Origin of the sequence: Halomonas sp. DP1Y21-3 (assembly GCF_019801245.1) — a bacterium.
Classification (GTDB): Bacteria; Pseudomonadota; Gammaproteobacteria; order Pseudomonadales; family Halomonadaceae; genus Halomonas; species Halomonas litopenaei.
The window spans coordinates 744,113-858,723 of sequence record NZ_JAHVJM010000001.1; the positions used below are offsets into that span (position 1 = coordinate 744,113).

Annotated in this window: 100 protein-coding genes and 8 tRNA genes (2 of these 108 running past the window's edge); 58 read left to right on the plus strand and 50 right to left on the minus strand. The window is 64.7% G+C overall.

Annotated elements, in window-relative coordinates:
- On the minus strand, positions 1–214 hold the 5' portion of the coding sequence (locus KUV74_RS03160; protein WP_045991849.1) for a SurA N-terminal domain-containing protein. Its footprint begins 428 nt before the window's first position; only the first 214 of its 642 coding nucleotides appear in the window; its start codon is at positions 212–214; its stop codon lies off the left edge, out of view.
- A 77-nt stretch (positions 215–291) separates the two neighbouring features.
- Positions 292–2,754 carry an LPS-assembly protein LptD gene (locus KUV74_RS03165; RefSeq protein ID WP_045991848.1) on the minus strand — a complete coding sequence of 821 codons (2,463 nt, stop codon included), beginning with the start codon at positions 2,752–2,754 and terminating at the stop codon, positions 292–294.
- 188 nt (positions 2,755–2,942) lie between these two features.
- Here KUV74_RS03165 and KUV74_RS03170 point away from each other — a divergent pair, with 188 nt between their 5' ends.
- From KUV74_RS03170 to KUV74_RS03180, 3 genes are all read left to right on the plus strand, one after another.
- Complete coding sequence (locus KUV74_RS03170; RefSeq protein WP_222515615.1) at positions 2,943–3,983, plus strand: aminoglycoside phosphotransferase family protein; 1,041 nt, start codon at positions 2,943–2,945, stop codon at positions 3,981–3,983.
- Positions 3,980–4,657, plus strand: coding sequence for an N-acetylmuramate alpha-1-phosphate uridylyltransferase MurU (gene murU / locus KUV74_RS03175; protein ID WP_045991846.1), 678 nt, complete (start codon positions 3,980–3,982; stop codon positions 4,655–4,657). The genes KUV74_RS03170 and murU overlap by 4 nt, the downstream gene beginning before the upstream one ends.
- A gap of 88 nt (positions 4,658–4,745) precedes the next feature.
- Entirely contained in the window at positions 4,746–5,165 is a 420-nt protein-coding gene (locus tag KUV74_RS03180) for an OsmC family protein (protein WP_222515616.1), read from the plus strand.
- 137 nt (positions 5,166–5,302) lie between these two features.
- Here KUV74_RS03180 and coq7 read toward each other — a convergent pair whose 3' ends face one another.
- Both coq7 and KUV74_RS03190 read right to left on the minus strand, forming a co-directional pair.
- A complete protein-coding gene (coq7, locus tag KUV74_RS03185) occupies positions 5,303–5,947 on the minus strand; it encodes a 2-polyprenyl-3-methyl-6-methoxy-1,4-benzoquinone monooxygenase (protein ID WP_222515617.1) in 645 nt (214 codons plus the stop codon).
- Positions 5,948–6,196: 249 nt separating this feature from the next.
- Entirely contained in the window at positions 6,197–6,538 is a 342-nt protein-coding gene (locus tag KUV74_RS03190) for a histidine triad nucleotide-binding protein (protein WP_045992116.1), read from the minus strand.
- 222 nt (positions 6,539–6,760) lie between these two features.
- Between KUV74_RS03190 and KUV74_RS03195 the strand changes: the two genes are divergently transcribed.
- On the plus strand, positions 6,761–8,005 hold the full coding sequence (locus KUV74_RS03195) for a cation:proton antiporter (RefSeq protein ID WP_222515618.1): 1,245 nt from the start codon (positions 6,761–6,763) through the stop codon (positions 8,003–8,005).
- Positions 8,006–8,048: 43 nt separating this feature from the next.
- Here KUV74_RS03195 and KUV74_RS03200 read toward each other — a convergent pair whose 3' ends face one another.
- Positions 8,049–9,476: a PLP-dependent aminotransferase family protein gene (locus KUV74_RS03200; RefSeq protein WP_222515619.1), complete on the minus strand. Its 1,428-nt coding sequence runs from the start codon at positions 9,474–9,476 to the stop codon at positions 8,049–8,051.
- Positions 9,477–9,591: 115 nt separating this feature from the next.
- Here KUV74_RS03200 and KUV74_RS03205 point away from each other — a divergent pair, with 115 nt between their 5' ends.
- On the plus strand, positions 9,592–10,584 hold the full coding sequence (locus tag KUV74_RS03205) for a DMT family transporter (protein ID WP_108131332.1): 993 nt from the start codon (positions 9,592–9,594) through the stop codon (positions 10,582–10,584).
- Here KUV74_RS03205 and KUV74_RS03210 read toward each other — a convergent pair.
- The 4 genes from KUV74_RS03210 to phaR form a co-directional block, all read right to left on the minus strand.
- On the minus strand, positions 10,554–11,426 hold the full coding sequence (locus KUV74_RS03210) for a phosphoribulokinase (protein WP_045992119.1): 873 nt from the start codon (positions 11,424–11,426) through the stop codon (positions 10,554–10,556). The two genes, KUV74_RS03205 and KUV74_RS03210, sit on opposite strands and share 31 nt — an antisense overlap.
- Positions 11,426–11,860: an acyl-CoA thioesterase gene (locus KUV74_RS03215; RefSeq protein ID WP_045992120.1), complete on the minus strand. Its 435-nt coding sequence runs from the start codon at positions 11,858–11,860 to the stop codon at positions 11,426–11,428. The genes KUV74_RS03210 and KUV74_RS03215 overlap by 1 nt, the downstream gene beginning before the upstream one ends.
- 63 nt (positions 11,861–11,923) lie before the next feature.
- The gene (gene purD, locus KUV74_RS03220) at positions 11,924–13,207 is read right to left on the minus strand and encodes a phosphoribosylamine--glycine ligase (RefSeq protein ID WP_222515620.1); all 1,284 of its coding nucleotides are present in this window, start codon (positions 13,205–13,207) and stop codon (positions 11,924–11,926) included.
- 102 nt (positions 13,208–13,309) lie between these two features.
- Complete coding sequence (gene phaR / locus KUV74_RS03225; protein WP_045992122.1) at positions 13,310–13,783, minus strand: polyhydroxyalkanoate synthesis repressor PhaR; 474 nt, start codon at positions 13,781–13,783, stop codon at positions 13,310–13,312.
- Between the two features lie 119 nt (positions 13,784–13,902).
- Between phaR and KUV74_RS03230 the strand changes: the two genes are divergently transcribed.
- Entirely contained in the window at positions 13,903–14,616 is a 714-nt protein-coding gene (locus KUV74_RS03230; RefSeq protein ID WP_045992123.1) for a 16S rRNA (uracil(1498)-N(3))-methyltransferase, read from the plus strand.
- A gap of 39 nt (positions 14,617–14,655) precedes the next feature.
- Here KUV74_RS03230 and KUV74_RS03235 read toward each other — a convergent pair whose 3' ends face one another.
- The 3 genes from KUV74_RS03235 to KUV74_RS03245 all read right to left on the minus strand — a co-directional run bounded on the left by KUV74_RS03235 (position 14,656) and on the right by KUV74_RS03245 (position 18,177).
- The gene (locus KUV74_RS03235) at positions 14,656–15,234 is read right to left on the minus strand and encodes an ATP-dependent zinc protease (RefSeq protein WP_045992177.1); all 579 of its coding nucleotides are present in this window, start codon (positions 15,232–15,234) and stop codon (positions 14,656–14,658) included.
- 138 nt (positions 15,235–15,372) lie between these two features.
- On the minus strand, positions 15,373–16,671 hold the full coding sequence (locus KUV74_RS03240) for a lytic murein transglycosylase (RefSeq protein ID WP_124802764.1): 1,299 nt from the start codon (positions 16,669–16,671) through the stop codon (positions 15,373–15,375).
- Between the two features lie 204 nt (positions 16,672–16,875).
- Complete coding sequence (locus KUV74_RS03245; RefSeq protein WP_222515621.1) at positions 16,876–18,177, minus strand: DASH family cryptochrome; 1,302 nt, start codon at positions 18,175–18,177, stop codon at positions 16,876–16,878.
- 320 nt (positions 18,178–18,497) lie between these two features.
- On the opposite strand from KUV74_RS03245, the gene KUV74_RS03250 reads away from it, so the two are divergent.
- From KUV74_RS03250 to KUV74_RS03275, 6 genes are read left to right on the plus strand one after another with little or no spacing between them, the layout of a single operon-like run.
- Positions 18,498–21,350, plus strand: a complete 2,853-nt coding sequence (locus tag KUV74_RS03250) for a monovalent cation/H+ antiporter subunit A (protein ID WP_222515622.1) — start codon at positions 18,498–18,500, stop codon at positions 21,348–21,350.
- A gap of 1 nt (position 21,351) precedes the next feature.
- Positions 21,352–21,696: a Na+/H+ antiporter subunit C gene (locus KUV74_RS03255; RefSeq protein WP_045992127.1), complete on the plus strand. Its 345-nt coding sequence runs from the start codon at positions 21,352–21,354 to the stop codon at positions 21,694–21,696.
- On the plus strand, positions 21,693–23,201 hold the full coding sequence (locus KUV74_RS03260) for a monovalent cation/H+ antiporter subunit D (protein WP_108448056.1): 1,509 nt from the start codon (positions 21,693–21,695) through the stop codon (positions 23,199–23,201). The genes KUV74_RS03255 and KUV74_RS03260 overlap by 4 nt, the downstream gene beginning before the upstream one ends.
- Positions 23,198–23,698 carry a Na+/H+ antiporter subunit E gene (locus KUV74_RS03265; protein ID WP_045992129.1) on the plus strand — a complete coding sequence of 167 codons (501 nt, stop codon included), beginning with the start codon at positions 23,198–23,200 and terminating at the stop codon, positions 23,696–23,698. Before KUV74_RS03260 ends, KUV74_RS03265 begins: the two co-directional genes overlap by 4 nt.
- On the plus strand, positions 23,692–23,961 hold the full coding sequence (locus KUV74_RS03270; RefSeq protein WP_045992130.1) for a K+/H+ antiporter subunit F: 270 nt from the start codon (positions 23,692–23,694) through the stop codon (positions 23,959–23,961). The genes KUV74_RS03265 and KUV74_RS03270 overlap by 7 nt, the downstream gene beginning before the upstream one ends.
- A 15-nt stretch (positions 23,962–23,976) precedes the next feature.
- Positions 23,977–24,360, plus strand: coding sequence for a Na+/H+ antiporter subunit G (locus KUV74_RS03275; RefSeq protein WP_045992131.1), 384 nt, complete (start codon positions 23,977–23,979; stop codon positions 24,358–24,360).
- 227 nt (positions 24,361–24,587) lie between these two features.
- Here the strand turns inward: KUV74_RS03275 and hemH are convergent, their stop codons facing one another.
- A complete protein-coding gene (gene hemH / locus KUV74_RS03280; RefSeq protein ID WP_108448054.1) occupies positions 24,588–25,658 on the minus strand; it encodes a ferrochelatase in 1,071 nt (356 codons plus the stop codon).
- Positions 25,659–25,766: 108 nt separating this feature from the next.
- Here hemH and KUV74_RS03285 point away from each other — a divergent pair, with 108 nt between their 5' ends.
- Together KUV74_RS03285 and KUV74_RS03290 are read left to right on the plus strand one after the other, a co-directional pair.
- Positions 25,767–27,347 (plus strand): cryptochrome/photolyase family protein, encoded by a 1,581-nt coding sequence (locus tag KUV74_RS03285; RefSeq protein WP_222515623.1) that lies wholly within the window; start codon positions 25,767–25,769, stop codon positions 27,345–27,347.
- Positions 27,344–27,724, plus strand: a complete 381-nt coding sequence (locus KUV74_RS03290) for a thiol-disulfide oxidoreductase DCC family protein (RefSeq protein WP_222515624.1) — start codon at positions 27,344–27,346, stop codon at positions 27,722–27,724. The genes KUV74_RS03285 and KUV74_RS03290 overlap by 4 nt, the downstream gene beginning before the upstream one ends.
- 141 nt (positions 27,725–27,865) lie before the next feature.
- On the opposite strand, the gene KUV74_RS03295 is transcribed toward KUV74_RS03290, so the two are convergent.
- The 9 genes from KUV74_RS03295 to rnr all read right to left on the minus strand — a co-directional run bounded on the left by KUV74_RS03295 (position 27,866) and on the right by rnr (position 36,022).
- Positions 27,866–28,168, minus strand: a complete 303-nt coding sequence (locus KUV74_RS03295; RefSeq protein WP_045992135.1) for a DUF6482 family protein — start codon at positions 28,166–28,168, stop codon at positions 27,866–27,868.
- Between the two features lie 396 nt (positions 28,169–28,564).
- On the minus strand, positions 28,565–28,858 hold the full coding sequence (locus KUV74_RS03300) for a hypothetical protein (protein ID WP_045992136.1): 294 nt from the start codon (positions 28,856–28,858) through the stop codon (positions 28,565–28,567).
- Between the two features lie 78 nt (positions 28,859–28,936).
- Positions 28,937–30,325, minus strand: a complete 1,389-nt coding sequence (gene dnaB / locus KUV74_RS03305) for a replicative DNA helicase (RefSeq protein ID WP_045992137.1) — start codon at positions 30,323–30,325, stop codon at positions 28,937–28,939.
- Between the two features lie 209 nt (positions 30,326–30,534).
- Positions 30,535–30,981: a 50S ribosomal protein L9 gene (gene rplI / locus KUV74_RS03310; RefSeq protein ID WP_045992138.1), complete on the minus strand. Its 447-nt coding sequence runs from the start codon at positions 30,979–30,981 to the stop codon at positions 30,535–30,537.
- 16 nt (positions 30,982–30,997) lie between these two features.
- The gene (locus KUV74_RS03315) at positions 30,998–31,849 is read right to left on the minus strand and encodes a hypothetical protein (RefSeq protein WP_222515625.1); all 852 of its coding nucleotides are present in this window, start codon (positions 31,847–31,849) and stop codon (positions 30,998–31,000) included.
- Positions 31,850–31,859: 10 nt separating this feature from the next.
- The gene (gene rpsR, locus KUV74_RS03320) at positions 31,860–32,087 is read right to left on the minus strand and encodes a 30S ribosomal protein S18 (RefSeq protein ID WP_016853668.1); all 228 of its coding nucleotides are present in this window, start codon (positions 32,085–32,087) and stop codon (positions 31,860–31,862) included.
- A gap of 45 nt (positions 32,088–32,132) precedes the next feature.
- Positions 32,133–32,504: a 30S ribosomal protein S6 gene (gene rpsF, locus KUV74_RS03325; protein WP_045992140.1), complete on the minus strand. Its 372-nt coding sequence runs from the start codon at positions 32,502–32,504 to the stop codon at positions 32,133–32,135.
- A 164-nt stretch (positions 32,505–32,668) separates the two neighbouring features.
- Positions 32,669–33,409: a 23S rRNA (guanosine(2251)-2'-O)-methyltransferase RlmB gene (gene rlmB, locus KUV74_RS03330; RefSeq protein ID WP_222515811.1), complete on the minus strand. Its 741-nt coding sequence runs from the start codon at positions 33,407–33,409 to the stop codon at positions 32,669–32,671.
- A 165-nt stretch (positions 33,410–33,574) separates the two neighbouring features.
- Entirely contained in the window at positions 33,575–36,022 is a 2,448-nt protein-coding gene (rnr, locus tag KUV74_RS03335; RefSeq protein WP_222515626.1) for a ribonuclease R, read from the minus strand.
- Positions 36,023–36,285: 263 nt separating this feature from the next.
- On the opposite strand from rnr, the gene KUV74_RS03340 reads away from it, so the two are divergent.
- The 3 genes from KUV74_RS03340 to KUV74_RS03350 all read left to right on the plus strand — a co-directional run bounded on the left by KUV74_RS03340 (position 36,286) and on the right by KUV74_RS03350 (position 36,676).
- Positions 36,286–36,372, plus strand: a tRNA-Leu gene (locus tag KUV74_RS03340).
- A 65-nt stretch (positions 36,373–36,437) separates the two neighbouring features.
- Positions 36,438–36,524, plus strand: a tRNA-Leu gene (locus tag KUV74_RS03345).
- A gap of 65 nt (positions 36,525–36,589) precedes the next feature.
- Positions 36,590–36,676, plus strand: a tRNA-Leu gene (locus KUV74_RS03350).
- A 201-nt stretch (positions 36,677–36,877) separates the two neighbouring features.
- Here KUV74_RS03350 and KUV74_RS03355 read toward each other — a convergent pair.
- Positions 36,878–37,750, minus strand: a complete 873-nt coding sequence (locus tag KUV74_RS03355) for a DNA/RNA non-specific endonuclease (protein WP_231498451.1) — start codon at positions 37,748–37,750, stop codon at positions 36,878–36,880.
- 115 nt (positions 37,751–37,865) lie between these two features.
- Positions 37,866–38,141 (minus strand): Lrp/AsnC family transcriptional regulator, encoded by a 276-nt coding sequence (locus KUV74_RS03360; RefSeq protein ID WP_045992143.1) that lies wholly within the window; start codon positions 38,139–38,141, stop codon positions 37,866–37,868.
- A gap of 346 nt (positions 38,142–38,487) precedes the next feature.
- Here KUV74_RS03360 and KUV74_RS03365 point away from each other — a divergent pair, with 346 nt between their 5' ends.
- Complete coding sequence (locus KUV74_RS03365; protein ID WP_045992144.1) at positions 38,488–38,802, plus strand: high-potential iron-sulfur protein; 315 nt, start codon at positions 38,488–38,490, stop codon at positions 38,800–38,802.
- Positions 38,803–38,929: 127 nt separating this feature from the next.
- Here the strand turns inward: KUV74_RS03365 and KUV74_RS03370 are convergent, their stop codons facing one another.
- From KUV74_RS03370 to KUV74_RS03415, 10 genes are all read right to left on the minus strand, one after another.
- Entirely contained in the window at positions 38,930–40,495 is a 1,566-nt protein-coding gene (locus tag KUV74_RS03370) for a SpoVR family protein (RefSeq protein ID WP_222515627.1), read from the minus strand.
- Between the two features lie 100 nt (positions 40,496–40,595).
- Positions 40,596–41,882 (minus strand): YeaH/YhbH family protein, encoded by a 1,287-nt coding sequence (locus tag KUV74_RS03375; protein ID WP_045992146.1) that lies wholly within the window; start codon positions 41,880–41,882, stop codon positions 40,596–40,598.
- Positions 41,883–41,945: 63 nt separating this feature from the next.
- Positions 41,946–43,868, minus strand: coding sequence for a PrkA family serine protein kinase (locus KUV74_RS03380; protein WP_108131323.1), 1,923 nt, complete (start codon positions 43,866–43,868; stop codon positions 41,946–41,948).
- A gap of 337 nt (positions 43,869–44,205) precedes the next feature.
- Positions 44,206–46,218, minus strand: a complete 2,013-nt coding sequence (locus tag KUV74_RS03385; RefSeq protein ID WP_222515628.1) for an NADPH-dependent 2,4-dienoyl-CoA reductase — start codon at positions 46,216–46,218, stop codon at positions 44,206–44,208.
- A 418-nt stretch (positions 46,219–46,636) separates the two neighbouring features.
- Positions 46,637–46,713 (minus strand) — tRNA-Asp (locus tag KUV74_RS03390).
- A 3-nt stretch (positions 46,714–46,716) separates the two neighbouring features.
- A tRNA-Val gene (locus KUV74_RS03395) sits at positions 46,717–46,793 on the minus strand.
- A 63-nt stretch (positions 46,794–46,856) separates the two neighbouring features.
- A tRNA-Asp gene (locus KUV74_RS03400) sits at positions 46,857–46,933 on the minus strand.
- Between the two features lie 29 nt (positions 46,934–46,962).
- Positions 46,963–47,039, minus strand: a tRNA-Asp gene (locus tag KUV74_RS03405).
- Between the two features lie 40 nt (positions 47,040–47,079).
- Positions 47,080–47,155 (minus strand) — tRNA-Val (locus tag KUV74_RS03410).
- A 179-nt stretch (positions 47,156–47,334) separates the two neighbouring features.
- Positions 47,335–48,045 carry an alpha/beta family hydrolase gene (locus KUV74_RS03415; RefSeq protein WP_222515629.1) on the minus strand — a complete coding sequence of 237 codons (711 nt, stop codon included), beginning with the start codon at positions 48,043–48,045 and terminating at the stop codon, positions 47,335–47,337.
- Between the two features lie 165 nt (positions 48,046–48,210).
- Here KUV74_RS03415 and ccoN point away from each other — a divergent pair, with 165 nt between their 5' ends.
- The 10 genes from ccoN to fnr all read left to right on the plus strand — a co-directional run bounded on the left by ccoN (position 48,211) and on the right by fnr (position 57,764).
- Entirely contained in the window at positions 48,211–49,635 is a 1,425-nt protein-coding gene (gene ccoN / locus KUV74_RS03420; protein ID WP_045992149.1) for a cytochrome-c oxidase, cbb3-type subunit I, read from the plus strand.
- A gap of 23 nt (positions 49,636–49,658) precedes the next feature.
- Positions 49,659–50,276 (plus strand): cytochrome-c oxidase, cbb3-type subunit II, encoded by a 618-nt coding sequence (ccoO, locus tag KUV74_RS03425; RefSeq protein ID WP_108131320.1) that lies wholly within the window; start codon positions 49,659–49,661, stop codon positions 50,274–50,276.
- A gap of 2 nt (positions 50,277–50,278) precedes the next feature.
- The gene (locus KUV74_RS03430; RefSeq protein WP_045992151.1) at positions 50,279–50,491 is read left to right on the plus strand and encodes a CcoQ/FixQ family Cbb3-type cytochrome c oxidase assembly chaperone; all 213 of its coding nucleotides are present in this window, start codon (positions 50,279–50,281) and stop codon (positions 50,489–50,491) included.
- A complete protein-coding gene (gene ccoP / locus KUV74_RS03435) occupies positions 50,488–51,429 on the plus strand; it encodes a cytochrome-c oxidase, cbb3-type subunit III (protein WP_045992152.1) in 942 nt (313 codons plus the stop codon). The genes KUV74_RS03430 and ccoP overlap by 4 nt, the downstream gene beginning before the upstream one ends.
- Before the next feature lie 116 nt (positions 51,430–51,545).
- A complete protein-coding gene (gene ccoG, locus KUV74_RS03440) occupies positions 51,546–52,964 on the plus strand; it encodes a cytochrome c oxidase accessory protein CcoG (protein ID WP_261395047.1) in 1,419 nt (472 codons plus the stop codon).
- Entirely contained in the window at positions 52,964–53,485 is a 522-nt protein-coding gene (locus tag KUV74_RS03445; protein WP_045992153.1) for a FixH family protein, read from the plus strand. Before ccoG ends, KUV74_RS03445 begins: the two co-directional genes overlap by 1 nt.
- Positions 53,485–55,959 carry a heavy metal translocating P-type ATPase gene (locus KUV74_RS03450; protein WP_222515630.1) on the plus strand — a complete coding sequence of 825 codons (2,475 nt, stop codon included), beginning with the start codon at positions 53,485–53,487 and terminating at the stop codon, positions 55,957–55,959. The genes KUV74_RS03445 and KUV74_RS03450 overlap by 1 nt, the downstream gene beginning before the upstream one ends.
- Entirely contained in the window at positions 55,956–56,186 is a 231-nt protein-coding gene (ccoS, locus tag KUV74_RS20775) for a cbb3-type cytochrome oxidase assembly protein CcoS (protein ID WP_231498447.1), read from the plus strand. Before KUV74_RS03450 ends, ccoS begins: the two co-directional genes overlap by 4 nt.
- Positions 56,183–56,869, plus strand: coding sequence for a sulfite exporter TauE/SafE family protein (locus KUV74_RS03460; protein ID WP_108131317.1), 687 nt, complete (start codon positions 56,183–56,185; stop codon positions 56,867–56,869). The genes ccoS and KUV74_RS03460 overlap by 4 nt, the downstream gene beginning before the upstream one ends.
- A gap of 154 nt (positions 56,870–57,023) precedes the next feature.
- Positions 57,024–57,764: a fumarate/nitrate reduction transcriptional regulator Fnr gene (fnr, locus tag KUV74_RS03465; RefSeq protein WP_045992157.1), complete on the plus strand. Its 741-nt coding sequence runs from the start codon at positions 57,024–57,026 to the stop codon at positions 57,762–57,764.
- Between the two features lie 160 nt (positions 57,765–57,924).
- Here the strand turns inward: fnr and ttcA are convergent, their stop codons facing one another.
- The 6 genes from ttcA to KUV74_RS03495 form a co-directional block, all read right to left on the minus strand.
- Positions 57,925–58,884 (minus strand): tRNA 2-thiocytidine(32) synthetase TtcA, encoded by a 960-nt coding sequence (gene ttcA / locus KUV74_RS03470; RefSeq protein WP_222515631.1) that lies wholly within the window; start codon positions 58,882–58,884, stop codon positions 57,925–57,927.
- A 396-nt stretch (positions 58,885–59,280) separates the two neighbouring features.
- Positions 59,281–59,520, minus strand: coding sequence for a hypothetical protein (locus KUV74_RS03475; protein WP_239452527.1), 240 nt, complete (start codon positions 59,518–59,520; stop codon positions 59,281–59,283).
- A 118-nt stretch (positions 59,521–59,638) separates the two neighbouring features.
- Positions 59,639–60,331: a 3'-5' exonuclease gene (locus KUV74_RS03480; RefSeq protein ID WP_308812406.1), complete on the minus strand. Its 693-nt coding sequence runs from the start codon at positions 60,329–60,331 to the stop codon at positions 59,639–59,641.
- Positions 60,328–62,151 carry a DUF294 nucleotidyltransferase-like domain-containing protein gene (locus KUV74_RS03485; RefSeq protein WP_108131316.1) on the minus strand — a complete coding sequence of 608 codons (1,824 nt, stop codon included), beginning with the start codon at positions 62,149–62,151 and terminating at the stop codon, positions 60,328–60,330. Before KUV74_RS03485 ends, KUV74_RS03480 begins: the two co-directional genes overlap by 4 nt.
- 102 nt (positions 62,152–62,253) lie before the next feature.
- Complete coding sequence (locus KUV74_RS03490; RefSeq protein WP_108131315.1) at positions 62,254–64,047, minus strand: sodium:solute symporter family protein; 1,794 nt, start codon at positions 64,045–64,047, stop codon at positions 62,254–62,256.
- A gap of 38 nt (positions 64,048–64,085) precedes the next feature.
- Complete coding sequence (locus KUV74_RS03495; RefSeq protein ID WP_045992160.1) at positions 64,086–64,343, minus strand: DUF4212 domain-containing protein; 258 nt, start codon at positions 64,341–64,343, stop codon at positions 64,086–64,088.
- A gap of 391 nt (positions 64,344–64,734) precedes the next feature.
- On the opposite strand from KUV74_RS03495, the gene KUV74_RS03500 reads away from it, so the two are divergent.
- A complete protein-coding gene (locus KUV74_RS03500; RefSeq protein ID WP_222515632.1) occupies positions 64,735–68,679 on the plus strand; it encodes a NahK/ErcS family hybrid sensor histidine kinase/response regulator in 3,945 nt (1,314 codons plus the stop codon).
- A 90-nt stretch (positions 68,680–68,769) separates the two neighbouring features.
- Here KUV74_RS03500 and KUV74_RS03505 read toward each other — a convergent pair whose 3' ends face one another.
- Both KUV74_RS03505 and KUV74_RS03510 read right to left on the minus strand, forming a co-directional pair.
- The gene (locus tag KUV74_RS03505; RefSeq protein WP_222515633.1) at positions 68,770–70,293 is read right to left on the minus strand and encodes a protein adenylyltransferase SelO; all 1,524 of its coding nucleotides are present in this window, start codon (positions 70,291–70,293) and stop codon (positions 68,770–68,772) included.
- Between the two features lie 112 nt (positions 70,294–70,405).
- Complete coding sequence (locus KUV74_RS03510) at positions 70,406–71,104, minus strand: GntR family transcriptional regulator (protein WP_045992163.1); 699 nt, start codon at positions 71,102–71,104, stop codon at positions 70,406–70,408.
- Between the two features lie 291 nt (positions 71,105–71,395).
- On the opposite strand from KUV74_RS03510, the gene dctP reads away from it, so the two are divergent.
- The 10 genes from dctP (at position 71,396) to KUV74_RS03560 (ending at position 84,874) form a co-directional block, all read left to right on the plus strand.
- Entirely contained in the window at positions 71,396–72,391 is a 996-nt protein-coding gene (dctP, locus tag KUV74_RS03515) for a TRAP transporter substrate-binding protein DctP (RefSeq protein ID WP_222515634.1), read from the plus strand.
- A 67-nt stretch (positions 72,392–72,458) separates the two neighbouring features.
- Positions 72,459–73,016, plus strand: a complete 558-nt coding sequence (locus KUV74_RS03520; protein WP_222515635.1) for a TRAP transporter small permease subunit — start codon at positions 72,459–72,461, stop codon at positions 73,014–73,016.
- Complete coding sequence (locus tag KUV74_RS03525; protein WP_124802791.1) at positions 73,016–74,365, plus strand: TRAP transporter large permease; 1,350 nt, start codon at positions 73,016–73,018, stop codon at positions 74,363–74,365. The genes KUV74_RS03520 and KUV74_RS03525 overlap by 1 nt, the downstream gene beginning before the upstream one ends.
- Before the next feature lie 76 nt (positions 74,366–74,441).
- Positions 74,442–75,797 (plus strand): malonyl-CoA decarboxylase, encoded by a 1,356-nt coding sequence (locus tag KUV74_RS03530; protein WP_222515636.1) that lies wholly within the window; start codon positions 74,442–74,444, stop codon positions 75,795–75,797.
- Complete coding sequence (locus tag KUV74_RS03535) at positions 75,794–77,317, plus strand: malonate--CoA ligase (RefSeq protein WP_222515637.1); 1,524 nt, start codon at positions 75,794–75,796, stop codon at positions 77,315–77,317. Before KUV74_RS03530 ends, KUV74_RS03535 begins: the two co-directional genes overlap by 4 nt.
- A 189-nt stretch (positions 77,318–77,506) precedes the next feature.
- Positions 77,507–78,532, plus strand: a complete 1,026-nt coding sequence (locus KUV74_RS03540; protein WP_045992169.1) for an AraC family transcriptional regulator — start codon at positions 77,507–77,509, stop codon at positions 78,530–78,532.
- Positions 78,533–78,613: 81 nt separating this feature from the next.
- Positions 78,614–80,428 (plus strand): FAD-dependent oxidoreductase, encoded by a 1,815-nt coding sequence (locus KUV74_RS03545; RefSeq protein ID WP_261395050.1) that lies wholly within the window; start codon positions 78,614–78,616, stop codon positions 80,426–80,428.
- Positions 80,425–81,864: a coniferyl aldehyde dehydrogenase gene (locus tag KUV74_RS03550; protein ID WP_222515638.1), complete on the plus strand. Its 1,440-nt coding sequence runs from the start codon at positions 80,425–80,427 to the stop codon at positions 81,862–81,864. Before KUV74_RS03545 ends, KUV74_RS03550 begins: the two co-directional genes overlap by 4 nt.
- 74 nt (positions 81,865–81,938) lie before the next feature.
- Complete coding sequence (locus KUV74_RS03555; protein WP_222515639.1) at positions 81,939–83,903, plus strand: acyl-CoA synthetase; 1,965 nt, start codon at positions 81,939–81,941, stop codon at positions 83,901–83,903.
- A gap of 95 nt (positions 83,904–83,998) precedes the next feature.
- Positions 83,999–84,874, plus strand: a complete 876-nt coding sequence (locus KUV74_RS03560) for an SDR family NAD(P)-dependent oxidoreductase (RefSeq protein WP_222515640.1) — start codon at positions 83,999–84,001, stop codon at positions 84,872–84,874.
- Positions 84,875–84,887: 13 nt separating this feature from the next.
- Here KUV74_RS03560 and KUV74_RS03565 read toward each other — a convergent pair whose 3' ends face one another.
- Positions 84,888–86,198 carry a DUF2252 domain-containing protein gene (locus tag KUV74_RS03565; RefSeq protein WP_045992173.1) on the minus strand — a complete coding sequence of 437 codons (1,311 nt, stop codon included), beginning with the start codon at positions 86,196–86,198 and terminating at the stop codon, positions 84,888–84,890.
- A gap of 114 nt (positions 86,199–86,312) precedes the next feature.
- On the opposite strand from KUV74_RS03565, the gene KUV74_RS03570 reads away from it, so the two are divergent.
- Positions 86,313–87,860 (plus strand): DNA-3-methyladenine glycosylase 2 family protein, encoded by a 1,548-nt coding sequence (locus KUV74_RS03570; RefSeq protein WP_261395051.1) that lies wholly within the window; start codon positions 86,313–86,315, stop codon positions 87,858–87,860.
- Positions 87,844–88,377: a methylated-DNA--[protein]-cysteine S-methyltransferase gene (locus KUV74_RS03575; RefSeq protein ID WP_222515641.1), complete on the plus strand. Its 534-nt coding sequence runs from the start codon at positions 87,844–87,846 to the stop codon at positions 88,375–88,377. Before KUV74_RS03570 ends, KUV74_RS03575 begins: the two co-directional genes overlap by 17 nt.
- A gap of 211 nt (positions 88,378–88,588) precedes the next feature.
- Here the strand turns inward: KUV74_RS03575 and KUV74_RS03580 are convergent, their stop codons facing one another.
- Positions 88,589–88,945, minus strand: coding sequence for a DUF427 domain-containing protein (locus tag KUV74_RS03580; RefSeq protein ID WP_045992174.1), 357 nt, complete (start codon positions 88,943–88,945; stop codon positions 88,589–88,591).
- 409 nt (positions 88,946–89,354) lie between these two features.
- On the opposite strand from KUV74_RS03580, the gene KUV74_RS03585 reads away from it, so the two are divergent.
- Together KUV74_RS03585 and chrA are read left to right on the plus strand one after the other, a co-directional pair.
- Complete coding sequence (locus tag KUV74_RS03585) at positions 89,355–90,068, plus strand: hypothetical protein (RefSeq protein ID WP_222515642.1); 714 nt, start codon at positions 89,355–89,357, stop codon at positions 90,066–90,068.
- A 405-nt stretch (positions 90,069–90,473) separates the two neighbouring features.
- A complete protein-coding gene (gene chrA / locus KUV74_RS03590) occupies positions 90,474–91,694 on the plus strand; it encodes a chromate efflux transporter (RefSeq protein ID WP_124802805.1) in 1,221 nt (406 codons plus the stop codon).
- 97 nt (positions 91,695–91,791) lie between these two features.
- On the opposite strand, the gene KUV74_RS03595 is transcribed toward chrA, so the two are convergent.
- A complete protein-coding gene (locus tag KUV74_RS03595; protein ID WP_108448031.1) occupies positions 91,792–92,508 on the minus strand; it encodes a DUF3581 family protein in 717 nt (238 codons plus the stop codon).
- A gap of 258 nt (positions 92,509–92,766) precedes the next feature.
- Between KUV74_RS03595 and nhaD the strand changes: the two genes are divergently transcribed.
- The 5 genes from nhaD (at position 92,767) to KUV74_RS03620 (ending at position 99,982) form a co-directional block, all read left to right on the plus strand.
- Positions 92,767–94,245: a sodium:proton antiporter NhaD gene (gene nhaD / locus KUV74_RS03600; protein WP_045991758.1), complete on the plus strand. Its 1,479-nt coding sequence runs from the start codon at positions 92,767–92,769 to the stop codon at positions 94,243–94,245.
- Between the two features lie 319 nt (positions 94,246–94,564).
- The gene (locus KUV74_RS03605) at positions 94,565–95,017 is read left to right on the plus strand and encodes a substrate-binding domain-containing protein (RefSeq protein ID WP_204248922.1); all 453 of its coding nucleotides are present in this window, start codon (positions 94,565–94,567) and stop codon (positions 95,015–95,017) included.
- Positions 94,986–96,206 (plus strand): hypothetical protein, encoded by a 1,221-nt coding sequence (locus KUV74_RS03610; RefSeq protein WP_231498440.1) that lies wholly within the window; start codon positions 94,986–94,988, stop codon positions 96,204–96,206. Before KUV74_RS03605 ends, KUV74_RS03610 begins: the two co-directional genes overlap by 32 nt.
- Positions 96,206–99,067, plus strand: coding sequence for an EAL domain-containing protein (locus KUV74_RS03615; protein WP_222515643.1), 2,862 nt, complete (start codon positions 96,206–96,208; stop codon positions 99,065–99,067). The genes KUV74_RS03610 and KUV74_RS03615 overlap by 1 nt, the downstream gene beginning before the upstream one ends.
- Before the next feature lie 105 nt (positions 99,068–99,172).
- On the plus strand, positions 99,173–99,982 hold the full coding sequence (locus KUV74_RS03620) for a PEP-CTERM/exosortase system-associated acyltransferase (RefSeq protein ID WP_052704270.1): 810 nt from the start codon (positions 99,173–99,175) through the stop codon (positions 99,980–99,982).
- A 68-nt stretch (positions 99,983–100,050) separates the two neighbouring features.
- On the opposite strand, the gene KUV74_RS03625 is transcribed toward KUV74_RS03620, so the two are convergent.
- From KUV74_RS03625 to nanR, 5 genes are all read right to left on the minus strand, one after another.
- Positions 100,051–101,280, minus strand: coding sequence for a DUF3541 domain-containing protein (locus KUV74_RS03625; RefSeq protein ID WP_185696369.1), 1,230 nt, complete (start codon positions 101,278–101,280; stop codon positions 100,051–100,053).
- 55 nt (positions 101,281–101,335) lie between these two features.
- On the minus strand, positions 101,336–101,611 hold the full coding sequence (locus tag KUV74_RS03630) for a DUF2442 domain-containing protein (RefSeq protein WP_124802811.1): 276 nt from the start codon (positions 101,609–101,611) through the stop codon (positions 101,336–101,338).
- Entirely contained in the window at positions 101,592–101,834 is a 243-nt protein-coding gene (locus KUV74_RS03635) for a DUF4160 domain-containing protein (protein ID WP_124802813.1), read from the minus strand. Before KUV74_RS03635 ends, KUV74_RS03630 begins: the two co-directional genes overlap by 20 nt.
- Positions 101,835–101,965: 131 nt before the next feature.
- A complete protein-coding gene (locus KUV74_RS03640) occupies positions 101,966–102,778 on the minus strand; it encodes a trimeric intracellular cation channel family protein (protein ID WP_222515815.1) in 813 nt (270 codons plus the stop codon).
- 98 nt (positions 102,779–102,876) lie between these two features.
- Positions 102,877–103,584 carry a transcriptional regulator NanR gene (nanR, locus tag KUV74_RS03645; protein ID WP_045991761.1) on the minus strand — a complete coding sequence of 236 codons (708 nt, stop codon included), beginning with the start codon at positions 103,582–103,584 and terminating at the stop codon, positions 102,877–102,879.
- Between the two features lie 165 nt (positions 103,585–103,749).
- Between nanR and KUV74_RS03650 the strand changes: the two genes are divergently transcribed.
- From KUV74_RS03650 to KUV74_RS03695, 10 genes are all read left to right on the plus strand, one after another.
- Complete coding sequence (locus KUV74_RS03650; RefSeq protein WP_108131298.1) at positions 103,750–104,580, plus strand: phosphogluconate dehydrogenase C-terminal domain-containing protein; 831 nt, start codon at positions 103,750–103,752, stop codon at positions 104,578–104,580.
- A 60-nt stretch (positions 104,581–104,640) separates the two neighbouring features.
- Positions 104,641–105,906, plus strand: a complete 1,266-nt coding sequence (locus tag KUV74_RS03655; RefSeq protein ID WP_222515644.1) for a ribulose-bisphosphate carboxylase large subunit family protein — start codon at positions 104,641–104,643, stop codon at positions 105,904–105,906.
- Entirely contained in the window at positions 105,903–107,261 is a 1,359-nt protein-coding gene (locus KUV74_RS03660) for a four-carbon acid sugar kinase family protein (protein ID WP_261395054.1), read from the plus strand. Before KUV74_RS03655 ends, KUV74_RS03660 begins: the two co-directional genes overlap by 4 nt.
- A gap of 60 nt (positions 107,262–107,321) precedes the next feature.
- Positions 107,322–108,338 (plus strand): TRAP transporter substrate-binding protein, encoded by a 1,017-nt coding sequence (locus KUV74_RS03665; protein ID WP_222515645.1) that lies wholly within the window; start codon positions 107,322–107,324, stop codon positions 108,336–108,338.
- 118 nt (positions 108,339–108,456) lie between these two features.
- Positions 108,457–109,044 carry a TRAP transporter small permease gene (locus KUV74_RS03670; RefSeq protein WP_108131294.1) on the plus strand — a complete coding sequence of 196 codons (588 nt, stop codon included), beginning with the start codon at positions 108,457–108,459 and terminating at the stop codon, positions 109,042–109,044.
- Positions 109,041–110,315 (plus strand): TRAP transporter large permease, encoded by a 1,275-nt coding sequence (locus KUV74_RS03675; protein WP_045991767.1) that lies wholly within the window; start codon positions 109,041–109,043, stop codon positions 110,313–110,315. Before KUV74_RS03670 ends, KUV74_RS03675 begins: the two co-directional genes overlap by 4 nt.
- A 67-nt stretch (positions 110,316–110,382) precedes the next feature.
- A complete protein-coding gene (locus tag KUV74_RS03680) occupies positions 110,383–111,843 on the plus strand; it encodes an aldehyde dehydrogenase family protein (RefSeq protein WP_222515646.1) in 1,461 nt (486 codons plus the stop codon).
- Between the two features lie 107 nt (positions 111,844–111,950).
- Positions 111,951–112,847: an NAD(P)-dependent oxidoreductase gene (locus tag KUV74_RS03685; protein ID WP_222515647.1), complete on the plus strand. Its 897-nt coding sequence runs from the start codon at positions 111,951–111,953 to the stop codon at positions 112,845–112,847.
- A gap of 176 nt (positions 112,848–113,023) precedes the next feature.
- Positions 113,024–114,235: a mandelate racemase/muconate lactonizing enzyme family protein gene (locus KUV74_RS03690; RefSeq protein WP_222515648.1), complete on the plus strand. Its 1,212-nt coding sequence runs from the start codon at positions 113,024–113,026 to the stop codon at positions 114,233–114,235.
- A gap of 316 nt (positions 114,236–114,551) precedes the next feature.
- Positions 114,552–114,611 carry the beginning of a (2Fe-2S)-binding protein gene (locus tag KUV74_RS03695; RefSeq protein ID WP_045991771.1) on the plus strand. It continues 486 nt past the right edge of the window, so 60 of the gene's 546 nt are visible here — the first part of the coding sequence; its start codon is at positions 114,552–114,554; its stop codon lies off the right edge, out of view.

Consider the following 114,611-nt stretch of genomic DNA (forward strand, 5'->3'; position numbering starts at 1 on the left):
CCTGCTCCGGAGGAGTGTCCATGTCGCTGGCGCGCAGTCTGGCCATGGCCTGCTCGACACGGTCATCGAGCTGGGAGGCCATGATGGCGTCCTCGTTGACCACGGCGACGATCCGATCCAGCGGCTGGCGGTAACCGTCCTGGGCGTGGGCCGCCACGGTAGTCAGTGCCAGACAGGCGGCCATCGCCAGGGCGGCAAGGGGTCGGCTACGCATAGTCATGCTTCCTCGTTCACTCAGATTCGATGCGGCGAGCACGTCTCGTGCTCGCCGTTGGGGATACGCCAGGGTATTTAGTTCAGGCCGGGACGGTAACCGGGCACCGCAGACTGGAAGTAGGTGTCCGCGTCGCCACCGATGCCACCGAAGCCCTTGAGCACAAAGCGCAGGAAGAGCCCGCGATCCGTGGTGTCGTCCTCGATGTTGTTGGCGGTGTCCTCGTCTTCGATCCACTCGCGCCACACGACCTGCACACCATAACAGCAGTCGTTCCACTGCACACCCGCCATCTGGTCGAGGGCACGGTCGTTGGTGTTGTCGTAGAGCACCCGGCCGATGACGTCGAAACGATCCGTCGCCTTGTAGGCGAAGGACATGTCGTACTCTTCGCGGTTGTAGTTGCGAACGTCATCGTCATCGTCGGCGTTGTCGAAGCCTTCGATCTCCCAGCGGTAGCCCAGGTTGAGCACGTGACCGGCGTCGGCACGGTACTGCACGCCAAGGCCGGTGCTCTCGGTGCGACTCTCCTCGTCGTCGTAGAGCCACTGCCAGCGGGTGCTCCAGTTGTCGGTGATCTGCCAGTTGATTCGGGTCACCCAGGGCGAACGATCGCGGGTGGCTTCGTAGTAGTCGAACGACTCCTCATCACCGGGCAAGGTGTCGGGATCACCGGCCATATCGATATTGCGGTCCTCGAAGTAGGCCGACTGCCCGACCCCGACAGACAACCGCTCGCGGCCGCTCTGGTCTTCGAGGAAGCGGCTTTCCACGCCGTAGGACAAACGGTTCAGGTCACCCAGACGATCGCCGCCGGAGAAGCGGTACGGCGACCACAGCTGGCCCCACGAGAACGCCAGCTCCTCGGTGTCGAAGTCGGGGAAGTCGCTCTGGTCGCGCTCCGGTACGTAGGCGTAGTTGAGGCGTGGCTCGAGGGTCTGGCGCCAGTCGTCACCGCCAAAGGCGAAGTCGCGCTCGAAGATCAGCCCGGCGTCGATGGTGGTCACCGGTGCGGTCAGCGTCGGGCTCTCGCTGTTGTCGGTGATGCGCTCGTCATAGTCGAGGTCATAGCTCGTGTGCTGCAGCGCCACGCGGGGTTCGAAGAAGCCCCAGCTCGGCTCGAAGCGGTAGCCCACCGCCGGCGCCAGATCCAGGCGGGCGCCCTTGACGTCTTCCCTGAGCGGGATGCGGCGCTGGGTATCCTCGTAGTCGTAGAAGCCGTTCTCGTCGCCCTCGATATCGCGCCAGAAGTAGGTGGCGTTGGAGTTCCACTCCTGATAGAAGCCGAGGTCCTGGGACCAGCGGCCGTTGGCGGTCAGGCTCGGCAGCCGGTAGAAGGGCTTGTCGCCTTCGTCGACCGGATCGTCCAGCAGCTGATAGCCCTGGGCCTTGGCCTGGAGGTTCCAGGTGTCGCCGAGGTAGTCGATCTGGGCCAGACGCGCCATGTTGCTGGTATCGGTCTCACCAAAGGTACGCCCGAAGTCATCGAAATAGCGGCCGTCACTGGCGGCGCCATAGCGCAGCCGGTAGGGAACGCGCGAGCTGAAGCGCCCGTAATGGCTGTAGTCGAAGTACCAGCGTTCGTCGCCGTTCTCGAGCTCGGTGGTGGAGTCGTCATCTCCGGCGGACTCGTCGTCACCGATGTAGGCGCCTTCCAGAGTGCCCTGATCGGTGGGAAACAGGTAACGGAACTCCGCCCCCATCAGTAACCCGCTGTCGTCGATCCAGCGCGGGGTGATGGTGGCGTCATAGTTGGGCGCCAGATTCAGATAGAAGGGCTGTGCGTAGTCGACACCACCGTCGGAGACGCCGATGGTCGGCCACAGGAAGCCTGTCTGGCGCCGCTCGTCGATGGGAAAGCGCACCCAGGGCCAGTAGAACACCGGCACATCGCCTACCTCCAGGCGGGCATGCTTGGCGGTACCGTAGCCCTGATTGCGATCCAGCAGAATATCGTTGCCGATCAGGCGCCAGGTGCTGTCGCCAGGCTCACAGGTGGTGAAGCTGGCCTCGCGCAGACGAAAGACGTTGTCACTGACTCGCTCGAGCTGGATGGCATCGCCGCGCAGGCGCGACTCGTGGGCCACGTAGTGGGCCGAATCGATGGTGGCCTGGTCGCTGTTCAGCGACACCTCGGCGCTGTCACCGCGCACCAGCAGGCCCTTGTCGCGCAGGGTCAGGGGACCACTGGCGTTGGCCAGGTCACGCTCCGGTGGTACCTGCACCCGGGTTGCCTCGAGCTGGGTATCGCCCTTGCGCAGCACCACTTCACCGTCGAGCACGGTGTCACCGTCGGTGCCGTAGTTGGCGGTGTTGGATTCGCTGTTGACCTGGCCATCGATGGCCGGCGCAGGAAGGCGGTATTCGGGCTGAACGTAGTAGCCTCGGCACACCGTCCCGGCGGGACGGTCATCGCCCCAGGGCTGCCAATCCATCTGGCTTGCCGGCAGGGGTTCAGGTGGGGCCGCCCACAGGGGGGACGACACCAGACTGGTGGTGGCGAGGCCCGCCAGGGCCGTCCATGCGTATCGCTTGGCCATGTTGCACGCTGTCCTCGACGGGGTGAATCGGTATTATACAGGCCGCGGCCGACCTGTAACGCCGATCTGTTCCAACGAGATTCGCGCCACGGCCGCCCTTGATCCATGCACAGCATGCGGTGAGGCCAACGGAGCGTCAACCGACATTGGCATCCTTCGCCCTGCCGCCACCAGGAGTTTTCCCCCCGATGTCCCAGGCTGAAAGCCCCCGCCGACTCGAGCAACTGCGCCTTTGGGCACAGGCACAGCACCCGTCCATCGAGGGCTCGAGCGATCTCGTGCTGGCCGCCGGCGACGCCAGCTTCAGGCGTTACTACCGCCTCACCCTGGAAAGTGGGGAGACCCGCATGCTGATGGACGCCCCACCCCCCCAGGAGGACGTCGGCCCCTTCGTCGCCATCGCCCGTGACTGGCACGCAGCGGGCCTGCCGGTACCCCGGGTCTATGCCGTGGACGCCGACCAGGGCTTCGTGGAGCTTGAGGACCTCGGCGACGAGCCGCTGCACCTGGCCCTCGACGGTGCCGACGAGGCCACCACCCACGCCCATTTCGACGCCGCCATCGCGCTGCTCGAGGAGCTTCAGCGGAAGGCTCCGAGCGATAGCCTGCCGCCCTACGACGCCGTAACGCTGGCCCGGGAGCTGGACCTGTTCCCCGACTGGTGCCTCGCCCAGTGGCTGGAGTTGGATGGCCAGCCTCCCGGCTGGCCTGCGCTGCGCCAGGCGCTGATCGAACAGGCGCTGGCCCAGCCGGTGGTCACCGTGCACCGCGACTTCGATGCCATGAACCTGATGCGTCACGCCGCCGAACTGTGGTTGATCGACTTCCAGGACGCCCTGGCAGGCCCCATCACCTATGACCTGATCTCGCTGTTGCACGGGCGCTATCGGCGCTTCGATGCGGCCACCCGGGCGGCCTGGAGCGAGGCTTTCCGCCAGCGCGCGATAGCCGACGGGCGCCTGTCTGACTCGGTGGATAGCGACAGTTTCCTGCGCTGGGTCAATGCCATGGCTGCCCAGCGTGCGCTCAAGGTGCTCGGCATCTTCTGTCGCCTGACCCTGCGCGACCAGCGCGACGGCTACCTGGCGCGTCTACCTCACTTTTTTGCCCATCTTCAGGACAGCCTCGAGGGGCTGGAGGGCCTCGCGGGACACGCCGACTTCAGCGCCTGGGTCGAAGACAGCCTGCGCCCGCTGATCGAAGCCCGTGTCGCAGAGGTGCGCCCATGAAAGCCATGATCCTGGCCGCCGGTCTCGGCAAACGCATGCGGCCGCTGACCGACCACTGCCCCAAACCCCTGTTGCCGGTGGCCGGCGAACCGCTGATTGGCCACCACCTCAGGCGCCTGGCCGGCTGCGGTATCGAACAGGTGGTGATCAACGTCAGCTACCGTGCCGACCAGATTATCGAGACCCTGGGCGACGGTGAACGCTACGGGGTATCGATTGCCTACAGTCGCGAGGACGAGCCGCTGGAGACCGCCGGCGGTATCGCCAAGGCTCGCCCACTGCTCGGCGAGGAGCCCTTCGTGCTGGTCAGCGCCGATGCCTTCTGCGACATCGACCCCAGCGCCCTGCCCTCTCTGGAGGGCGATCTGGCCCATCTGGTGCTGGTCGACAACCCCGTCCACAACCCGGACGGCGACTTCCACCTGGCGGCCGGCGGCAGAGTTTCGAGCGACGGCTCGCCAAAGTTGACCTACTCGGGGATAGCGCTGATCGACCCGCGTCTGGTGAATGACCTGCCCGCTCCCTGCTATCCTGTCGCTCCACTGCTTCGCGAGGCCATGGCCCGCGACCTCGTCGCCGGCACCCACCATCGGGGAGACTGGGTCGACGTGGGTACGCCCGAGCGCCTCGAGGCGTTGAATCACCGACTCGGCGGCGCTCCTGGCGAACGCTGATTGAGTCCAGCTGCATCCTGCAGACCGCATCTTGCAGACCGCATCAAAAAACATCGACATCACTATCGCAGAAAAAGAAGGAATCCCCATGAAAGCCAGCGTCAAATGGACCGACGGCCGTCAGTTCGTGGCCGAATCCGGTAGTGGCCACGCCGTGCTCATCGACGGCCCCCCCGATCACGGTGGCCGCAACACCGGGCCGCGCCCGATGGAGATGCTGCTGATGGGCATGGGCGCCTGCACCTCCTTCGACGTGCTGGAGATCCTCGAGAAGTCCCGCGCCCCGGTGGAAGACTGCGTCGCCGACATCGAGGCCGAACGCGCCGACAGCGTGCCGTCGGTGTTTACCAAGATCCACGTGCACTTCACCGTCACCGGCAAGGGGCTCAAGGAAAAGCAGGTCCAGCGCGCGGTGGAACTCTCCGCCGACAAGTACTGCAGCGCCTCCATCATGCTGGCCAAGGGCGGCGTCGAGGTCACCCATTCCTACACCATCGTCGAATCCTGAGGCCGCTTCGAGCGCCGCGCAGCAGCGAGCGCCTCGGATCGACAGCCACCCTCACGCAAAAGCCCCTGCCGATCGGCAGGGGCTTTTGCGTGAGGGCGAGGCCATCGCAGCATCAGGCGCTGGCCACCGGCACAGGATCAGATGCGGTAGACGCTCTTGGTCATCACCCTGGACATCAGCGTCATGCCGGCCTTGACCGGGCCAGGGAACCTGGCGCCACCAGCCTCCAGCGCCTGCTGGGCGTGGTGGGCCTCGTCGATGGCCATCTGCCTGAGCACCGCCCGGGAGCGCTTGTCCCCTTCGGGCAAGGTCGCGAGGTGCTCGTCCAGATGCTTGCCCACCTGCTCCTCGGTGGCGGCGACAAAGCCCAGGCTGACACGATCGCCAACCGCCCCCGCCAGCGCCCCCATGCCGAAGGACGCCGCATAGAACAGCGGATTGAGTCGACTGGTCGGCGCATTCAACTCCCTGAGCCGGTCCTCGCACCAGGCAAGGTGATCGATCTCTTCCTGGGCGGCTTCCTCCATCTGGCCGCGCACCTCCGGCAATTTGGCGGTCAGGCCCTGGCCCTGGTACAGCGCCTGGGCGCATACCTCGCCGGTGTGGTTGATGCGCATCAGACCGGCGGCGTGATGGCGCTCATCCGGGCTCATTTCGCCGTCATGGATCGTATCGACCGCGGGCGTCGGCCGTGATGCCCGCGCCGCCCCCGGCACCAGGGTGCGCAATACATTGTCGAACTGATGGATGGCCCGATCGGCGGGGCTGAGAGAGCGGGACATGGCGCGATCCTTGTACGACTAAGTGAGCCAGCGAACATGGGCGAAACGATGAACGTTCGCATCAAGGGATTATTCTACGCAAGCGTCGGCGGCACTCAAGCGCCGGCTTTTCAAATGGGGCACCGGCCCCTCGGCGGCGCCTAGAAACAAAAAGCGATCGGCGCCGCCTGGGGGACACCAGGCGACGCCGGAGAATGCACGGATGCGTCGAGCGCTTGAACTGCCGGAAGAAACTCCGTCGCGCGCCGGCTAGCCAGCCGGCCATGTGAAGCGACGACCGCCCATCACGTGCATGTGAATATGATAGACCGTCTGGCCGCCGTCTTCATTGCAATTCATCACCACCCTGAAGCCGTCTTCGGCAAACCCGAGGTCCTTGGCCAGACGCGAGGCGGTCAGCGGCAGGCGCCCCACCAGTGCCTGGTCTTCCTCAGTGATGTCGTTGAGGGTGGCAATATGCTTCTTGGGGATGACCAGCATATGGGTCGGGGCCTTGGGATCGATATCGTTGAAGGCCAGCACCTGATCGTCCTCGTAGACGATATCGGCGGGAATCTCGCGGTTGATGATCTTGCAGAACAGGCAATCCATGGCAGGCTCCGGGGCACACTGAAAAAACGGTGTCTTCGAGATTACCCGCCAACAGGGCTGCTGTCAGTCCCCTGACTCGCCCGATCACTGACCCAGGCCCCATGAGCAACGTTCCCAAACCGCCAGTTATGCACCTCTGGTCATCGCGCTCGCCTGCCCCCCCAAGCCATTGCGGCTATGGTACAACCGTAGCTCCCATGCATTTTCGGAGTGTCGCCTGCCATGCATCACACCGCCCTGCTGCTGATCCTTCTGATCATCATCGCCTTTGCCCTGCTGTCGCGGCGCATCTCGGCCTCGCTGATCAGTCTGCCCATGGTGTTCATGGCCGCGGGGATGGGGCTGGGCGCGCTGACGCCGGACCTGGTGCCCATGGACATGCAGCAGGAGCTGACCCAGGTGATCGCCGAGATCACCCTGATCATCGTGCTGTTCGCCGATGCCTCGGTGGTCAAGCTGAAGTCTCTGCGCCAGAACCTGGCGATTCCGCTGCGCATGCTGTTGATCGGCATGCCCCTGACGGTCTTGCTGGGCACGCTGATGGCCAAGTGGGTCTCGCCGGAAGCAGCCTGGGGCACCGCCATGCTGGTGGCGGCGATTCTTACCCCGACCGACGCGGCCTTGGGCCAGGCGGTGGTATCGAGCCCCAGCGTGCCGGAACGTATCCGCCAGTCGATCAACGTCGAAAGTGGGCTCAATGATGGTCTGGCTGTACCCGTGATTCTTGCCTCGGCACTGCTGGCGGTGGCGGCCACCGGCACCGAGGTCGCCGACGCCCCGAACAACCTCTGGACCTTCGCCCTGCTGCAACTGACCCTCGGGCCGCTGGTCGGGGTGCTGTTCGGCTGGGGCTTTGCCCGCCTGCTCGACGCCGCCATCGACCGCGGCTACGTCACCGTCATCTATCAGGGCATCCTGTTTCTGGCGCTGGCCTTCCTGATCTATCTGGTCGCCGAAACCGTCGGCGGCAACGGCTTTATCGCGGTGTTCCTCGGCGGCCTGACCTTCGGCAACCAGCTACGCCATGACACCACCTTCATCGAGGAGTTCATGGAGAGCGAGGGCCAGCTCTTGACCATCGCCACCTTCCTGATCTTCGGTGCGGTAATGGTGCCACTGGCCATCTCGCATGCATCCTGGAAGACCGTGGCCCTGGCGCTGATGTACCTGTCGGTGATTCGCATGATCCCGATCTGGATATCGCTCACCGGACTCGGGCTGTCCGCCTATGAAAAGACCTTCCTCGGCTGGTTCGGACCTCGGGGGTTGGCCAGCATCCTGTTTGCGCTGCTGATCTACGATCAGTACCCGATCCCCGGCAGCGACGAGATCCTCGCCTGCGTGGTGTTGACGGTCATGATCTCGGTGGTGCTGCACGGCGTCAGCGCCCAGCCCATGGCCCAGCGCTTTGTCGGCTCTGGCGCCGCCAAGGACGCCCCCGTCAAGCAGGCGCCTCCCGGCCACTGAGCCCCCCTCCAGGATGAGCGGGACTGGCATGGCACCACGAAGGTCAGTCCCCGCCCCGGGCCGCCCGCTCCATGGCCCGGTCCAGCGCCCTGAAGACGTCATCATCCAGCGACTGCGCCACATTGAAGCGCAGGTAGTGACTGTTCGCCGTTTCCGGGCTGAACACCTCCCCAGGCGCCAGTACCAGATCCTCGTCCAACGCCGCTCTGGCCACGTCCTTGGCGCAGAGCCCCGCGGGCAGTCGCGTCCACAGAAAGAGCCCCGCACTGGGCTCCACCCAGGGCTCCAGGCCCGCCGAGCGCAGTCGCGGCATGACCTGTCCCATGGCGTCTGCCAGGCGCGTCCTGAGCACGTTGAGGTGACGTCGATAGGCGCCTTCCCTGACCAGCTGGAACACCAGCTCTGCCGACAGCGCGCTGGCGCCAAAGGAGGTCGCCAGCTTCAGGTCGACCAGCTCCTCGAACCACTCGGGGCGGATGGCGATATAGCCACAGCGCACCGAGGCCGACAGGGTCTTGGAGAAGCTGCCCACCTGGATTACCCGCTCGAGCCCGTCCAGCGCCGCCAGGCGTGGTGACGCCTGGTGCTCGAAGTCGGCGAAGATGTCGTCCTCGATGATCAGCAGGTCGTGACGCTCGGCCAGGCGCAGCACGCGGTGGGCCACCGCCAGTGACAGGCTGGCACCGGTTGGATTATGCAGCCCCGAGTTGGTGATATAGAGCCGCGGACGATGCTGCTCGAGGGCCTCGGCAAGGCGCGATAGGTCCGGCCCCGCAGGGCTGAAGGGCACCCCCACCACCTTGACCCGGTGGGAACGCAGCAGGGCATGAAAGTTGAAATAGCAGGGGTCATCGACCAGCACGCGGTCGCCCGGCTCGAGCAGAAACCGGCACAACAGATCGATGGCCTGGGTGCCGGACTCGGTCAGCAGGATCTGGGACGGCGCCGCCTCGACACCCCGCTCGGTAAGGCGATGCGCCAGCACCTGACGCAGTGCTTGCAGGCCCTGGGGCGACGCATAGTCGGTCAGGCTGGCGACAGCGCCGGAACGCCTCGCCAACTGCCTCAGCCCACGGCGAATCTCCTCGTGGGGCATCCACTCTGCCGGCAGCCAGCCACAGCCTGGCCTCAGCCGGTAATGGTCGCTCTCGAGCGCCTGGCGGGTCAGCCACAGCGGGTCCACTTCGCGCTCGCGACGGGGCGCCAGCTCCGCCAGGGACAGCGGCGGCAAGCGATCACCGACGAAAAAGCCGGCGCCGCGACGGGAATGGATGGCGCCCTCGGCGACCAGCCGATCGTAGGCCTCGACCACGGTGGAGCGTGACACCCCGAGCGATTCAGCCAAGCCGCGAATCGACGGCAGGCGCGCACCTGGCGCCAGCTGACGCTGGGCCATGCGGCGCTGGATCAGCTCTACCACCTGCTCGACCAGGCTGATGCCCGCCCGACGATCGATGTCCTGTGCCTTCATCTGTACTGGAGGCTCCACCATGACAGTTTGTCAAAACTGTACTGCACCGTCTCTGGCTGCACCAACGCACGCCCTTCACCCTAGGCGCTACTGACCCGCCACGGAGTTCGCGCAGATGCCCTCACGACACCGACCATTGAACCCGACACACCGCCCGGACCTTGGCAAGGGCTGGGCCTGCGGCGCCCTCGGCATGGCCATCTTCAGCGGTTCATTGCCCGCCACCCGGGTGGCGGTGAGGGCCTTCGATCCGCTGTTTCTGACCTTTTCCAGGGCCAGCCTGGCGGGACTGGTGGCGGTGGTATTGCTGGCGTGCCTGAAGGGACGCCGGCCGCGGACCGATGAGCTTGCATCGCTGGGGCTGGTTGCCGCCTGCGTGGTGGTGGGGTTTCCACTGCTGACCGCCATGGCGCTGGAGCACGTCAGCGCAGCGCACTCGCTGGTCTATATCGGCCTGCTGCCGATGGCTACCGCGCTGTTCGGGGTGCTGCGTACCGGCGACAGGCCCCGCCCGGCGTTCTGGGCCTGCTCGTTGAGCGGTGCTGCGCTGGTCGCAGGCTTCGCGCTCGGCCAGCCTGGCAGCGCCTCCTTGACCGGCGATCTGTTGATGCTGGCCGCCGTGACCGTCTGCGGGCTCGGTTACGCCGAAGGCGCGCGACTATCAAGACGGCTGCAAGGCTGGCGGGTGATCTGCTGGGCGCTGACCCTGACCCTGCCGTTGATGCTGCCTCTGGCGGTCGCATCGCAACCGCCGACCCTGCAGGGTATCGGCAGCGCCGCCTGGTGGTCGCTGGGCTATGTATCGCTGTTCAGCATGCTGATTGGCTTCATCTTCTGGTATCGCGGCCTGGCGCTCGGTGGGGTGGCCGCGGTGGGTCAGCTACAGTTGCTGCAGCCGTTTCTCGGGCTTGGCCTGGCGGCCTGGTTGTTGAACGAGTCGATCAGCGTGGCGATGCTCGCCACCTGTGCCGCGGTCGTGGTGTGCGTCGCCGGCGCAAAACGCTTCGCCACACCAGCTCCGGTGCCGTCGATCCCGACCTGTCAGTCAGACGAAGCCGGCATCAACGGTGCGGCAGCTCAACGAAAACGTCGTTGGGCCAGCAGATGACGCACCAGCGGACCGAGGATCAGCTCCATCGCCAAGGATAGACGAGAGCCGGGCACCACCAGGGTGTGGGGGCGACTCATGAAGGCGTCCTGAATCATCGCCAGCAGGTAGGGAAAGTCCACGGTGGACGGATCGCGGAACCGGATCACCACGAAGGACTCGGCATCGGTGGGGATATCCTGGACCTCGAAGGGGTTCGAGGTATCTACCGTGGGCACCCGCTGAAAGTTGATATGGGTACGCGAGAACTGCGGCAGGATGTAGCGCACGTAGTCATCCATGCGCCCCAGGATGGTGTCGATGACCGCTTCCTGGGTGTAGCCGCGGGCATGCATGTCGCGGTCGATCTTCTGGATCCACTCGAGGTTCATGGTCGGGGCGACGCCCACCAGCAGATCGACGTGGCGGGCGATGTCCACCTCACTGGTGACCAGCCCACCGTGCAGACCCTCGTAGAACAGCAGGTCGGTACCGGTGGGCAGCGGCTGCCATTCGGTGAAGGTGCCGACCTGGTAGCCGGCCTCGATCATCTTCTTGTCTTCGGCGTGGATATAGTGCCGGAAGGTCCCGGCGCCGCTGTCACCGTACTCCTGGAACAGCGTCTCCAGGCGATCGAGCAGGTTGGCCTCCACCGCAAAGTGGGACAGCTCATCCTTGCGCTCGGGCTCCTCGCGAAAGATCCGCGCCATCTCCTGGCGGGTGTAGCGATGGAAGGCGTCACCATCGACGAAGGCGGCATGGACATCTTCCCGGGCGAACATGCGCTCGAAGGTACGCTTGACCGTAGTGGTGCCGGCACCGGACGAGCCGGTGACCGCGATGACTGGATACTCCCTCGACATCAGCCAGCCCTCGCCAGGGCGTCACGTACCGCTTCGGGCACCGCCACCGCACGCCCTGCCTGGGGGTCGACCACCATCAGGTTGAGCCTGGCGGTCGCCACTATCCGCTGGTCGCTGTCGCGACGCATGCGATGGTAGACCGTGATGGCCTTGCGCGCCGGTTCGGGGATGGCGGTCTCGACCGTCAAGGCGTCCGGCCAACGAGACTCGGCCTGATACTGCACCGCCAGGTCGGCGGCGACACTGGGATAGCCTCCCATGTCACCTTCGTGAAGCCCGAGATGGGCCAGGGCGGCCGCCCTGGCCTCGTGCAACAGCGAAATCACGGCGTCATGGCCCAGATGGTGCCCGTAGTTCATGTCGGTCACGCGCACCGTCAAACCATGACGGTGGACGATCGCCTGCTCGGGAAACTCCAGTTTGACGCGTTCCATGCTCGCTCCTTGCTGATTATTGTTGGTCAGTACCATGGGGCAAGCCAGACCGGTACCCGACGATCAGGACTGCCGGGCCATGGCGCGGTGGGCGATGTCCGAACGCCAGAAGGCGCCTTCGAAACTCACCGTCTTGACCCCGCGGTAGGCCAGCTCCCGAGCCTCGCCAAGATCCTGACCGAGGGCGGTCACGCACAACACTCGTCCGCCGGAGGTGACCACCTGGCCATCCTTTTCCGCGGTGCCGGCGTGGAAGACCTTGACGCCCAGGGCCTCGGCACTGTCGCCTCCGCTGATCACGTCGCCCTTGCGGTAGCTGCCGGGGTAGCCTTCGGCGGCCATCACCACACCGATGGCCGGACGCGGGTCCCAGCGGCAATCGTGACCGGACAGGCGACCCTCGGCGCCGGCCAGACACAGCTCGGCCAGATCGCTCTGCAGACGCATCATGATCGGCTGGGTTTCGGGGTCGCCGAAGCGGCAGTTGTACTCGATCACCTTGGGTTCACCCGCGTCGGTGATCATCAGCCCGGCGTAGAGGAAGCCGGTATAAGGATGCCCTTCGTCGGCCATGCCACGCACCGTGGGGCGAATCACCTCGTCCATGATGCGCTGGTAGACGATGTCGGTGACCACCGGTGCCGGCGAATAGGCGCCCATGCCACCGGTGTTGGGGCCGGTGTCGCCCTCGCCCACCCGCTTGTGGTCCTGGCTGGTGGCCATGGGCACAATGGACTCGCCATCCACCATGACGATAAAGCTGGCTTCCTCACCTTCGAGGAATTCCTCGATCACGACACGCGCACCGGCATCACCGAAGGCGTTGTCTTCGAGCATGTCGCGAACCGCCGCCTCGGCCTCGGCCTCGGTCATGGCCACGATGACGCCCTTGCCCGCCGCCAGGCCGTCGGCCTTGATGACGATGGGTGCGCCCTTGTCCCGCAGATAGGCCAGCGCCGGTTCCACGGCGGTGAAGGTGCTGTAGTCAGCGGTGGGAATGGCGTGGCGAGCCAGAAAGTCCTTGGTAAAGGACTTGGATCCCTCGAGCTGGGCAGCGCCCTGGGTCGGGCCGAAGATCGCGAGCCCGGCATCACGAAAACGATCCACCACTCCCTCGACCAGCGGCGCCTCGGGGCCCACGATGGTCAGGCCGACGCTCTCGCGCCGGGCAAAGTCCACCAGCCCGTCGAGGTCGGATACCGCGATATCGACGTTGGTCAGTCCCGCCTCCCGTGCGGTGCCGGCATTGCCTGGCGCCACGAAGACCGAGGAGACGCTGGACGACTGGGCGACCTTCCAGGCCAGGGCATGTTCGCGGCCACCGCCGCCGATGATCAGGACCTTCATCCGCTCAACTACCTTTCGAGTACCAAATGAGGCGGCATTATGGCAGAAAAAGCCCGCTCTCGCCCTCCTGGCCTCTCTCCATCAGAGCCGGGCGTGGGAGGGTCAGGAGGAACGCTCGTCGTCGTCCTTGGTGGTCCCGCCCTGGCTGGTTCCGCCCTGGCTGATGGTGTTCTGCCAGAAACGCATGTTTTCCTCGGCCAGCTCGCGCATCAGCTCCATCGGCGAATGCCGCATGGCCTGCTGCCACTGATCCTGCATCTTCTTCTGCTGCTCCATCATCAACCGGGTGCCCTGCTCCAGGTAGCGCGCCAGGGGCAGCGGCTGAGACATGGCGTACACCCGAATCAGCTGTTGCAGCAGGTCATTGGAGAACACCTCGGCGTCGCTGTCGGCCTGCTCCTGCTCGATTATGATCGACAGCAGAATGGTACGCGTCAGGTCCTCGCCACTCTTGGCATCTTCCACACGGAAAGGCACTTCCTCGAGAATCAGGCTTCGTAGATCCTCGAGCGTTACATAGCGGCTCTGTTCGGTATCATAGAGCCGGCGATTGGCATACTTGCGAATCACGCGCACGGCGCTGCTCCTTTGTTCGTGGGAAGCCCAGGGACTGCAGCTGCAGATCCTCGGCTTCGTTCGCATCCATTTTGCACCGCGACACGGCCCTTGCAAGACAAACCGGTACTCGAGGCTCCATGAATCTGATACTTCTCACCCGGAACGACGTCGATGACGCCGGGTTGGCACGGGTCCGCGACCCCCGGCGCCTGGCCCACCTGCGCCAGGTCCACCGCGCCCGCCAGGGCGACGTGATGACCCTGGGACTGGAGAACGGCCCGCTGGGCCGCGGTCAGCTCGTGTCGCTGACGGACGATGAGGCCTGCTTCGACGTTTCCGGGCTCGATCAGGCTCCGCCCGCGGCGCTGCCGGTGCACCTGGTGCTGGCGCTGCCTCGCCCACGCATGCTGGCAAGAAGCATAGAGCATGCCACCGCGCTGGGGGTGAAGCGCATCACGTTGCTGCATAGCCGCAGGGTGGAGAAGAGCTACTGGCAGTCCCCCGAACTCGATCCCGCCAAGATCCACCAGCACCTGGTGCTTGGCCTGGAGCAGGCCCGCGATACTGCGCTGCCGGTGGTGGACACGGCGCGGGGCTTTCGGCCCTTCGTCGAGGACCGTCTGCCGTCCCTGCTGGAAGGACGGCGGGGCCTGTTGGCGCACCCCGGGATGGCGACTGCCTGCCCTCGAGGCCTGACCGAGCCTGTGACCCTGCTGGTCGGCCCCGAGGGCGGCTTCATCGAATGGGAGGTGGAACAGATGCTGGCGGCAGGCTGCGAGGGCATCCACCTGGGCGAGCGCATCCTGCGGGTGGAAACCGCGGTGACCGCGCTACTGTCCAGGCTCTTCTAGGCCAACCCTGTAGACCACACCAGCGGTGCCATCGACGTATCAGCTCTCGCTGTCCTCGTCATCGGCACCGTCATCCTTGTTGGTGCCGTACTCGCCCTCTCCCTCATGCTCGATGACCGGAGAGTTCTCGTCGCAACTCGGCTCGATCATGAAGGTCTCGCGCACGTCCAGCAGCCCGAGCTCACCGATGGTACGGCGCCCCAGCAGCATCGGGTAGTTCATCTCTTCCCGGTTGCGCAGGCTGAACTGCTCCTCGTGGATGGTGTCCCCCATGCACACCTCCATCAACACCACCAGGCGCTCGTCGCGACCGCCGGCCCCGCGCACCGTCATATCGCGATAGAGCGGGCGTTCGAGCTGCTTCTTGAAGGTCTCGCCAGTCTCCTCGTCCTCGAGCTCGAGGGCGAAACGCACCCAGGGTTCGCCTTCCTTGTCGAAGCGCTCGATATCCCGGGCATCCAGCGAAGACGTCAGCGCGCCGCTGTCCAGCTTTGCCTTCACTTCGACGTCCCAGGGCTCCAGGGTCGCCATCTCGACCCAGCCAAAGACGTCAGGGCCGTCATCGGCCAGGGCGCCGCCGGCCGGCGCCATGCACAGGGGTAGCGCCGCCAGCGCCATCAGTCGGGCGGGGCCCGACAGCCATCGATTCCAGAGAGTCATCGTGCCATTTCCATGTGGAGGGCGTCCCGCCGGACGCCGATACGTCAGGCCCCTGAGTCAGGGGCCGCCTTGATGTTTTCAGGGCTGATTGATCGCTCAGTGGCTCAGGCGTTCGAGCAGGTTGAGCGTGGCGAAACCGTCGGGCACCAGCCCCTGGTCGCGCTGCCAGGCGCGCAACCCTGCCCGGGTATTGGGACCCATGATGCCGTCCGGGGTTCCCACCTCGTAGCCAAGCGCCTGAAGCCGCGACTGCAGCGTCTTCACCTGAGTACGAGAGAGCGGTTGCTCGTCACGCGGCCAGCCACCCTCGATGCCGGCGCGCCCGGCGATACGGTCGCTCAGCGAGGCCACCGCCAGGGCGTAGCTGGTGGCGTTGTTGTAGCGCAGGATGGCGCGGAAGTTCGGTCCCACCAGGAAAGCAGGACCACGCGCGCCGGCCGGAGTGATCACCGACGCCTCATCGAAGGCCGGCAGATCGCCACCGCCCAGCGGGCTCACACCCAGGCCGGCCCAAGCCGAAGCGCTCTTGCGGGTATCGAGCTCGGTCTGGGCGTAGTCGAACCCGGACGGCAGTTGCACCTCGACACCCCAGGGCTCGCCCTGACGCCAACCGGCACGATCCAGATAGTTGGCAGTCGACGCCATGACGTCGGGGATACTCGCCCAGATATCACGGCGACCGTCGCCGTCTCCGTCCTTGGCGTAGGCCACGAAACTGGAAGGAATGAACTGGGTGTGGCCCATCGCCCCCGCCCAGGAGCCCTTCATGCGCTGCGGTGTGATATCGCCGGCGTCGATGATCTCGAGCGCTGCCATCAGTTCACCGCGTGCAAAGTCTCGGCGCCGACCGTCATAGGCCAGGGTCGCCAGTGCCTCCAGGGTCGAGAAGTCACCGAAGTTCTGGCCGTAGTTGCTCTCGATACCCCAGATGGCGGTAAGGACCTCGGCGGGCACACCGTAGTCGGCCTCGGCGCGGTCGGCCGCGGAGCGATTGGCGGCGAGCTTGTCACGCCCCTGGGTCACCCTGGCGTTGGAGACCGCGGTATCCAGGTATTGCCAGATCGGGCGCACGAACTCCGGCTGAGAGCCGTCGAGTTCGATCACCCGGGGACGGTAGCGCAGGCCATCCAGCGCGCGCGCCAGGGTCGCTTCGCTGATGCCTTCTGCACGCGCCTGATCACGAAAGCCGGCCAGCCACTGATCGAAGCTCTGGGGCTCGACTGCAGCGGCGGCAGGGGCGGCCTGCCCAGACGCTTCGCCACTGGCGCTGGCGGTGACGCTTGCACCAGCACTGGCATTGGTACCGGCCGCGGCATCGCCGGAGGGGGCGGCGGAGGTACTCTGGCAACCGGCCAGGGTCACCACGAGAAGGGCGGGGAACAATCGGGTCAGCATGATGAAGCAATCCTTGGCGATCAATATGCGGGCATGATGACCCAGGACCCGCTGTCATACCAGCCAGTCAGGACACCAGAGCATCGCAAGATGTGGCACCACTACCACCAAGGTGAGAGCCACCCGCAGGGGCAAGAGACCTCATACGGGAGGTCGAACAACGTGGTGAACTGGGCATCGCTCGTCCTTCCATACACCGGTGCCTCAATGCCCCATTGCCTCGTAGGAAGACGGCTGCAAGCTCACCTCGTTCCAGTGGCGGACATAGCGTTCATCGGGGTCGTAGCGCCGGCTCTGTTCGTCGATATCGAAGATCCTGGGTTTGGCGTTGCGGCCCACTCCTGCGATGTACTTCCAGTTGCCCCAGTTGCTGGCAACGTCATGGTCGATCAGACAGCGTTCGAACCAGGCGGCGCCGTGGCGCCAGTCCTCCCCGAGATCGTGCACCAGGTAGCTGGCAACGAGCTGACGCGCTCGATTGGAGAGCCAGCCGCTGACCGACAACTCACGCATGGCTGCATCGATCAGCGGCTGCCCGGTAGCGCCCAGGCGCCAGCACTCGAATGCCTGCCCCGGCGATGATGGGGGATCGCCGAACAGCGCTTTGCCTTCCTGGCGTGCCACCCAGTGGAAGTACTCGCGCCATAACAACTCGTGATAGAAGTGGCGAGATGATGCGTTGGCACCCCGCCGGTCTTCCCATTCTCTCAGTGCTTCGAGGACCTGGGTCGCCGACACACAGCCAAGCGCCAGCCAGGGCGATAGACGGGACGAAAAGCCAGCGCCGATCAAACCATTGCGCGTCTGCTGATAGGTCGCCAGCAAATCGGACTCCCACACGACGTCGTCGAGACGCTGCCAGGCGGGCGCTTCACCGCCGACAAAGGCAAGCCCGGCGCTGTCGGGCACGTCGTTCAAGGCGTCCGCTTCGCGTGACAATCGCTGCAACGAGGGCAGTCCGCGCGGCGCTCGTTCCGGCCACGCCGGCTGCGTCGCCGGGGCCGGACGGCTGTGACTTCGAGGAGACGCCTCGCCGAGGCGACGCCGGAAAGCCGACCAGCTTGCCGGTACCTCATCCAACGTCATCGGCAACGTCTGCGACGTCCACAGCGTGCCCGTACCACGACGCTCCAGTCGACACTGCCTTGGCAGGCAGCGTGCCAGTCGCTCAAGCTGGTCGTCCCCGCCTGCTGCCTCGCTGGCCACCACCCGTGTCACCTGATACTGCTCGGCCAGCCGGGCGACCAGCGATACCGGCTCGTCCACCGCCACCAGCAGGTCGCTACCCTTCTTCAACAGCGTCCCACGCAACTCCTTGAGACACTGCCACAGAAAGCGCAGCCGACGAGCGCCGATACCGGCCACGCCGTCTGCCGATGTGCCATCAAGCAGCGCCTCGTCGATCACGAACACCACCAGGCGCTCGCTGACCGAGGGCGCGATGTCCAGCAAGGGGTTGTCGGCCAGCCGCAGTTCCCCACGCAACCACACCAGCTCTGTTTCCATGTCACGCTCCCGACAGGCCTGAGGATTCGCGGCACGCGCCCCGTGGGCACAGATCGTGCGCTACCGACGGAGGCATTGCCCTACTGCATAGCGATAATATATAGGCCTTGTACACTACATGTACAATTTTTAGAGCGCCTACGGCTATCACGTTGAATCCGCACGGGGCAGCGGTCCGTCCATCTTTCGGGTAAAGTGGGTCGGCGCTTCAGGGTGAGCTGATCAACACCCCTGGCGGTAGGCCAAGGCATTGTGAGGGCTCGTGTTTTCAGACCATCGCGGCGCTCACCACGTTCAAGGACAGGCAGGATGACCGACAGATGACTTTGCTATGGATTCCCTTGCTCCCCCTTCTCGGTGTGCTGGTCCCCGCATTGACCGGATCTAGAGGCCGCCCTCTTTGCACCCTCGCCACGGCGGTCCTTCCCGCCATTGCCCTGGCCATGACCCTGGCCCAGCTACCCGCCCTGGGTGCCGGGGATATCCCTCGGGTCTCCCTGAGCTGGGTGCCCCAACTGGGGCTGGACCTGGCCTTTCGCCTCGATGGCCTGTCACTGCTGTTCAATGTGCTGATCCTGGGCATCGGCCTGCTGATCATCCTGTACGCCCACTACTATCTCGACCCCAGCGAGAACTACGCCCGCTTTTACGCCTACCTGATCCTGTTCATGGCCTCCATGGTGGGCATCGCCATGGCCGACAACCTGCTGGTGCTGTGGTTCTTCTGGGAGTTGACCAGCCTGTCATCCTTCCTGCTGATCGGTTTCTGGTCACACCGCTCGGAGGCGCGCAAGGGCGCGCGCATGGCGATGACGGTCACCGGCGCCGGTGGCCTCGCCCTGCTGGCGGGCTTTCTGCTGCTGGGCGATATCGTCGGCAGTCTCGACATGCAGGTGGTGCTGGAAAGCGGCGAGACGATCCTGGCCGACCCGCGCTACCCGCTGATGCTGGTCCTGGTGCTGCTCGGCGCCTTCGCCAAGTCCGCCCAGTTCCCGTTCCACTTCTGGCTTCCCCATGCCATGGCGGCACCGACTCCGGTGTCTGCGTACCTGCACTCCGCCACCATGGTCAAGGCGGGGATCTTCCTGATGGCGCGCCTGCATCCCGCCATCGCCGGCAGCGAGCTGTGGTCGGCCATCGTGACCGTGATCGGTATCGTCACCATGGTGTATGCCGCCTGGTTTGCTCTGATCAAGGCGGATCTCAAGGGTATCCTGGCGTTCTCCACCGTCAGCCATCTGGGCCTGATCACCGTACTGCTGGGCATCGGCAGTCCCATGGCGGTCCTGGCGGCGCTGTTTCATATCCTCAACCACGCCACCTTCAAGGCCGCACTGTTCATGTGTTCGGGGATCATCGACCATGAGGCCGGCACCCGCGACCTGGCCCGGCTGGGCAAACTGGCCAAGGCGATGCCGGTCACCTGCGTGGTGATGAGCATCACCGGCGCCGCCATGGCGGGCGTGCCGCTGTTCAATGGCTTCATCTCCAAGGAAATGTTCTTCACCGAGGCCCTCGAGACCCACGCCTTCGGTGGCCTCAGCCTGGTGCTGCCGGTACTGGCCACCATTGGCGGCGTGCTGTCGGTGGCCTACTCCGCGCGGCTGGTCCACGCGGTGTTCTTCTCCCCTCCGCGCCACGCGCCGCCCAAGACGCCGCACGAGCCGCCCCATCTGATGCGGGCTCCGGCGGAGCTGTTGGCAGTGCTGTGTATCCTGGTCGGCCTGTTCCCGGCGCTGATGGCCACCTGGCTGATGGCGCCTGCGGTCGAGGCGGTGCTGCTCGAGCCGCTGGAGTTCCACCTGGCCCTGTGGCACGGCTTCAACCTGCCGCTGGCGATGAGCGCGGTGGCACTGGTCGCCGGCGTCATCACCTATATCCTGCATCGCAAGATTCGCCAGTTCGTGCGGGACTTCCCGCCGCGTGATGCCAGCCGTATCTTCGAGGGTGTCATCCAGTGCATCGGCGATCGCGCCGAGCGCATCACCGAATGCGTCGACAACGGCTCGCTGCAGCGCTTCATGACCCTGCTGCTGACCGCCTCCCTGGTGGTCGGCGCCATCGGTCTGGCCCAGATGGATACCCTGACCGGGGCCAAGGGCAACCAACCGGTGGACAGCGTGCTGCTGGTCGGCGCCCTGCTGCTGGTGTTCACCGGCATTGGCACCGCCATTACCCATCGCCATCGTCTGATCTCGCTGCTGATGCTGTCGGTGGTGGGCCTGCTGGTATCGCTGACCTTTGCCCGCTTCTCGGCACCGGACCTGGCGTTGACCCAGCTATCGGTCGAGGTGGTCACCATGATCCTGCTGATGCTGGCGCTGTTCTTCCTGCCCCAGAAGACCCCTCGGGAATCCACCCCGGCGCGGGCGCTGCGCGACCTGGTGCTGTGTACCGGTCTGGGCGGGGTGATCGCCGGACTCAACTACACCGTGCTGACCCGCGACACCGAAAGCATCTCGGACTTCTTCCTCGACAACAGCGTGCCCGGCGGCGGCGGCCACAATGTGGTCAATGTCATCCTGGTCGACTTCCGTGGCTTCGACACCCTGGGCGAGATCACGGTGCTGGCGATCGCCGGTCTCGCCATCTTCAAGCTGCTCAACCGTCTGCGCCTGTTCATGCCTCACAGCGACAGCGAGGGACGCATCTGGGCACCGGACCGCTACCCGATGATTCTGACCACCATCTCCCAGACGGTACTGCCGCTGGCACTGCTGGTGTCGGTGTTCATCTTCCTGCGTGGCCACAACCAGCCCGGTGGCGGCTTTATCGCCGGCCTGATCACCGCGGTGGGATTGATCCTGGTGTACATGGCCCGGGGCGTTGCCTGGACCCAGAAGCGTCTCGACTTCCCCTACCAGCCGGTGGCGATCCTCGGCGTCGGTGTCGCCGCCCTGACTGGCTTCGGCAGCTGGCTGTTCGGCGCACCCTTCCTGACCTCGTCCTTCGGCCATTTCCATATCCCGCTGATCGGCGATATCGAACTGGCCACCGCGATGCTGTTCGATCTCGGTGTCTATCTGGCGGTGGTCGGTGCGACCCTGATGATCCTGGCCAACCTGGGCAAGGTGACCACCCCCCACCGTCCGGCCAAGGAAGACCATGACGCGACGGAACGCGGCCTGCACCGCACCGACGACCCCACCCCCGACGGCAAGGAGACCGTGTGACATGGAAATGCTCTATGCCATAACGACCGGCGTGCTCGCCGCCAGTGGCCTGTATCTGATGCTGCGCGGCCGAACCTTCCCAGTGGTGGTCGGTCTGACGCTGCTCTCCTACGCCACCAACCTCTTTCTGTTCTCCATGGGCGGACTGACCACCGGTGGTTCCGCCATCATCGACGGCAAGAGCGACTACAGCGATCCGCTGCCCCAGGCGCTGGTGCTGACCGCCATCGTCATTGGCTTCGCCATGACCGCCTTCGCGGTGATCCTGGCGATGCGTGCACGGGGCGACATGGGCAATGACCACGTGGACGGGCGCAAGGCCGAGGACAAGGAGGAGCGACGCTGATGTCCCACCTGATCGTGATGCCCATCGTGCTGCCGCTGGCAGCAGCGGTGGCGCTGCTGCTGACCCGATTCGGCAATGCCACGCTCAAGCGTGGTCTCGGCCTTGCCACCACCCTGGCGCTGCTGGTGATCAGCGTGATGCTGCTGCGCCAGGCGGCCAGCGGCGAGATCCAGTACTACGCCCTGGGCAACTGGCAGCCGCCCTTCGGCATCATCATGGTGCTGGACCGGCTATCGGCGCTGATGCTGTTCGTGACCTCGATGCTGGCGGTTGGTGCGGTGCTGTTCGCCTGCGGCGGCGACGACGAGAAGGGCAGCAACTTCCACGGCCTGTTCCAGCTGCAGCTGATGGGAATCAACGGCGCCTTCCTGACCGGCGACCTGTTCAACCTGTTCGTGTTCTTCGAGGTGCTGCTGCTGGCCTCCTACGCCCTGCTGGTCCACGGTGGTGGCAAGGCGCGCATCCAGTCGGCGGTGCACTACGCCGTGCTCAACCTGGCCGGATCGGCGCTGTTCCTGTTCGCCGTGGGGCTGCTGTACGGGGCTACCGGCACCCTCAACATGGCGGACATGGCCCAGGCGGTGAGTCAGCTGCCGGGAGAGCGTCAGGGCATGGTCGTCGCCGGCGCTCTGCTGCTGCTGGTGGTATTTGGCCTCAAGGCGGCGGTACTGCCACTGTATTTCTGGCTCCCGCGGGCCTACGCCAGCGCGCCGCCGCCGGTGGCCGCCCTGTTTGCGGTGATGACCAAGATCGGCGTCTACGCCATCCTGCGGGTCTACTGGCTGGTCTTCGGCGACCAGGCAGGCCCCCTGGAGGCGCTTGAGCAGAGCTGGGTGTGGTGGCTGTCGCTCGGCACCCTGGCGATTGCTGGTGTCGGCGTGCTGGCCGCCCGCGACCTGCGTCTGCTGGTGGCCTATCTGGTGCTGGTATCGGTGGGCACCCTGCTCGCCGGCGTCGGCATGCGCTCCCCCGAGGCGGTGTCGGGCCTCCTGTTCTATCTGGTGCACACCACCCTGGTCACCGGCGGGCTGTTCCTGCTGGCGGACATGATCGGCGTCCAACGTGGCAAGGCCGGTACCCGCCTGGTGCGCGGCCGGATACCGCGCAACGCCACGGCGCTGGGCCTGATGTTTCTGATCGGGTCCATGGCGGTGGCGGGCCTGCCTCCGCTGTCCGGGGCGCTGGGCAAGGTCATGCTGATGAACGCCGGCGACAGCGCCCAACGTCTCTGGTTCTGGCCTCTGCTGCTGGCCACCGGCCTGTGCGCCATTGTGGCGCTGTCGCGGGCAGGGTCCACCCTGTTCTGGCGCAGCCAGGCCAGCGATGACGGCGATTCGCTGTCCCCCTGGCAGTGGGCGGGCACCGGCTGGCTGCTGGCATCATCGCCGTTGCTGGTGATCCTGGCCGGCCCCCTGGCCGGCTACACCGAGGCCACGGCAGAACAGTTGAGCGACCCGCAACCGATGATTCAGGCCGTTCTGATCGATCAGGGAGACGCCCAATGAACCGACGCACTCGCTCACTACTGCCGACACCGCTGCTCAGCCTGCTGCTGCTGGTCGTGTGGCTGTTGCTGGTCAACACGGTCTCGGTCGGTCACCTGCTGCTTGGCGGCTTTCTGGCCGTGCTCATCCCCTGGCTGACCTACCCCTTCTGGGACATGCAGCCCGGTGTAAAGAAGCCCTGGAAACTGCTGCGCTTCTTCTTCCGGGTGATCGGTGACATCGTGGTGGCCAACATGCAGGTGGCCTGGATCATCATCAATCCCTGGCGCCGCACTCGGCCCCACTTCGTCGAGTATCCGCTGATGCTCGAGGAGCGATTCACCATCACCCTGCTGGCCAGCACCATCACCCTGACCCCAGGAACGGTGTCGGCCAACCTGCGCATGGACGGCAAGACGCTGCTGATCCACGCTCTGGACGTGCGTGACGAACAGACCCTGATCCGCACCATCCGCGAACGCTACGAGCAGCCGCTGAAGGAGATCTTCGAATGCTAGACACCGCCTTGACCATCAGTTTGGCGCTGGTCTGCCTGGCGCTGCTGCTGAACCTGTTTCGCCTGACCGTGGGCCCGGACATGCCCGACAGGATCCTGGCGCTGGATACCATGTACGTGAACTCCATCGCCCTGATCATCCTGATGGGAGTGTGGCTCAACTCCAAGACCTACTTCGAAGCCGCGCTGCTGATCGCGCTGCTCGGCTTCATCAGCACCATTGCCGTCTGCAAGTATCTGCTGCGCGGCGATATCATCGAGTAACTTCGGGAGAATTCCATGTTCTACGTCATTCTCGAGGGGCTGATCTCGGTGCTGCTGATCGCCGGCGGGCTGTTTGCCTTCATCGGCTCGCTGGGCATGGCCCACCTGCGGGACTTCTACATGCGCCTGCACGGCCCGACCAAGGCCACCACCCTGGGCATGGGCTGCATCCTGTCCGGCTCCATGGTGTACTTCAGCGCCACCCAGGAAGGCACCCACCTGCAGGAGATGCTGATCACCCTGTTCCTGTTCATCACCGCCCCGGTAAGCGCCCACATGTTGGCCAAGACTGGCCTGCACCAGCGCCTCAAGTATCTGGACAAGACCCGCGGCAAGCCGCTCGAATTCCGTGAGGAAGAGGTTGGGGATAAGCCGGTGCCCCACCCCGACCGAGACTAAGGCTTGTTCGAAAAGTGCCTGCGCTCGGTAATACGGCGTTAAAAATCAGGTCAAAATGCTCATTTACACCTCGTAAACTGCGCTTTCTCACCGATTTTTGCCTTGTCTAACCATCGCTCGCCGGCTTTTCGTACAAAGCCTGGGCATCATGCAAGCCAGACACGAAACGGGCAGCCCATGGGCTGCCCGTTCTGTGTCTGGCTATCGTGGCGCGAAAGGCCGAGCGATCAGATCCAGCCGCCCAGTTCGCGCTTGACGATATCGGCCAGCACCGCGATATGGTCGTCGCGATCGTTGAGACACGGAATGTAGATGAAGTGCTCACCGCCGGCCTCCATGAAGGCGTCGCGGATCTCTTCCTCGATCTCTTCCAGGGTCTCCACGCAGTCGGCGCTGAAGGCGGGGGACAGTACGGCGATACTCTTGTGCCCCTGACGCGCCAGCTCCGCCACCTTGTCGACGGTGGCGGGGCCCACCCATTCTTCAGGCCCGAACTTGGACTGGAAGGCGGTAACCACTTCGTCCTCGGCGTGCCCCAGCCGTTCGCGCAGCAGTCGCGTGGTCTTCCTGCACTGACAGTAGTAGGGGTCGCCTTCCTCCAGAAAGCGCTTGGGTACGCCGTGATAGGACGCCACCACCACCGAGGGCTGGTGCGTCTCGTTCTCCAGGCGTTCGCTGACAGAGGCTGCCAGGGCCTCGATATAGCCCGGCTCGTCGAAGTAGGCCGGCACCGTTCGCACCGATGGCTGCCACTTGCGCTTCATCAGCTGGCGGAAGAACTGATCGCAGGCGGTGGCAGTGGTGGGTGAGCCGTACTGGGGATACAGCGGGAAGAACAGGATACGCCGACATCCCTTCTCCTCCAGCTCCTTGAGCGCCTTGTCGGTGGAAGGATTGCCGTAGCGCATGCCGAAGCTGACCTCGATCGAGTCCCCCAGCTCAGCGCGCAGCCGCGTCGACAGCTTCTCGCTCTGGCTTCTGGTGATGGTCAGCAATGGACTCTCGTCCTTGTCGGTGTTCCAGATGCTGCGATAGGCCGCCCCGGAAGCAAATGGCCGGCGACTCAGGATGATCAACTGCAGCAGTGGCTGCCAGAGCCATCGCGGATAGTCGACCACTCGCTGGTCCGACAGAAATTCGCTGAGATAGCGGCGCATGGACCAGTAGTCGGTATCGTCCGGCGTACCCAGGTTGGCGACCAGCACGCCGATCTTTTCACGTGCGACGGCGGGGTGGTCGACCGGCGCCTGCTCCGGGCGATGGGCCTCCACCACTGAGGGGGGAACGGACTGATCCATGAAGGTGACTTCCTCTTGGTAGCGAATGCACAAAGCCTATCACCGGTGGGTATCAGGCTCGAATGAAGTGTTACTATGAAGAGGATTTGTACAATTTTTGGTGAACCCATGTCCAGATCCTTGATCCTGATCACCGGCGACCAGTTGAGCCTGGACCTCGGACTCTTGCAGACCGCTGGCGACGACGACGTCGTCGCGCTGTGCGAGGTCGCCGAGGAAGGCCGCTACGTGCCGCATCATCCTCAGAAGATCGCCATGATGCTGTCGGCCATGCGCCACTTCGCCGCCACTCTTCGCGACAAGGGCTATCGCGTCCACTACAGCGCCCTCGATGATCCGGACAACGCCCATGGCCTGCTGGCGGAGGCGGAACGCCTCGCGCAAGCCTACGACTGTTCGCGGATTGTCACCACAAGGCCCGGCGAATGGCGCCTCCTGGATGCCATGGAGCGCCGCCAGGGCGGGATACCCTGGCAATGGGTCGAGGACGACCGCTTCTACTGCACGCCTGGTGAATTCGGCGACTGGTTGTCCCATCGCCGGCAGCCTCGCATGGAGGGCTTCTATCGACTGATGCGTCGCCGCACCGGCCTGCTGATGGAGGGCGATGAACCCATGGGCGGCCAGTGGAACTTCGACAAGGACAACCGACGGCCCCTGCCCCAGCACTACACGCTGCCCAAGCCTCCCCGCCACACCGTCGACGACATGACCCGTGAGGTGCTGACACTGGTGGAGGAACACTTCGATGAACACTTCGGTCGTCTGGATGGCTTCCACTGGCCGGTCACCCGACGCCAGGCGCTGGTCGATCTCAGACACTTCATCGATCACCTGCTGCCGAGCTTCGGTGACGTCCAGGACGCCATCAGCGACAGCGATCCCTTTCTCTTCCACTCGCGCCTGTCCGCTCCCATGAACCTTGGCCTGCTCAGCCCGAGAGAGGTCTGCGAGGCCGCCGAAACCGCTTATCTCGAGGGGCATGCACCGATCAATGCGGTGGAAGGTTTTATCCGCCAGATCCTCGGCTGGCGAGAGTACGTCAGGGGCATCTACTGGACCCGTATGCCGGACTACAAGAGCTATAACGCCTTGCAGGCCCGCAGGGGTCTACCCCACTTCTACTGGAGCGGTGACACCGACATGCGCTGTCTATCCCGCGCGATTGGCATGACCCGGGACAACGCCTACGCGCACCATATCCAGCGTCTGATGGTGACCGGCAACTTTGCTCTGCTGTGCGACGTCAGCCCCGAGGCCCTGTGCGACTGGTACCTGGCGGTCTACGCCGACGCCTGCGAATGGGTCGAATTGCCCAATACGCTTGGCATGGTGTTGCACGCCGACGGTGGACTGATGGGCTCGAAGCCCTACTGTGCGTCAGGCAAGTACATCGATCGGATGTCTGACCATTGCCGCCACTGTCGCTATGACGTGAAAAAGACCCTGGGCGAAGACGCCTGTCCCTTCAACAGCCTCTACTGGGACTTTCTCGAACGTCACGCCGACACCCTGGCGAGCAATCCTCGCATGAAGCTGATCTATGGCTCGCTGCGCCGCATGAGCGATGACAAGCGCAGCGCCATGCGCCGCCAGGCCACGTCCTTTCTCGACAACCTGGCATGCGAACCGAGCTACGGTCAGGGTCCCCACCGCGACGGCTATCGACCTCAGGGAGCGAATCCATGAATCGGTTCGAGACACTCGCCACACCGCTTGCGCTGTTTCATGATGGTCAGTGCCCACTATGCCGCAAGGAGATCGCCTGGCTGAGGCGGCATCCGCGCAGCCGGCTGATCCACTTTATCGATATCCGCGACGACGATTTTTGCGCCGAGGCCTGGGGCCAGCGCTTCGATGACATGCTGGGCAAGCTGCACCTGCGCGACGCCACAGGTCGCTGGTTCATCGGCATGGATGCCACTCGCGCATTGTACGCGACGCTGGGTCATCGCCGTTGGGTGCAGCTAAGCAGCGTACCCGGTTTGCGTGGACTGCTGGACATCGGCTATCTGGGCTTCGCCCGACTGCGCCCCTGGCTAACAGGGACTCAAAGGAAGCAATAAGGCAGGTCGACACCGCCAAGGGCCCTGGCAGCTTGCGCCAGGGACTTGTTCGGTGAACGTGGGTACATCAGTGGCAAGGCAGAGACGGCGAGACTGCCGTCGAGAGGGTTCCAGCACCAGGGTGGTGTGGAACGATGTCACTCAAAACACCAGGGGCATACGTGAGGCCAGCGGTTCGGCATAGTGGGCCTCGCGACCGATCACCTCGTCGTGGGCCACGTGCTGGACCAGGTAGGCGCGGTGGATACCGGCACGCTTGAGCTCCAGGTAGACGTCGTCCAGCGAGCGGAACAACACCGGCTTGCCGCGGCGGCAGAGCATCTTGCGGGCACCTTCCACGTCTTCCAGTTCGACCTGGTAAAAACGGCTGCCGGCATGGCCGATCACGCGAATCTCGAAGTTGTCGTGGCGGCCGACAAAGGCCTTGAGATCATTAATTTCCATCGTATCTTTCGCCTCTTTTCATCCTGTCGCGACGGGGGTCCTGTGGCCCCCGCCCTCCTTATGTGACGACACTACGGCGACGAGCGTGCCGATGATATTTCGGCAGACCATGACGCTCGTTTCATTTCCCTGTGCCGCGCATGTGACTCTCTGATCATGGCACAGCCTGGGCCCTTCGGGTGACATTCCCGTGACGGTGTGAAGAATTTCTCTGATCTGGATACATATTGGCCGTTTCGCGCGCACAGCGGGTTAAACGACCTCCATGATCGCGGCGGAGAAAAGGGGGTCTTCAGCGGCAGGCAGCGCCTTTGCGGTAGGAAGAGGAGAGCTTGAAGGAGGGAAAACGAAGGCCCGCGACACGAATGCTCGCGGGCGACGGATCCGGCGGTGAGACTACTGGTAGTCGGAGGGATCGATGGCCTTGCCCAGGGAGTTGCGGTCGACCCAATTGCCGGCCTTGGTCTCCTTGTAGCGAAACACTACCTTGTCGCCGATCTGCACCGGCAGCTCGGAGTCTTCTGTCTGGTAGCTGTAGTCCACGCCGTCCACTACCAGGTGATAGCGATACAGGTCGGGCATGCCGAGCCATTCCTTGAACGGGCCTTCCCGTTCCACCGAGGTCAATTCGCCACGGGCTTCCAGCTTGGGCGCGCGACGGCGATTGCCGCGTCGAAATCCGCCTGCCATGTCAGGTCTCCTTCACTGTGTCTGTCGAAATCGCAAGGGGCGGCATTATACGAGCCCGTCGGTCAGGCTCAAGCACGTTTATTCGCCGAAGGTATCACCGTAGCTGTCCGGCGCCAGATCCTCGAAGCGGGTGTACTTGCCGATGAAGGCCATGTGCACCGTCCCGATGGGGCCATTACGCTGCTTGCCGATGATGAATTCGGCGAGTCCCTTGTTGTCGGGATTATCCGGGTTGTAGACCTCATCACGATAGACGAAACCGATCAGGTCGGCGTCCTGCTCGATGGCCCCGGATTCACGCAGGTCCGACATCACCGGACGCTTGTTGGGGCGCTGCTCCAGCGAGCGGTTGAGCTGCGACAGCGCAATCACAGGGCAGCCGAACTCCTTGGCAAGCCCCTTGAGCGAGCGCGAGATCTCCGAAATCTCGCCGGTACGGTTGTCACCGAACCCCGGCACCTGCATCAACTGCAGGTAGTCGATCATGATCATCGCCAGGTTGCCGTGCTCGCGCACCACGCGACGCACCCGGGAGCGCATCTCGTTGGGCGACAGCGCAGCGGTGTCATCGATGAACAGTTGCTTGTCCTTGAGCAGGTTGACCGCCGAGGTCAACCTCGGCCAGTCCTCGTCCTCGAGCTGACCGGAGCGCACTCGGGTCTGGTCGATACGCCCGAGTGACGACAGCATGCGCAGCATGATCGAGTCCGCCGGCATCTCCATGGAGAACACCATCACCGGCTTGTCGCTGGACACCACCGCGTGCTCCACCAGGTTCATGGCGAAGGTGGTCTTGCCCATGGACGGGCGGCCGGCGACGATCACCAGGTCGGAGGGCTGCAGCCCGGAGGTCATGTCATCGAGATCGCGAAAGCCGGTCGACAGGCCGGTCATCTCGCCTTTCATGTTGAACAGCTCGTCGATGCGATCGACGGCCTTGGTCAGCAGCTCGCTCATGCCGATGGGGCCGCCGGCCTTGGGGCGGTCCTCGCTGATCTGGAACACCAGCCGCTCGGCCTCGTTGACCAGCTCATCGGCAGGACGCCCATTGGGGCTGAAGGCGCCGTCGGCGATCTGGTTGGCCGCCTGGATCAGCTTTCTCAGGGTGGCGCGTTCGCGCACGATGTCGCCATAGGCGCGGATATTGCTGGCCGAGGGAGTGTTGCGGGCCAGCTCCGCCAGGTAGGCGAGCCCACCCACGGTGTCGAGCTGGTCGCGCCCCTCCAGGGCCTCGGACAGGGTCACCACGTCCAGCGGACGGCTCGACTCGGCCAGCGCCACCATGGCGTTGAACACCAGGCGATGCTCGTAGCGATAGAAGTCGTCGGCCACCAGCCGGTCGGCGATATTGTCCCAGGCCTGATTGTCGAGCATCAGGCCACCCAGCACCGACTGCTCGGCCTCCACCGAGTGCGGCGGAACCTTCAGCGCCGCGGCTTCACGATCGATGGTCTGGACGTCACTCATGCGCTTGTCTCTTCGCTGTTGTTCACGGCGCCATGCCACTGGATCCAGGCTGTGTCCGAAAAGTCGACGAGCGCAGCCACTCTCCAGACAAGCCTTAGTCTACCCGAAGCCGGGTCCGTCGCACGATCACCCGTGCAGGCGATCGCGAGCCACAAAAAAGGGCGCGGGATGTGACTCCCGCGCCCTTGCCACTGCCGTGGGAGACGACCTTACTCGGCCACCACCACCACGCGTACGGTGGCGTCGACGTCGGCATGCAGGTGCAGCACGATGTCGTATTCGCCGGTCTGGCGGATCGGGCCTTCCGGCATGCGGACTTCGCTCTTGGCGACGTCGATACCGGCGCTGGAGATCGCCTCGGCCAGGTCACGCGGACCGATGGAACCGAACAGCTTGCCTTCGTCGCCAGACTTGGCGACCAGAGACAGCTCGATGTCGTTGAGCTGCTCGGCGCGAGCTTCGGCTTCGGCCTTGCGCTCGGCGGCCTGAGCTTCGAGCTCGGCACGCTGGGCTTCAAAGGCAGCGATGTTGTCCTTGGTGGCCGGTACGGCGAGACCGTAGGGCACCAGGTAGTTGCGGCCGTAACCAGGCTTGACGGTGACCTTGTCACCGAGACCGCCCAGCTTGCCAATGTTGTCGAGCAGAATGACTTCCATCTCGTAAACCTCTATGTCAGTTGCTGTGACCCAGACGCCCGCGGAAGTCCGCGAAGGTATCGATCAGGGCCACAACCAGCACGATGAGAATCATGGGCCAGGTGGTGATCAGCAGCAGATAGAACGCGACCAGCCACAACCCGTTCATTCCCTTACGTCCAACTACACCATGTGTCAGGCCGATGCCTGCCATCAGCAGCGGAATCCAGGCCAGCATGCCGATCCCGGGGAGACCCAGCAGGGTGCCGGCGATCACCAGCACCACCAACAGGATCAGCTCCCTCGGGGTGAGCCGCAGGGCGTGGAACTCTTCCCGGAAACCTCCCGGGTTGTAGAGCCCCGCCTGCCAGCTGCGTGCCAGGGCCAGACAGGCCACCGCAGCGAGCATCACCACCAGACCGGTGACACCGCTGATGACCAGCTCGGCCAGCCGACTGGCGTCGAGCCCCTGGGCAGCCAGCTCGTCGAGCATGGCCGCCACCTCGGAGGAACTCTGGCGCAGCTGCTCCAGCATCAGGGCGGTGTCTGCCTTGGGCAGGAACACCCCCAACTGGATCATCGCAGCGCCGGCCAACGACCCCAGGATCAGCGCCTCGCCCCAGCGCATGCGGGAGCGCAGCACGATGGCCATCAACAGCGCCAACAGGGTGGTCGCCAGAGGGATCGGATCTCCCTGGGTCCACCACCAGCCTGCCGGCACCGCCGCGGCGGCGATCACCGGCATCGCCGGTGCCATGCCCTTGCGCAAGGTCACCAGAGCGGCAATCGCCGCCCCGAACCAGAACAGCCAGGGCACCGCAGACGCCACCAGCGCGACCAGGGTCGCCTGGGGCATGCCTTTCATCGACCATCGGGCGACGGGCAGCATCGGCGACGACTTACTGGTGGCTGTCGGTGTAAGGCAGCAGGGCCAGGTAGCGTGCGCGCTTGATCGCGGTGGACAGCTGGCGCTGGTAACGGGCCTTGGTACCGGTGATGCGGCTGGGAACGATCTTGCCGGTCTCGGTGATGTAGGCCTTGAGCGTGTCCAGATCCTTGTAGTCGATCTGCTTCACGCCTTCAGCGGTGAAACGGCAAAACTTGCGGCGACGGAAAAAGCGTGCCATGGAAAGACTCCTTATACGTGCGTTGCAGAGCTAGTGATGCGCGGCTCAGGCGGATTCAGCGGTGCGCGGCTTTTCTTCGCGACGGGCACGCTTCTCTTCCACCGGCTTCATCATCGGAGACGCTTCGGTGATGGCTTCCTTGCAGCGCACCACCAGGCTGCGAATGATGGCGTCGTTGAAACGGAAGATGTTCTCGATTTCCTCGAGGGTCTCTCCGCTGCACTCGACGTTCATCAGCACGTAGTGAGCCTTGTGGATCTTGTTGATCGGGTAGGCCAGGTGACGGCGGCCCCAATCCTCGAGACGGTGAACAGTACCGGCGTTCTCGGTGACGATGCTGGTGTAGCGCTCGACCATGGCCGGAACCTGCTCACTCTGGTCCGGGTGGACCATGAAGACGATCTCGTAGTGACGCATGGATTCTCCTTTCGGTTTGGCAGCTTCCGCAGGGGCCTGAGTAGTCTCGGCGCCGGGGGAAGCAAGGAGTGAATAACAATTAGCCTGTCCCGCGCAGAACGCACGGGCGCCCAGATTCTACGGAGTTGTGATCAGGGTTGCAAGCCGATGCTGGGGCGACACCGTCATCCGCGGGCCTTGAGCTCGCGCTGGCGCACCACCTCGAACAGACAGACGCCGGTGGCCACCGACACATTGAGACTCGAGACGGTGCCCGCCATGGGCAGCTTGACCAGGTTGTCGCAGGCCTCCCGGGTCAACCGACGCATGCCCTTGCCCTCGGCCCCCATCACCAGCGCCATGGGCCCGGTGAAGTCGGCAGCGAAAACGCTGGCGTCGGCCTCGCCGGCGGTACCGGTGATCCACACCCCTTCTTCCTTGAGTCGCGCCATGGCGCGGGCCAGGTTGGTCACCTGATAGACCGGCACGCTCTCGGCGGCACCGCAGGCCACCTTGCGCACGGTGGCGTTGAGCGGTGCCGACTTGTCCTTGGGCACGATCACGCCGTGCACCCCGGCGGCGTCGGCACTGCGTAGACAGGCGCCGAAGTTGTGAACGTCGGTGACACCATCGAGGATCAGCAACAGCGGCGGCGTCTCCAGCGGCCAGGCCTTGAGCTTGTGCCACAGGGACTCCTCGCCCTCCGGCGCCAGTGGCGGACAGAACGCCACGATACCCTGATGGGAAGCGCCCTGGGAGAGACCGTCGAGCTCTTCACGGGGCACGCTCCTGAGCCTGGCGCCGCGACTGCGCGCGGTATCGACCAACTCACTGAGACGACGCCCGGCGTCGCCCTCCTGCACCCACAGTTCCTTGGGTGATTCGCCACGCTCCAGCAGCGCCCGGACGGCGTGAACGCCGAACACACTGTCGAGGCCGTTCGGCACTGCCGGACCATGCTGACCACGTCCCTTGCCACGCGCCGGAGTACGCGCCTGGTCATGCGTCTGGGACTGGCTCTGGCCGTGGCGACGGCGTCTGGAATCATGCTTGGCCACGGGCGGCCTCCTGGTCAATCATCACGCGGGTGTTCATCCCTTGTTGCCACGCCGCGGACCGCGGCGCCGACGTCCGCCCTTCTTCTTCGGGGCATCCTGTTCGCCGACCCCGGAAGGGCCGTCGGCACGGCGCTTGGTGTCGCCCTGGGCCGACCTGCCGCCACGCCCCTTGCCCTGGCCTTTGCCCTGACTCTGCGCGCCTGCGTCGCGACGCTTGCGCGGTGCCCGACGAGGGCGCGGCTTGTCGTCGGCCATCTCGAAGTCGATCTTGCGCTCGTCGAGGTCGACCCGAGCCACCTGAACGGTGACCCCATCGCCCAGGCGATAGCTGGTGCCGGTACGCTCGCCCTTGAGACGATGCTTCTCGGGCTCGTAGTGGTAGTAGTCCGACGGCAAGGAGGTGACGTGGACCAGCCCCTCGACATAGAACTCGTCGAGGCGTACGAAGATACCGAACTGGGTGACCGAGGCGATGGTACCGTCGTAGACCTCGCCGAGCTTGTCGGACATGAACTCGCACTTGAGCCAGCCCTCGACGTCACGGGTGGCGTCGTCGGCACGACGCTCGGTCATCGAGCAGTGCTCGCCAAGTTCGAGCATCTGCTCGAAGGTATAGGGACACCACTTGGTCGGCGGCTCCACCGGCGCTCCCTCGGCGCGCAGCACGGTGTTGGTCTGGCGCGGTCCGCGGATCACCGAACGAATGGCGCGGTGCACCAGCAGATCGGGATAGCGACGAATCGGCGAGGTAAAGTGGGCGTAGGCCGGGTAGGCCAGGCCAAAGTGGCCCTCGTTGTGGGGCGAATACACCGCCTGACTCATCGAGCGCAGCATCACCGTCTGAATGATGTCGGCATCGTCGCGGCCCTTGATCGCCTCGGCCAGGTCACGGTAGTCCTGGGGCGTCGGCTCATCACCACCGCCGAGTGACATGCCGATCTCGTTGAGGAACAGCCGCAGCTTGTCCAGGCGCTCCGGCGACGGACGCTCGTGGATACGGTACAGCGCCGGCAGGTCGTGCTTGTCGAGGAAGCGCGCGGTGGCAACGTTGGCCGCCAGCATGCACTCCTCGATGATCTTGTGGGCGTCGTTGCGCGAGCGCGGCACGATCTTCTCGATCTTGCGCTCGTCGTTGAAGACGATGGCGGTCTCGGTGGTCTCGAAGTCGATGGCACCCCGTTCGGTGCGCGCTTCTCGCAGCAACTGGTAGAGGCTGTGCAGGTTCTTCAGCGACGGCACCAGCGACTTGTACTCCTGGCGCAGGGCCTCGCCTTCCTCCCCCTCGTCCTGAAGGATCGCCGCCACCTTGTTGTAGGTCAGCCGGGCATGGGAACGGAAAACCGCCTCGTAGAAGCGATAACGGCTGATGGCCCCGGTCTTGGAGATGTTGAGCTCGCACACCAGCGCCAGACGATCGACGTCCGGGTTCAGCGAGCACAGTCCATTGGACAGCAGCTCCGGCAGCATCGGCACCACCTGCCCCGGGAAGTACACCGAGTTGCCGCGGGCGATGGCCTCCTGATCGAGCGGGCTGCCGGGACGCACGTAGTGCGACACGTCGGCGATGGCGACAAGGAGCTTCCAGCTGCCCGAACGCGTCTTGTAGGCACACACCGCGTCGTCGAAGTCCTTGGCGGTCTCGTCATCGATGGTGACCAGCGGCTTGTCACGCAGGTCGATGCGGTGGAGCTTGTCCTCCTCGGCGACCTCGGCGGACATACTGGCGATCTGGTCGGTGACATCCGGCGGAAACTCGGACGGGATCTCGTAGCTTCTCAGCGCGATGTCGATCTCCATACCGGGATCCATACGCTCTCCCAGCACCTCGATGACCTCACCCACCGGCTGCACCCGGGTCTCGGGCTGCTTGACGATGCGTGCCGAGATGACCTGGCCGTCCTGGGCGCCACCACAGGCGCTGTGCGGGATGATCACCTCCTGGGTGATCCGATTGTTCTCGGGGATCAGTACCCCGAACTCGGGAGTATTCTCGCGATACACACCGACGATGGTCTGGGTGTTGCGCGCGATGACGTCCACCACCGTGGCCTCGTCACGGCCCCTGCGATCGCGTCCGCTGATGCGCACCAGCACGTGGTCACCGTGAAACACCCGGCGCATCTGTCGCGGGGGGATCACCAGATCAGGCTTCTTGCCGTCGTCGCGCAATAGAAAGCCGAAACCGTCCCGATGCCCCAGCACCTTGCCCTTGATCAGATCGAGCTTGTCGATCAGCGCATAGGCGTTGCGACGGTTGCGCAGCACCTGGCCGTCCCGCTCCATGGCGGACAGGCGGCGACGCACCGCCTCGCGCAGGTCCTCGTCATCGAGACCCAGCTGATCACTCATGGCCTCATGGGTCACCGGCGCCCCGATTTCCTCGAGCCGCTTGAGCAGGTATTCGCGGGACGGGGCGGGGTTGTCGTACTTGTGGGCTTCGCGGAGAGCGTGTTCGTCGGCGTCGAGCGTCCAATGGGTCATGCGAAAGGCATCCTTGGCAGGGTCGAGGACGGCAGGTGAGCGCCGACTCCCGGGCGCGAGCGTGCGGTCTTGTCGAAAATTTGTCGTAACATGCGCGCAGTATAGCGCTGGCGCGGCCTTGACCCAACCATAAGCGCCCGTGGATAGACCCGCCGCCCACCGAGGGCCCATTCAGGCGATGGTCACAACGGCAAAAAAAATCGCGCGATTCCCTATCGAGACGCTTGCATTATTCAGATGATTCGGTAACATACGCGCCACTTGCCCAGATGGCGGAATTGGTAGACGCGCTAGCTTCAGGTGCTAGTGTCCTTATGGACGTGGAGGTTCAAGTCCTCTTCTGGGCACCAACGATCCTTCGGGATCACGACGATGCAAGTCGTCACGCTCTTTGTCAGTCAAGCAGCACGTGTTCGCCCAGGTGGCGGAATTGGTAGACGCGCTAGCTTCAGGTGCTAGTGTCCTTATGGACGTGGAGGTTCAAGTCCTCTCCTGGGCACCATCGACTCGTCAGGGTCGACGAACACGACAGACTGATGCAAGATTGACAAGAGAATCGCATGACATGCCCAGGTGGCGGAATTGGTAGACGCGCTAGCTTCAGGTGCTAGTGTCCTTATGGACGTGGAGGTTCAAGTCCTCTCCTGGGCACCATCGTCATGCAGACAACGGATCCACATCGGATCAACAAGAACCCGCGCCTCGTCGCGGTTTTTTTGTGCCTGAAATCTGCACCGCTCCCGGATACCCCTCTACCTCACCTTCCTCTTGCACTATCCCTCTGCGCCCCCTCCTGACGCAGCAGAACAGCAACAGCCAGCTCCGCCGTCTTTCCGGCACCCGCGAACTCTCTACCTAGTCGAATCGAGAGGGCAACTCGGCCACCTGGGACAATGCCCAGTCGCCGACCCCCGCGACCGACTCCCAGTCGGCTTCCTGGCTCGCCGCCAGCCGCGGCAGGAAATTCAGCCCGGTTTGCGCTTCTACCTCGTCGATGCTGAACAGAAACTGCTTGAGCGACTCGTCGCCACGCACGTCCTGGGGCATGATAAACGCCACCGCCAGCGGCGTATCGCCCGGCACCACCACGATCTTGTAGAACGCCACCGGCACCTCGACGAAGCCGACGCGATCGAGTAGACGATCGATCTCGAGATCGGTGATTCGTGTCTCGGCGTAGATCGGGCCGGTGATCACCTGCAGCCGGCCGAAGCGCGGCAGGAAGTGGTCCATCACCACCTCCTCCAGGCGCTGCCACAGCTGCCGATTGAGCGCGGGCTTCTGCGGCATCATGTTGCTCATCAGAAAGCTGTCGTCCTGGGCGTCTTCTCCCCACACCTTGGCCATGGCGTAGTTCGGGGCCAGGTGGCCGCGGTCGTAACCACTGCCCGAGTAGCTCGTGGTGCTGACAGGCCACAGCGTGCGCCAGTCCTGGCGAAAACCGGGGCGTGGCCCGATCTGCCGATCCCCGCTCTGGCGTAGCTCATAGCTGACCCACAGCGCACCGACGCGGACATCCGACCATCCCAGCAGATAGCCATCGTTACGCATGACGCGGGTGAAGGACAAGACGCCGGGCTCGGCCCACTCGGTTACCCCCATCCAGCTCATGCGATCACGGTAGCCCTGCTCTGTGCTGTGCCACAGAAAGGCACCCGCGGCGACCAGCACCAGCGAGACAAGGAGGTTTCGGGGGCGGGGTATCAGGCGATCGAGTGAAAGGTCCACACGCTTCCTTGATGCAAAGAGTCACGAGATGGCGAAGAGGTGCTGGTCGCCGGCGCGTCGAACGAGCGGCGTTGCGCCGGCCCGGCGCAGTCACCGGGCCGCCGACGCGATCTTGCTACCACCCCAGCGAGAACATGGTCTCCAGGTCGTGACGGGAGTGCACCTGCATGGCGTTGAGGGTCTCGGTGTCGGCGATCCCTTCCACCGCGTTCAGGCGCCCGGTGACGAGTTCGGCCAGGCTCTCGAAATCACGGGTGCGCGCGATCGCCACCAGGTCGTAGCGACCGCAGGTGGAGTACACCTCGCTGATGCCGTCGACCTCGGCGAGGCGCTCCGCCACCGCCTTGACCTGGCCCTTTTCGGCATTGATCAGGATCACTGCATTCTGCATGGTCGCCCTCCTTCGATGTCCGTCTTCGCCAGGCCAACCAAGCCCACGGCACAGACGGCAAGATGTGGTGTGCTCGCGGCGCAGTATATCAGCGCCGGCGCGGCACGGGCAGCACCACCCGACAGGCACCACCTGCGTGGCGGATTGCCGCAGCGGAGTAGCGAGGATTCGCCAAGACTCAAAGGCTTAGCTAATCTGAATGTTCAGCGCCGCCTAGAGCGCACGAGGTCGCCCAGGCTCACCGGGCACACTCGATAACATCGGTCCAGCAGAAACGGGCCCAACCAAGACCGTTCGACTATCGACTTCGATCACCATCGATCGAGCCACAACGAGGAGCCCCACCATGGCCAAGCACAGCCGCCGTGACTTCCTGCGCCACAGTCTGCTGGGCATCGCCGCCCTGCCTCTGGGCGCTGGCGTACTGTCCCGCACCGCCCTGGCCCAGAGCCTGCCGCGCCTGGATACCGACAACGCCCAGGCCAAGGCGCTCGGCTACGTCGAGAACGCCAGCGACGCCAGTGGCAACGCCGCCTACGAAGAGGGAGAGACCTGCGCCAACTGCATGTTCTTCAACGCCGAGACCGAAGGCTGCCAGCTGTTCCCACAGAACAGCGTGGAGCCGGGCGGGTGGTGCCAGTCCTGGACCGCCAAGCCCTGACGTCTGGCTGACCAGCGTCGGATTCACCAGGGGTAGGCTGAAAAGAGCGCGCCCCTGAGCCACACCAGAACGACAACACCCCGGGCCGATGGCCCGGGGTGTTGTCGTCTGCCGCTATTGCCGAGTCTCAAGCGCCTTCTTCGCTGTCCGGCAGCGGCCACTGATAGCGACGCACCACCTCGTCGCCGTCCCAGGACTCCAACTTGACCGGAAAGCCCCACAGTTGATGCAGATGACGGATCACCGGATAGACACTGCGTGCCAGCGGTCGCCGGTGATCCTGCACGTGGCGCAGCGTCAGCGAACGATCACCACGGATATCCGCCTCGTAGACCTGAATATTGGGCTCACGCAGCGACAGCGCATACTGCGTGGACAGCGCCTCGCGCACCCGCCGGTAGCCTCGCTCATCATGGATGGCGCCGACTTCCAGGGTCTCCTCCTGGTCATCGTCGACGATCTGAAACAGCTTCAGATCGCGAATCACCTTGGGCGAGAGAAACTGCTGAATGAAGGACTCGTCCTTGAAGTTGCGCATGGCAAAGTTCAACGTCTCGCGCCAGTCACTGCCGGCGATGTCGGGGAACCACTCGCGGTCCTCGTCATTGGGCGCCTCGCAGATACGCTTCAGGTCGGTGAAGATGGCGAACCCCAGAGCGTAGGGGTTGATGCCGTTGTAGTAGGGGCTATCGAAGGCCGGCTGACTGACCACGGCGGTGTGCGACTGCAGGAACTCGAGGATCAGCCCTTCGTCCACCGCGCCCTCGTCGAACAAGCGATTCATCAGGGTGTAGTGCCAGAAGGTCGCCCAGCCTTCGTTCATCACCTGGGTCTGGCGCTGGGGGTAGAAGTACTGGGCCAGCTTGCGCACGATGCGCACCACCTCACGTTGCCAGGGCGCCAGCAGCGGAGCGTTCTTCTCGATGAAGTACAGCAGGTTTTCCTGGGGCTCCGGCGGATAACGCCCGCCACCTCGCAGCCCCAGCGGATCGTCCTCGGACGCCATGGGCTCGGCGATGCTACCCACATCACCGGTCGGAATGGTGCGCCACAGGGTGTTGACCTGGGTCTGCAGGTAGTCTTCGCGTTCCTGCTGACGGCGAGCCTCCTCCTCGGGAGATACCGGGGACGGACGCTTGTAGCGGTCGACGCCATAATTCTGCAGGGCGTGACAGGCGTCGAGCAGCTGCTCCACCGCCTGGACACCGTGGCGCTCTTCGCACTGGCTGATGTACTTGCGGGCGAACACCAGGTAGTCGACGATCGAGGAGGCGTCGGTCCAGGTCCGAAACAGATAGTTGCCCTTGAAGAAGGAGTTGTGGCCATAGCAGGCGTGCGCCATGACCAGCACCTGCATCATCAGGGTGTTCTCTTCCATCAGGTAGGCGATGCAGGGATCTGAATTGATCACCAGTTCGTAGGCCAGCCCCATCTGACCACGCCGATAGGCCTGCTCCACCGCCAGGAACTGCTTGCCGAAGGACCAGTGGTGATAGCCCACCGGCATGCCGACGCTGGCGTAGGCGTCCATCATCTGCTCGGTGGTAATGATCTCGATCTGGTTGGGGTAGGTATCGAGCCGGTACTCGTCCGCCAGTCGCGCGATCTCGGCCTCGAACTCGGTGAGATCGTCAAAGCTCCAGTCGGAGCCGGTGGCGATGGGCTTGGCGTGGCGCTTGGTCAAGGTGGTCATGGAGCTCCCCTCCTCTCCGGGGCTCTATCATCGCCCGGAGTTGCGTAGCGCTTGTTCAGGGGCCGCAAGGCCCCGGCCTGCTGTCGAGTCGACCGAGAGGTCAACTCTCGGCGCGACGCTTGAACAAGGCACGGAACACCGGATAGATATCCCCCGGCTCGACGATCTGACGCATGGCGAAACGGTCAGGATAGGCCGCCTCCACCCGCTCGTACTCTTCCCACAAGGCCTGGTGGGCGTGGGGCGTGATCTCCACGTAGGTGAAGTACTGCAGGCGCCCCATCAGTGACTTGGTCAGGAGCTCGCGACAGTTCACCGAATCATCGTCCCAGTTGTCGCCATCCGAGGCCTGGGCCACGTACAGATTCCACTGCCCCGGCGGGTAGCGCTTGTCGATGATCTCGTCGACCAGGGTCAAGGCGCTGGAGACGATGGTGCCGCCGGTCTCCCGGGAGTAGAAGAACTCCTCCTCGTCGACCTCCTTGGCGGCGGTATGATGCCTGACGAAGACCAGCTCGACCCGCTCGTAGCTGCGCTCGAGAAACAGGTACAGCAGCAGGAAGAAGCGCTTGGCGATGTCCTTGTGGGCCTGGGTCATCGACCCGGAGACGTCCATCACGCAGAACATCACCGCCTTGCTCGATGGCTGGGGCTGGTTGATCAGGTGGTTGTAGCGAAGATCGTAGGTGTCGATGAAGGGCACCGCCTCCAGGCGCCGCTCCAGGCGCTCGATCTCGTCCTTGAGCTCCTGGATGCGAGCGGGGTTTCTGAGCACCGGATCCTTGCGTTCCTCGACCTCCAGTGCCTCCTGAGCCTCGCGCAGCGCCCGACGAATGGGCGCCCGCATGGCGATACGTCGGGCCTGGGCCTCGCGCATGGAGCGCACGATGTTGATCCTCGCCGGCACCCCGTCCCGGGACACCCCGGCGCGCACCGGCCGCACCTCCTCGACGTCGACCAGCGGCTTGCGCTCCAGGTGGGGCAACTCCAGGCCGTCGAAGACAAACTCGAGAAATTCCTCCCGCGTCAGGGTGAAGGCGAACTCGTCCATGCCCTCACCCTGATTGGAAGCGCCGCCTTCGCCGCTGCCATCGCCACCACCGCCGCCACCGTCCGGACGGCGCAGGCGATCCCCTTCCTGAAATTCGCGATTGCCCGGCGCGACGATGGAGCGACGCCCCCCGCTGCCGTGCTGGAATACCGGCTCGGAGATATCACGGCTCGGGATCGAGACCTTCTCGCCGCGCTCCATGTCGGTGATGGAACGGCGATTCACCGCCTCCTCCACGGAGCGCTTGATATGGGTCCGATAACGGTCAAGAAAGCGCTGGCGATTGACCGCGCTCTTGTTCTTGGCGTTGGCTCGGCGATCGATGAAGTAGGTCATGGGACCTCCTGGGCGCAGTCGACAAGGGTGGCAGGCACCGGGACGCTCCCGGTGCCTTCACGGCTACTGCGACTTGCGCACCCTCAGGTACCACTCCGACAGCAGGCGCACCTGCTTCTCGGTGTAGCCTCGATCCTTCATCCGCGCCACGAAGTCCTCATGTTTCTTGATGTCGGCAGAGGATGCCTTGGCGTTGAAGGAAATCACCGGCAGCAGCTCCTCGGTATTGGCGAACATCTTGTGCTCGATCACACCACGCAGCTTCTCGTAGGACTGCCAGCCCGGATTCATGCCGTTGTTCTGGGCACGTGCCCTGAGCACGAAGTTGACCACCTCGTGGCGGAAGTCCTTGGGATTGGAGATGCCCGCCGGCTTCTCGATCTTTTCCAGCTCGTCATTGAGCGACTGGCGATCGAACAGCTCGCCGGTCTCGGGATCCCGGTACTCCTGATCCTGGATCCAGAAGTCGGCGTAGGTGACGTAGCGGTCGAAGATGTTCTGACCGTACTCGGAGTAGGACTCCAGGTAGGCGGTCTGGATCTCCTTGCCGATGAAGTCGACGTAGCGCGGCGCCAGGTACTCCTTGATGTAGCGCAGGTAACGCTCGAAGGTCTCCTTAGGCAGCTGCTCCTGCTCCAGACGCTGCTCCAGCACGTACAGCAGGTGCACCGGGTTGGCCGCCACCTCATGGTTGTCGAAGTTGAATACCTTCGACAGGATCTTGAAGGCGAAGCGTGTGGACAGCCCGTCCATGCCCTCGTCCACCCCGGCGCTGTCGCGATACTCCTGGATCGACTTGGCCTTGGGATCGGTGTCCTTGAGGTTCTCGCCGTCATAGACCCGCATCTTGGAGTAGACGCTTGAGTTCTCCGGCTCCTTGAGCCGCGACAGCACCGAGAACTGGGCCAGCATGCGCAGGGTATCCGGCGCGCAGGGAGCCTGGTTGAGCGAGGAGTGCTCGAGCAGCTTCTTGTAGATGTTGATCTCTTCGGAGACCCGCAGGCAGTAAGGCACCTTGACGATGTAGACCCGGTCGAGGAAGGCCTCGTTGTTGCGATTGTTGCGGAACGCCTGCCACTCGCTCTCGTTGGAGTGGGCCAGCACGACGCCATCGAAGGGTATCGCGCCCATGCCCTCGGTGGGGTTGTAGTTGCCTTCCTGGGTGGCGGTCAGCAGCGGATGCAGCACCTTGATCGGCGCCTTAAACATCTCGACGAACTCCATCAGACCCTGGTTGGCCCGACACAAGCCACCGGAGAAGCTGTAGGCGTCCGGATCATCCTGGGAATAAAGCTCGAGCTGGCGGATGTCCACCTTGCCGACCAGCGAGGAGATGTCCTGGTTGTTCTCGTCGCCAGGCTCGGTCTTGGAGATGGCGATCTGATTGAGCCGTGAGGGATACAGCCGCACCACCCGGAACTGAGAGATGTCACCACCGGACTCCTTGAGTCGCTTGGCTGCCCAGGGGGACATCACGCTGCGCAGGTGGCGACCGGGAATACCGTACTCCTTCTCGAGCAGCTCGCCGTCCTCTTCCGGCGAGAACAGGCCAAGCGGGGACTCGTGCACCGGAGAACCCTTGATGGCGTAGAACGGCACTTTTTCCATCAACAGCTTGAGCCGCTCGGCCAGAGACGACTTGCCGCCACCCACCGGCCCCAGCAGGTAGAGAATCTGCTTTTTCTCTTCCAGGCCCTGAGCGGCGTGGCGGAAGTAGGCCACGATCTGCTCGATGGCCTCCTCCATGCCATGGAATTCACTGAACGCCGGGTAGCGGCGTATCACCTTGTTGGAAAAGATCCGCGCCAGCCTCGGGTCCTTGGCGGTGTCGATCACCTCCGGTTCACCGATGGCCTCCAGCATGCGCTCTGGCGCACTGGCGTAGACGGAAGGGTCTTGACGGCAGAGTTCCAGATATTCCTGCAGGGACATTTCTTCCTGCTGGACGCGAGCGAAGCGGTTCTGCACATGGTCGAAGATGCTCATCGATGCCTCCTGTGATGCCCGGGACTCGATCTGGACGACGTCACCCACCCTTGCCTGCCATCGCCCTTGTCGAGGGGGTACTCTCAGCGTAGAACAGCATTAGCCAATGACGATGCTCGGATCTTCAACGCTGAACGTCCTTACCTATAAGAACTCATGCCAGCAGAAGCGTTTCATTGTCCAGACGTAATTCGACCTAAGAGGGTCAAGAGGCACCAAAGCCGAGGTAGCCGACGGCCGGGAAGCCAGCGCCGGACGCCACCTGCCCGGTCCTCATGAGGCACGACAGCGCACCTCCTGAGGATTACCGAATCTGCATATTTTATTGTCGACAATCCTACAGTGACGCCGCCAGACGCACGCCCTGATCGATGGCGCGCTTGGCGTCCAGCTCCGCTGCCTTGTCCGCCCCACCGATGATCGACACCCGAACGCCGGCGGCCTCAAGTGGCGCTACCAGCTCACGCACCGACTCCTGCCCGGCACACACCACCACACTGTCCACGGCCAGGGTGCGCTCCTCGCCGTCAACGCTCAGATGCAGGCCCTGGTCGTCGATACGCTGATACTCGCAGCCGGGTATCGCCTGGACTCCCCGATGGCGCAGCGAGGCCCGATGCACCCAGCCAGAGGTAGTGCCGAGCCCCTTGCCGGGCTTGGAGCTCTTGCGCTGCAGCAGAAAGACCTCCCGCGGTGACTCGGGACGCTGTGCGGGCTTGAGCCCTCCCGGCGCGCTCACGGCGAGATCCACGCCCCACTCGTCACACCACTCGGCCAGGGGGTCGTCACCCGGGGCGACGTGGGTCAGTAACTCCGCCACGTCAAAGCCGATACCGCCGGCGCCGATGATGGCGACCCGCCGCCCGACCCGCCCGGGTGACTCGATTGCCTCTGCGTAGCTCAGCACACTGGCATGATCGGCACCGGGCAACTGAAGCTGGCGGGGACGGACGCCGGTGGCCAGCACCACATGATCAAAGCCCTCAAGATCAGCCACCGTTGCTTCACAGGACAGCCTGACGTCGACACCGGTCTTGTCGAGCATGACCCGGAAGTAGCGCAGCGTCTCGTCGAACTCCTCCTTGCCAGGTATCCGACGGGCAAAGTTGAACTGCCCCCCCAGACTGGATTGGCGCTCGAACAGGGTGACCCTGTGGCCCCGCTCGGCGGCACTGACGGCGGTAGCGAGTCCAGCAGGACCGCCCCCTACCACCGCCACCGTCTGCGGCGTGGCGGCCGGCTCCAGCGACAGCTCGGTCTCGTGACAGGCGCGAGGGTTGACCAGGCACGAGGTCAGCTTGCCCTGGAAGGTGTGGTCGAGGCAGGCCTGGTTGCAGGCGATGCAGGTGTTGATCTCGTCTGCTCTGTCGCCGCGAGCCTTGGCCACCCAGGCGGGGTCGGCCAGCAGAGGCCGAGCCATGGAGACCATGTCGGCGTGGCCCTCGGCGAGCACCCGCTCGGCCACCTCGGGCATGTTGATGCGGTTGGTGGTGATCAGCGGAATTGTCACCGCCTGGCGCATGCGCCGGGACACCTCGGTAAAGGCCGCCCGCGGCACACTGGTGACGATGGTCGGCACCCTGGCCTCGTGCCAGCCGATGCCGGTGTTGATCACGTCGGCACCGGCGGCTTCCACCGCCCGCCCCAGGGCGATGACCTCGTCATGGGTGCTGCCGTCCTCCACCAGGTCGATCATCGACAGCCGGTAGATCAGCAGAAAGCGATCCCCCACCGCCGCGCGTACCCGGCGCAAAATCTCCAGCGCAAAGCGACAGCGATTGTCGAAGTCGCCGCCCCAGCGATCCTGGCGCTGATTGGTGCGCCGACAGATGAACTGGTTGATCAGGTAGCCCTCGGACCCCATGATCTCGACGCCATCGTAGCCGGCCTGCTGGGCCAGGCGCGCGCAGCGCACGTAGTCGTCGATCTGCCGCTCCACATCCTCGTCAGTAAGCTCACGCGGCACGAAGGGATTGATCGGCGCCTGGATCGCCGACGGCGCCACCAGCTCCGGCGAATAGGCGTAGCGCCCAGCGTGCAGGATCTGCATGCAGATGCGTCCGCCCTCGGCGTGCACCGCCTCGACGACCTGACGGTGTCCCTCGAGCTGGTCCTCGCTGGTCAACTGCGAGGCCCCCTGGAAGACGGCGCCTTCGGCGTTGGGGGCGATGCCGCCGGTCACAATCAGCGCCACTCCCTCGCGGGCGCGCTCGGCGTAGAAGGCGGCCAGACGCTCGAAGCCGCGCGGTGCTTCTTCCAGGTTGGTATGCATGGAGCCCATCAGCACACGATTGGGCAGGCTCAGATGGCCCAGGCGCAAGGGAGTGAAGAGCTGGGGATAGGCGGTCACGGGGCGGTCCTTCGCAGCACAGGCTGCGCGTTGTTGTTGGCGGTGTCGGATGGCGCGCTCACACAATTGGCGCCACTCATCGACCAATTTCAAACAACTGTATGATAGCAGCCCACCCTCTGCCACCCCCCTCGATGAAAATGCGCGCAAAACGCATCGTCGGGCAAAGGCTTCTTTCTGGCCAGCTCCGGGGCTAGCTCTTGAAAGAGCTCCTGAAACAGCCCCTGGAACAGCTCCTGAAATAGCCCCTGGAATCGCCCTCCTGGAACAGCTCTCTGGATAGCCCTCCAGGCAACCCTCGTCCACCACCGCTGACCTGACGCACACGAAAAAGGCCCCGCTGCGTAGCAGCGGGGCCTTCCGAAATAAGCGCCGGTAACAGGACCGGACTTTTCCAGCGAACTGGATCGAGTGAAACTGGCGGACCGGACGGGACTCGAACCCGCGACCTCCGGCGTGACAGGCCGGCATTCTAACCAACTGAACTACCGGTCCGCGTGGTGGGTGATACCGGATTCGAACCAGTGACCCCCAGCATGTGAGGCTGGTGCTCTAACCAACTGAGCTAATCACCCACGTTATTTCACACGGTGCGATGTCTCGAGTTTCCTGAAGACGTCGTCTTTGGCTTGTCATCGTGGCGGACCGGACGGGACTCGAACCCGCGACCTCCGGCGTGACAGGCCGGCATTCTAACCAACTGAACTACCGGTCCGCAATGATGACCAATTCGAGAAGAGACGCTGGCGGACCGGACGGGACTCGAACCCGCGACCTCCGGCGTGACAGGCCGGCATTCTAACCAACTGAACTACCGGTCCAGCGCTCTCTACTCTACGTGTCCATCCATCATTTTCATGATGGTGGGTGGTACAGGGTTCGAACCTGTGACCCCCAGCTTGTAAGGCTGGTGCTCTCCCAGCTGAGCTAACCACCCCTGGTCACGTGGCGCTGCATTCTACAGAACATCCGGGGGATGTCAACGCGCCCCACGCATCTTTCTCGTTTTTTTTGTCCCGACTTTTGTCCGTGCATTCATCGACTTGGGCCGAAAGCCAGACGCCACAAGGGCTGGCGCCACAGCGCCGTGATATCCACCCTTGTAGAAAGAAGCGCTCACGACTTGCCCATGGCGTCCGCGGTAGCGCGCGCCGCCTTTCCCATCAGGTCCTGGCGCGACAGTCCACTCAAGCGCCGCGGCGACCAGTCGTGGTCGCCATCCTCGAGCCATTCAAGACGCGCATGCGCCGGCAACTCATAGCCCGCCACCTCGTCGCGAGTACCGAAAGGGTCCCGGGTACCCTGCAGTACCACCAGAGGGCAAGCCAGCGACGGCCAGTGATCCAGACGCAGGCGCTCGGGCTTGCCCACGGGATGAAAGGGGTAGCCAGCCAGCACCAGCCCCGGTGCACCGTCCTCGGCGGCCAGCAGACTGGCCACCCGCCCGCCCATGGACTTGCCGCCGAGCCACAGCGCCCCCGGCACCAACTGCGACAAAACGTCACGCCAGAGGCGCATTTCTTCCACCAGCCGAGCCACCCTGGGCGGCGGCCGCCGACGCCCCGCCGCACGCATCTCGCGCAGATAGGCAAACTCGAATGACAGCGTCTGTACGCCGGCCCTGGCCAGCGCCGCGCGCCATTCAAGCAAAAAGGGTGAATCGTGTCCGGCACCGGCCCCATGCGCCAGCAACAACACGTCTCGGCAAGGTGGTCCCTCCAGGATCACCGGCGCCAGGCCGGGCACCTGCCACTCGCCACGGTGCCCGGCGGCGAGTGCCTGGCTGAATTCCTGAGTAAAAGCGTCGGGTAAAACGAGTTGTGACACGGCAAAGTTTCCAAAGTTCACTGCCACCAGAGGCTAAGTTCTTCTCACTGCCAGGCTGGGCTAGAATTCTGAGTGGTTGTTGATCTGCATCATTCTGAGGCAATTGCCGGGCAGGCACTATGGCCGGGGGATCGTCCCCTTTACGCGATCGATGGGAAACTGATCATGAGCACAGCATTTGAACATCCGACCTACAACTACAAGGTGGTCCGGCAGTTCGCGATCATGACGGTGGTGTGGGGCATCGTGGGCATGACCCTCGGTGTGATTCTCGCCGCCCAACTGGTCTGGCCGGAACTCAACCTTGGCTTGCCCTGGACAAGCTTCGGTCGGCTTCGCCCGCTGCATACCAATGCGGTCATCTTCGCCTTCGGCGGCTCCGCCCTGTTCGCGACGTCCTACTACGTCGTCCAGCGCACCTGCCAGGTGAGGCTGATCAGCGACAAGCTGGCCGCCTTTACCTTCTGGGGCTACCAGGCGGTCATCCTGTGCGCGGTCGTCACCCTGCCGCTGGGCCTCACCGAGGTCAAGGAATACGCCGAGCTGGAATGGCCCATCGACATTCTGCTCGCGGTGGTGTGGGTGACCTACGCAGCCGTCTTCCTAGGCACCATCAAGGTCCGCAAGACCTCCCACATCTACGTGGCCAACTGGTTCTTCGCCGCCTTCATCCTGACCGTTGCCGTACTGCACATCGTCAACAGCGCGGCCCTTCCGGTCACCGCCACCTACTCCATCTCCATCTACTCCGGCGCCATCGACGCCATGGTGCAGTGGTGGTACGGCCACAACGCGGTAGGCTTCTTCCTGACCGCCGGCTTCCTCGGCATGATGTATTACTTTGTGCCCAAGCAAGCCGAGCGCCCGGTCTACTCCTACCGCCTGTCCATCGTCCACTTCTGGGCGCTGATCATGGTCTACATGTGGGCCGGCCCCCACCACCTGCACTACACCGCCCTGCCGAACTGGGCGCAGTCGCTGGGCATGGTGATGTCGATCATTCTGCTGGCGCCCTCCTGGGGCGGCATGATCAACGGCATGATGACCCTCTCCGGGGCCTGGCATAAGCTGCGAACCGACCCGACCCTGCGCTTTCTCGTCGTCGCGTTGTCGTTCTACGGCATGTCGACCTTCGAAGGCCCGATGATGGCGGTGAAGACCGTCAACGCCCTGTCCCACTACACCGACTGGACCATCGGTCACGTCCACGCCGGCGCCCTCGGCTGGGTCGCGATGATCACCATCGGCTCGATGTACCACCTGATTCCACGCCTGTTCGGTCACACCGAGATGTACTCCGTCAAGCTGGTGGCGGTGCACTTCTGGCTGGCCACCATCGGCACCGTGCTGTACATCGCCGCGATGTGGGTCAACGGCATCCTGCAGGGCCTGATGTGGCGCGCCATCAACGAAGACGGCACCTTGATGTACACCTTCGTCGAGACCGTCGAGGCCAGCGGCCCCGGCTACATCGTGCGCCTGATCGGTGGCCTTTTCTGGGTGACCGGCATGCTGATCATGGCCGTCAACGTGGCCATGACCGTCAAAGGTTCCGCCAAGCGCGGCGCGCCCCTGCCCCAGACCGCCTGAGTCAACGAAGGACCGAGACTGACATGAAACACGAGATCATAGAAAAGAACGTCGGTTTGATGGCGGTACTGGTGCTGGTGGTGATCAGCTTCGGTGGCCTGGCCGAGATCGTACCGCTGTTCTTCCAGAAGCAGACCACGGAGCCGGTCGAGGGCCTCGAGCCGCTGTCCGCACTGGAACTGGAAGGCCGGGACATCTATCGCCGCGAAGGCTGCGTCGGCTGTCATTCGCAGATGATTCGCCCCTTCCGTGCCGAGACCGAGCGCTATGGCCACTACAGTGTGGCCGGTGAATCCGTCTACGAGCACAACTTCCTGTGGGGGTCCAAGCGCACCGGCCCGGACCTGGCCCGCGTCGGCGGTCGCTACAGTGACGACTGGCATCGTGCCCACCTCTACAACCCGCGGGACGTGGTGCCCGAATCGGTGATGCCGGCCTACCCCTGGCTGTTCGAGAACACCCTGGACGGCGAGGACACCCCGGCCAAGATGCGCACCCTTCAGAAACTGGGCGTGCCTTACACCGACGAGCAGATCGCCAACGCCACCAGCGAGGTCCGCGGTGAGCGTGAAATCACCGCCCTGGTCGCCTACCTGCAGCAGCTTGGCACGGTGTTGCCCAGCTCGGCGAAGAGCCCGTAACCATGGATATCGGAACCTTTCGCGGCATCTTGACCGGCATCCTGCTGATCGCCTTCCTGGGCCTGGTGGCCTGGGCCTACTCGAGCCGCCGCAAGCGTGAGTTCGATCAGGCGGCGCAGCTGCCGTTCGCCGACGACGACGAACAACCGAATCGTGACCGCACGGCCGAGCGACAGGCCGATTCCCGAGAGGACAGGGGAGAGAAGAACACATGAATACGCTTTGGGGTGATGCCCTCTCAGGCTTCTGGAGTGCCTGGATCATCGTCATCACGCTCGGCACCATCGGCTTTGCGTTTTGGCTTCTGTGGGCCAACCGCAAGACCGACAAGCGCCCTGACGCCGACGGCACCGTCGAGACCACCGGCCACACCGCCGATGGTATCGACGAATACGACAACCCGCTGCCTCGCTGGTGGTTTCAGCTCTATGTTGCCACGGTGATCTTTTCCCTGGGCTATCTGGTGCTGTATCCGGGCCTCGGCAACTTCGCCGGTGTGCTGGGCTGGAGCCAGGAAGGTCAGTGGGAGGAAGAGGTCGCCCAGGCCGAAGAGCGCTTTGCACCGATCTTCGAGAAGTACCAGCAGGTACCCATCCCGGAACTCGCCCAGGACGGTGACGCCATGCAGGTGGCCGAGCGCATCTTCCTCAACAACTGCGCCATCTGCCACGGCTCCAACGCCAAGGGCGGCTACGGCTTCCCCAATCTGACCGACGACGACTGGCTCTACGGCGGCGAGCCCGAGCACATCGTCACCACCATCAACAACGGACGCAATGGCCTGATGCCGTCATGGCAGCAGCTCGGCGCGGACAATATCGAGAACCTGACCCAGCATGTGCTGTCGCTGTCCGGCCAGGCCGAGGACGCCGAACGTGCCGAAAAAGGCGGCGCCGTCTTCACCTCGGTATGTGCCGCCTGCCATATGCCTGACGGTACCGGCAACCAGGCGCTGGGCGCGCCCAATCTGACCGACGACAGCTGGCTGTACCAGGCACCGGGCCAGAGCCTGGCCGACTCCGTGCGTCAGACGCTGCGCAACGGCCGCAACGGCCATATGCCGGCGCAGGCCGCCTACATCGGCGAGGAGCGGGTCCACCTGGTCGCCGCCTATGTCTATGGTCTGAGCCAGAATCAAGACCAGAGTCAGTAGTGACCCCAGCGGGATCGCTCCCGCGGCGAGTGCGGCGCTTGGCCGCACTCGCCACCCACCTACCCGTCAATCGCTAGACTGGGGCTTCGGCCCCATCGACGCGATGTGAGTCTGCCATGAGCGACAAGATCCCTGCCCACGACGTCACCGACCCTGCGGTGTCGCACCATTCCCCCGACAGCCAGAGCATGTACGAGAGCCGCCGGCACATCTACGTACGCGAGATCAAAGGCGTGTTCCAGCGTGTCCGTCGGGTCGCCAACTGGGCGCTGATGCTCGGTTTTCTGCTGCTGCCCTGGATTCCCTGGGGTGATCGACCGGCGGTCTGGTTTGATCTGCCGGGGCGCGAATTTCATATCTTCGCCGCCACCTTCTACCCCCAGGAATTCGTGCTGCTGTCCTGGCTTTTGATCATCTGCGCCTTCGGCCTGTTCTTCATCACCGTCTTTGCCGGTCGAGTATGGTGCGGTTACACCTGCCCCCAGAGCGTCTGGACCTTCCTGTTCATCTGGGTTGAGCACCGCATCGAGGGGCCGCGCAATCGTCGCATCAAGCTCGACAAGCGCTCCTGGGACGCCGACAAGGCCTGGCGCAAGAGCGCCAAGCACGCCATCTGGCTGATCATCTCGGCGGCCACCGGCATCACCTTCGTCGGCTACTTCACTCCGATCGGTGGCCTGGTGATGGATCTTGCCACCCTCTCGGCCAGCGGCTGGTCCTATTTCTGGGTCGGCTTCTTTATCGTCTTCACCTACCTGAACGCCGGTTGGCTGCGCGAGCAGGTCTGCCTGTACATGTGCCCCTACGCCCGCTTCCAGTCGGTGATGTTCGATCGCGACACCCTGATCGTGTCCTACGACTACCACCGCGGGGAGCCTCGCGGCCCGCGCAAGCGCAACGCCGACCCGGCAGAGCAGGGCCTTGGCCACTGCATCGACTGCGACCTCTGTGTTCAGGTCTGCCCGACCGGCATCGATATCCGCGACGGTCTGCAGTACCAGTGCATCACCTGCGCCGCCTGCATCGACGCCTGCGACAGCGTAATGGACAAGATGGGCTACCCCCGTGGTCTGGTGCGTTACACCACCGAGCACGCCCTCGACGGCAACAAGACCCACCTGTTGAGGCCTCGACTGATCGGCTATCTGGTCGCCCTGGTGGTGATGATCGGCCTGTTCGTCTGGACCATCGCCGACCGCACACCGCTGGATGTGGATGTGGAGCGCGATCGCGCTCGGCTCTACCAGATACTGACCGATGGACGCATCGCCAACTCCTACGCCATGACCGTGCGTAACCTCGACAACCGCCCTCATCGCTACGTGATCGAGGTAGCCGGCATCGAGGGTCTCGAGAGCGACACCACCGCCATCGAGGTTCCCGCCAACCAGTCCCGCCAACTGGTGATGACCTTGAGCGTGAATCCTGATCAGATGGAACAACGCAGTGCCGATATCAGCGTTCGCGTCCTCGCCGAGGACGATCCGTCCGTGGCCATCGAACGTGAAAGCCGCTTTATAGGAGTTACCCCCTGATGTCCCTGTCCGATCCCCAGGTGCCGCCCTGGTACAAGCAGTTCTGGCCCTGGTTCCTGATCGCCCTGCTGCTGTCGTCGGTCACCTTCAGCATGGTCTACCTGGCCTTCTCGATCCGCTACTTCGACGGTTCGGTGCCGGACGATTACTACAAGGAAGGTCTGGCCATCAACGTCCAGCTCGAAAAGCAGCAACGTGCCGAGGCGCTGGGGCTGGCGGCCGAGCTGCGCATCGACGCCACCACCGGCGACGTGGTGGTAACACTCGATGGCGACGAACGCCCAGAGCGGCTGGATCTGGCGCTGAAGTTCCCCACCGATGGCGCCCGCGACCGGGCACTGGTGCTGACCCACACCCGTGCAGGCCACTATGTCGGCACCCTCGACCGCAATCTGCGCTATCGCTGGTACCTTCAGCTGCAGCCCCACGCAGAAGGCGCGTCAGGACAGCCTGAATGGCGCCTGACCGGCGAGGCAGAGTTCCCGCGGGAGACCTCCGTGCGCCTGACACCGGGACTCTGATGGCGGCCTCGTGCTACCACTGTGGCGCCCCGGTGGAGGCCACAGCACCCTGGTCGATCACCCTGGATGGCCAGCGCCATCCGCTGTGCTGCCCGGGCTGCGAGGCGGTGGCCCAGGCCATCGTCGGCGGCGGCCTGGACAGCTACTATCGCTTTCGCACCGCCCTGCCGGAGCGCCCATCGCCGACACCCGCCGACGAGGCCCGCTATCAGGTATTCGACGATCCGGGCCTGCAGGATCGTTTCGTGCGTCAGGATGGCGACACCAAGGTAGCGACCCTGGCGGTGGATGGCATCACCTGCGCCGCCTGCGCCTGGCTGATCGAACACCGCCTGAATGCCCTCGACGGCCTGGAGAGCTGCGCTGTCAATCTTTCCCAGCATCGCCTTCAGGTGCGCTGGGATCCCGAACGCCTGTCGCTGTCGCGCCTGCTGGCCGAGATGGCTGCCATCGGCTATCCCTCCCAGCCCTACGAGCCGGACCAGGCTCAGCAGCGGCTCAAGCAACAGTCGCGCCAGATGATAAGACGCCTGATCGTGGCGGCCGTCGGCATGATGCAGGTGCTGATGTTTTCCATCCCGCACTACGTCGACGGCGGTGATCTCAGCACCGAGTTCGAGCGTCTGTTTGCCTGGCTATCGCTGGCGCTGACCACTCCGGTGGTACTGTACTCGGCCCAACCCTTCTTCGTCGGCGCCCTGCGCGATCTGCGAACCCGCGTGCTGGGCATGGATGTGCCGGTGGCGCTGGCCATCGGTGGTGCCTTCGTCGCCAGCACCTGGTCGGTCGTAAGCGACTCCGGTGACCGCTACTTCGACTCGGTCAGCATGTTCACCTTCTTCCTGCTGTTCGGACGCTACCTGGAGTCTCGCGCCCGTACCCACTACGGCCGCAGCGGCAATGCCCTGGCCAGCGCGCTGCCGAGTGCCGCGGTGCGCCTCGACGAGCAGGGCGATGAACGCGTCATCCCCGCCAGTCAGCTGGCCCCTGGTGACCGGGTTCGGGTCAGCCCCGGCGCCCAGATTCCTGCAGATGGCACCCTTACCTCGGGCCTGGCCCAGATCGACGAGTCGCTGCTGACCGGCGAATCGCTGCCCTGCCTGCGTCGCCAGGGAGATACCGTGCACGCAGGTACCCTGTGCATGGACAGCCCGATCGAAGTGATGGTCACCCGCGTCGGCGACGATACCCGCGCCGCCGGCATTCTCGATCTCACCGACCGTGCCTTCGCCCATCGTCCACGTATCGCCCGCCTGGCCGAGCAGGTGGCCCATCGCTTCGTGTTGAACCTGCTGGTCATCACCGCCCTGGTGGCGCTGGTCTGGAGCCTGATCGACCCTAGCCGCAGCCTGTGGATCACCCTGTCGGTACTGGTGGTGACCTGCCCCTGCGCCCTGGCGCTGGCGACCCCCACCGCCCTGACCGTGGCCCACGGCCGGCTGAGACGTGCCGGGGTACTGGTGACCCGAGCCGATGCGCTGGAGACCCTGGCCGGCCTCGATCGCGTCGTCTTCGACAAGACCGGCACCCTGACCCGGGGGCGTATGCAACTCGCCGAACACCGGCCGCTGAGCGACGACGAAGGAAGCGCCAACAATGGCGAGATGGACGCTGCCGCCAAGCGCCGGCATCTGGCACTGGCGGCGGCACTGGAGACCGGCTCGGAGCACCCCATCGCCCGCGCCTTCGCTGCCTGGCGCGACGCCACCTGCCAGGCCAGCGAACTGCGCAATCACCCGGGTCAGGGCGTGGAAGGCGTGATCGACGGCCGGCGCTGGCGACTGGGCCAGCCGCATTTTGCCTGCCTGGGCCGACCCGTTCCTGAGCTCCCTGGCGCAGGGCTTTGGTTGCTGCTGGCCAGCGAAGGCAAGCCCCAGGCCTGGTTCAAGCTCGACGATCAGCCCCGTGACGACGCCGCCGAGACCCTCGCCGCCCTCGCCCAGCGAGGGCTTGCCATCGAGATCCTGTCGGGCGACCGCGCCGTCAACGTTGGCCAGCTTGCCCGCACACTGGGCGTCGATCAGTGGCGTGGCGAGGCCTCCCCCGAGGACAAGCTCGGGCACTTGAAGGCGCGACAGGCACAGGGCGAAAAGGTGGCCATGGTCGGTGATGGCATCAATGACGTGCCGGTACTGGCCGGCGCCGACCTCGCCATCGCCATGGCCGGGGCCAGCGACCTCACCCGCACCCGCGCCGATCTGGTATTGCTGGGCGAACCGCTCACGGGTATCGTCGAAGCCATCGAGGTGGCCCGCCAGACCCGTCGCATCATTCGCCAGAATCTGTCCTGGTCGGTGCTCTACAATGTCGTGGCGCTGCCCGCAGCGGCGCTGGGCTTCGTGCCCCCTTGGCTTGCCGCCATCGGCATGTCACTCAGCTCGTTGCTGGTCATCGGCAATGCCCTGCGTCTGCGGCGCGGACGCACCAGGCCGACCGCGACGCCTTCACCCGTCACCGCAAGCCCCGGCCCATGAGCATCCTTTACCTGTTGATACCCTTGTCGTTGATCCTGCTGGGCCTGGCGGTCTGGGCCTTCTTCTGGGCGGTGCGCAACGACCAGTTCGAGGACCTCGAAGGCCCCGCCTATCGCATCCTGTTCGAGGATGAGGACGACACTCGCGGTGCCGATGACGGCGCTTCCTCTTCCGAAACGCCTGCGCAGACATCCGATCGTGGTCCATCGTCCAGAGGGCCTGAGTGAACCCTACCGGCCTGGAACTGCCTCCCATGATGGCGGCCTTCGTGTTTGGCCTGCTCGGCGGTGCACACTGTATTGGCATGTGCGGCGGTATCATGAGCGCCCTGACCTTTGCCATCCCACCCAGCATGCGTCAACCTTGGCGGGTGAGCACACTTGTGCTCGGCTACAATGTAGGTCGTATCACCAGCTACTGTGTGGCGGGCGCTCTGGTTGCCGCCCTGGGTTCGGTGATCGGCCTTTCGCCGACCCTGCGTGGCCTGATGCAGATCGTCGCCAGCCTGATGTTGATCCTGATGGCGCTTTACATTGCCGATCTATGGAAAGGCCTGCGTCACGTCGAGGCACTGGGACGTCACCTCTGGAGGTACCTGGAACCCGCCGGCAGACGCCTGTTGCCGGTGGTGCGTCTGCCCCAGGCGGTGGCGCTGGGCGCCATCTGGGGCTGGCTGCCCTGTGGCCTGGTGTACTCGATGCTGGCCTGGAGCCTGGCACGGGCCGAGCCCCTCGAGGGCGCACTGCTGATGGCGAGCTTCGGTCTTGGCACGCTTCCGGCGCTGGTGGTGACGGGCCTCGCCGCCAGACAAATGCAGGCCCTGCTGGCGCATCGGGCAACACGCCTTGTCGCCGCTGGCATGATCATCGCCTTTGCCGTCTGGCAACTTTGGACTGGGCTGCATCAATGACGCATCCTACCTCTAAGTTATTAATCCTAAAGAGGTAGGCACCACTTTTAGCTGATCTGAGGGTGTAGAATAGTGCCATCAACGTGCTGTACGGGCGACGTCTGTTCTCCCCATGGCCCAGTCAATATCGATCCCAGATCCACAGGAGCTGCGAATGAGTCCTACGGCCCAAGATCGGCGGCGTCCCATGCTGCATGAGACTCGCTGTGAGTCCTGCAGCCTGAGTTCCTTGTGCCTTCCGCTGTCGCTGGAGACCGCCGACCTCGAGCGCTTCGATTCCATCATCCGTCGTCACCCGCCGATCAAGAAAGGCACACGATTGGTCGAGCAGGGAGATCGCTTCACCAGCGTCTTCGCGGTCCGATCGGGGAGTCTCAAGCAGATCACCACCGAAGGCAGCGGCGAAGCTCAGTTGACCAACTTCTTCCTGCCCAGTGAACTGGTTGGGCTGGATGGCATCGACGACGGCCGCTATCCCGGCAGCGTGGTGGCGCTGGAGACCACCACGGTGTGCGAGATTCCCTTCGACCGCCTCGATGCGCTGACCCAGACCCTACCGGAGCTGCGTGCCCAGCTGTTTCGCACCCTGAGCAAGGAGCTGCGAGAGGACCGCCGGATGATGCAGCTGCTGTCACGCAAGACCGCCGATCAGCGCCTGGCCTGCTTCTTCCTCGGCCTGTCGGACCGCTTCCGCCGCCGCGGCTATTCACCGTTCAGCTTCCGCCTGTCCATGTCCCGCGCCGACATCGGCAATCACCTGGGGCTGGCGGTGGAAACGGTCAGCCGTATCCTCGGGCGTTTCCAGCAGCAGGATCTGGTGGCGGTATCGGGACGTGAGGTCAATATCCTCGATCTGACCGCGCTGTCGACCCTGGCCGACACCGAAGTTACCTGAGCGGGCCTGGCAGCAGTGTGTCGGGCCTGGCCGGCAGGGCCCTGTATCCATGATCTGGAAAGCAAAGCGTAATAGATGGCGTGTGACAAGAAAGAGGCCGCATCCGGAGATGCGGCCTCTTTTGCTGTCATGGCGTCATGCACATTCGCTGTTGGCGAGATCAGCCGGCATCCACCACGTCGATGCGCCGGGCCTGGCGTTCGGCCTGTACGGCCTCCAGCCCCTCGAAGTCGAACAGTTGCCGATCCGCCAGCTGCGACGGCGCCACATTGGTCACCGCCTTGAACATGCTCTCGAGGCGCCCGGGATGCTTGACCTCCCACTCGGCCAGCATCTCCTTGACCACCTGGCGCTGCAGGTTGGGCTGGGAACCACACAGGTTGCACGGGATGATCGGGAACTCCATCGCCTCGCTGTAGGCCTGGATATCGGCCTCGCGGCAGTACGCCAGCGGACGGATGACAATGTTCTTGCCGTCGTCGGAGAGCAGCTTGGGCGGCATCGCCTTGAGGCTGCCACCGAAGAACATGTTCAGAAACAGCGTCTCGAGAATGTCCTCGCGGTGGTGGCCCAGAGCGATCTTGGTCGCCCCGATCTCCTCGGCGAAACCATAGAGCGAGCCGCGCCGCAGGCGTGAGCAGAGCGCGCAGGTGGTCTTGCCCTCCGGCGTCTTCTCCTTCACCACCGAATAGGTGTCGCGCTCGAGGATGTGGTAGTCCACGCCGATGCTGTCCAGATAGTTCGGCAGCACATGCTCCGGAAAGCCCGGCTGCTTCTGATCCAGATTCACCGCCACCAGCGAGAAGTTGACCGGCGCGTTGCGCTGAAGGCTGCGCAGGATCTCGAGCATGGTGTAGCTGTCCTTGCCACCAGACAGACACACCATGATCTTGTCGTCTTCCTGGATCATGCCGTAGTCGATGATGGCGTTGCCGGCCTGGCGGCGCAGGCGCTTCTGCAGCTTGTTGAATTCACGCCGTGCCTTGGCCTGAACTTGGGCTTCCGTCTGATCGCCACCCGCAGCAGGGTCGGCCGGGCTGACGCCGGCATCGATCGAGAGATGGTCATCCTCGGGGGTACGGGGATCGAACAGGGTGGCGGAGGCGGACTGTGGCGACATGGGAGCGGGACATCACGGCTGAAAATGAAAGAGGCGCCAGTCTACCATCCGGACGCTTTAGTGGCGAAGAGGTCAGCGACCGCTTACCCCGGCGAGGACAATACGGCAGGGGCTTTTCGTCGGCGGCACATCGGAAACCGCCAAGGACGACACCGCCGTAGTGGCGCCCTTGCGCGTCGTGGCCTGGTCTGGCCTGGCCTGGCAAGTCGAAGAACGCAAGTGCCTGTCAGCCAGGCCCTAGGCGCTGTCCGAAAAGTCGACGAGCGAAGGTTAGACAAGGCAAAAATCGGTGAGAAAGCGCAGTTTACGGGGTGTAAATGAGCATTTTGACCGGGCTGGCGCACCAGACGATTTTTAACGCCGTATTACCGAGCGCAGGCACTTTTCAGACAAGCCCTAGACGACGTTCAGCGCCAGCAGATAGCGCACCACCACGCCCAGCAACAGCAGCAGGATGCCGGCACGTTGCCAGCCAAACTCGCGCACGGTCAGGGTCAGGCGCTTCTCCCAGAACTTGACCATGCCCCACAGGTCCCGGGTACGGCGATAGTACTGGAGGTAGGCCACCAGCACCGAGACCAGGCCCAGCGCCAGCAGCGTGGGCTCGAGAAGGGTCAACATGGCGTGCAGACTCATGACAGGATCTCCTTGCAGGTGAATGGTTGCCGGTGCGGGCGGCACCGGGTCAGCGCGGATGACGGCAACGGGTCAGCGCGGATGACGGCAACGGGTCAGCGCGGATGACGGCACCGGGTCAGCGCGATGGCGCCGTGAGTGCCCCGCTCTCCAGGCGCAGATGCATCAGCGCCGTGGTGACGGCGTCGCCCAGGGCCGTATGGCGTCCCATGATCGGGACTCCAAGTCGCTCTGCCAATTGTTCAAAGGTCGGCTGCACCTCGATTTCCGGGTGACTTCGGCGCAGCCGCTTGCGGTACTGCTGGGCCACGTCGATGGTGGCGTTGGGCAGCGAGAAGCCAAACTCCGCCTTCAGGTAGCGATCCAGCATGGCCAGGTCGAAGTCGATACACCAGCCGACCAATGGGCGATTGCCGATAAATTCCAGCAGCGTCGTCAAGGCCTCGCGCACCTCGAGGCCGCCTTCCAGGTCGACCCCTCGCAGGCGATGGATGCAGATGGAGTCTCCACTCAGGCTGGCAGGACGCGCGAGCCGCAGGTCCAGCGACTCGCTGGTCAAGACGCGATCGTCACGGATGCGCACCGCAGCGATGGACACCAGCTCCGCATGACGGGTATCCAGACCGGTGGTTTCGCAGTCCAGGGACACCAGCTCATCGCCGGTATAGGGATTGAACAGCCAGGCGAAATCGCCATCGGCCTGCCGACGCCTGTCGGCCACACGCCTGATCGCTCTCAGCATCGGGTACTCTCCCAAGCGAAACCATTGACGCCAAGGCAGCTTGCCCTGGGGGGCTGCCTCGACACTCATGCATACTCCAGGTGATAGCGGTGGGACAGGCTGGCCTTGAACTCCTTGACCAGATGCAGCGCCTCGCGCAGCAGGTCCCGCTCCAGCGAATTGAGCGACTGCACCACCACCCTGTCCGGGGCGTCCGTGGCCCGGGCATCGTCGCGCCGGTAGGCCAGCTGCGCCCGAAGCCGCAGCTCACAGAACAGCGACAACGCCTCGCCGAGATCCTCCGCCACCACCCGCTCGATGCGGCCGAGTGACGCCAGCGCCGCCAGCCGGTCGTGGGTCGAGGTCTCGCGCAGCCCGCACTCCAGTGCCATGGTGCGAACACCATGGACGATCGGAAAGATGCCACCCTTCTTGATGTCGACGCCGTGCTCGGGCTTCTTCAGCGTTCCAAACAGGGTCAAGGGCGTCGAGAACCGCAACACCCCCCTCGCCAGATGGGTCAGCAACAGTTCATTGCCCCGTGTTTCTTCGATCAGCACGTCGTGGAGTCGGTCCACCAGGGCAAAGTCACCGGCCACCCCCGAGGCGTCGGCAAGCACCGCCAGACGCATCAGGCTTTCTCCGTCGGGTTCGCTGACCCAGCGACGAATGCGCGCGCGCCACTGCGCAAGGGTGCCGACCCACTGGGGGTTGGAGACCATGATGTTGCCCGGGCAGCGCGGATAACCCAGATCGTCGAGCACGCTGGTGAACCGCGCGGTATCTGCACTGAGCTCGTCCCACTGCTGGTCATCGGCCAGGATCAGCGCATTGTCCTGGTCGGTCTTCAGGATCTGCTCGCCACGCCCTTCGCTGCCGAGCACCAGCAGACAGGCGCGCTCGCGCTGAGGGGCCGGCATCGAGAAGTGCCAGGCCTTGCTGATGATGCGCCCATTGAGCGCCGACAGCATGCCCATGGCGAAGCGCATGCGTACCCCCTGGGCCATCAGCGCCTCGACCAGCTCCGGCGCACGCTGACTTGCTTCGCTGAGCGAGGCCAGGGTCGTCGCCTGCTCGACCTGCAGGCTGACCACGTAGCTGCGGCTGGAAAAGAAGCTGAGCACATCGGTCAGCTCCACGACACCGATCAGCCGCTGGCCCTGAAGCACCACCACCCTGGCCACCTTGTGGCGGGTCATCTCGATCAGTGCCTCGAACAAGTACTGGCTTTCATCCACCGTCACCAGCGACAGATGAGCGATGCCACCGACCTCGGCATTACCGTCGCACCCCTCCAGCACCAGGGCCTCGAGCAGGTCGGTCTTGGTCAGCATGCCAGGACCGTCGGGCGTCTCGACCAGCAGGCTGTCGGCGCCCTTGTCCTTGAGGGTCAGCACGGCGTCGCGAATGCATGTCGTCGAGCCGACCTTGAGCGGCTCACGCATGCACTCGTTCACCCGGGCGAGCATGAATCCGGCCAGGGTGACGCCGCCCTCGGCGCGACGTTCGGCCAGCAAGCGCGTCTTGCTGATCAGGCGCTGGTGAAAGTAGTCCGAGAAGGCGGCGTTGTTCTCGCACAGCGACAGAAACAAGGTGTGCGGCATCAGATAACACAGGCTTTCTTCTTCGGCGACGAAGCGGTAACGGCTCTGGCCGTTGATCACGCTGATGGCACCGAACAGATCGCCCCCGGTGTAGTGGCCGATGCGCCCCCCGGCGGGGCCTTCGGCCGGGTCCAGTTCGGCGACTTCGCCCTTGTGGATCACAAAGACGAACTCGCCGGACTGCCCTGCATCGAGGATCACGTCATCCCGCCCGTAGTAGGCGATATCCAGCCCGCCCAGGACCCGCTCGCGCTCGGCCTCGTCGAGCAATGAAAACGGTGGATGAGTGAAGTCGATGTCGATCATGTCTGCTCCATGACCGACCCCGGCGAGGCCGGGGTCGGGGAGTGTTGTCGTCTGGCAGGGGGCGACGGATGGTGGGCCGACGCCCCTGCCTGATGGCCCGCTCTAGTGAGCGTGGGCCTCACCCGCGCCTCTCGGCACACGCACGTTCTCCACCAGTTCCTGGATGTGCTCCGGCGGTGCCGCGGTTGCCCGCGAGACCACGAAGGCCACAACGAAGTGGAGGATCATGCCGAGGGTACCGATACCCTCCGGCGAGATGCCGAACCACCAGATCGAAGGATCGGTGTTGATGAACTTGGTGTAGACGATGTAGATGAAGGTGAAGCTCAGACCCAGCACCATGCCGACGATGGCCCCTTCGCGGTTCATGCGCTTGTCGAAGATGCCAAGCAGGATCGCCGGGAAGAAGGACGAGGCAGCAAGACCGAAGGCAAAGGCCACCACCTGGGCCACGAAGCCCGGCGGGTTGATGCCGAAGTAGCCGGCTACCACCACCGCCACCGCAGCAGCACTACGCGCCGCCAGCAGCTCCCCCTTCTCGCTGAGGTTGGGATTGATCTGCTTCTTGATCAGGTCGTGGGACACCGCCGCCGAGATCACCAGCAACAGACCGGCTGCGGTGGACAGCGCCGCGGCCACGCCACCGGCGGCCATCAAGGCGATCACCCAGGCCGGCAGGCCGCCGATCTCGGGGTTGGCCAGCACGATGATGTCACGGTCGATGTAGACCTCGTTGGGGCTGTCGGTAGGCGTATTGGTCACCACCCGCTGCCCGTGCTCGCCAGGAGTTTCCTCTTCCAGCGGGCCGCTTTCGAAGGTCGGCTTGCCCTCGAACGGCGCGCCCGGCCCCATCTGCACCCGACCGTCGTCGTTCTTGTCGAGCCAGCCGATCAGGCCCACGCCTTCCCAGCTCTTGAACCAGGCCGGTGCCTCTTCGTAGCTGGTCTCGTGTACCGTCTCGATGATATTGGTGCGGGCGAACACGCCGACCGCCGGAGCGGTGGTGTAGAGCAGTGCGATGAACACCAGCGCCCAGCCGGCGCTGACCCGGGCGTCACGCACCCGCGGCACGGTGAAGAAGCGCACGATGACGTGGGGCAGACCCGCGGTACCGCACATCAGGGCGGCGGTGATGAAGAACACGTTGATCATCGGCTGACTGCCGTCGGTGTAGGGCGTGATGCCCAGATCCGTCAGCAGACCGTCGAGACGATCGAGAATGTACTGGCCGCTGTCGTTGCCGGCGGCATCGACGAAGGTGGCACCGAGCCCGGTCTGCGGCAGCACGTGGCCGGTCATCATGATCGACAGGAACACCGCCGGCACGATGAAGGCGGTGATCAACACGCAGTACTGGGCTACCTGGGTGTAGGTGATGCCCTTCATGCCACCGAGCACCGCGTAGAAGAACACGATGACCATGCCGATGACCACGCCCAGATTGACCTCGACCTCGAGGAAACGGGCGAAGACGATACCGACGCCGCGCATCTGACCGGCGACATAGGTAAAGGACACGAAAATAACGCAGATGACCGCCACGGTACGGGCGATATTCGAGTAGTAACGGTCACCGATAAAGTCCGGCACCGTGAACTTGCCGAACTTGCGCAGGTAAGGCGCCAGCAGCATGGCCAGCATGACGTAGCCACCGGTCCAGCCCATCAGGTAGACCGAGGCGTCGTAACCCAGATAGGCGATAAGACCCGCCATGGAGATGAAAGAGGCCGCCGACATCCAGTCTGCCGCGGTAGCCATGCCATTGGCGGCAGGGTGGACGCCGCCGCCGGCGACGTAGAAATCCTTGGTAGACCCGGCACGCGACCAGATCGCGATACCGATGTAGAGCGCGAAGGACGCCCCTACAAATATATAGGTAAGTAGTTGTACATCCATGGAATCAATTCCCGTTCATTGACGTTATTTTGCGGGTGTCACTGTTCGTGGACGTCGTACTCTTCATCGAGCTTGTTCATCTTCCAGGCATAGAAAATGATCAGCACGATAAAGGTGTAGATGGATCCCTGCTGTGCAAACCAGAAGCCGAGCTTGAAGCCAAAGAACTGGATATTGTTGAGTACATCCACCAGCAGAATGCCGAAGCCATAGGAGACGATGAACCATACGGCCAGACAGCCGAGGATGGTTCGTATGTTTCGTTTCCAGTAGGCCTGTGCGCTCTTGTCTAGCATAAGGCTACCCTCAAGAAGTGGTTTGATCGCCAAATGCCGCCGCAAAGACGACACAAAGGCTCGAGAAGCAGACTAGACAAAATGGCCTTTCCTGGAACGATAACTTTAGTCGAAAAGCATAAATGCACCGCACCAAGAAAACCATTACATTAAATATTTCAGCAACTTACAAACATTCCTGGAATATTAGCCGATGGTCTATCACTACAAAGGTGCAATCCACCTTAGTCGCGATCCAAGGCCTTGAGACCAGGCAATGCCTTTCCCTTGATGGCGCAAAATTCCGTCAATGCTTCGCGCTTCAGGCGCCCGAATCGAGGCAACCACGCTGCGCCCCTGCCGAGCAGGCCGCCAATGCCCTAGAATGGCCGCTGACGTCGAGGAGGTGCCCATGTTTGCCGGTTGGCTATTGATCGCTGTTTCACTGCTCTACATCGCCGTGCTGTTCGCCATCGCCTGGCGCGGCGATCGTCGTGCACGCCACCTGGGGGCCAGCCATCGTCGCCCGCTGGTCTACAGCCTGGCGCTGGCGATCTACTGCACCTCCTGGACCTTCCACGGCGCCGTGGGCCAGGCGGCGACCTCCGGCTGGTCGTTCGCCAGCATCTTCGTCGGTCCGGTACTGACGCTTCTATTGTTCTGGCCAGTACTGGCCAAGATGGTGCGGGTCGCCAAGCACCAGAACGTCACCTCGATCGCCGACTTCATCGCCTCTCGCTACGGCAAGACCCAGTCTCTGGCGGCCTTCGCCAGCCTGGTCGCGCTGATCGGCACCCTGCCCTACATCGCCCTGCAGTTGAAGGCAGTGTCCACGTCCTTTGCCGTGCTCACCGACGCCTCCGACATCACCCAGGCGCCGCTGTTCGGTGACACCGCCTTCTATGTGGCCATCGTCATGGCGATCTTCGCCATCCTGTTCGGTACCCGCCATACCGACGCCACCGAGCACCACGAGGGCCTGATCCACGCAGTGGCCTTCGAGTCGCTGGTCAAGCTGGTGGCCTTCCTGATCCTCGGCGCCTACGTCACCTGGGGCATGTTCGATGGCCTGCAGGACCTGATGACCCGGGCCGACACCCACCTGCAGCTGCAGCGGCAACTGGCCCAGCAGGACTTCGGCCAGAGCTTCTGGGCCCAGACCCTGCTGGCCATGCTGGCGATCCTGTGTCTGCCGCGTCAGTTTCACGTCACCGTGGTGGAGAACACCCACCGCGACGACGCCGCCCGCGCGCGCTGGATGTTCCCGCTGTACCTGGTGCTGTTCGCCTTCTTCGTGTTGCCGCTGGCCGCCGCCGGCCTGACCATCTTCGCCGGCACCGACGTATCACCCGATACCTATGTGCTGTCGCTGCCGATGGCCGCCAACCAGAGCTGGCTGGCCCTGCTGACCTTTATCGGCGGCTTCTCCGCCGCCACCGGCATGGTCATCGTCGCCGCCGTGGCGGTCTCGATCATGATCTCCAACGAGATCGTCATCCCGGCGCTGTTCCGCATGCGCTGGTTCGACACCAAGGCTCGCGACTACGGACGCCTGGTCCTGCGGGCACGGCGCATTACCATCGCCGTGATCCTGGCCATGGCCTATGGCTTCTATCAGCTGATCGGCGAATTCACCTCGCTGGCCTCCATCGGCATGCTGTCCTTCGCCGCCGCCGCCCAGTTCGCCCCGGCGCTGATCGGCGGGCTCTACTGGAAGCGCGGCAATCGCCTGGGGGTCATCGTCGGCATGAACGCGGGCTTCGCCATCTGGGCCTACACCCTGCTGTTGCCAGCGATGATCAACGCCGGTGTATTGCCCGCCGGCTGGCTCCAGGGTGGGCCGCTGGGGATCGCCTGGCTGTCACCGACCTCGCTGTTCGGCCTGCACGTGGGTGACAGCTTTACCCACGGCGTGATGCTGTCGCTGGGGGTCAACCTGGTGGCCTACATCTTTGTCTCCCAGGTAACCCCTCAGCGGGTGGTGGAACGGATTCAGGCGTCGCTGTTCGTCGACAGCGTCGAGACCCGCCAGACCTCGGTCAATCGCCCCTGGACCGGGGCTACCACGGTCGGCGACCTGAAGGTGCTGTGCCAGCGCTTCCTCAGCGCCGGCCAGGTCGACCGCGCCTTCTCGGACTACGCCCGGCGCAACGGCAAGGCGCTGGAAGACAGTGCCCGAGCGTCCATCGACGTGATCCAGTTCACCGAGCGCTTTCTGGCCTCGGTGCTGGGCGCCTCGTCGGCGCGGATCGTCGTCAACTCGGCGCTGCAGGGGCGTGGCATCGGCATCTCCGACGTCATCTCCATCGTCGATGAGGCCTCCCAGGTGCTGGAGTTCAATCGCGCCCTGCTCCAGGCCACCATCGAGAACATCAACCAGGGCATCAGCGTGGTGGATCAGAACCTGCGCCTGGTGGTGTGGAACCAGCGCTATCTGGAGCTGTTCCGCTTCCCTGACCACCTGATCCGTGTCGGCGCCCCGATCGACCGCATCTTCCGCTACAACGCCCATAACGGCGAGTACGGCCCCGGCGACCCGGAAGAGCACGTGGAATTGCTGCTCGACAACATCCGCGAGGGCCAGCCCCACCGCTACGTGCGATATCGCCAGGACGGCAGCGTGCTGGAGGTCCAGGGCAACCCCATGCCCGGTGGCGGCTTCGTCTACACCTATCAGGACATCACCCAGCAGAAACGCACCGAAGAAGCGCTGATCCGCTCGGAAAACAATATCCGCATCTATACCGACAACGTGCCGGCGCTGATCGCCTACTTCGACCGGGAGTGTCGCTACCTCTTTACCAACCGTGCCTACGAGCAGGCCTTCAACATCAACCGCAACGAGGTCATCGGCAAGAAGGTGACCCAGGTGATTCCGGAGACCATGGCCGAGGAGCGCATTCCCTGGATTCAGCGCACCCTGAGTGGCGAAAGGGTCAGCTTCGAGGTGTCGCTCGAGATCACCAACGAAGGCCTGCGCTACATGCTGGTGACCTATACTCCGCACTTCGGCGACAGCGGCGCGATCCTCGGCTTCTTCGCGCTCTATCAGGACATTACCGAACGCCGGCGGGCCGAGATCGCCCTCAAGGAAACCAACGAGACCCTGGAGGAGCGGGTACGCTCGCGCACCCTGGCCCTGTCCGAAGCCAACGCCGCGCTGCGCCAGGAGAACCGGGTGCGCGCCGAAGCCGAGCAGGCCCTGCGCCAGGCCAAGCAGGTGGCCGAGGACGCCAACGCCTCCAAGACGCGCTTCCTGGCCGCAGCCAGCCATGACCTGCTGCAACCGCTCAACGCGGCGCGGCTGTTTACCTCGGCGTTGTCCCAGGACATGGGCGCCGAGGACATGAAGCGCACCATCGGCCATATCGACAGCTCACTGCAGTCCGCCGAAGAGCTGCTCGGCACCCTGCTGGACATCTCCAAGCTGGACGCCGGCGCGCTGACTCCCAGACGCAGCCATTTTGCGCTGACCGACATCCTGCGCCCGCTGCAGGCCCAGTTTGCGGTGATGGCCGAAGACCGCGGCCTGGACCTCAAGGTGGTGGGGTCGGCCCTGTGGGTGGACAGCGACAGCCAGATGCTGCGCCGAATCATTCAGAACTTCCTGTCCAACGCCATCCGCTACACCCAGGAAGGCCGGGTGCTGCTGGGCATTCGCCGGCGCGGTGAGCGCCTGCTGATCGAGGTATGGGACAGCGGCCCCGGCATCCCCGAGGCCAAGCAGGCCGAGATCTTTCAGGAGTTTCGTCGCCTGGATCAGGCCTCGCGCCACAAGGAAAGCGAGAAGGGACTGGGCCTCGGCCTGTCCATCGCCGACCGCATGAGCCGGGTGCTCGACCACCCCATCCGGGTGCGCTCCTGGGTCGGCGTGGGCACGGTATTCTCGGTCAGCGTACCCAGGGTCGAGGCAAAGGCCCCGGCCGAGGACACGGACTCCCGGCCTGCGCGCAAGGTCGCCAGCAAGCTCGACGGCAAGCGCATCCTGTGTATCGACAATGAGTCGCTGATCCTCGAGGGCATGAAGGCGATGCTGTCAGGCTGGGGCTGCGAGGTGTTCACCGCCACCTCCATCGGTGGCGCCAAGTCGGTGCTGCGCCATCTGGACGACGACCCCGACGCCATCCTCGCCGACTATCACCTGGACAACGAGGTCACCGGCCTGATGGCGCTGGACGCCCTGGGCGAGCGCCTGACCGGCGCGGTGCCCGGCATCGTGATCACCGCCGACCGCACCGAGGAGGTGGCCGAAGAGGTCCGCCGCGGTGGCTACCAGCTGCTGCTCAAGCCGGTGCGCCCGGCCGCCCTGCGGGCACTGCTGACGCGCACCCTGCAGGCCAGCCAGGCACCGCAGTAGCCGGCGCGAGCCGTGCTGGCGAAAGTTCTGTCGGCGTAAGTCCTGCTGGCAAGCAGCCCACCGGCGGCGGCGACGTGCCGGTGGGGTCCCTCAGGTACCGCAGAAGGTTCTGAGCACTCGCTCGTCGCGCCCGGGTGGGGCCAGCAGGCTGGTATCGTCCGGGGTCTGGTAGGGCCGGGTCACGGCGGCGAGCAGCGTCTCGAATACGCTCAGGTCGTCGTCATCGATGGCGGCGCGAATGGCCTTCTCGACCAGATGATTGCGCGGTATCACCTGGGGGTTGGCCGCCGCCAGGCGCGCGCCGACGACCTCGTCGGCGACGCCTTCACGGGCCAGACGCTCGCGCCAGCGCGGCAGCCAGGCCTCGAGCCTGCCACTGCGCTCAAAGCCCTCGGCAAGCGCTGCCTCATCGCCGGCCAGCGCCAGGGGCAGATGGGCAAAGCTCAGGGTGAAGTCGGCGTTGCCCTCTTCCATGGCCTTGAGGAAGTCCTCGCCCAAGGCCAGGTCCTCGTCTGCCAACGGGCCCCCCTGCCCATCGGTCGAGCGGCTTTCCGGCTGGCCTTGCGAGTCATCAGCCCCGAGTCCCAGCTTGGCACGCAGCACCGCCGTCCAGGCGGCGTCATGGCACTCGGCGAAGGCCTCGATGGCCTCGGTGGCCAGCGCCACCGCTCGCTCCTGATCGTCACTGATCAGCGGCAGCAGCGTCTCGGCCAGGCGCGCCAGGTTCCACTGGGCGATGGCCGGCTGGTTGTCCCAGGCGTAGCGCCCGCGCTCATCGATGGAGCTGAACACCCTGTGCGGGTGGAAGGCGTCCATGAAGGCGCAGGGACCATAGTCGATGGTCTCCCCCGAGATCGCGCAGTTGTCGGTGTTCATTACCCCATGAATAAAGCCGAGCCCCTTCCACTGGGCGACCAGGCTGGCCTGGCGCTCGACCACCGCCTCGACCAGCGCCAGCGCGCGCTCGGCCTCGGGCAAGTCGGCCAGCTCGGGGTAGTGTCGCTCGATGCAGAAGTCCACCAGCAGCGACAGCGCCTCGCTGTCACGGCGGGCGGCAAAATACTGAAAGGTGCCGACCCGCACATGGCTCGAGGCTACCCGGGTCAGTACCGCCCCGGGCTCCACCATCTGGCGCACCACCTGCTCGCCGCTGGCCACCGCCGCCAGCGCCCGGGTGGTGGGCACCCCCAGTGCGGCCATGGCTTCTGACACCAGATACTCGCGCAGCACCGGTCCGATCGGCGCGCGACCATCACCGCCGCGGGAAAAGGGCGTGCGTCCGGCGCCCTTTAGCTGGACCTCACGCAGGCCGCCGTCTCGATGGGCTAGCTCGCCCAGCAGGATCGCCCGACCATCGCCGAGCTGTGGCACGAAGCTGCCGAACTGATGCCCTGCGTAGGCCGCGGCGATCGGCGTCGCTCCATCGGGCACGGCGTTGCCACCGAGCACCTCGGCGGCACGGGTCGCGTCGAAGGCGTCAAGGTCGAAACCCAGCGCCTCGGCCAGCGGACGATTGAAGGCCAGCAGACGCGGCGCCGCCACAGGGGTGGGCGCCATCTCGGCGCGCATACGATCGGGCAGGGACGCATAGCGCCCGGAAAAGGCAGGAAACATGGGCTGCTACCTCAGGCTGGCAAGTGGGATGCCGACTACCCTCGGCCCTGCCTGTGGTGGTCGTCAAGCGACATTGCTTGCGACACCACCATCCCGGTACGGCAGAGCCCGGCTAGTTCGAGGCAGTGGCGCGTCGCAACTCGCCCCCACCCTCCTCCAGCTTGCGCACGCTGGAGACAAAGTCGCTGAAGCGCTCGCCCTGGATCAGCACGTGGTCACGCAGGATGCGCTCGGCGCTCTCGGCATCACCGGCTTCGATCGCCTGGAGCACCTCACGGTGTTCATCGAGCGAGCTCTGCATGCGTGAACGCACCTGCAATTGCAGGCGTCGATAGGGCTTGAGCCGCTGCTTGAGGGTCTGGGCCTCTTCGGCCAGGAAGGCGTTGTGGCTGGCCTGATAGATGACGCTGTGGAAGGCTTCGTTCTCGTAGTAGTAGTCGTCGCTGTCACCGGTCTCGCCGGCGCGGCGACATCCTTCGAAGGCGTCGCGCAAGGCCTTGAGTTCATCGGCTGAGATTCTCCGCGCCGCCAGTCGACCGCACATGCCCTCGAGTTCGGCCATCACCTCGAACATCTCGATCAGTCGCTCGAGCCCTAGCCTGGCGACAAAGGTGCCCTTCTTGGGGTAGACGGTCACCAGGCCACTGGCCACCAGCTGCTGGATGGCCTCGCGCACCGGGGTACGCGATACCTGGTAGGTCCTGCACAGCTCTTCGGGGTCCAGTCGCTCACCCGGTGTGCGCCGACCATTGATGATGTCGTCCTCGAGAGAGTCCCGCAGACGCTGGGCGTTGGAGGGCTTCTTGCTCATATGGCTGTCCCCTGGCTGTCCCTTGGCTGAACTCGAATCGTTCCAGCATATCCTGTCCTGATGCGACTGACCCCTCGGCGCCCTCACCCCACCATGGTCTAAGCCCTACGAATTGACAGGAATATACATGCTGGCTATTGATGTATACATCATAGCAGATAAAAAATGTTTGGCCTCCATCCCCCGCGCCGACCTCGGCGCGTTTATCCCACCACCACAACACTGATCATCACGCTCGCTACAACACCCACTACAACAATCATCACAACAACAACGCCTCGAGGAGTCACCATGAAACGCCAAGCTCTCACTCTCGCCGTCGCCGCCATCGCCACCGCCAGCGCGTCTATTGCCAGCGCCGAGACCACCCTGCGCGTGTCCCACCAGTTTCCCGGTGGCCAGGGCGACGTGCGCGACGAAATGGTCCAGTTGATGGCCAAGGAGGTCGAAGCCGCCGACGTCGACCTGGCCCTGCAGGTCTATCCCGGCCAGTCGCTGTTCAAGGCCAAGGAGCAGTGGGGCGCGCTGGTACGCGGCCGCCTGGACATGACCTCGCTGCCGCTGGACTACGCCAGCGGTCGCCACCCCGAGTTCTCGGCCACCCTGATGCCGGGTCTGGTGCGCAATCACGAGCGTGCCCAGCGCCTCAACGACTCCGAGTTCATGGACATGATCAAGCAGGTGATCGAGGACGCCGGCGCCCGGGTACTGGCCGACGCCTGGCTGGCTGGCGGCTTCGCCTCCAACCAACAGTGCATCACCTCGCCCGACACGGTGCAGGGCCAGACCATGCGCGCGGCTGGCCCGGCCTTCGACGAGATGCTGGCCACCGCCGGCGCCTCCATCGCCTCGATGCCCTCGTCGGAGATCTACACCGCCATGCAGACCGGCGTGCTCGACGGCGCCAACACCTCGTCGGGTTCCTTCGTCTCCTATCGCATCTACGAGCAGGTCAGCTGCCTGACGGCGCCGGGCGAGAACGCCCTGTGGTTCATGTACGAGCCGATCCTGATCTCCGAGCAGAGCTGGAACGGGCTCAACGAGGAGCAACAGCAGGCACTGATCAATGCTGGCGAGAAGGCCGAGGCGTACTTCGCCGAGCAGGCCGCCCAGCTCGACCAGACCATGGTGGAAGTGTTCGAGGAAAACGGCGTCGAAGTGGTCCAGATGTCCCAGGAAGACTACGACGCCTGGCTCGAGGTAGCGAAAGAGAGCGCCTACAAGAGCTTTGCCGAGAACGTCGACAACGGCCAGGCACTGATCGACGCCGCCCTGGCGGTGGAATAGACCGAGGTGGGCGCGGCCGCTGGCCGCGCCTCGTCGTTCGTCGCTGTCGTGTCACCTCGGAGGCTCCATGTCACACACACCGTCCCACTCTCCCCCCCACGTCTCTGCACCCGCAGCCCCCGGTTCCCGGCGACATGCTTCCGGCCCGGTGGGCGCTTTCTGTCGGCTGATGGACCGGCTATCCATCGCTATGGCAGTGGTCGCCGGCGCCGCCCTCTTTGCAGGGGTGCTGGCCGTCTGCCACATGATCTTCGTGCGCTACCTGCTCGGTGAAAGCACCACCTGGCAGACCGAATTCGCGATCTTCTCGATCACCGGCGCGATGCTACTGGGCGCCCCCTATGTGCTGCTGACCGGCGGCCAGGTGGCGGTCACGGTGCTGCCCGATGCGCTCAAGGGCGGCATCAAGTGCGCCATGAACCTGGTCGCCTCACTGTGCGGCCTGGCCTTCTGCATCGCCCTGGCCTACGGCTCCTGGCTCTACCTGCTGGAGGCCTACCACGGAGGCTGGACCACCGGCACGGTGTGGAATCCGCCGCTGTGGCCGGCGCTGGTGCCGCTGGCGCTGGGCTCGACCCTGCTGGCGCTGCAGTACCTGGCGGAAATTCTGGGAGGAGCACGCTGATGGATCCGGTTACCAGTGGCATCCTTATCGTTACCGCCCTGTTCGTGCTGATGGCCATCGGCACACCCATCGCCTTCGCCCTCGGCGGCGTGTCCCTCGCCGCCCTGGTGATGGACCGGGGCGTCAGTGAGCTGACCTACTTCGGCGAGACCTTCTTCGGCAGCCTGGCGTCGTTCGGCTTCGTCGCGATTCCGATGTTCATCCTGATGGGCGCTGCCGTGGCTTCCTCCCCCACCGGCCGCGACCTCTACCGTTCGCTGGACCTGTGGCTCGGCAAGGTGCCGGGGGGACTGGCCATTTCCAATATCGGCGCCTGCTCGATCTTCGCCGCCCTGTCCGGCTCGTCGCCTGCCACCAGCGCCGCCATCGGCAAGCTGGGTATCCCCGAGATGCGCAAGCGCGGCTATCCCGACGGCGTGGCGGCTGGCTGCATCGCCGCCGGCGGCACCCTGGGCATCCTGATTCCGCCCTCGGTCACCATGATCGTCTATGGCATCTCCACCGAGACCTCGATCGGACGGCTGTTCATCGCCGGCGCCCTGCCCGGCATCATGCTGGCGCTGTTGTTCATGGCCTGGACGCTGATCGCGTGCAAGCTGGCCGGTGGCTATGACACCCCCAGCCCCGTCGCCGACGCCGCCCGCGAGCTCAAGGACACCGTCGCCAGGAACGTCGAGACCAACATGAAGGCGCTGGTGCGGGTGCTGCCCTTCCTGGTGGTGGTCAGCGGCATCCTGTTCGCCCTCTACGGCGGTGTCGCCACGCCCTCGGAGGCGGCCGGCGCCGGGGCCTTCCTGTGTCTGGCCCTGGCCATCGTGGTCTACCGCATGTGGCAGGTGAAACCGCTCACCACCATCATGCGCGACGCCCTGCGCGAGAGCGTGATGATCATGCTGATCATCGCCTGCGCCGAGATCTTCGCCTACGCCCTGTCGTCGCTGTTCATCACCCAGACGGTGGCCGAGGCGATCGCGGCACTGGAGGTCAATCGCTGGGTATTGATGGGGATCATCAACGTCTTCTTGCTGGTGGCCGGTTTCTTCCTGCCGCCGGTGGCGGTGATCGTGATGACCGCGCCGATCCTGCTGCCGATCATTCTGGCGGCCAACTTCGATCCCTACTGGTTCGCGGTGGTCCTGACCATCAACCTGGAGATCGGCCTGATCACCCCACCGGTGGGCCTTAACCTGTTCATCATCAAGGGGATCGCGCCGGATATCGCGCTCAAGGACATCCTGCTCGGCAGCCTGCCCTACGCCCTGTGCATGGTGCTCGGCATCGTGCTGCTGTGCTTCTTCCCGGGCATCGCCACCTGGCTGCCGGACCTGATCATGGAGAGCGCCGGATGATCCCGACGCCGACGCGTGTGACCAGCGGGCCACCAGGCCCGCTCCCACCTGGCCCAGCCCCGAGGAGATGTCCCCGATGAACTTCAGCTTTCTGCAGGAACTGTTCTCCAGTATCACCCAGCGTGACGCCTTGCTCAGACGCCGGGGCGATGGCCCGCCGCTGGAACATACCCAGGTGATCGACGCCTGTCGCAAGCTTCTGGAAAGCGATGGCGAGGCCTCCAGCATCGCCCTGGCCGGCCAGGCCCTGGACGGCTACAGCTGCCTCGATGAAGACGAGAAGACGCGCTTCTTCCAGTGCCTGACCGAGCAGTTCAGTGCCGATCCCGAGGCCGTCGACGGCGCCTACGAGTGCTACCGGGACAGTCGCGGCAATGTCGACCTGCAGCGACTGTTCGAGGCCTGCGAACCGCAGCGCCAGGAGCTGTTGCGCCGGCTCAACCTGACCGCCGGCGGCACCTATGAGCTGGTGCGCATGCGCGAGGACCTGCTGCCCCGGCTCAAGGCCTTCCCGGCGCTGGAGGCGCTCGATGCCGACTTCGCCCACCTGTTTGCATCCTGGTTCAATCGTGGCTTTCTGGTGCTCAAGCGGATCGACTGGAACACCCCGGCGGCGGTACTGGAGAAGATCATCCGCTACGAGGCGGTGCACGAGATCTGCGACTGGAACGACCTGCGCAGGCGCCTCGACGCCCGGGACCGGCGCTGCTTCGCCTTCTTTCACCCGGCCATCGGCGACGAGCCGCTGATCTTCGTGGAGGTGGCCCTGACCAGGGGCATGCCCGAGCGCATCCAGCCGATCCTGGACGCCAACCACGAGGCCATCGAGGCCGAAGATGCCGACAGTGCGGCCTTCTTCGGCATCAGCAACTGCCAGGTCGGCCTGCGCGGCATCTCCTTCGGCAACTTCCTGATCAAACAGGTGGTCAAGGAGCTGAAGTCGGAACTGCCGCGGCTGAAGAACTTCGTCACCCTGTCACCGGTACCCGGCTTTCGCGCCTGGCTGGACGCCGAACGTCAGGACCAACGCGGTCGCCTCGACGACGACACCCGCGCCCTGCTGGCCGAGCTCGATCAAGACGGCTGGCTCGAGGACCCCGAGCGCAGCAAGGCCCTGGGTGAGGTGATCAAGCCGCTGGCCGCTCACTACCTCACCAAGGAGCGCAACGCGCGCAATCTGCCGCTGAATACCGTCGCCCGCTTCCATCTCGGCAATGGCGCCGAACTGCACCGCATCAACTGGCTCGGTGATACCTCTCGCCGGGGGCTGTCACAGTTCGGCTCACTGATGGTCAACTATCTCTACGTGCTCGACGACATCGAAGGCAACCATGAGCGCTACACCACCGAAGGCAAGGTGGCCTGCTCGTCTCAGGTCAGGGACCAGCGTCGTCGCGCCCGCAAGCACTTGAAGGGAGATCCCGTCACATGAATCACAACCTCTTTGCCACCTTTGAAAAGCGCATGACCGAGCGTGGCGACGCGCCCTTCATCACCACCCGCGAAGGCCGTGACTACCGCTACAGCGATGCGCTGGAAGCGGTGGCCAGGCTCGCCGGGGCACTGGTCGCGCTCGGCGTGGGGCCCGGTGACCGGGTCGCCGTCCAGGTCGACAAGAGCCCCGAGGCGATCCTTCTGTACCTGGCGAGCCTCAAGGTCGGCGGGGTCTACCTGCCGCTCAATACCGGCTACACCAGCGAGGAGATTCGCTACTTCCTCGGTGACGCCGAACCCGCCCTGTTCGTCTGCCGCCCGGATTCACTCACGGCCGCCCGCGAGGTCGCTGCCTCCTGCGGTGGCGCCCGAGTCGAATCCCTGGGCACCGCCGCCGACGGTAGCCTGATGGAGGCCGCCGAGGCGGCCACACCGGCCACCGAGATGCTCGAGCGCGGGCCGGATGACCTGGCCGCGATCCTCTACACCTCCGGCACCACCGGCCGCTCCAAGGGCGCCATGCTGAGCCATCGTAACCTTGGCTCCAACGCCGAGTCGCTGGTCGAGGCCTGGCGCTTCGACGAGCACGACCGGCTGATCCATGCCCTGCCGATCTTCCATACCCATGGGCTGTTCGTGGCCTGCAACGTGATCCTGATGGCCGGCGCCAGCATGCGCTTCCTGGCGAAGTTCGACCCGGACGTGATCTTCGAGGAAATGGCCGAAGGCACCACCATGATGGGGGTGCCGACCTTCTACACCCGGCTGCTCAAGGATCCCCGCCTGACCCGCGAGGCCACCGCCCGCATGCGCCTGTTCACCTCGGGGTCGGCGCCGCTGACGGCGGAGACCCACGAGGCCTTCGAGGCCGCCACCGGCCACGCCATCCTCGAGCGCTACGGCATGACCGAAACCAACATGAACACTTCCAACCCCTACGACGGTGATCGCATCGCCGGCACCGTGGGCATGCCGCTGCCCGGCGTCGAGGTACGCATCACCGACCGTGAGGGTGGTGACCATACGCCGCTGCCCCAGGGCGAGATCGGTATGCTCGAGGTGCGTGGCCCCAATGTGTTCCAGGGCTACTGGCGGATGCCCGAGAAGACCGCCGAGGAGTTGCTGGAAGATGGCTTCTTCATCACCGGCGACCTGGCCCAGATCGATGAGCGGGGCTATGTGCAGATCGTCGGACGCGACAAGGACCTGGTGATCTCCGGCGGCTACAACGTCTACCCCAAGGAGGTCGAGGGGCATATCGACGAGATGGACGGCGTCGTCGAATCTGCGGTCATCGGCCTGCCCCACCCGGACCTGGGCGAAGGGGTGACCGCGGTGGTGGTGCCCGCCGAAGGCGCCTCGCCAGAGGAGGCCGACGTCATCGCCGCGCTGAGCGACAAGCTGGCCCGCTACAAGCAGCCCAAGCGGGTATTCTTCGTCGACAGCCTGCCGCGCAATACCATGGGCAAGGTGCAGAAGAATCAGCTGCGCGATCGCTTCAAGGACACCTATCGCTGAGTCCGGGACGCCTTTTCGGCGCAGCTCGACATTCGCTCCATCATCGGCGGCGCCCTGCGGGGCGCCGCCGGCGTATTCCAGCACCTCCCGCTTCGGCATATTAGAGGCCTGGCATCTATATCTTTTGACCAAGCGCGGCCCCGCGCACAGAGCGATATACTGATCACACCCTGTCCCGGAGATACCCCCATGCAGCCCATGGTGCGTGCCGCGGCCCTGACCGGCTACCGTACCCTGCTCGACGAGCAGGGTGTCGATGCCGACCAGGCGCTGGCACGACTGTCGTTGCCGCCGGACTACCTCGACCGGCCGGACCGCCTGATTCCGGTGGCCACCAAGATCGACCTGCTCGAACTGGGTGCCCAGATGAGCGGCTGTCGCCACTTCGGCCTGCTGCTGGGGCGCTACCAGAATATCTCGATGCTGGGCATGGTGGGCCTGCTGATCCAGCAGTGCGCCACCCTGCGCGAGGCGATGGTCACCGTGGCCGAGGAAATCGGCCGCCACGTGCAAGGGCTCGATGTGCGTCTCGAGGAGCGCGATGACCAGGCCTACTACCACTTCACCTATCGTGTGCCCGGGCGCAGTGCCCCATCGCGCCAGCACAACGACAATACCTTGATGGGCGCCTACAACATCCTCACCTTCCTCTACGGCGAGCCGATCAAGCTACGCGCCGTCTACCTGTGCGGCGAGGAGCCACGAGACCTCGAACCCTACACCCAGCAGCTGCACTCGGCGCTGCGCTTCAATCATCCCGAGAACACCCTGGTGTTCGACCGCAGCTGTCTCGACCACGCCATCGCCGGAGGCAGTCCGGCCCTGCGGCACCTGATCAACTCCTTGATGCACCGTCATCGCTGGGACGACATCGAAAGCAAGGTGGAGTGGATCATCACCAACCTGCTGCCGCTCGATCAGGTCAGCCTGGAGGCCGTGGCCCAGGCCCTGGACGTACCACCACGTACCCTCCAGGACCGCCTGCTCAAGCGCGGCCTGAGCTTCCAGCAGTTGCTCGATCGCGTGCGCATGCGCAGCGCTCGGGTCTACATGCTCGACACCCAACTGAGCCTGACCGAGATCGCCGACCTGCTTGGCTACAGCCAATTGAGCGCCCTGACCCGCAGCTTCAAGCGGATCATGGGCGAGAGTCCCGCCCAATGGCGACGAAAGCATAAGACCGAAACGCTCGATATTGCGCGATCTGTCAAGTAGCGCGCGCCTTCGGTCAATCCGTCCGGCCCTGCCTTCACTATGCTCGGTGTAGACAACAACGACAGCGTGAGGGGCCAGTCCATGACGTCCAGCCAAGACGACCGTTTCGACTATGACCAGATCATCATCGGCACCGGCTTCGGTGGCTCGGTGAGCGCGCTGAGGCTCTCGGAAAAGGGCCATCGCGTGCTGATGCTGGAGAAGGGCCGGCGCTGGAAGGACGAGGAATTTTCGGACAACTCCTGGAACCTGAAAAAATTCCTGTGGGCCCCCAGGCTCGGTCTGACCGGCAATCTGCAGATCAGCCTGACCCGCAAGATCACCGCCCTGCACGGCGTCGGCGTCGGCGGCGGCTCGCTGGTCTACGCCAATGTGCACCTGATTCCCAAGGACGAGGTCTTTGCCGCCGAGTCCTGGACCCGGGTCCATGGCGACTGGAAGCAACGCCTGGCACCCTTCTACGGCCTTGCCCAGCGCATGCTCGGTGTCACCCGTAGCCACTACGAGAACGCCGCCGACGAAGCGCTGAAGGAAACCGCAAGGCGCATGGGCCGCGAACACACCTACCAGAGGGTCAATACCGGGGTGCTGTTTCCCGAGGATCCCGACGACGCCAGCGGCGCCGAGCGCGGTGATCCCTACTTCGACGGCGACGGCCCCGAGCGCAACAGCTGTCAATACTGTGGCGGCTGCACCATGGGCTGTCGCCACAACGCCAAGAATACTCTGGTCAAGAACTACCTGTGGTTTGCCGAACGCAACGGCGTGGAAATACGCGCCGAGAGTGAGGTCACGCGCATCGAGGCGCTGCCCGATGCCAAGGGACAGCGCGACGGCAGCGCCGGCTACGAGATTACGGTGCAGTCCTCCACCGCCTGGTTCGCCAAGAAGCCCTACCGGCTGCGCTGCCGGGGCCTGGTGCTGTCCGCCGGCGTATTCGGCACCATCCCGCTGCTGCTCAAGGCCAGGGACCAGGACCAGACCCTGCCCCGGCTGTCATCGCGCCTGGGACGAGAGGTCCGCACCAACTCCGAGACGCTGATCGTCAACACCGCCAGGTTCGCCGACGCCAGCGGCCAGCCCCAGGAAATCTGCCACGGCCCGACCATCACCTCGATGTTCGATCCCGACGACGAGACCCGTATCGAGATCAACCGCTTCCCCCGCTACGGCGACGCCACCTTCGCGCTGCAGAGCGCCGTGCCGCTGACCGATACCCATGGTCAGGTGCCGCGCTCGGTCAGCATGCTGATCAATATCCTGCGCCAGCCGCTGACCACGTTGCGAATGCTCAACCCGGTGGGCAAGTCGAAACACTCGATCATCTTTCTGGTGATGCAGACCAGGGACACCTACGTCCACCTGAAGAGCCAGCGCCCCTGGTACACCATGTTCAAGCCCGGCTGGTCGGTATACCAGGACAAGGATGACCGGGCGCTGTCGAACTACTTCCCCATCGCCCACGAGGCGGCGCGTCACTTCGTCGAGGCCGCCGGTGGCGGCGAGGCCGGCAACGTGGCCACCGAAGTGCTCTCCGGCGCCCCCAGCACCGCCCACCTGATGGGTGGCGTCGCCATCGGCACCAGCGCCGAGGATGGCGTCGTCGATGATCGCGGTCGCGCCTTCGGCTACCACAATCTAAGGGTCATCGATGGCTCGCTGATTCCCGGCAACCTGGGGGTGAACCCTTCGCTGACCATCCTCGCCCTGGCGGAGTACGCCTGGGCCGAGGAGCCTGTGTTCGATGAAGGACGGGCCGCCGAGGTGTCCCGCATCCACTTTTCCAAGCCCCTGCCGGGCTCCTGCTCGGCCCTGGACGGCCACGGCGACCTGCACGGCCTGATTGCCAGCGACGCCGCCACAACGACCACCGCGACCTCTGGAGTCGACGCATGAATGCCCCCTTGATGTCACCCGATCCCCGCACCCTCGATCAGCTTGAGCAGTCCTTCCACCAGCAGCGAAGCGCCTATCTGGCGGCGCCGGTACCAAGCTACCGGGAGCGCATCGGCCACCTAAAGGCCCTGGCCAACATGCTCAAGGACCACCAGGAGGCGTTCGTCCAGGCGATCAGCGACGACTTCGGCAATCGCTCCCGCGAGGAGACCCTGTTCTGCGAGTTCGTGGTGGTGCTCGGCGATATCAAGGACGCCATCAAGCACCTGAAGTCGTGGATGAAGCCCCAGCGCCGCCGGGTCGACCACAGCCTCTACTTCGGTGCACGCAACAGCGTCATCCCGCAACCGCTGGGCGTCGTCGGTGTACTGGTGCCCTGGAACTTTCCGCTGAACCTGAGCCTCGCCCCCTTGATCGGCATCTTCGCCGCCGGCAACCGGGCGCTGGTCAAGATGTCGGATCGTTCTCCCCGACTGGCCCAGCTGCTGATCGACCTCAGCCCCGACTACTTCCCCGAGGAAAAGCTCAAGTTCTTCGCCGACGACGGCGAGCTGGGGCCTCACTTCACCCGCCTGCCCTTCGACCATCTGGTGTTCACCGGGTCCACCGCCACCGGGCGCAAGGTCATGGCCAACGCCGCCGACAACCTGACCCCGGTCACCCTGGAATTGGGCGGCAAGGCACCGGCGATCATCGCCCCGGACTTCTCCCTGGCCGAGGCCGCTCGGCGAATCCTGTTCGTCAAGCTGCTCAACGCCGGCCAGATCTGTACCACGGTGGACTACCTGTTCCTCCCGGAAGGTAGCGTGGATGCCCTGGTCGACACCGCCAAGGGCATCGTCGGACACCGCTACCCCGACCTCTCTAGTCCCGACTACACCTCGATCATCGACGACGCCTCCTTCGCCCGGCTCGAGGCAACCCTGGAGGACGCCAGGGCCAAGGGCGCGCGGGTGATTCCCCTGTCGCAACAGCCAAGCGACCCTGAGACCCGCAAGTTCGCCCCGCACCTGGTGCTGGACGTGACCGATGACATGGAGATCATGCAGCGCGAAATCTTCGGTCCGCTGCTACCGGTCAAGACCTACCGCCAGCCGGAAGAAGTCATCGACTACATCAACGCACGTCCTCGTCCGCTGGCGCTGTATCCGTTCTCCCAGGACAGGGCGCTGGTGGACCTTTACATCGAGCGTATCCAGTCGGGCGGCGTCTCGGTCAACCATGCACTGTTGCACGTGGGCCAGCATGACCTGCCGTTCGGTGGCGTGGGTGACAGCGGCATGGGTCACTACCACGGCCGCGACGGCTTCATCACCTTCTCCAAGATGCGCCCGGTCTACCGTCAGGGCCCTGTCGACAGCATGAAACTGTTGATACCGCCCTACACCAGCACCACCCACAAGGTCCTCAAACTGATGCAGTTGCTGGTCCGCTAGCACGTTCAACAACAACACTTACGATTGCTGCTGTCGCGCCTGGTCCTGACGCCGCGACGCCTCGAGAAACCAAGATGACCATCGACACCGCTTCCGCCGCAGCCTCGCCCCTGCCCTCCTACCTCGAGCGAATTAGTCGTTTTCCGGCGATTCGCGATCGCGCCGACATCGAGGTCATCGAGGCGACCCCCTGGGCCTCGCTGGAGCTGCCCGACAGCACCCTCGAGCTGATTCAGATCAGCGCCAGGCGCCGACCCGACGCCACCGCGCTGCGCTTCGTGATGGACGCCACGGCCCAGCAGCAGGGACAGCGCTACACCTACGCCGAGTTTCTTGCCCGTGTGGTGCAGGCTGCCAACGCCTTTCACCGCCTCGGCGTGGACTCAGACGACGTGGTGTCCTTTCTGCTGCCGAGCCTGCCCCAGACCCACTTCACCCTGTGGGGCGGCGAGGCGGCCGGCGTGGTCAACCCGATCAACCCGATGCTGGAGCCCGAGCATATCGCCGGCATCATGAACGCCGCCGGCACCCGAGTGCTGGTGGCGCTGGCGCCCTTTCCGGGCAGCGACATCTGGGACAAGGTGGAAGCCATCAAGGACCGGGTACCGAGCCTCGAAAAGGTGCTGTACGTCGATGCCGCGCGCTTTCTCGGCGATGACGAAGCCCGCGCTCTGCGCGAACGTCTGCCGCTGCCCGACGCCGCCGACTGGTGCGAGGACTTCGACCGTTGCCTCGATCGGGCCCCCGCCGATCGGCTCATCAATGAACGTAAGATTCACCCCGAGGAGCGCGCCTCGCTGTTCCACACCGGGGGCACCACCGGGTTGCCCAAGCTGGCACCCCTTAGCCACGCCAACGAGGTGGCCAACGCGGCGATGATGCAGATGCTGTTTCGCCACCGGGAGGACGCGGTGATCCTCTGTGGCCTGCCGCTGTTTCACGTCAACGCCGTACTGATCACCGGCCTGGTGCCGCTGATGATCGGCGCCGAGATACTGCTGGCCACCCCGGGCGGCTTCCGCAGCCCCGGCCTGGTCGACAACTTCTGGTCGCTGGTGGAGCGCCACCGGGTCAGCTTCTTCAGTGCGGTGCCGGCGATCTTCTCTCGCCTGCTCGAGGTGCCCTTCGGTGACGCCGAGGTATCGAGCCTCGAAAGTGCATTGAGCGGCGGCGCCCCCCTGCCCCGGGCGGTCCACGGCCACTTCGAGGAACTGACCGGCATCTCGCTGATCGAGGGCTTCGGCATGACCGAAGGCACCTGCGGCAGCATGGCCAACCCGCTCGCAGGCGAGCGTCGCACGGGATCGGTGGGCCTGGCGCTGCCCTATACCGGTGCTCGGGTGGTCGCCCTCGACGACCAGGGCCGCTACCTGCACGACTGTGCAGTCAACGAGATCGGGACGCTGTTGATCCGCGGCCCCAACGTCTTCGACGGTTACTCCAGGCCCGAACAGAACCGCGACATCTGGGTCGAGGATGGCTGGTTCAACACCGGCGACCTGGCCCGCCAGGATGCCGATGGCTATTTGTGGATCACCGGGCGCGCCAAGGATCTGATCATCCGCGGGGGGCACAACATCGATCCACAGATGATCGAAGACGCGCTCTACCGCCACCCCGCGGTGCAGATGGCCGCCGCCGTGGGCAAGCCCTGCGACCGGGTCGGCGAACTGCCGGTGGCCTACGTCAGCCTGCAGCCCAATCGCCAGGTCAACGAAGACGACCTGCTCAGCCACTGTCAGGCCCACCTGGCCGAGAAGGCCGCCATCCCCAAGAACATCTGGATCCTCGACAGCATTCCGCTGACGGCGGTGGGCAAGGTGTTCAAGCCGGCCCTGCGACAGGACGCGGTCACCCGGGTCTATGGCGAGATCGCCAACGCCGAACTGGGGCCCGGGGTGGCACTCATCACGGCATGCCAGGATGCGACCCTCGGCCTGGTGGCGGAGATCAGGGTGCCGGGCGATGTCGATCTCTCCTCTCTCAAGGCCCGCCTCGAGGCCTTCCCGATTCCCTGTCGCTGGCGACAGGCATCCTGATCACCGAGAGCGTTTGGCACACCGTCGACCACCACCATCCACAAGAGGCCACGCTTGTCAGACTGCCATGACAGGCTGGCGGCTGGAGAGCCACCATGTTCGAACATCGTCACTTCGTCATCACCGGAGGTTCCTCGGGTCTGGGCCTGGCGCTGGCACAGCGGCTGGTACGCGAGGGCGCGCGGGTCACCCTGGTGGCCTGCAACGAACAGCGCCTGCTTGCCGCGCTCGAGACGCTGCGAGGCGAGTCGCCGGCGGCGGTGGTCGACTGTCGGGTGGCGGACGTCACCGATGAAACCGCGACGCAGGAGGCCATGGCCGCCATCGCCGCCGAAAGCGGCGCCATCGACGGTCTGATCAACTGCGCCGGGGTAATGCGCGAGGGTTACTTCGAGACACTGACCCAGCGGGACTTTCGCGAGGTCATGGAGGTCAACTACTTCGGCCCGCTCAACGCCACTCGGGCGGCGCTGCCGTTCCTGGCGGCCCAGGGCGGGCGCCAGCACGGACACAAGGGCAATGCCCCCGCGGCCTGGCTGATCAATATTGCCTCGGTGGCGGGCTTGACCGGGGTCTTCGGCTACACCCCCTACTGCGCCAGCAAGCACGCCCTGGTGGGGCTGACCGAGTCGCTCTACTACGAGCTCGCGCCCCAGGGCATCCGTGTACAGCTGGTGTGCCCCGGCGAGTTCGACTCGCCCATGGTCGACACCCTTGAGCAGGACCGGACGCCGGAAAATCGCGCCCAGACCCTGTCCATCCCCAAGGCCAGCATGGACGCCATCGCCGACGATACCCTCACGGGACTGCACAAGGGTGGCTACCTGATCGTGCCGACCCGCCAGGCACGCCTGGCCACCCTTGGCATGCGTCTGGTGCCCGGTCTGTCGCGCAAGCTGATGACGCGGACCCTGGCGCGGGTCTATCGAGGCCCTGCCCGCGAGCCGCTGGAGCCGGGCGAGCAGACCTGAGCCAGGCCAGGCATCACTGCCGATCCTTGCGTGACTGCACAAAGGTCTGATGGTCCTGGGCCACACAACGCGCGTAGCTGTGCGCCAGGGTGGTCACCATCTCGACCACCTGATCGAGGTGACCGTCGACCCGCCGGCCCACCGCCCGGGCAAAACGGCCCGGATCGTCCGGCGTCAGCGCAGCGGCGCCGCGCAGGTGCTCGCGGGCGAGGATGCCACCCCACTGCTTTACCAGCTGACGATAGTCCTTGCCGCCCTTCAGCTTGTGGGTAGGAAAGTCTTCCTTGTAGGGCGAGCGCTCGCGCACCGAGAACACCTTGTCGCCCAGGTGCAGCCAGCCCAGGTAGATATCCGGGTGTTCGGCGATGGCGTGGAAAGCGGCGGCATGGCGAATGCCCTCATGGGGGAAGGTCGCCTTCCAGGCGCGCTTGCCGGCCTCGCTCATCAGCACCAGCCCGGCCGGCCCCGGCTGCTCCTTGACGTCGAGAATGACATCGTCGTGCTCGTGGTCCTTGCCACCCTCGATCAGCACGTAGAAACGGTCCAGTCCCAGTGAACCGGTGCCCGCATCCAGACGCCGCGCGGTGTCCTTGATGCGAAAGTGCTCGTCCTCGGACTCGCTGCGCTCGCCTTTCAAGGTATCGCGATACTCCTCGTTGATGGCCTTGCGCAACTGGCTGTCCAGGTGGGCGGGCAGGTTGGACAGCTTGCCCTCACGCTCGAGCCGGCGGCCGTCATCGTCGAGCCGGGTCCACTTGTCGAGCATCTTGGCCCGACTCTTCTTGCGCTCGACCTTTTGCATGAACGGCTTGAGCGGACCCTTGGCGCTCTCCACATTGACGTACCCTGGGGTCTCGCCTCGGCGATGGTCGGCAAGCTCCCGATGGTAGGCCAGCACCAGGTGCTTGAGACCACGGCGCAGCGCCTTGGGCGAAAGACCCTGATTGTCGTGGGCGTCCAGCACCAGACTGATGGCCAGGCGCCAGAGATCATACTGATAGTCACCGATCAGCGAGTCGTCGAAATCGTCCATGCCGTAGCGCACGTGGTCATCGTGGTGGCCATAGGCGCCGAAGTTGAAGGCGTGGGCGTCACCCTGCAACCAGGTCTGGGTGTCGACCTGACCGCCGTAGAGCGAAAAGCGCCAGTCATGCCAGACATCGGCCCAGTACAGATGATTGGTGCCTCGAAAGAAGGCGTAGGGCGAGGCCGCGATCTTGTCGAACTTGGCCTGCCGGTCGTCTTCCCTGAGACCGGTATTGGCTGCCTCGATGGCGTCAAGCACCTGACGCGGACGATTGTGGCGAGTCAAGGGTAGCGACATGCGGTTCTCCTGTGCGGGGCGGGACAACGATCTTCCAGTGAGTGCCGATTTCCGCCATTGTGGGGACAAGGACGCGATAGACTTGTCCTCAAGCATACCGTCTGGGAGAGGGACATGCCTGCGCCGTCCACCAACCTGAACGCCACCCGCCAGCCAGGCGCCCCGGGCCACGCGTCAGGCGCACCGGGGAATGCACCTGGCGCCCGCGCATCCCACCCCATGACGCTTGATCTCGCGACGCTGCAACGAGCCCGGCTCAGTCGGGACCCACGCTTCGACGGTCGCTTCTTCGTGGCGGTGCTGACCACCGGTATCTTCTGTCGGCCCATCTGTCCGGCGCGACTGCCGCGGGAAGACAACGTGCGCTACTACGAAAGTGCGCTGGGCGCGCTCCAGGCGGGTTACCGACCGTGTCTGCGCTGTCGTCCCGACAGCGCCCCGGGCTCGCCTGCCTGGCAAGGTAGTGACACCACCCTCAAGCGAGCGCTTGCGCTGATCGACCAGGGCGCGCTGGATGGTGACTCGGTCGAGGCCCTGGCCGCACGGCTCGGTATCGGAGCTCGCCATCTACGAGGGCTGTTTCAGCGCCACCTGGGCATTTCGCCATCGGGCTATGCGCAGCAGCGTCGCTGTCTGTTCGCCAAACAGTTGCTGCATGAATCGAGCCTGACCATCGGCGAGGTCGCGCTCGCCAGCGGCTTCGGCAGCGTACGACGCTTCAACGAGGTGTTCCGCGAGCGCATCGGACTCAGCCCCCGTGATATTCGCCGGCGCGTGTCGAGCACCAGCACGCGCAAGGACACAGGGCAGGGGCTCGGCCAGTGCCTGAGCCTGACCCTCGGCTATCGTCCCCCTTACGCCTTCGCCACGCTGCGCGACTTCTTCGCTCGCCGAGCGATCCGCGGTCTCGAGTGGGTCGGCGACGATCACTACGGCCGACGTTTCCGCTGGCGTAGCGCCCGTGGGCACTTCACCGCCTTCCATCAGCCCGAACGCCATGGCTTTCGTGTCGAACTGGTCATCGACGATCTGAATCAGGTGACTGGCGTCATCGCCAATATTCGGCGCATGCTCGACCTGGACGCTACCCCCTCATTGATCGACGCGACCCTGCGCGACGCGGCTCCCGGTCTGCCACTGGTGGAAGGCCTGCGCCTGCCTGGGCTATGGTCACCCTTCGAGGCTGCCGTTCGCGCCGTACTCGGCCAGCAGGTCAGCCTCGTCCAGGCGCGCGCCCTGACCCAGACGCTGGTCGATGCCCTCGGCGAGAGGACCCCGGACGGTGGCTGCCACTTCCCGAGCGCGGCGTCGCTGGCAGGCTCGCCGCTTGCCTTTCTCGGCATGCCCGACAGCCGACGCCAGACGCTTCGACGCCAGACGCTTCGACGCCTGGCCGAGGCGGTGGCAGGTGACGAGCGCAATCCTCCGCACTGGGAGGACATTCTCGGCATCGGCCCCTGGACCGCCGGCTACGCCCGTCTAAGGGGCGAAAGCGACCCCGATGTCTGGCTCGCCGGTGACGCCGTGATTCGACGCGTCCTGTCCCCCCCTTCAGTGGCTGGGGGCGACAGCGACATCGGCATCGACATTGACAAGGCCCGCCCCTGGCGCAGCTATCTGCTGCTGCAACTCTGGAGTCATGACCATGACAACGACCCTTGATCCCATCGCCTGTCTCGACGCCTTCGCTGGACTCGAGGTCTACCATCCGCCCGAGGTCGACGCCCTGGGAGCCATCGTCATCGCCGCTACCGCTGGCGGCGTCGCCCGACTCGACTTTATCGACGTCGGCCGGGCCGAGACCATCACGACTCGCCCCTCGGAGCACACTCGCGCCTGCCGCGAACAGCTTGATGACTACTTTCAGGGGCGACGCCAGAGCTTCTCGCTGCCGCTGGATCCCCATGGCACCGATTTCCAGCGTCAGGTGTGGAAGGCGCTGTCGGAGATCCCCTTCGGCGAGACCCGAAGCTACGCCCAGATCGCCGAAGGACTCGGCCGCAAGGGAGCCCACCGGGCGGTGGGCGCGGCCAACGGACGCAATCCCATCGCCATCGTGGTGCCCTGCCACCGGGTCATCGGCAGTGATGGCAGCCTTACGGGTTATGCAGGTGGCATGGGGCGCAAGCAATGGCTGCTGGCCTTCGAGGCCCAGGAAGTGCCGCTGGAGCTGTGCTGACCAGTTCCTGACCGCCTGACCGCCTGACCGCCTGACCGCCTGACCGCCTGACCGCCTGGCAGCCTGACAGGGCTCTCTATCGTCAGGTGGCATGGGGCGCAAGCAATGACTGCTGGCCTTCGAGGCCCAGGAAGTGCCGCTGGAGCTGTGCTGACCAACTCCTGGCAACCTGACCGCCTGACAGGGCTCTCTATCGCCAAGCGGCCCCTCTTCAGGATTCGACGCTGGCGGTCGCCACCCTGGGATCGAATACCAGGTGGGCGCGGATCGCCTGGACGCCATCGAGGGGTTGTTCGTAGCTCCACACCGAATCTTCGTAACGGCGGCCGTTGACCTCCACATGGAAGTAGCGAGCGTCACCCTTGAACGGGCAGTGGGTCCGGGTGTCGCTTTCCACCAAACGACTCATGTCGACGTCGCTGCGAGGCAGGTAGAGGCGTGGCGGGTAGCCCGGTTCGGTGAGTTCCAGCGCGTGCAGGGTGTCGGCCAGGACCTGGCCTTCGACGTCCACTCTTACGCGGGTGGTCAAGGGGTAGATCGAGATTCGCTCCGTACGGGGGGTATCCATCGGCAGCATCCTCTGCGTGTCGGGAAGATGACGGTCTCGTCGAGTGCTGGCGAAGACCGAACCGGATTCCCGGATGCCCTGCGCGGGCCCACTACGAAGAACCCCCGACGCCATCGCCTGCTCTCAAATTTCCATGAATCACAGTACCACGCCTGTAGAACACACTTTCAGCGTACTTTTTGCTGATTCAGCCTGATGCGCCGATTCAGCACAGCACTATCGCCCAGAGCTAGTGAGTGCTTATTAAGTGGTATCCGATATCCAGGTTTTTTATGCTAAGGACCGGGCGTGCGCTGAAATTCGGGCGTCGCTCTTGTCATGTCGTCCGTCCATTCGACTGCCCCCTCGTTCGACTGACCTGGTGTCTCATTCGCCCCGTCACCATCAAACGCTCATCCAAGGACATCCGATGCCCCCCTTCGCACGTACCTCCCTCATTCTGGCGCTTCCTCTGCTGACCACCGCCTGCGCCGGCATGTCCACCAGCAAGCCTGCCGTGGCCCAGCAGCTCGACTGGACCGCCGCTCCGGTCTATTCCACCCTGACCCTGAGCGCCGGCTTCCAGCCGGATCCCCAGATCCTCGACGTGATGGCCGGCGGCAATACCCGGGCCAGTGTGGTCAGCGCCGACTGTGCCGGCTTCGTCAACGCCGAGGCTCCGGATGTGGACATCAACTACACCGCCGGCAGCTACCCGCTCAAGATCGCCGCCACCTCGGCCAGCGATACCACCCTGGTGGTCTACGACGCCAGCGGCATCTGGCACTGCAGCGATGACGCCGACGGCACCGATCCTGCGGTGGTACTGACCTCGCCCCCCAGCGGCAACTACAACGTCTGGGTCGGCAGCTACGATGGCAGCGGCCAGCTGGCACCCGCGACTCTGGTGGTATCCGAGTCGCTGTCCACCAGCAGCGCAGCGTCGGCCGGCGCATCGAGCAGCTACGTCGGTGGCGAGATCGAGTGGGGCGACGACGGCAGCCAGTGGAGCCATGACGGTGAGTGCGATGATCCTCGCTTCGCCGGCCCCGGGGTTGCCAGCGGCAATATCGAAGCCGATCGCTTCCACGACGCCAGCGACTGCCGCAGTCTGTATGAACAGGGCCGCCTCTACCTGCGCTAGGGCTTGTCTGAAAAGTGCCTGCGCTCGGTAATACGGCGTTAAAAATCGGCTGGTTCGCCAGCCCGGTCAAAATGCTCATTTACACCCCGTAAACTGCGCTTTCTCACCGATTTTTGCCTTGTCTAACCTTCGCTCGTCGACTTTTTGGACAGCGCCTAAGGCTTGCCTGAAAAGTGCCGGCGCTGGCTCACTGACGGGATAAGGCCCTGGCCGAAGGGCTAGTCGGCCAGACTGGAGATAGAGCGGAGATAGAGTGGAGATTGAATTGAGATAGGGTGGAGACAGAGCGCAGACAGAGAGGGGGCATGACGCCCCCTGTCCATGCCACCTGCCTTCCGTTATCTCTTTTCATTTCACTGTCACCTCGAGGTGACAGACTGGACTGCCACTTCTCGCGGTGACGTCATGGAACACAGCCCTCAACAATCGCAACAACCCCTCCGACAACAGCCGCGACGCCACCTGGATATCTTTCTGACCTTCCTTGGCCTCGGGCTGACGTCCTTCGGCGGTCCGGTCGCTCATCTGGGGTACTTCCATCAGGTCTTCGTCAAGCGCCGAGCCTGGCTGAGCGAATCCGCCTACGCCGAACTGGTGGCGCTGTGCCAATTTCTTCCCGGCCCGGCCAGCAGCCAGGTGGGGCTTGCCATCGGACTGATCCGCGGCGGCCTGGTCGGCGCCCTGCTGGCCTGGCTCGCCTTCACCCTGCCCTCGGCACTGGCGATGATGGCCTTCGCCTATGGTGCCGGTGCCATGGACGGCGCCCTTGGCGAAGCGCTGATCCACTCGCTCAAGCTGGTCGCCGTGGTGGTCGTCGCCCAGGCCCTGACCGGCATGGCCCGCAGCCTCTGCCCGGATCTTCCCCGTGCCGGGATGGCGCTGGTGGCGCTTGCCATCATGCTGGTCGTCGGCGGCATCGGCGCCCAGGTGGCGGTCATCGTGCTGGGAGCCCTGGCAGGTCTCCTGCTGCTGGAAGGCGCGACGTCAACGTCGACCGACGACGCTGGCGTGCCGGCACCATCGCTGGCGTCCTGGGCGAGTCCCGTTGCCCTGGTGCTGTTCGCGCTGCTGCTGGGAGGGCTGCCCCTGCTGCACTGGCTCTCGCCCAACGCCTGGACGACGCTGGCCGACGGTTTCTATCGCGCCGGCGCACTGGTGTTTGGCGGGGGCCATGTGGTGTTGCCGCTGCTGGACGCCGAGGTGGTCGGCCGCGGGCTGGTCTCGACTCAGGAGTTTACGGCTGGCTACGGCGCCGCTCAGGCTGTTCCGGGGCCGCTGTTCACCTTCGCCGCCTATCTGGGCAGCGTTGCCGGCGGCGTGTGGGCGGGCGCCCTGGCGCTGGTCGCCATCTTCCTTCCCGGGGCCCTGCTGGTGATCGGGCTGTTGCCGGCCTGGCAACGGCTCGGCCGTCGCCCTCGCCTGAGGGCAGCCATGAGCGGTGCCAACGCCGCCGTGGTCGGGCTGCTGGGGGCCGCCTTCATCGATCCGGTGTGGCAAAGCGCCATCGTCTCGACCCTCGACGTGGCGATCGTAGTGGCAGGATTCGTGCTGCTGAAGCGGCTGCCGGTGTGGGCACTGGTGCTGGCGTTTCTGGCGTTGGGGCTGGTCAGGGGGCTGCTGGGCTAGGGCTTGGCGGGTACGAAAGGTGCCTGCCTGCCCATGAAGAAGGTGTCGCTCCCGACGCCGGCGATACCAGCAGCCGGCCGTCAGGTCCGGCCCGGACTCAGCAGGGAGTGCCGGCGTGATCCCGCTTCAACTGGTAGAACTGGTCGACGATGTCGTCCATGGCCTCGGCGTCATAGGGACACAGGCCACTGACCACCAGCTTCTTGCCACCATGACCGATACTTTCTCCAGCGGCGTCGATGGCGAACTCGAGGTGCACGTCACCGCGCTTGCCGATGACCTCCAGGCGGGAATCCAGCAGCCGTAACGCCGGCTCCAGCGCATCCAGTCGCGTCAGCGAAAAGCCCATGCTGTCGTAGATCACCAGCGGCCGCTTGGGATTGAACATGACACCGCAGTCTTCCATCAGCGGCTTCATGTAGTGAGGAAAGTTCTTTCCCGAAAACGCCACGTAGCAGCGCGTGAAGGCTTCGACGACGCTCTCGTCGAAGGTCACCTCTCCGCGCCGTTCGACCTCCAGATAGCACTTGCCGTCATCGTCCAGCACCCGTATCACCCGGTCGCCTTCCTCGCGAAAACTGAGCGCCCGATCCGCCCCCACCATGGCGAGAAAGCGAAAGTTCATGTGCGGCGACAGTCCGAAACGCTTCAGCACCAGAGCGAACAACAGGTCGCCCGGTACGCAGAACCGCCGTGCGCCCGGTGTGTGAATGGGGTTGAAGTCGCCGGCTATGCACTTGGCGAAGCGGCTCGCCTGGTCAGCGGAAATCACGATGCGATCATCGACGCAGGAGTGGTAGTCATCAAGAAACATGGAGCAGGCGCCTGGCTGAAACTGAAGATGGAGCTCCCGGAGGCTCTCCAGGCGAGCATGATGCCACAGAACCTGCCGAGATGAGCACCGCCGGCATCAACTAGCACAGATTCTTGCCCCGACAACCGGACAGGGCCTCACTACTCCTACCAAAGGTGCATTCCAGCGCGCCTTTGGCAGCATATTGCAGTGCAAAACGCTGTGGTAGTCTCGACGTCGATTTCTCCCTTTCTCATTCACTTTCAGGATGACATCGTCATGCATAATTATGACAACAAGAGGATACGACGACCGGGTCGCTGGCTCGTCCTCGCCGCTCTGCTGTTGATGGGGCTCACCCTGGCGGGAGCCAGCCAGGCGGTGACCGGAGAACTCGACCTCACCGGCTCCTTCGCCGGCTTTCTGGCGGTGGCCATCTTCGTGCTGGCCTACGCCCTGGTGATGGCGGAAGAAAAGCTGCACATGCGCAAGTCCAAGCCCGTGCTGGTGGCGGCAGGCCTTATCTGGGCGCTGATCGGCTGGACCTACGTGCAATCCGGTATGCCGGATGAGGCCGAGCATGCCTTCCATATGACGCTGCTGGAATTCTCCGAGCTGATGCTGTTCCTGCTGGTAGCGATGACCTACATCAACGCCATGGACGAGCGCCGGATCTTCGATGGCCTGCGTTCCTGGATGGTCCAGAAAGGCTTCAGCTACCGCACCCTGTTCTGGCTCACCGGCGGCCTTGCCTTCGTCATCTCGCCGATCGCCGACAACCTGACCACGGCGTTGCTGATGTGTGCGGTGGTGACCAAGGTGGCCGAAGGTGACAAGCGCTTCATCAATCTCTGCTGTATCAACATCGTGGTCGCAGCCAACGCAGGTGGCGCCTTCAGCCCCTTCGGCGACATCACCACCCTGATGGTCTGGCAGGCCGGCCTGATCGAATTTCAGGAGTTCTTCGAACTGCTGATTCCCTCGCTGATCAACTTTGTGGTCCCGGCGGTGGTGATGAGCTTCTTCATCCACAATCGCACCCCGGACAGCCTCGAGGAGACGGTGGAGCTCAAGCGTGGGGCACGCCGCATCATCGTCCTGTTCCTGCTCACGGTGGCCACCGCCGTTGCCTGCCACACCCTGCTGCACCTGCCGCCGGTGCTTGGCATGATGACCGGACTGGGCTATCTGCAGTTCTTTGGCTTCTATCTGCGCAAGAGCCTGCCCAAGTCGCTGGACCGCAAGCGCACCGTCTATACCCAGAAGGGCGACTGGAAGAAGCTCGAGCAACTCGGCAGCGTGGTCCCCTTCGATGTGTTCAACCGGGTCGCCCGGGCTGAGTGGGACACCCTGCTGTTCTTCTATGGTGTCGTCATGTGCGTTGGCGGTCTTGGCTTCATGGGCTATCTCGGACTGCTGTCTGACGTGATGTACAACCAGTGGGACGCGACCTGGGCCAATATCGCGCTCGGTGTCATTTCGGCGGTGGTCGACAACATTCCGGTGATGTTCGCGGTACTGACCATGGAGCCAGAGATGTCCCACGGCCACTGGCTGTTGATCACCCTGACCGCTGGCGTCGGTGGTAGCCTGCTGTCGATCGGTTCCGCTGCTGGCGTCGCGCTGATGGGCCAGGCACGCGGCTATTACACCTTCATGGGCCACCTGCGCTGGGCCCCGGTGATCGCGCTGGGCTACGCCGCCAGCGTCGCGGCGCACCTGTGGTTGAACCAGGCCAGCTTCGCCATTCAGGGCTGAATCCCGGCCGTCCCTCTCTTTGCCATGCCACCTTCGCAAGCACCACATCGCCTTGCGTTGGTGGCATAAACTCTTTACTACCTCTCTTTTCCCCCACAGTGACTCACCTTAGGATAAGCTTGTTAATGCACAAGCTGGGCGCATTTGATGCGTAACGACATCTGGCTATCTACCTATAAAGAGCGTTTTTCTGCGGCCAAGCCCAAGAAATGCGACGTCGCAAGGAAGCCATGCAGGGAATCCGGAGCACTATGACACAGTGGATGCCACTCTCCAGGTGGCGATTGTCCTCCATCGAGGCTGCAGAGAGGCTGCGTTGATGCGTCGGTTATCTCTTCGCCTCCTGTTCTGCATCTGGACGGTCCTGATCTCCGGAGGGCTGGCCAGCACGGCTGCGTGGGGAAAGACCGCAGACGAGGTGGTGGTCATTTCTCATCCTGGCCTTGCCCTGAGCGAGCTCGACCGCGATACCTTGCGGGCGATCTTTGCCATGCGCCTGCGCACCTGGCCCAGCGGGCAAGGCGCGGAGGTGTACGTCCTGGCCAGTGATGACCCCGTCCACGCCACCTTCGTCAAGGAATGGCTGTCTGTCTATCCTCACCAGTTGCAGCTGGCCTGGGACCGCATCGTCTTTTCGGGTACCGGGCAGGCGCCACATCGTGTGCGCAGTCAGCAAGACATGATCGACACGGTGGCCACCACCCCCGGAGCCATCGGCTACATCGAAAGGGAGTATCTGGATGAGCGCGTCCAAGCCATTGCCAGGGATTAGGTCGGTGGGATGCCGCCTGGGGCTGCTGGCGCCTTCGCTGCTGGTGCCGCTGCTGCTGGTGTCCACCGCACAGGCGTCCCCCCTGGACACCTTCCAGGTGCACGGTTTTCTGAGCCAGGCGCTGGTGATCACCGACGACAACAACATGTTCGGCGACAGCAGCGATAGTGGCGGCAGCTGGGACTACACGGAGCTCGGCATCAACGCCTCCATCCGACCCACCGAGAACCTGCTGCTGGCCGCCCAGGCCCTGAGCCGGCGCGCCGGCGAGGTCGACAACGGTTCGGTGGAACTCGACTACGGTATCGTCGACTGGCAGATGCTGTCCGACCGCGATCGCACCTTCGGCATTCAGGTCGGGCGCTTCAAGAATCCCTTCGGCTTCTACAACCAGACCCGGGATGTGGCCTTTACCCGCCCCAGCATTCTGCTGCCACAGTCGATCTATTTCGACCGCACCCGTTCCCTGGGGCTGTCTGCCGACGGCGTCAGCCTCTACCACGAAGAGCGCATCGACAACGGCGTGATCCATGCCCAGCTGGGTGTCGGCCAGGCGCAGGTGGATGACGATGTGGAAGAGGTGCTGGGGCTCGATGTGTTGCCCGGCTCCTTCGACGCCGACACCTCGGCGGTAGGCCAGGTGCGCTACGAACACGACGGCGGTCGCATGGTATTTGCCGTCAGCGCGGCTTCGGTCAAGGCCGACTACGATTCCCCCGGTGCCTTTCCCGGAGACGGCAAGCTCGATTTCCAGCCGTGGATCTTCTCTGCTCAATACAACGCCGAGCTGTGGAGCCTGACCGCGGAGTACGCGCTGCGCGACGTCAGCCTCACCGGCTTCGACGCCTTCGAGGACAACGAGAACCAGGGTGAAAGCTGGTACGTGCAATATCGCCGGCGCTTCCTCGACGACTGGCGCTGGCTGGTCCGCTACGACAGCCTGGTCAACGACCGCGACGACCGCAACGGCACCGACTACGAACGCGAAGGCCGTGGTCCGGCCCACTCCCAGTACGCCAATGACTGGACCTTCGGTCTGCAATGGCAGCCCCATTCACGGGTCATGCTGGCGGGCGAGTATCACTATGTGGACGGGACCGCCTGGCTGCCGGTTCAGGATAATCCAGATCCTGAAGACACCGAGCGACGTTGGAACATGTGGCTCTTCCAGCTCTCGTTGAGGTTCTGATGCCGGTTACCAGCCCGTCACGCCCCGAGCGCCTTCGCCTGGGCCTCACATGGCGAGTGGTCACCCTCACCAGCCTTTTGCTGGTGGCGTTGGCAGTGCTGTTCACCTACCTGTCTCACACCAACCTGACACGTCAGTTCACCGCCACGCGTCAGGAGCAGATCGAGCGCCAGCAGCGTGAGCTCGAGTTCGCCATCCGCCGTTCGGAAAAAGGGTTGCAGCAGCTGGCGGGACTGATCGCGGCCTCGCCCGACCTGGGCCCTGCGCTGGAGCAGGGGGCCCCGCCGTCACCGCCCGAGGCGCTGTCCCCTGCGTTGGCCTCACTGTGGCCCTCGCTCCAGCTGGAGGCGGGTATCGAACAGATGCTGGTCTACGATGATCGCACCCGTGCGGTCATGTCGCTGGGGCTCGAACCAGGCCAGTCGCCGCCGCCTCATTATCGGCGCTGGGTGGAAAGCGTCATGTCCCGGGAGCTCCCCCTGTCGCCGCTCGAGTGCTCTCCCGAGTGCCGCCAGTATGCCGTGGTCCCGATACTGGCCAGCGGCGGCAGCGCAGGCACCCTGCTGCTGTCTCGCTCATTGGCGGACGTCGCCCGCCAGACTCGCGAGATATCCACCAGCGAGGTCGCCCTGATCAGCGTCGATACCAGCGCCACCGAAGCCGCCTTTGAACCACGTCGACTGGACGGCTGGAAGGGACGGGTACAGGCGGTCACCAACGCCTCACAGAGCCTGCCGCTGCTGCACCAGGCCAGTCGAAAAGGTTCCCTCGAGGCATTGGCGCAGGAACCCCTGCGCCTGGAGCAGCAGGGACGTCATCTTGAGCTTTCCGCCGTCCCGCTGACCTCGTCCTCCGGGGCTCGTGCACCCGCCTATTTCGTGCTGATCTCGGACATCACCACCCAGATCCATGCCATCCAGCTGGATACCCGGACCCAGATGATGGCCAGTCTATTTGGCTGGCTGTCTGCCGAACTCCTGCTGCTGGCGATCCTGCTGCGTCCCATGGCTCGACTGCGCCGGGTGGCCTCGGTGCTGCCGCCGCTGGCCAGTGGTGGCTTTTCCCAGGCGCGCGAAGCCTTGCCGCTGGCGCCACGTCGCCTGCCAGACGAGATCGACGTGCTGGAATCCAGCACCCTGACGCTGGCCGACAAGCTCGAGCGCCTGCAGCGCCAGGTGGCTCAGCGGGGGGATGAGCTGGCACGTCGTATCGATGAATTGGCCAGGGAGCGGGACTTTGTCAGCAATCTGATCGATACCGCCCAGGTGCATATCCTCACGCTGGACGAAGAGGGGCGCATCGACATGGTCAACGACTACCTCAAGGACCAGCTCGGCTGCCCCTCCCAGGAACTGCTGGGGCGTCGTTTCGACGACATCTTCGGCGCAGGCCCGGGGGACAGCGAGCCCAGCCAGCCCTTGCATCAGGAAGAACGCACCCTGACCCTTCCCGATGGGGAGCCACGCACCATCATCTGGTACCACAGCCCGCTGAAGAGCGGTGCCAAAGCCTCCCTGGCACGCATATCGGTGGGACTTGATATCACCGAGCGCAAAGCCGCCGAGGCCAGACTGACCTGGCTCGCCGAGCGCGATCCGCTGACCGAGCTCTACAATCGTCGCTTCTTCCTGGAGTCGCTGCGCAAGGCCCTGGCCCGTGACGAGCAGGGTGTGGTCATGCTGCTGGACCTTGACCAGTTCAAGGAGGTCAACGAGCTCAGCGGCCATCATGCCGGGGATCGCATGCTGCATACCGTGGCCCGCCTGCTGCAGCAGGAGTACGCCCACCGAGGGGTCATCTCGCGCCTCGGCGGCGACGAGTTCGCCCTGCTGCTGCCTGGGGTCGACGACGACCACGCGATCCGCGTCGCCCAGCACCTCAACCAGTTGTTCGAGAGCCTCGGGTTCGTCGCCGAAGGACGTCGCCACCGGGTCACTGCGAGCATCGGTATCGTCCCCTTCCCCACCGAGGGCGCCACCCCCGCCGACCTGATGGCCAGCGCCGACGTGGCCATGTACAAGGCCAAGGCCAGCAACCTGCAACGCTGGCACCTGCTGGCCACTCTGGAAAACGCCCGGGATGAGCTCAACGAGCGTGTCTACTGGGTCGACCGTATTCGCCGAGCCCTGGTGGAGGGTGACTTCGTGCTGATGGTGCAGCCCATCGTGCGGCTGGAGGATCGCTCGATCCGCCACTACGAGGTGCTGCTGCGCATGCGCGACGACGATGGCAGCCTGATATCACCGGCACGCTTCATCCCAGTGGCCGAACATTCAGGCCAGATCGTGGCGATCGATCGCTGGGTGCTGCATCACTGCGTGCATGCCCTGGCGAGGCTCGAGGGCATCAGCCTGGCGGTCAACCTGTCGGGACAGTCGCTCCACGACGAAGGGCTGAAGCAGTACCTGGCCAACCTGCTGACGGTCAGTCAGGCCGATCCCCATCATCTGGTGCTGGAAGTTACCGAGACCGCCGCCGTCACCGACTTCTCCACCGCCCGCGGGGTGCTGCAGAGCGTGCGTGATCTAGGCTGTCGGACCGCGCTGGACGACTTCGGCGTCGGTTTCTCGAGTTTCCACTATCTGGGCCAGTTGCCGGTGGACTATATCAAGATCGATGGCTCCTTCATCCGCAGCCTGGCGACCAATCCCGACAGCCGTGTCATCGTCAAGGCGGTGTCGGACATCGCCACCGGCTTCGGCAAACAGGCCGTTGCGGAGTTCGTCGACCAGGAGGCGCTGATTCCGCTGCTGTCGTCCTACAACATCACCTATGGCCAGGGGTATCACCTTGGCCGTCCTGTGCCCTTCAAAGAGGTCTTCGCCTTCGATCCAGTGAGCGACATCGATTCGGTAAACTAGTGCATATTGAATGGGTATTATCATAGACAGGGTGTACCGGAGCAGGGAGCCGGACGCCCGCCGGGCCTTTACGGCCCGGCTATAACAACACGGAGGTGATCCCCCATGCCAGCAGCAGACACCGAGAGGCCATCCCGGCAACAGCGCCTGCTGGAGCAGTTCGCCGACCAGTTCCGGGTGATCCTGGTAAAGACGGTCGCGGACAGGGAGCGGGTCTATTCGCTGCGCCATGACGTCTTTCTACGTGAGCTTCAATACGCCCTGCCAGGCGACAGTGACAAGCAACAGGAGCATGATGACTTCGATGAACAGGCCATCCACTGCCTGGTCGAACATCGCTCAAGCGGTCTCGCGGCGGGCTGCGTGCGACTGGTATTTCCCCCCGTCGATCGTCCGGATGACCTGCCGGTGATGAACGCCACCCGCAGCGTCTTCACGGCGCCTTCGCTACATCCGCGACAGCACGACGGGCGCCAGATCGCCGAAATTTCTCGCCTGGCGATCTCGCGGCTTTTCCGGGCCCCAAGCAAGGGCGAAGAAACGCTGCCGGTACAGTTTCCTCCGGAGGAACGCCAGGCATTTCCGTTGATCGTCACCGGCCTGTTCTTGAGCGCCCACGCCCTTGCCGGCCTGACCGCACGGCGACACCTCTACGCCCTGATGGAGCCTCCCCTGGCGCGGCTGTTGACCCTGTCCGGCTTTCGTTTCCAGCCGGTGAGCGACACCATCCACTACTGCGGTACCCGGCGTGCCTACTACATCGACAACGAATGCGCCGAGCGCGAACGCAATCCGCTGCTGACGCCGCTTTACCTTCGTCTGCACGAGTCACTGGGGGCCCAGTTGCCCGCCACCCGGGACCACCTCGACGGACTGGGGAGCCTGTGGCGCTCGACGTCGAGCTGCCGGGTATAGCGAGGCGTCGGTCGAGTGTCTGGCCTCTCGACCCGACCCTTGAGCGGACTTCCGACCCGGCCTCCAACTCAGTCCTCGGGCGACGTTGCCAGGGACCGCCCAGGCAGTCGGCAGTCACGCTCCTCGGAGATGTCCTTGAGGACCAGCCGGGGCCCTGAATACAACCGCCCGTCCCACCCCAGCGTCATGATCGCCAGCACATTGCGATGCTCACCTTCGCCCAGATCGAACCCGCCGTCGGTAGCGGGCAGGATGCCCGACTGCGGATCCCGTCGTGCCAGCAGCGCTTCATGCAGCACCGCCACCAGTGGATGATCGGCCTGCCCTGCCAACTGCAGCGACAGCGCCACCTCGGCGATGATATCGGCCTTGACCTGCAACAACGCCTCTCCCTGGCCGAGCAACGCCGCCACCGCCCAATCGAGCTCGCCGTCGGACAGCATCCGCTGGTAGTAGTGGCTCGCGGCGATGATGAAGTGGGTCAGGCCGTAGACCCAGTTGCGATATTCCGCCGGTGACAGCTCCTCGATCCGTCCGGGTGGATAACGGTCACGAAAGGCCCGGGCGAGCTCGCCACGCAGATCCACGATCCCCAGCTGGGCCAGGAAGGCGGCCTGGTTGGCCACCTGGGCGGCATACACCGACACCACCTCGGGGTCGGTCAGAAAGGCCCGCCAATCCACTGCGCCCACGGCCTGTTCAAGCGAGCGCCGGTCAGCCTCGGAAAGTTGTCCAAGCAAGCCGTGGTAGCGGGCCTGGGCCAGCCGAAACAGGATGCCCCGAGGCAGCATCATGTCGACATGTTCCGACAGCATGGCCTTGCGCCGACGCTGCTTGGGGCTGGTCTCGGGGTAGGCCGCCAGCAACTCGCGATTGCGCTGGCGAAGCCGGTCACTGTCCGCGACGGTGAAGGCGTCACGCGCGAGCTGATCGAGCAGACGTCGGCCGTAGGCATGATTGGCGCATAGGTAGGCAGGGTCACCGGTCACCCGCCACAACCGCTGGGCGTAGTGGCGCTGCTTGTCGGCGGGAAGAAGGTCGAAGGAGGTTTCATAGACGGCACGGATCTCGGCGGCGGCGCGCCTCTCGGCGATAGTACGACTCTCGCCAGCAGCACCGCTTTCGCCAACAGCAACACTTGCGCCAACCGCACCTGGAGATTGGCCGACAGGAGAAGATCGAGAGGCCTGCTCAGAAACCTGAGTCGAGGCAAAGACGGCAGTGTCACTCGGTAATGACAACAGGGCCGGCGATGCGACGCTCAGCAGCAGCGTCATCGCGCCGAATAGCGTGAACAAGCACGCTCGACGCACCGAAGCGCCCTTCATGGTGGTTTTCAAGCCAGACGGCCGGTCAAGCGACGCTTTCGCGGCGGCGCGTCTGATCACCGCGACCGGCCAACAGACCTGCCACAGAGACATCTTCGTCCAGGGCCTCCCAGTGCAGCCCTTCTCCGCCGCCGATCAGCTCCCACTGCTCACGTTGCTCACGTGAGCCGTGCAATAGCCTGGGAAACCAGGCCAGCGGAATCGAAAGCTCTCGCCCATCATTCAGGGTGACGCAAAATGCATCGGAGGAGAATGCCACATCAACAGCCAGGGGTTCGGATTCAAGACGTAAAGTACGCATGCCATGCCTCCAGAAACTCTGCCTGGTGCCGTTCAACCAGCCGACAGAGCTGGGTGATTTCATGGGCACGCAGACGTTTGCTCGATTGCAACTCGACCGGATCCAGCCAGAATTTCGCGACCTGATCGCCCGCCGCCACGTGAACATGGGGCGGCTCTCGTGGATCGCCTTCGTCGCTGTAGAAGAAAAACCGGTACGGGCCTTTTCTCAAGAGTGTCGGCATCACTCCCTCATGGGGGAGCGGCGTCCCCCTTGTCACCATGCAGGGGACAAATACATCGGCTCACTGAACAAGAGCATGGCACCTGCCACCTCGGTTGAACAGCGCGAACAAGTGAACGCGTCAGATCTCGCTCAGTCGATGTCCTCATCCTCGGGCCACAGGCGAGCGGCCTTGCTTCGGGAGACCATCCTCACCCGCATCTTGGGACGCGCGACGTCGGCGGACGTTGCCGTCTCTCGGGACGATGTCAGCGGTGTGTCAATGCCATCGGCCGGCATCGCCGCCGGGTCAGCGGGCTCCGCTGCGGCGTCGGCATCCGCCGTCCGACTCGACGCCGACTGGCCAGGAGATGGCTCGATCACCACCCAGGCCAGCACCGGCAGCGCCAGCTGCCAGCGGATTGCCGCGAGCCGCAGCCCCAGGGTGGTGACAAGCGACAGCAGAATGCCAAGCCTGGGGGCGCCGAGGCTTGCCAATGCCACGAAGACCACACCGCCGGCGATGGCGGCGGTGGCGTAGACCTCACGACACAGCACCATCGGCACCCGCCTTGCCAGCACGTCACGGATCATCCCGCCGGCCACCCCGGTAAACAGCCCCATCAACACCGCCACGACCCCCGAGGTCCCCAGCAGCATCGCCTTGTTGGCACCAATGATCACGAACAGCGCCAGACCAAAGGCGTCGGCTACCGGCAGCACCACCCGATTGAGGCGATGGATATAGTGAAATCCGACCAGCGCGCACAGCACCGTGGCCAGGATCACCCAAAGATAGGTCGGATCGCGGATCCAGAACACCGGGGCGACACCCAGCACCAGATCACGCAGGGTCCCTCCTCCGACGGCGGTCACCGCCGCCAGCACCAGCATGCCGATGGGATCCATGCGTGAGCGGCACGCCAGCAAGATGCCCGACAGGGCGAAGACCACCGTCCCCGCCATGTCCAGGGCGTAGACCAGATCACTATCCAAGGTCCCGTTCCTTCTCGATAAGTGTCGCCCGTCCGGGGCGAGCGTCAAAAGCGGGGATCAATGCGCCCTCAACTGGGAGCGTACACCGAACGCGCCCTTTCCAGATGACGCGTCATCTCGCGAATGGCGGCGCCTTCGTCGCCGTTCTTCAACGCCGCCAGGATGCGCTCGTGCTCCTCCAGCGTCACATGCTCGCTGCCTTTCCAGTGGATCAGCGAGGTATGGAACCTGGCCAGCCACTCGAACATCGCCCGACTGACCGCGATGAAGATAGGGTTGCCGGTGGTCTCGGCGATGGCAACATGAAACCCCATGTCCGCCGCGATAAAGGCATCGATGTCCTTGTTCAGCGCCACCCGCTGGCGCTCCACCAGCGCCTCGAGGCGCGCCAGATCCTTGGCGCCCACCTGCCGCGCCGCCCGCGCCACCATGCCCACCTCGAAGAATAGCCGCGCCTCCTTGAGGTGTTCGAGCGAGGCGGGTTCGGTCGACAGCAGGTGCATCGCGGTCAGTTCGATCTGGGCCAGCATGCCGTCGGCACTGGGCGTCAGCACCTTGGGCCGCTGCCCGTGGTGGATCGACACCAGCCCCAGTCGCTCCAGCGCCTGCATCGCTTCGCGGATGGCCGGCCGGCCGACCCCGAAGGTATCCATCAATTCCCGCTCAGAGGGCAGGCTGTCCCCCGGCGCGTAGTCGCCGTTCAGCAGTTGCTGATAAAGCCGATCGAACACCTCGTCGGACAGTTTGCGGCGAGAAATTTTCAACGAGTCGCTCATGGCCTCTACCTCGCGGCGCCAGGCCCCGCAGCATACCCATGCCAGCGGTCCTGGAACATGACACTCGACCAAGGTCGTGTTTGACAGCCCCGGCCACTTATATTGTCATCATACCAGTTGCAGCACAGCTTGCCTCTTCCACTTTTTCACACAGGTTACCTGGCCATGACGACCATTGCCTTGATCGGTGCCGGCGGCAAGATGGGCGCCCGCCTCTCCCGCAATCTCAAGACTTCGGACTTCGACGTGCGTCACGTCGAGGTCAGCGAACAGGGCCGCCAACGGCTTCGCGACGAACTCGACATCGAGTGCGTCGACAGCCCCGAGCAGGCGGTGGCCGGCGCGGATGTGGTCATCCTGGCCGTTCCCGACACCCTGATCCAGAAGATTGCCGCCGAGCTGTCGCCGTCGATCGAAGCCGGCACCATGGTGGTCTGCCTGGACGCCGCCGCCCCCTTCGCCGGCCATCTGCCCGAACGTGACGACCTGGTCTACTTCGTCACCCACCCGTGTCACCCGCCGATCTTCAACGACGAGACCACCCTCGAGGCCAAGCGCGACTATTTCGGCGGCAGCCACGCCACCCAGCATATCGTCAGCGCCCTGATGCAGGGGGACGAGCGCCATTTCGCCCTGGGCGAGGCCGTGGCCAGGACCATCTATGCCCCCGTCGGGCGCAGCCATCGCGTCAGCGTTGAACAGATGGCGCTGCTGGAACCCGGTCTGTCGGAAACGGTATGTGCCACACTGTTATCGGTGATGCGTGAAGCGATGGACGAAGTCGTGGATCGAGGCGTCAGCCATGAGTGCGCCAGGGACTTTCTGCTTGGCCATCTCAACATCCTCGGTGCGGTGATCTTCGATGAACAGCCCGGCGCTTTCTCGGATGCCTGCAATAAGGCGATCGAGAACGGCAAGCCGATGCTGATGCGCGATGACTGGAAGCGGGTGTTCGAGCCGGACGCCATCGCCGACAGCATTCAGCGCATCACCTGAGGGGCCACGCTCTCCACAGAGTCTGACGACAGCGCCATCGCGAGTATCAAGAGGCCAGGCATGAACCGAATCGAAGCCAGCTACCTGATCGAGACCCCCTTCGAGGTGGAGCAGGCCTGCCAGGTGATGGCAGGGGAGCAATCCTGCGGCACCTTCACCCGCCTGGCCGCGGAAACCGATGACTTTCGAAAGCGTCATGCGGCCAGGGTCGAGTCCATCGAATTGCTCGACAGCGTCGACGCGCCCTCACTGCCCATGCCGACCCGGCCCCAGCCGCCCGGCACCCGCTACCAGCGTGCCCGGGTGCGTTTGTCCTGGCCCCTTGAGAACCTCGGTCCGTCGTTGACCACGCTGATGGCCACCCTCGCCGGCAATCTGTATGAACTCAAGGAATTCTCCGGGCTCAGGCTGCTCGACGTCAGCCTGCCCCACGCCTTTGCCGAGGCCTGCCCCGGGCCCCAGTTCGGCATCGACGGCACCCGCCGCCTCAGCGGCGTCGACCAGGGTCCCCTGATCGGCACCATCATCAAGCCCAGCGTCGGGCTCTCACCCGATGCCACCGCCGAGGTGGTGAAGGAACTGCTGGATGGCGGCATCGACTTCATCAAGGACGATGAACTCCAGGCCAACGGCCCGCACTGCCCGTTCACCGAGCGGGTCGACGCGATCATGCCGCTGGTGCTTGAACATGAGCAGCGCACCGGACGCAAGGTCATGGTGGCCTTCAACATCACCGGCGAGATCGACGAGATGCGCCGGCACCACGACCACGTGCTGGCCGCCGGCGGTAGCTGTGTGATGGTCGCCCTGAACGCGGTGGGTCTGGCCGGCGTCAGTCATCTGCGGCGCCACTGTGAGCTGCCCATCCACGGCCACCGCGCCGGCTGGGGCATGTTCAGCCGGGAGCCGCTGCTGGGCATGGACTTCGCCGCCTGGCAGACCTTCTGGCGCCTGGCCGGCGTCGATCACCTTCACGTCAACGGTCTGGCCAACAAGTTTTCGGAATCCGACGACAGCGTCGCCGCCAGCGCCCGGGCCTGCCTGACGCCGCTGTTCGAGCCCCCGGGACCGGCCCACACCGTGATGCCGGTATTCTCGTCCAACCAGACCGCCTGCCAGGCAATCGACACCTGTCGCGCCATGGGGGGCGGCAGCGACATGATCGTCACCGCAGGCGGCGGCATCATGGCCCACCCTGGAGGTATCGCCGCCGGCGTCAGAAGCCTGCGCCAGGCCTACGACGCCGCTGCACGCGGCATCTCGCTGTCCGACCACGCCCGTGACCATGGCGAATTGGCCCAGGCTCTGGAGACCTTCTGCCCATGAACGACCTGCTGCTGAGCTACTACGGCGACGACCTGACCGGCTCCACCGACGCGCTCGAGGCCCTGGCCTGCCAGGGCGTCCCCAGTGTGCTGTTCACCGCTCGCCCCAGCGCCGAGCAGCGCGCCCGCTTCGACCACTGTCGTGCCCTGGGTCTGGCCGGCACCAGCCGCAGCGAGTCCAATGACTGGATGCGCCGCGAGCTCAAGCGTTCCTTCCAGTGGCTGGCCGAACAGGGCGCAGCGCTGACCCACTACAAGACCTGCTCCACCTTCGACAGCAGCCCCGAGGTCGGCAGCATCGGTTGTGCCATGGAGGTCGCGCGCGGCGTCTTCGGCGAGACACCGATCCCACTGGTGGTGGGGGTGCCGCAGATGCGCCGCTACACCGTCTTCGGCGAGCTCTACGCCGCCTATCAGGATCAGATCTACCGCATCGATCGACACCCCGTGATGTCGCGCCACCCGGTCACCCCCATGCACGAGGCGGACCTGCGCCGCCACCTGGCCGCCCAGACCACTCTGCCGGTCGGCCTGATCGATGTGCCCGGCCTGGCCCTGCCGGATATCGACGAACGCGTGGATCACGCCCTCGCCGAGCATCCGGCGGTGCTGTTCGACGTGCTCGAACCCACCCATCAACAGGCGGTGGGTCATCAACTCTGGCGCACTCGCCCGCAGCAACAAGGCGGCAAGGGCGGCTTCGTGGTCGGCTCGTCCGGTGTCGAGTATGCCCTGCTCGCCGAGTGGCAACGCCTGGGGCTGGTGGAAGGTGGCGAGGACTTCACTCCGCCCCGTTCGGTCGAGCGCATCGCGGTGGTCTCCGGCAGCGTCTCCAGCACCACCGCACGCCAGATTCACTGGGCGGTCGAACACGCCGGTTTTCAGCGCATCGAGCTCGACGCCCGCAGCCTGGCCATCCCCGCCCATCGCAACGAGGCCATGGCTACCGCCATCCTCAAGGCACTGGATGCCCTGAGCAGTGGCCGCAGCGTCATCCTGCACACCGCCATGGGACCCGACAGCCACGACGACAGCCTGGCCACCGAATCCAGCCGCCACAGTCTGGGCAAGGCCCTCGGCGAGATGCTCAAGGCGCTGGTGGACGATCAGGGGCTGACCCGGGTGTGCGTGGCCGGCGGCGACACCTCGAGCCATGCCATCACCGCCCTGAACATCCATGCCCTGACGGTCAAGATGCCGCTGCCGGACACCCCGGGTTCGCCGCTGTGCCAGGCCCACAGCGACGACCCGCGCTACCAGGATCTAGAGATCGCCTTCAAGGGCGGTCAGATCGGTGGCGACGACTACTTCGAGCGGCTAAGGCGAGGACGAGCCCTGGCCGACCACGAGCACTGATCCGGCCGTGCCACCGGGCACGGCCACACCCAAGCGTCATCCCGCAAAGAGGAAACAACAATGACGACGACTGTACGCCACGCAACACGCCGCCCCGCCTTTCACCTCAAGCCCTGCCTGCTGGCCGTGGCACTGGCCGGGTTTGCCCTGCCAGCGGCTGCCGCCCAGACCATCACCGTCGGCCACACCACCTCGGACAGCTCTCACTACTCCGAGGGTATCGATGCCTTCAAGGCGACCCTGGAGGAGCTGTCCGACGGCGAATTTACGGTCAACGAGCAGCCCTCCGGTGCGCTGGGCGGCGAGCGCGCCATGATCGAAGGCCTGCAGATCGGCACCATCGACGCCGTTGTCACCTCCACCGGGCCGCTGGGCAACTTCGTCCCCGAGACCTACGTGCTCGACCTGCCGTTTCTGTTCAAGGACTACGACCACGCCCGCTGCGTGCTGGATGGCGAGGTCGGCCAGGACCTGCTCGACAAGATCGGCGAGCACGACCTGGTGGGTCTTGCCTGGACCGAGAACGGCTTCCGCCACATGACCAACAGCCAGCGTGACATCGAGACCCCCGAAGATGCCCAGGGTCTCAAGATCCGCACCATGGAAAACGAGATGCACATGGCGGCGTTCAACGAGATGGGCGTACATCCGACACCGATGGCCTTCCCGGAGCTGTTTACCGCGCTTCAGCAGGGCACCGTGGACGGCCAGGAAAACCCCATCTCGGTGATCCTCACCGGCAATCTGTGGGAGGTCCAGGATCGCCTGTCGCTGACCGGCCACGTCTATTCTCCGGCCATCATGCTGGCCTCGCCGATCCTCTGGGACGGCCTGTCCGATGAGCAGAAGGGCTGGTTCATGGAGGCCGCCCAGGCCGGCGCCGAGGCCACGCGAGCGATGGTGTCGAGACTCGAGACCGAAGGCGTCGAGGAACTCAAGGCCAAGGGCATGACCGTGGTCGATGACATCGACAAGTCCCAGTTCCAGGCCGCCGTCGAGCCCTCCTACTCGGTCTACACCGACGAGTACGGCTCGGATATGCTCGATCGCATTCGCTCCAGCGACTGCGGCAGCTGATCGTCCACCGATCCTCGACTGACCTTCCCGCCCGAGCGCTCGCTACCTGCCGTTGGCGAGCGCTTGGGCGGGCAAGCCTGACCCGTCCTCGGGCCTTACCCGCGATGAGGAAAGCCCCATGCTGGATCTGTTCTTCCGTCTCGAGCGGGCCATCTCCCAGGTCGCCCTCTACGCAGCGGTGCTGATGTTGATCGCCTCGGTAAGCCTTGGCTTCTACCAGGTGCTGACCCGGTTCGTGTTCGACGCCCCCTCCACCTGGTCGGAGGTGATGGCCCGCTCCACCATGATCTGGTGCGTCTTTCTGGGCGCCGCAGCGACCTTTCGCGGCGGCTACATGATGGCCGTCGAAGTGATCTACAAGCTGGTGCCGACCTCCGCCCTCAAGGCGCTGGAGATACTGATCGCCACCTGCTGCATGATCGTTCTGGCGATCCTGGTGATCTACGGCTATCAGATGACGCTGCGCGTGCAGAACCAGATGCTCTCCGGCGTCGGCATCTCGATCGCCTGGATCTACGCCGCCATTCCGATCGGCGCCGCCTTTTCGCTGCTGTCGGTGATCACTCGACTGATCGCCCAGCTGACCGGACGCGAGACCATCGGCGTGGTCGATGCCGAGGCCCCCGCCCACGTGCCTGAATCCGAATCCAGACCTGGCCCTGACACAGGCACCTCGTCCGGTACCGAAGGGAGGAAGCAGCCATGAACGCCGCTATCGGACTATCGCTGATCATCCTGTTCGCCCTGGGCGTGCCGATCGCCGTGTCGATCCTGCTGGCATCGGTGATCGGTATCGAGTTCTTCACCCGTTTTCCGCTGCTGATGGTGCCCCAGCAGATGTTCGTCGGCATCGACAACTTCCCGCTGATGGCGATCCCCTTCTTTATCCTGGCCGGCAACCTGATGGCCGCCGGCGGCATCTCCCAGCGCCTGGTGGACCTGGCCAAGTCCATCGTCGGCGGGCTCCAGGGCGGGCTCGCCATGACCTGCGTGCTGACCTGCATGATGTTCGCCGCGGTTTCCGGCTCGAGCGTGGCCACCACCTTCGCCATCGGCTCCATCCTGATTCCGGCGATGGTGGCTCACGACTACCCGCGTCCGCTGGCGGCCTCGATCCAGGCCTCCTCGGCGGAGCTCGGCGTACTGATCCCGCCCTCCATCCCCTTGATCCTCTACGGCGTCAGCACCGACACCTCGATCGGGCGCCTGTTCATTGCCGGTATCGGTCCGGGGTTGTTGATTGGCTCGGCGCTGCTGCTGTTTCTGTACATCTTCTGCAAGCTGCGCGGCTACGGCCTGCGCGACCGCGAGGATCGCGCCGCCTTCACCACCTCAATGCGTCGTGCCTGGGCCGCTCTGCTGATGCCGGTGGTGGTCATCGGCGGCATCTATGGCGGGGTCTTCACCCCTACCGAGGCCTCGGCGGTGGCGGTGTTCTACGCACTGATCGTCGGCGGTCTGGTCTACCGCGAGCTGCCACTGTCGGAACTGGTGCCGATCCTGCGCCAGAGCGTGATTTCCACCGCCACGGTGATGCTGATCATCTCGGCGGCGGCGCTGTTCAGCTTCCTGATCAGCCGCTCGGGGCTGCCCGGCGAGGTTGCCGCCTGGGTCACCCAGGTGTTCGAGAGCCCGGTCAGCTTCCTGCTGGCGGTGAACGTGATGCTGCTGGTGATCGGCATGTTCGTCGAGACCTCGGCGGCGATCTTGGTGCTGGCCCCGATCTTCACCCCCATCGCCGTGCAGTACGGCATCGACCCGGTGCACTTCGGCCTGATCGTGGTGGTCAACCTGGCGCTCGGCATGTTCACCCCTCCGCTGGGGGTCAATCTGTTCGCCGCCTGCGCCGTGGCCAAGCTGTCCATCGACGAGCTGATCCCTTGGCTTGCGCGCTTCGTGCTGGTGGTCCTGGCCTGCCTGATGGCGATCACCTACATGCCCTGGATCTCGCTGGGCCTGGTCGATCTGCTCTACTGATACCGATCACTGCCCCGGCCGCGCCGGGGCCCACCCCATCTTCCGCCCCTTCTCAGGAGTCGACAGCATGCACGCCCTCCCCCTCACTCCACCCACCGGCGCCCTGATCGGCGGTCACTGGGTCGATACCGCCGACACCCTCGAGGTGCTGCGCCCGGCCAGCGGCGAAGTCATCGCCCGTATCGCCGCGTCCAGCGCAGCCGACGTCGATGCTGCGGTGGCCGCCGCCCGGGCAGCCTTCACAGGCGAGCTTGGCCAGTGGTCGACGTTCTCGGCGCGGGCGCGCAGTGAATGGCTGTATGCCTTCAGTCAGGCCATCGACGCCGACAGGGAGACCCTGGCCGCCCTCGAGTGCGCCGACACCGGCAAGCCGATCAGCCAGGCCCGGGGCGACATCGCCGCCTGCGCGCGCTACTTCCGTTTCTACGCCGGCGCCGCCGACAAGCTCCACGGCGAGACCATCCCCTTCGATCCCGACTATGCGGTGATGACCCTGCGCGAGCCCTGGGGCGTGTGCGCCCAGATCATCCCCTGGAACTACCCGGCCCAGATCTTCGGACGCTGCGTGGCGGCGGCGCTGGCCGCTGGCAACACCTGCGTGCTCAAGCCCGCCGAGGACGCCTGTCTGAGCGTGCTGCGCCTGGCCCAGCTGGCCGTCGACTGCGGGCTGCCGGAAGGCGCGCTCAACCTGGTGCCTGGCCTCGGCCGTGAAGCCGGCGCCGCCCTGGCCGCCCACCCCGGCATCGATCATCTGTCGTTCACCGGCTCGCCGGAGACCGGCACCCTGGTGACTCAGGCGGCGGCGGTGCACCACGTGCCGGTGACCATGGAACTCGGCGGCAAGTCGCCCCAGCTGCTGTTCGCCGACGCCGACCGTGAACGCGCCCTGGACGCCGTGGTACGCGGGATCATCCAGAACGCCGGCCAGACCTGTTCCGCCGGCAGCCGTCTGTTGGTGGAGCAGAGCATCCACGATGAGGTGGTGGCGGCACTGAGCGAGCGCTTCTCGCAATTGACCTGCGACGCTGGCGAAAACGACCCGGACTGCGGACCGCTGATCAATGAACGCCAGCGCGACAAGGTGATGACGCTGATCCAGGCGGCACAGGATGATGGCATCCACATCGCCGCCCGTGGACGCCTGGCCGACGACGCCCCCCGGGACGGCCACTTCGTGGTCCCCCACCTGTTGACCCAGGTGCCAGAAGGCCACGGCGTTAGCTGCGAGGAGCTGTTCGGCCCAGTACTGGTGGTCCAGGCCTTCGCCGACGAGGCCGAGGCCGCACGCCTGGCCAACGCCACCGACTTCGGCCTGTGTGCGGGCGTATGGACCGCCGACGGCGGCCGCCAACTGCGTCTGGCCAAGGCGATCCGTTCGGGCCAGGTGTTCGTCAACAACTACGGCGCCGCCGGTGGTATCGAGCTGCCCTTCGGCGGCGTCGGCCGCTCCGGCCACGGCCGCGAAAAGGGCTTTGAAGGGCTCAGGAGCTATACCCGCATCAAGACCATTGCGATTCATCACGGCTAGACGTCGCTGGAAAAGCCTGGGCCTGACACAAGCAATTCCCGAGCGTGTCGGGCCGCTTCTCTCGACCACCGACCAACAACCATCATCACCACCACAAGGAAAGGGACATGACCACCTCGCTTCACGTCGGCCTGATCGGCGTCGGCCTGATGGGCCACGGGATCGCCACCAGCCTGCTGCGCGCGGACCATCGCCTGAGCTTTCTCGATCACCCCGGCAATCAGCCCAGCGACGACCTGATCGACAAAGGGGCAAGCGCTCTGACCAGCGCCCGCGAGGTCGCCGACACCGCCGATCTGGTGATCCTGTGCGTCACCGGCACTCCCCAGGTGGAAAGCGTGCTGTTCGACGAAGGCGGCGTGCTGGAGGGGCTCAAGCCAGGCCAGATCGTGGTCGACTGCTCCACCGCCATCCCCAGCTCCACCCAGGCCATCGACGCCAGGGTGCGCGAGGCCGGTGGCCGTTTCGTCGACGCCGCCATGACCCGCACCCCGAAGGAGGCCGCCGAGGGCCGCCTCAACCTGATCGTCGGTGCCGATCAGGCGCTGTTTGACGAGCTCAAGCCGCTGTTTGGCGCCTTCGCCGAGCACATCACCCACGGCGGCCCGGTGGGCGCCGGCCACACTCTGAAGCTATTGCACAATTTCGTCTCGCTAGGCTTCACCGCCGTACTGGCCGAGGCCAGCGCCGCCTCCCGACGCGCCGGCATCGACGACGGCGTGCTGCTCGAGGTGCTGGGCAACGGTGGCGGCGGCGGCGTGGTGCTCGAACGCCTGCGTCCCTTCCTGACCGACGCCGACCCTTCAGGCTTCCGCTTCAGCCTGTCCAACTCGCTCAAGGACGTGGGCTACTATCAAAGCATGTCCGAGGACCTCGGCGCCTCGCGCCAGCTCAGCCAGGCGATCACCCAGCTCTACCAGGACATCGTCGATGCCGGCCACGGTGAAAGACTGGTCCCGGAATTGGTCAGTCTGCTCGGCGAATCACAGTCAAAGCGGCCATGATGCTTCCGTCACACGTCATTTGACGGCGGCCACCCGCAAGCTGCCTGAGCGGATCAAGCGACGTCAGCGAGGGTGGTCATTGAAGATGCACAACAGCGGTGAACGGTGGCGGTACGCGGCGATGACGAACGGGGCCGATCAACGGTAGCGAAACACTGAACCTTGCGGAGACCAGCATGAAGATCCAGCGTATCGAAACCCTGCGGCCTGCGGCTCGTCCGTCGCTGATCTGGGTGCGCGTCCACACCGAGGACGGCCTGGTGGGCCTGGGCGAGAGCTGGTTCGGCACCGACGCCATCGATGCCGATGTTCATGGCCGCCTCGCTCCCCTGCTGCTGGGCGAGGATGCCTCCCGCATCGAGGCGCTGCATCGCAAGATGCAACCCTACGTGGGCTTTGGCGGCACCAGTGCCGAGACCCGCGCGCTGTCCGCCATCGACGTGGCCCTGTGGGACCTGGCCGGTCAGCGTGCCGGCCTGCCGCTGCATGACCTGCTCGGTGGCGCTACCCGAGCGCGGGTGCCGCTCTACAACACCTGCGCCGGCCCCGACTATGTGTCCAAGTCCGCCGAGGTACGCCCGGACAACTTCGGCATCAAGGGTGGCTCGGGGGATGACGGGGCGTCTCCCCGCTACGAGGACCTGGACGCCTTTCTCGAGCGTCCGGCAGAGCTCGCCGCAGAGCTTCTCGAGATGGGCATATCCGCCATGAAGATCTGGCCCTTCGACTTCGCCGAAGGCGCCCGCCACGGCATGTCCATCTCGCCCGCCGATCTCAATCGTGCGCTGTGGCCGTTCGAGGAGATCCGTCGTGTCCACGGCGATCGCATGCGCCTGAAGGCGGAACTGCACGGACTCTGGAGTCTGCCGGCGGCGCGCACCATCTGTCAGGCGCTGGCCCCCATCGACCCGGACTGGATCGAGGACCCACTGTGGATGGATCGCTTCGACCAGCTCGGCGAGCTGGCCGACACCTGCGTCCCCCTGGCCGGCGGCGAGACCCTCGGCGGCCTGGGTCAGATTCGCGACCTGCTGCATCGCGGACGTATCCACACCCCGATCATCGACGTGACCTGGGGCGGCGGCGTCAGCTTCGCCCGCAAGGCCGCCGCCCTGGCCGAAGCCGAGGGTCGCCCGATCGCCTTCCATGATTGTTCCGGCCCGGTGACGCTGGCGGTATCCACCCACCTGGCCATGGCGCTTGCCAACGTCGCCGAGCAGGAATTCACCCGAGCCTTCTACTTCGGCTGGTACGCCGACTGCGTCGAGGGCCTGCCGCCGGTCGAGGACGGCATGATCCGCGTCAGTGGCGAGCCGGGGCTGGGCATTCGCCTGAACCCCGAAATGCTCAAGGGCGACGCACTCCATCGACGTCTCAGCGAGAGCTAGATTCACTGACGCCCTGAACTCCATGTCGAGAAGCAGCCCTCACCACGAGAGGCGCCAGACGCCCCCGGCGCCTTTGCGGTAACCGCCATCCACGCATTTCGCCCGTTCCCGCATTCAACGTTGCCCACTAGTCGACTGGTCTATAGTATCGCGACATCGCTTATTAAGAGGCAGATGGTGTGCCAGTTACGGCATCCCGACCGTCCTCGCGTCCCCTGTTGCCTCAAGAACGGGTAAAAGGGACGCAGACAAGAAAAATCAGAAGCACCAACGGACCCTGAAGCTACGCAATGAAACCAGCGAGGAACCAGCCCCCATGACCAGCTTCACCCTGAACGGCGAAGCGGTGAGCGTCGAGGTGGATCCCCAGACCCCA

Bases quoted from the DNA above. Each gene is read 5' to 3' on its own strand.
- KUV74_RS03535 (WP_222515637.1), top strand. From the start codon at position 75,794: ATGAATCACAACCTCTTTGCCACCTTTGAAAAGCGCATGACCGAGCGT.
- KUV74_RS03685 (WP_222515647.1), top strand. From the start codon at position 111,951: ATGACCACCTCGCTTCACGTCGGCCTGATCGGCGTCGGCCTGATGGGC.
- KUV74_RS03570 (WP_261395051.1), top strand. From the start codon at position 86,313: ATGCCTGCGCCGTCCACCAACCTGAACGCCACCCGCCAGCCAGGCGCC.
- ttcA (WP_222515631.1), bottom strand. From the start codon at position 58,884: ATGTCGCCACAGTCCGCCTCCGCCACCCTGTTCGATCCCCGTACCCCC.
- rpsF (WP_045992140.1), bottom strand. From the start codon at position 32,504: ATGCGTCACTACGAGATCGTCTTCATGGTCCACCCGGACCAGAGTGAG.
- KUV74_RS03545 (WP_261395050.1), top strand. From the start codon at position 78,614: ATGACGTCCAGCCAAGACGACCGTTTCGACTATGACCAGATCATCATC.
- KUV74_RS03295 (WP_045992135.1), bottom strand. From the start codon at position 28,168: ATGGAAATTAATGATCTCAAGGCCTTTGTCGGCCGCCACGACAACTTC.
- nanR (WP_045991761.1), bottom strand. From the start codon at position 103,584: ATGAGCGACTCGTTGAAAATTTCTCGCCGCAAACTGTCCGACGAGGTG.
- KUV74_RS03200 (WP_222515619.1), bottom strand. From the start codon at position 9,476: ATGAAGGCACAGGACATCGATCGTCGGGCGGGCATCAGCCTGGTCGAG.
- KUV74_RS03245 (WP_222515621.1), bottom strand. From the start codon at position 18,177: ATGGAAACAGAGCTGGTGTGGTTGCGTGGGGAACTGCGGCTGGCCGAC.
- KUV74_RS03660 (WP_261395054.1), top strand. From the start codon at position 105,903: ATGAACGACCTGCTGCTGAGCTACTACGGCGACGACCTGACCGGCTCC.
- KUV74_RS03370 (WP_222515627.1), bottom strand. From the start codon at position 40,495: ATGACCACCTTGACCAAGCGCCACGCCAAGCCCATCGCCACCGGCTCC.
- KUV74_RS03580 (WP_045992174.1), bottom strand. From the start codon at position 88,945: ATGGATACCCCCCGTACGGAGCGAATCTCGATCTACCCCTTGACCACC.
- KUV74_RS03255 (WP_045992127.1), top strand. From the start codon at position 21,352: ATGGAAATGCTCTATGCCATAACGACCGGCGTGCTCGCCGCCAGTGGC.
- KUV74_RS03235 (WP_045992177.1), bottom strand. From the start codon at position 15,234: ATGGCGCTGGCGGCGCTACCCCTGTGCATGGCGCCGGCCGGCGGCGCC.
- KUV74_RS03525 (WP_124802791.1), top strand. From the start codon at position 73,016: ATGGATCCGGTTACCAGTGGCATCCTTATCGTTACCGCCCTGTTCGTG.
- KUV74_RS03560 (WP_222515640.1), top strand. From the start codon at position 83,999: ATGTTCGAACATCGTCACTTCGTCATCACCGGAGGTTCCTCGGGTCTG.
- KUV74_RS03365 (WP_045992144.1), top strand. From the start codon at position 38,488: ATGGCCAAGCACAGCCGCCGTGACTTCCTGCGCCACAGTCTGCTGGGC.
- rplI (WP_045992138.1), bottom strand. From the start codon at position 30,981: ATGGAAGTCATTCTGCTCGACAACATTGGCAAGCTGGGCGGTCTCGGT.
- KUV74_RS03500 (WP_222515632.1), top strand. From the start codon at position 64,735: ATGTTTGCCGGTTGGCTATTGATCGCTGTTTCACTGCTCTACATCGCC.
- dnaB (WP_045992137.1), bottom strand. From the start codon at position 30,325: ATGAGTGACGTCCAGACCATCGATCGTGAAGCCGCGGCGCTGAAGGTT.
- KUV74_RS03250 (WP_222515622.1), top strand. From the start codon at position 18,498: ATGACTTTGCTATGGATTCCCTTGCTCCCCCTTCTCGGTGTGCTGGTC.
- KUV74_RS03655 (WP_222515644.1), top strand. From the start codon at position 104,641: ATGAACCGAATCGAAGCCAGCTACCTGATCGAGACCCCCTTCGAGGTG.
- purD (WP_222515620.1), bottom strand. From the start codon at position 13,207: ATGAAGGTCCTGATCATCGGCGGCGGTGGCCGCGAACATGCCCTGGCC.
- KUV74_RS03315 (WP_222515625.1), bottom strand. From the start codon at position 31,849: ATGCTGCCCGTCGCCCGATGGTCGATGAAAGGCATGCCCCAGGCGACC.
- KUV74_RS03180 (WP_222515616.1), top strand. From the start codon at position 4,746: ATGAAAGCCAGCGTCAAATGGACCGACGGCCGTCAGTTCGTGGCCGAA.
- KUV74_RS03190 (WP_045992116.1), bottom strand. From the start codon at position 6,538: ATGGATTGCCTGTTCTGCAAGATCATCAACCGCGAGATTCCCGCCGAT.
- KUV74_RS03675 (WP_045991767.1), top strand. From the start codon at position 109,041: ATGAACGCCGCTATCGGACTATCGCTGATCATCCTGTTCGCCCTGGGC.
- KUV74_RS03380 (WP_108131323.1), bottom strand. From the start codon at position 43,868: ATGAGCATCTTCGACCATGTGCAGAACCGCTTCGCTCGCGTCCAGCAG.
- KUV74_RS03585 (WP_222515642.1), top strand. From the start codon at position 89,355: ATGCCCCCCTTCGCACGTACCTCCCTCATTCTGGCGCTTCCTCTGCTG.
- KUV74_RS03275 (WP_045992131.1), top strand. From the start codon at position 23,977: ATGTTCTACGTCATTCTCGAGGGGCTGATCTCGGTGCTGCTGATCGCC.
- KUV74_RS03520 (WP_222515635.1), top strand. From the start codon at position 72,459: ATGTCACACACACCGTCCCACTCTCCCCCCCACGTCTCTGCACCCGCA.
- KUV74_RS03555 (WP_222515639.1), top strand. From the start codon at position 81,939: ATGACCATCGACACCGCTTCCGCCGCAGCCTCGCCCCTGCCCTCCTAC.
- KUV74_RS03230 (WP_045992123.1), top strand. From the start codon at position 13,903: ATGAATCTGATACTTCTCACCCGGAACGACGTCGATGACGCCGGGTTG.
- KUV74_RS03610 (WP_231498440.1), top strand. From the start codon at position 94,986: ATGAGCGCGTCCAAGCCATTGCCAGGGATTAGGTCGGTGGGATGCCGC.
- KUV74_RS03665 (WP_222515645.1), top strand. From the start codon at position 107,322: ATGACGACGACTGTACGCCACGCAACACGCCGCCCCGCCTTTCACCTC.
- KUV74_RS03195 (WP_222515618.1), top strand. From the start codon at position 6,761: ATGCATCACACCGCCCTGCTGCTGATCCTTCTGATCATCATCGCCTTT.
- KUV74_RS03605 (WP_204248922.1), top strand. From the start codon at position 94,565: ATGCGTCGGTTATCTCTTCGCCTCCTGTTCTGCATCTGGACGGTCCTG.
- KUV74_RS03595 (WP_108448031.1), bottom strand. From the start codon at position 92,508: ATGTTTCTTGATGACTACCACTCCTGCGTCGATGATCGCATCGTGATT.
- KUV74_RS03530 (WP_222515636.1), top strand. From the start codon at position 74,442: ATGAACTTCAGCTTTCTGCAGGAACTGTTCTCCAGTATCACCCAGCGT.
- KUV74_RS03505 (WP_222515633.1), bottom strand. From the start codon at position 70,293: ATGTTTCCTGCCTTTTCCGGGCGCTATGCGTCCCTGCCCGATCGTATG.
- KUV74_RS03290 (WP_222515624.1), top strand. From the start codon at position 27,344: ATGAATCGGTTCGAGACACTCGCCACACCGCTTGCGCTGTTTCATGAT.
- KUV74_RS03670 (WP_108131294.1), top strand. From the start codon at position 108,457: ATGCTGGATCTGTTCTTCCGTCTCGAGCGGGCCATCTCCCAGGTCGCC.
- KUV74_RS03630 (WP_124802811.1), bottom strand. From the start codon at position 101,611: ATGCGTACTTTACGTCTTGAATCCGAACCCCTGGCTGTTGATGTGGCA.
- KUV74_RS03550 (WP_222515638.1), top strand. From the start codon at position 80,425: ATGAATGCCCCCTTGATGTCACCCGATCCCCGCACCCTCGATCAGCTT.
- KUV74_RS03490 (WP_108131315.1), bottom strand. From the start codon at position 64,047: ATGGATGTACAACTACTTACCTATATATTTGTAGGGGCGTCCTTCGCG.
- KUV74_RS03540 (WP_045992169.1), top strand. From the start codon at position 77,507: ATGCAGCCCATGGTGCGTGCCGCGGCCCTGACCGGCTACCGTACCCTG.
- KUV74_RS03430 (WP_045992151.1), top strand. From the start codon at position 50,279: ATGGATATCGGAACCTTTCGCGGCATCTTGACCGGCATCCTGCTGATC.
- KUV74_RS03620 (WP_052704270.1), top strand. From the start codon at position 99,173: ATGCCAGCAGCAGACACCGAGAGGCCATCCCGGCAACAGCGCCTGCTG.
- ccoP (WP_045992152.1), top strand. From the start codon at position 50,488: ATGAATACGCTTTGGGGTGATGCCCTCTCAGGCTTCTGGAGTGCCTGG.
- KUV74_RS03495 (WP_045992160.1), bottom strand. From the start codon at position 64,343: ATGCTAGACAAGAGCGCACAGGCCTACTGGAAACGAAACATACGAACC.
- KUV74_RS03265 (WP_045992129.1), top strand. From the start codon at position 23,198: ATGAACCGACGCACTCGCTCACTACTGCCGACACCGCTGCTCAGCCTG.
- KUV74_RS03485 (WP_108131316.1), bottom strand. From the start codon at position 62,151: ATGATCGACATCGACTTCACTCATCCACCGTTTTCATTGCTCGACGAG.
- KUV74_RS03215 (WP_045992120.1), bottom strand. From the start codon at position 11,860: ATGGAACGCGTCAAACTGGAGTTTCCCGAGCAGGCGATCGTCCACCGT.
- KUV74_RS03285 (WP_222515623.1), top strand. From the start codon at position 25,767: ATGTCCAGATCCTTGATCCTGATCACCGGCGACCAGTTGAGCCTGGAC.
- KUV74_RS03270 (WP_045992130.1), top strand. From the start codon at position 23,692: ATGCTAGACACCGCCTTGACCATCAGTTTGGCGCTGGTCTGCCTGGCG.
- rnr (WP_222515626.1), bottom strand. From the start codon at position 36,022: ATGACCCATTGGACGCTCGACGCCGACGAACACGCTCTCCGCGAAGCC.
- KUV74_RS03360 (WP_045992143.1), bottom strand. From the start codon at position 38,141: ATGCAGAATGCAGTGATCCTGATCAATGCCGAAAAGGGCCAGGTCAAG.
- rpsR (WP_016853668.1), bottom strand. From the start codon at position 32,087: ATGGCACGCTTTTTCCGTCGCCGCAAGTTTTGCCGTTTCACCGCTGAA.
- ccoO (WP_108131320.1), top strand. From the start codon at position 49,659: ATGAAACACGAGATCATAGAAAAGAACGTCGGTTTGATGGCGGTACTG.
- KUV74_RS03640 (WP_222515815.1), bottom strand. From the start codon at position 102,778: ATGGCGGGGACGGTGGTCTTCGCCCTGTCGGGCATCTTGCTGGCGTGC.
- dctP (WP_222515634.1), top strand. From the start codon at position 71,396: ATGAAACGCCAAGCTCTCACTCTCGCCGTCGCCGCCATCGCCACCGCC.
- KUV74_RS03300 (WP_045992136.1), bottom strand. From the start codon at position 28,858: ATGGCAGGCGGATTTCGACGCGGCAATCGCCGTCGCGCGCCCAAGCTG.
- ccoS (WP_231498447.1), top strand. From the start codon at position 55,956: ATGAGCATCCTTTACCTGTTGATACCCTTGTCGTTGATCCTGCTGGGC.
- KUV74_RS03575 (WP_222515641.1), top strand. From the start codon at position 87,844: ATGACAACGACCCTTGATCCCATCGCCTGTCTCGACGCCTTCGCTGGA.
- hemH (WP_108448054.1), bottom strand. From the start codon at position 25,658: ATGGATCAGTCCGTTCCCCCCTCAGTGGTGGAGGCCCATCGCCCGGAG.
- KUV74_RS03615 (WP_222515643.1), top strand. From the start codon at position 96,206: ATGCCGGTTACCAGCCCGTCACGCCCCGAGCGCCTTCGCCTGGGCCTC.
- KUV74_RS03650 (WP_108131298.1), top strand. From the start codon at position 103,750: ATGACGACCATTGCCTTGATCGGTGCCGGCGGCAAGATGGGCGCCCGC.
- fnr (WP_045992157.1), top strand. From the start codon at position 57,024: ATGAGTCCTACGGCCCAAGATCGGCGGCGTCCCATGCTGCATGAGACT.
- murU (WP_045991846.1), top strand. From the start codon at position 3,980: ATGAAAGCCATGATCCTGGCCGCCGGTCTCGGCAAACGCATGCGGCCG.
- KUV74_RS03690 (WP_222515648.1), top strand. From the start codon at position 113,024: ATGAAGATCCAGCGTATCGAAACCCTGCGGCCTGCGGCTCGTCCGTCG.
- ccoG (WP_261395047.1), top strand. From the start codon at position 51,546: ATGAGCGACAAGATCCCTGCCCACGACGTCACCGACCCTGCGGTGTCG.
- KUV74_RS03240 (WP_124802764.1), bottom strand. From the start codon at position 16,671: ATGCTGACCCGATTGTTCCCCGCCCTTCTCGTGGTGACCCTGGCCGGT.
- KUV74_RS03210 (WP_045992119.1), bottom strand. From the start codon at position 11,426: ATGTCGAGGGAGTATCCAGTCATCGCGGTCACCGGCTCGTCCGGTGCC.
- KUV74_RS03510 (WP_045992163.1), bottom strand. From the start codon at position 71,104: ATGAGCAAGAAGCCCTCCAACGCCCAGCGTCTGCGGGACTCTCTCGAG.
- KUV74_RS03480 (WP_308812406.1), bottom strand. From the start codon at position 60,331: ATGAGTGTCGAGGCAGCCCCCCAGGGCAAGCTGCCTTGGCGTCAATGG.
- KUV74_RS03450 (WP_222515630.1), top strand. From the start codon at position 53,485: ATGGCGGCCTCGTGCTACCACTGTGGCGCCCCGGTGGAGGCCACAGCA.
- KUV74_RS03680 (WP_222515646.1), top strand. From the start codon at position 110,383: ATGCACGCCCTCCCCCTCACTCCACCCACCGGCGCCCTGATCGGCGGT.
- chrA (WP_124802805.1), top strand. From the start codon at position 90,474: ATGGAACACAGCCCTCAACAATCGCAACAACCCCTCCGACAACAGCCG.
- KUV74_RS03375 (WP_045992146.1), bottom strand. From the start codon at position 41,882: ATGACCTACTTCATCGATCGCCGAGCCAACGCCAAGAACAAGAGCGCG.
- ccoN (WP_045992149.1), top strand. From the start codon at position 48,211: ATGAGCACAGCATTTGAACATCCGACCTACAACTACAAGGTGGTCCGG.
- nhaD (WP_045991758.1), top strand. From the start codon at position 92,767: ATGCATAATTATGACAACAAGAGGATACGACGACCGGGTCGCTGGCTC.
- coq7 (WP_222515617.1), bottom strand. From the start codon at position 5,947: ATGTCCCGCTCTCTCAGCCCCGCCGATCGGGCCATCCATCAGTTCGAC.
- KUV74_RS03165 (WP_045991848.1), bottom strand. From the start codon at position 2,754: ATGGCCAAGCGATACGCATGGACGGCCCTGGCGGGCCTCGCCACCACC.
- KUV74_RS03205 (WP_108131332.1), top strand. From the start codon at position 9,592: ATGCCCTCACGACACCGACCATTGAACCCGACACACCGCCCGGACCTT.
- KUV74_RS03445 (WP_045992153.1), top strand. From the start codon at position 52,964: ATGTCCCTGTCCGATCCCCAGGTGCCGCCCTGGTACAAGCAGTTCTGG.
- KUV74_RS03635 (WP_124802813.1), bottom strand. From the start codon at position 101,834: ATGCCGACACTCTTGAGAAAAGGCCCGTACCGGTTTTTCTTCTACAGC.
- KUV74_RS03475 (WP_239452527.1), bottom strand. From the start codon at position 59,520: ATGAGTCTGCACGCCATGTTGACCCTTCTCGAGCCCACGCTGCTGGCG.
- KUV74_RS03565 (WP_045992173.1), bottom strand. From the start codon at position 86,198: ATGTCGCTACCCTTGACTCGCCACAATCGTCCGCGTCAGGTGCTTGAC.
- KUV74_RS03170 (WP_222515615.1), top strand. From the start codon at position 2,943: ATGTCCCAGGCTGAAAGCCCCCGCCGACTCGAGCAACTGCGCCTTTGG.